The following is a 115,343-nucleotide window of genomic DNA, read 5'->3' on the forward strand; positions in this document are numbered from 1 at the left end:
GGCGAAGATACTCTGGGGGTAACCCTACGGGAAAATAGCTCAATGCCAGGTCTATTACTTCTATATGAACAAGCTCCTTTCTCGATGAAAGGGGCTTTTCTTTTTGAGTTAGTTGATTTTCCTCGCGCTAGGGAGAAACTGACCTTCATTTTCAGCTTAGCTCTAGATAGAAAAGCAAGTGTGAACGTGGCTAATCTAACGTCAGTACGGTTAAGCAGCAGAGGGTAAAGCCCAGTCCAGATTGAGGGAAGGCTTCGTGGGCTGATGGCATTCTTGCAATCAATCCACAGACGACATTGACCAGGAAATTGATGGGGCTACGATGGCGAGAATGCTCAATTTGAGAGATATTCTTGAATTGGTCAATAATCGTTTCAATAACCCTTACGCTGACGGGACAATAACTTGTCAGTCAGCCTCATCAACTAATTCTTCATGTTGCGCTTAGGTTTAGCAAAGAAGGTGATGTCAAAGTCCTCAAGTAACTGTTGAGCGAGCTTTTTGGAGACATAGCCTCGGTCGGCAAACACCTTACCAAAGCAGGGTTTAAGCAGATCGGGGACGGGTTTACGGTCATCGGTATTACCCGGTGTCAGGTGGCAGACCTTTAAGCTGGTGGAATTGATGAAGCTGATACCACGGCACTGCCCAAAGCACTCTTTGAGATAGAGGCACAACGGCATCAAGCTCGAGGGCATCCAATCGACAAACCGTTGATAACTGGGCAGTCCGGGAAAGGCTTGCCGCCAGTAGAGACAGACGTGTTTCTGATAAAAATGTTTGAAATTGCGGTACGACTGCCGATGGAAGCTGACCAGAATTGTCATGATTTCACTCAAGCTCAAGGCTCGGCGGCGCTGACGAGGCTTCAAGCCATTACCTAAAAGCGTTGCCTGCCATCGGGGTTCAAAGCTTTGGCAAAAATCATCGATCTGGCAAAATAGTTCTTCTAGACTAGTCATAGGAAGGGGGTGCTGAATGATTGGTTATTTGATATTTTCAGCTAATCGCTCCCTCCTTTTCCTCTTCTGTCGGGCTTGGAGTCCTACCCTACCAAGGATTCAGCCTTTTGCTTAACCCGTACTGACGTTAATCTAGGGTATGAGTCAATCAGGAACCAGAACATCCCATAATTTGAGAGGGCGAAGTAGCAATCGCACTAGCAATTCTCATTGTGGAAATTCACTGGTATTCGGTGGGATGTCTAGCTCTAGACATTCAAGCATGAAGGTGAGTAGATGATCCTAACTATCGAAATACATGTCATATAACGAGTTAACGCCCGCAAATCATCAAAAAAGGTTTTGCGAGTAGGCAAATGCGCTCGTAGCAGCTTGTACTTCTGGTCAAGCAACTCCAGCAACGTGTGGAATAGCAAGGACAAGATGTTAAGCGTCGCCAGGAACGAGGAGAGAGGCTGCTTGCTGCCCATGCTGCGACAACCATCGTTTTGCCACAGCATTCTCACAGTCCTGCTTGTCATGCCCCAGAAAGCGGCACGATAAACTCAGGCACCAACGGAATCACATGTGTCTGCCCTGGACAAACCATGACCGGAGTGATGACGCTATGGAAGTAGTGGGTCTCCCCTGACTTCAAGGTGCGCGTTGAACAGGCCGAGCAGTAGATATGACTCGAACTAAAGTATTTGGTGCCGTCTAACGCAATTAACAGGGTGGCTGCAACCGAGCGGAAGCCCGCCAACTGCCCCTGTTGTCCAACACCTGCAAGATTCTCCTCAAACACTGGAAAAACGTGCTCAGGTGTCACCGGGTCGAGCAAATCCCGGATATGGTTGTCGCTCGGGCTCTGATGGACGTCAAATAGGCTTTGGGCATTGCTTTGCCCCTTACTGCTCTTCCTCGAACTTGGGATTACTTTAGGTTGGCACAAATGAGGTAGCAGTTCATCTTTCCAACACTTCTCAAGGTGATCGCGTCTCACCTGTTCCTGTCGCCACGAAACTAGGAATAAATGTTACTCCACTTCCTGTTCAGCGCTGTTACAAGATATTGCTCCTTAGCGTTTTGGTGTCATTGAATTGACAACTTGAAGCGCTTGCTCTAGAAAATCCGAGGCTTTGCCTTTATTTAAGTCGTTTGAGTCGTTCGAATTGCCCAATAGAGAATTGAAGCGACGGGTAAGCATCCAAAGAATTTGTTGAATCAGTCCTTTGCTCTCTCGTTCTCTGGTCACATGTTGTTCGACGCTCGCCGTCAGAGCTTGAGCTTTGTAACTTTTGTCTTTTATGGATCGAGCCACCTGAAGCGCTTGCTCCCAATCTCCCTGTTTGGCAAACCCAGGAGCGATCGCCGAAAATCTCCCATCCTTTTGATGCCTGGTATCAGACGGGGAGTCGATAGACTGAGCAATCTTTAGAGCCTGCTCAGGCTGCCCTGCCTCAAGGTAAGCGATCGCCACATCCGACAGCAAGTCAGACAGATTATTTTGTTGAACAATCTCAAGCGCTAGGTCATACTGTCCACTCTGTAAATAATGCCTGACAATGCCTCCAAAGGTGACGTATGGGCTTCCTATCGATTTTGCCAGTTGAACCGCTTGCTCAGAGTCTCCGGCTTTGGCATAAGCAAGCACAATTCCACGGAATGCCTGCTCCCTATGGTTAACACTTTTAATAGAGCGGGCAATTTGCTGCGCCATCTCAAAGTTTCCGATTTCTGCGTAACCTCCAGCTACCCTAGCTATTGCATTGTTTTTGGTTTGAGATTCATCAATTATCTGTGCCGAGGCTCGAGCTTCGGCTAATATCTCGACTGCCAAGTTGTTCTGTTCCAATGCGGCATACTGGACTGCTGTTTCAACCAGGTTGAGCGTTTTTTGCAGGGGAAAGGGCTTAGAATCAAATGTCCGTATCTTTGGTAACGTTTGATCGAGAAGCTCTTTGGCTCGACGTTGTTGTCCAACTTCGGCAAATTGAGAAGTAATGTCTAACATCCCAGACAGTTTTATGGCGGCGGCATTGTCGCGGGATTGTACCTCATTGATGGCAGATGTACTCTTAAGGGCAAGCTCTAACACTTGAGGCACAAGTTCTGTTTGTCCTGCTTGAATTAGATAAGAGGCAATTCCCCTCAGAGTCAGAGTTCTATATTCGGCATTGTCAATGCGTTGTGCCATTTCGAGTGCTTGGTTCAAGACCTGAGTTGCTTGCTCACCCTCTCCGGCTTTGGCATAATGACCCGTCACCTCTGCCATTTCTATAGGAGTGAACACAGGATTGTTCACCCCTGTGATAATCTCAACAGCCAAGTCGTAGTACCCAACTTCTGCGTATTCAGAAGCTCGGTTTAGTAAAGATTCTTCCGGAGAAGTTGCACTAACATGACAGCCCGTTGCTGTTTGGGTACGGGCAATCTGGATGGCTTCTGCTAGAAGTTTCTTCCCCAACGCTTCCTGTCCAGCCAGGATATAACCTCCAGCCACTTTTACTAAAGCAGTGCCTTTGAAGCAATCATTGGTACTCACTTGGGCTAAGGGCAGGGCTTGGTCTAAAATCTTGAGAGCCTGCTCAGATTGTCCTATCGCTCTATACTGAACGGCAATGTCAGCTAAGAGGCTAGCTTTTTGGGAGTAGGTTTCTTCTGCCAGAGCTTGACCTCCTGGAAACAAGGTAGCCATTAGTGCCGTGACCGCTAAGATATTGAACTGGATTATTCTGCGAGTCATGTTTTTTCTCCCTCAATTTTTTGTGCCTGACTCCCCAAAATTTGATTTTCTGTCACCACTTGATTAAAAGTCTTATCCAGCGATAAATCACGCTTTTTTCTACTTCAACTTACATTGACCTTGCTCATAGTACGTTAGTTCTCATTTACAGTCCTTGGTTTATAGTGTCGCGGTTAGCGATGAGGAGCCAGCCCCCGATATATATTTTTTGACTTTGCTTATTAGTTGAAAGCGAGGCAGTCTGGCTCGGTGAGGCTTGGAGTTACTTCTGGGAAAGGGGACTTACCAAGAGTAGGAAATTCCTGAGGTCATGGTGCTTTCCTTTTTTGCTTCTGATACTTGCATTTAACGCTAAAAATCCGGAACCTTTCAAAAGGGGGATGACGTTTACAGAGTACCCTATGTAGTTCCATTACCAAGAGTTCAAGAAACCTATGGAGCCTTCTCCCCTTAGGACTCGGTGTGAATTGCACTCAATGACCGAATGGTTCGGGGGCTAACGCCTGTGCCATTTGGTTCTGCATCTACTCCCCAGTTTATGGATAGTTTTCTGACTAAAAGTGATGACGCTGCATGAATGAAACTGTTCGTCGCCAGCACGGTATGGGCTGGATTCGAGATTATCCCGATTATCGAGACTTACGGCTAACCAGCAAGACTATTCGTCTTCTGTTAGATACCGTAATGGGCAGTTCTGCCAAATTAATTGAGACTCGGCAATTCAAAAAGTTAGATCTGTCACCCTTTGTAGATCTCCGACCTGGATTTTCTCCTGTGGAGAATCAGGGCAAACTGGAGTCCTGCACCGCCCATGTGGTGACAGCGATCGCCGAATACCTGGAGCAAAAAGCCTTTCAAGAGTATCGCCACCGCTCTCGGCTATTCCTCTACAAAACCACCAAAAACTTGCTAAAGGTGCAGGGAAACGTAGGGGTCTTTTTGCGGACAACCATGGGAGCCTTGCGACTGTTTGGACTACCCCCTGAAGAGTACTGGACTTGCGACCTGAGCCAACTGGATGTTGAACCCCCAGCCTTTTGCTATGCCTTCGCATCCAACTACAAAGTGATGCATTACGTCCGGTTAGATACACCCGATATTTACGATGATGAGCTGCTGGCGATCAAAACCCAATTAGCTGCCGGATTTCCCCTGACCTTTGGCACGATGATGTTTGACTCACCCATGATTCATGCCAGTTGTCCCGATACTCTGGGGCAATTGCCTTATCCAGTGAATAGCGATCGCCCCCTGGGTGGTCATGCCATGATTGCAGTGGGCTACGACGATTCCCTGGTGATTGAGCATTTCAAACCGGGTGGAATTAAGACCAAAGGGGCTATTCTCATCCGGAATTCCTGGGGAACGGATTGGGGTAAAGAAGGCTATGGTTGGTTGCCCTACACCTACATCCAGCGAGGGATTTCCGTGGATTGGTGGGTTCTCCTCAAACAAGATTGGGTGGATACGGACGTCTTCGGGCTGAATGCCTGATTCCCGTCATCCCCTGGAAGTCGGTACGGCTCATCCCGTTGGCGGTGGCTAACGCCTGTGGGTCCTCAAGGTGATTTTTCATCGTGTAGCACACGAAAAATGATTATCTCAAACACCCTCCCAATGAAAAACCACGGGCGTGGTTACTGTGACCACCCGCGAGCTCGGCAGCATCGATCTTCCAGCACCAGAGGATGCTTTTGCCCTGGAAAGGGGTAATGGTTCCTGTGATAGACGCAGGAACCATCAACACCTCAACCATCCTCCTCACAAAGTTTCAACTGTCACGATCAGCTATGGGAGCAAAATGACCTGCTCCTGGAGTTGCATCATCCAGTTAGATTGCTCAAACGACGGCTTGACCGTCATCCGTCAACGTCAAACGACATCGTCACAAAAGGAAAAACCATGACTCGTATTCGTAATCAGAACGAAAACTCCAACGCAGAAGAGTCCAATATGCAAGAATCGCAGACTATCGCTCCCTCTTTGCCAACGATTCCCCCGCCCTCGATACCCAGGTGCAGGAAACCCGCAAGTCCGTAGACCTGGGCACGGATAATCTCCAGCCGCTCAATACACTGCCAGACATTCAGGACAGCGAAATCCAACGGCTCAAAACCGTCGGCATTCATTCCGTTAATGACCTGCATGGCGCAACCCAAACCCCGGCGATGCTCACGGAGGTGTCGCTAAAAGCAGGATTGATTGGAAGCCAGCCACTTGAGTTGAGTGCTCAGGCTAGCCTTGATGTCATTGATGAAATTGATGAATCGGACGACATACCCCCTCTTCCATCAGATAAGGCGATCGCAGAAATTTACCTTCATGGTGCTCTGCGAATCCAGGAGCAATTGCTCGATCCATCCACTGAGTTTCAGGTCACGCTCAATGAACCCGGCACCTATCGGGTAAGCTTCACGGTAGATCCCGACAATGTGCTAATGGATCAGGTACCGACCAATAACCGATTTACACGAGAGTTTGTGGTAGAGCCTGCGGCTCCTCCAGTCCCAAAGTTCAACCCATTTCCTGGGCAATTTACGCCGAAGTCAGGGCAGGTAGGCGATCGTATTACGATATCAGGCAGCGATTTTGACTAGGGAACGCCCCCAGTTCGGTTTGGCACGGTGGCAGCGACCCTGCTCAGTACACCCACTGCAACGCAAATTGTCGCTAGGGTGCCTTCAATGCCCCCAGACCCAACTAAAATCTTCGCTATTATACAGACCTGGCTTTGCAAATTGCCACCCATCCACGCAATCAAGCCGCTTTTGTCAGGATGGAGAATAAGCTAGGAGATTGTTTGTTAATTGAACAATACTTCCTTGCGGCTTGCGTAGAATATCACCAGCAGATTACGAACTCTAGTTTTCCAGGCGTTGCAATGCAGTGTCTGTTTGAATCCCCAGAAGCCGCCTTTTCATCGGAGCAGCCAGAACTATTGGGCTATACTCACCTGATCGGCAATGCCAAGCATGATGTAGCGATCGCCCAACGCCTAGAACAGCGGGTCGCCCAGGACTACCCAGGCCAGTACGAGCAGTGCTTGCAGTATCTGTCTAACGACCCCTAATGCAAATCATTCGGCAAACTTATAGTTGAGCTGGTCTGTCAGGAGAAGCGATGTTTTTTGATGATCTTGCGCTTGGAGCGGCAAGACAGTCAGAAAATCAAAGTCAGAAAACAACTTGCGACCAATGATGTCTTTGACTTGGATTTGCGATCGCTGTTGGGTCAGTTGGTTCACCACCACTCAATGGCTAAGCATAATTGCTTATGAAAAAAGTAACATATTCCCCTCTTTGAAGAACTTGACTGGTGAATTATTTCCTTTTGTATTATTAGTTTCCTGAGAAATTAGCGTTCAGTTTAACAAAGTATTTACTGAAATAGAAGGCACAATCAATGGTTGCTATCGATATAACTCTATAGCAACTATCCTGAGTATCCGGCAATCAAAACATTAACAATTTTTTTATAAGTATCATTTAATATTCCTTTGGTTTTTACCCTAGAAAACTAATTATTCATTAGGCAAAGGTGTTAATCTATACCCAGTTGTAAAGTAGTTAGCAAACTGTCATTGCCAAAAAAGGGAAGAAATAACGAGTTTCTTCACCCACTTCACAATGATAAGTTCACTCAATTTAATCTTATGTATATAGATTGGGTTTACTAGTAATTTGACCTAACTCAGCGATGGCCAAATTGTCTAGCCAACTTGTCTAAAGGAAAGCCGCTAGGTTTCGATAAACCTAAGCGTCGCTTGCTCATAGCACCTAAACCCGACAAGAGAGTTCAAGAGTTTTCAATTCCCTAAAACAATAGCAATTGTTTAGTAGCACTACACAAGAAAGTATTAGCTGCAAGGAGTTTTTATGTCCAATTTTTCTAGGTTTTCTCGCCGGAAATTTCTGATCACTGCTGGTGCATCTGCTGCCAGTTCTGTGTTCCTCAAAGGCTGTTTGGGCAACCCACCTGAGACAGCCAATGTTCCAGCAGCAGATGCGGTTAATGCTGCTGATATCAGCCCAGAACAAATGCCAGAAACTTCAACAGCTAAGTTGGGATATATCCCCATTGTTGAGTCAGCGCCTCTAGTGATTGCGAAAGAAAAAGGCTTCTTTGCCAAGTATGGCATGACCGATGTTGAAGTCTCCAAGCAAGCGAACTGGGCATCTGCACGGGACAACGTAACTATTGGTTCTGAAGGGGGTGGCATTGATGGGGGACAGTGGCAGATGCCGATGCCTCATCTGATCAGCGAGGGCATTATTACAAATGGGAGAAAGGTGCCCATGTACGTTCTGGCGCAGTTGAACACGCAGGGGAACGGGATTGCGATCGCAGGTATCCATAAGGGCAAAGGACTTCAATTAGATATTTCCAATGCCGCCGACTATATCAAAGGATTTGAAGCCAGTCAGGGACGCAAGTTTAAAGCGGCACACACCTTTCCCAACGTGAATCAGGATTTCTGGATTCGCTATTGGTTTGCGGCGGGTGGTGTCGATCCGGATAGAGATATCGACTTGTTAGCAGTACCACCGGCAGAAACCGTGCAAGGGATGCGTAACGGGTCAATGGATGCCTTCAGTACAGGTGACCCTTGGCCCTACCGCATCGTTGCTGATGATATCGGTCACATGGCAGCACTCACCCACCAAATCTGGAAATTTCATCCCGAAGAATACTTAGCGATGAGAGCCGATTGGGTAGACAAGAATCCCAAGGCAACTAAAGCCCTTTTAAAAGGATTAATGGAAGCACAGCAGTGGTGCGATAAGCCGGAAAACCGAGCAGAATTGGTGCAAATTTGTGCCGGACGCAATTACTTCAATATACCTGTAGCTGTTCTTACTCCTCCCTATGAAGGGAAGTATGAAATGGGGGATGGTCAACAAGCTTTTAATGACATTAAGGCAGGTCCCCTGTACTGGAAAGACGATTTGGGTAATGTCTCCTATCCCTACAAGAGTCATGACTTGTGGTTCCTAACAGAATCAATGCGCTGGGGTTTCCACCGCGATCGCCTTACAGATATCGACACAGCTAAGAAGATTATTGATGCCGTCAACCGCGAGGATTTGTGGAAGGAAGCGGCTAAAGAAGCAGGATTTGATGCCGATATTCCTACAAGTACATCTCGCGGCGTTGAGAAGTTTTTTGACGGCAAAGAGTTCGACCCAGAAAATCCAGAGGCTTACCTCAATAGTCTGGCGATTAAGAAAGTTTAGCAACGGATGCGTTATTGGCTAAGGAATCATTAACTGGTTTTGGGGTAACGGATATATCCGCTGCGTCAAAAGTCAAAAATTACTCCACAACGGAAAAGTTTCCAAGTTCTGCTCAAATTACATCCCAAATTACATCCCAATCTGAATAGGGGGAAGAAAATGACTGTCAACACAATCAACCGCAAGCCAAGACCTAGTTCAAACAATGCAATCCAGGCTTTCTGGAAAAAGCAATCTAAGGATATTGTGCCGCCTTTGTTGGGAATTTTGGGATTCTTAATCGTATGGCAGCTACTTTCCAGCTCCGGAGTGACAAGGCTGCCAGGTCCCTTGAGTGTTTGGACAGATGACCGAACCCGGATACTACTGATGTATCCCTTTTATGACCGGGGTGGTCTAGACAAAGGTTTATTTTGGCAGACTATGGCGAGTTTGGGGCGAGTCGCTCAGGGCTACTCATTAGCGGCACTGGTTGGCATTAGCGTGGGCGTTTTGGTCGGTACACAGCCACTGATTAATAAGGCGTTAGATCCACTCTTCCAATTCTTGCGGATGGTCGCGCCTTTGGCTTGGGTGCCGATTGCGCTAGTCGCCCTGCAACAAAACCAACCCGCTGCTATTTTCGTAATTTTTATCACCTCAGTCTGGCCAATTCTGATTAACACCGCAGAAGGTGTCAGACAAATCCCTGATGATTACAACAACGTTGCTAAGGTTTTGCAACTCTCCCGTAAAGAATATTACTTAAATATTCTGTTTCCCTCAGCACTTCCCTACATTTTTACAGGCTTGAGGATTGCGATCGGCTTGGCATGGTTGGCAATTATTGCCGCAGAAATCGTGATGTCAGGCATTGTCGGAATTGGCTTTTTCATCTGGGATGCCTATCAGCAGAACTACGTCAGTGAAATTATCTTGGCTGTTGTTTACATCGGTGCAGTAGGTTTGCTTCTAGACCGAGCAATAGCATACTTGCAGTCCAGGATTGCTCCACAGGAAAAGAAGTAGTGATTAGTTGTTTGTTGTTAGTTGTTTCTGACCCATAACAAATAACTAATAACCAAGAATAAATGACCAATGGCTGAGAACCAAGGACTAAAAACTAATGAGTATTTTTGTTGCGGTTGATCAAGTTGATAAAGTTTTTCCGTTAACTGGTGGTGGTGAATACGTTGCCTTAAAAGGGATTGACCTACACATTAAAAAAGGAGAGTTTATCTCGTTCATTGGTCACTCCGGCTGCGGTAAATCCACCCTGTTGAACATGATTGCAGGTTTGGATTTGCCGAGTGATGGGATAGTGACCCTGGAAGGGCAAAAAGTTAAACAGCCAGGGCCAGACAAGATGGTGGTGTTCCAGAATTATTCTCTGTTGCCTTGGCGAACAGTACGGCAAAATATTGCCTTAGCTGTTGACTCGGTGATGAAGGATTTGCCTGCAAGCGATCGCAAAGCAATTGTAGAGCGACACATCGACATGGTGGGGTTGCGCCCTCATGCGGACAAACAGCCGACGATGCTATCGGGTGGACAAAAACAGCGAGTTGCGATCGCCCGCGCCCTTGCCATCCGTCCCAAATTGCTACTCCTTGATGAACCCTTTGGGGCGCTGGATGCTCTGACGCGAGGCAATCTTCAAGAGCAGTTAATGCAAATCTGCGAAGAAAACCAAGTCACTGCCGTCATGGTTACCCATGATGTCGATGAAGCAGTACTGCTATCTGACCGGATTGTCATGCTCACCAATGGGCCAGGTTCCAAAATTGGTCAGATTTTAGAGGTGGATATTCCCCGACCTCGCAAGCGGATGGAAGTAGTCGAACACCCCAGCTACTACAGCTTGCGGAGTGAGATAATTTACTTCCTCAATCAGCAAAAGCGTATCAAGAAAATTCGGGCGAGAAAAACGACAGCGATCGCGCGTCACGGTCTGGAAAAAGTTAACCTCGATATTGGTTTTGTCCCACTAACAGCCTGCGCCCCCCTCGCCGTTGCCAAAGAAAAAGGCTTCTTCCAGAAACACGGCTTAGATGAAGTCAACCTCGTGCGCGAAACTAGCTGGCGCGGCATTATGGATGGCATGGTCGGGAGTTACTTAGATGCAGCTCAAATGCCATCAGGAATGCCCCTCTGGTTAACCTTGGGAGGATATCAAGACCGACCGTTGCCCATCGTCACCGCCATGACCATGACTCGCAACGGTAATGGCATCACCCTGGATAAACGCTTTTACGACCAAGGGGTACACACTCTAGCAGATTTCAAGAAAATGCTGCTCGCCTCCCCGGAACGCCAGCACCGGATGGGATTGGTGCATCCTTCCTCAATGCACAATCTGCTGCTGCGTTACTGGTTAGCCAGTGGTGGCATCGACCCCGACCACGATTTGTCACTCCAGAGCATCCCGCCAGCCCAAATGGTCGTCGATTTGCAAGGGGGAACCATTGATGGTTTCTGTGTTGGGGAACCCTGGAATACGCGGGCGGCGATGCAAGGGATTGGCTTTACTGTCGCCACAGACTTAGAAATTTGGCCCGGACATCCAGGAAAAGTGCTTGGTGTTCGCGAAGACTGGGCAAACGCTTATCCCAACACCCACATTGCCTTAGTTAAAGCGTTGCTAGAGGCATCTCAGTATTGTACTGACCCTGCCAACGAACAAGAAGTGCGTCAGATTGTCGCCCAGAGGGAGTACGTGAATACAGATATTGCTTACATCCACCTCGGAAACCCCAACGAAGTGTTCTGTAGTCTCGATCAACCGATGCGAGAGTTTGCCCATCACCTATTCTTTGGCGATGGCGTCAATCGCCCTAGTCGAACTGAACACCTTTGGCACATGACTCAGTTGGCACGTTGGGGTCACACACCTTTCCCCCGAAACTGGGTGGAAATCATGGAACGGGTGTGCCGGGTAAACGTGTTCAGCACCGCCGCACGAGAACTGGGTGTGTTGGATGTGAAATATACCAGTGGCGCGATCGCCATGTTTGATGGCACCACATTTACTGCCGATGATCCGATTGGCTATCTCAACAATTTGAAGATTAAACGCGATTTCAGCATTGCGGAAGTCGTTCTCGATTCACCTCGTCTTTCTGTAGCTGCTTAGATCATTGGTCACTGCAAATTTTGCACCCCCCTAACCCCCCTTGCTAAGGGGGGAACAGGAACCGGAAACTGGCTTCTCCCAAGACTAAAAGGTTTCTCCTTGTACTCCCCCCTTACGGGAACAGGAACCGGAAACTGACTGCTCCCAGGACTGAAAGGTTTCTCCTTGTACTCCCCCCTTAGTAAGGGGGGCTGGGGGGGTAAGCAAAGATGAGCAACGAGCCAGCAACAGACTAATCACTCACCTTACCGTCCACTTACCAACTACGTACAACAAAAGCCATGATCGACCGTCCTCTTGCCTTTAGTGTTAGCGAAACTGCCCGACAGCCAAGGGCAACCGCCATCAATTCCGAGTCATTCCTGACGATCGAGAACGTTTCCAAAGTGTATCCAACCAAGAAGGGTTCGTACCCGGTACTCCAAGACGTTAACCTGACCGTAGAAGAAGGCGAGTTTATCTGCGTTATTGGTCACTCGGGCTGCGGCAAATCGACCCTGCTGAACATGGTGTCGGGTTTCGCCTTTCCTACTGCCGGAGAAGTGCGTGTGCAAGGGAAGCCCATCACCAAGCCAGGGCCAGACCGCATGGTTGTGTTCCAAAACTACGCCCTACTGCCTTGGCGGACAGCGTTTGAAAATATCTACCTAGCTGTTCACGCCGTTCACCCCAAAAAGTCCCAGGCCCAAAAAAGGGCGATCGTCCGGGAACATCTAGCGATGGTGGGTTTGTCGGAAGCGGCTGATAAGAAGCCGCCGCAAATGTCCGGCGGGATGAGACAGCGGGTTTCCATCGCTAGGGCTTTGGCGGTTCGTCCCCAAGTCTTGATTTTGGATGAACCGTTCGGTGCTTTGGATGCCATCACCAAGGAAGAGTTGCAGGAAGAACTGCTGAAAATCTGGAACGACCACCGCTGCACGGTTCTAATGATTACCCATGATATTGATGAAGCGCTGTTTTTAGCCGATCGCTTGGTAATGATGACCAATGGTCCGGCGGCGAATATCGGTGAGATTATGGACATTCCTTTCCCGCGTCCGCGCGATCGCGCCCTGATCATGGAAGACCCAGAATACTACAGACTGCGGAATCACGCCCTAGACTACCTCTTCCACCGCTTCGCTCACGACGAGTAAATTAGGAATGGGTTTAGACCATCAAAACAGAAATTTTCTTGTGGTAGAGATGTTCCGGTGGAGCGTCTCTACTCTGCATAAAGGAAGGCATTAAATAACTGGTTGTACTCAAAGACAAAACCAGGTTTTTATCTTGAAATACATCCTGACCTACATCTAGCTTATGCACACCAAAAAAATGGACATAACACACCTCATTATTGGAGATTGTTTTTTACTGAGAGATGGAAAACACATATAGAAAAAGTAGCTAATAGTTCAGCGCTTTTTGTTCCTCCAGCGGATACCAATTATGAGGAATATTTTCAGGCTCAACCTGACAAAGATTATTTCCTGCAATGGTCTGGGATATATTTTCGCTCAAAAACTGAGATAAAAATAGTAAAAGAATTGTATAACAGGGATGTCTTGTTCTTTGCTAATACTCGTGGTCAAGTGAGTTGTCAAAGTTCTCCAGCTTCCGAAAAGAGTGGTCAACTACCAAGTCGCATTGAAGTAAATTTCTTGGACGCCGGATGGGGAGAACTGACAAGGCAGCTTGCCTATAAGTCTCTCGGGTATGGCAGAACTTTCGTTCAACTTGACCGATGGTTCCCTGGTTCTAAAAGGTGTTCCTAGTGTGGACATATCGTTGAAAAACCTACTTCAAATCATTGGAGATGTTGAAGTGTTTACTTCGCTTGCTGCTCCACTGTTTTGCTGTATTCAGACAGTTCCTCTCCTCGCTGAAATCATTACTCTTTCAGCAACACCTAGCTTCTTAGTTTTGTTAGTCAAGCAACTCTAAGTGGTCAGTTACGTCTATCGGGATGTACTAGTTCGCTATGACGCTATAAAACTACTTGGGCGATTGCTCGATTTTGAAAAATTTTTCACTTTACTAGACGTGACAAATACAAATAAAAATCTGGGATGGCGTATGTTATTTTTCGGAGTCAGAACACGTATCTTGCTCTGGTACGTCGTGCTGATGATGTTCTGTCTAGTAATATCCATCTTAACTATTCGTCAAGTCCTCTTGGTTCGCATAGAAAAGCGGTTTGAAAAATCCCTGATTCAGGAGAAAAAAGAATTTCTCCGATTAGTCGAGGGACGAAATCCATATACAGGCCAACCCTTCGGCAATGAAGTTGCTGCTATGTTTGATGTATTTTTATCTCGCAACTTTACAGAGGAAGATGAATTTTTAATTACGCTGTTAAATGGCAAATTCTACAAATCCAAATCCAATTATACAGTCCTTCCAGACTCTCTAAATTCTAATTCGGATCTAGTAAAGCACTGGGCACAGGTGAGTGAGCGTCAGCAAGGTGAAAAGGTAACCTCAGATGGCACTATCATGTATCTGGCTCAGCCGATAGTTAGGGGAAAAACTCATGGGGTGTTTGTGGTAGGCTTCTCGACTGCCCATGAGTATTGTAAGGTGGATGAGGTAATTTTCGTCGCAATCCATGTGACGATTGTCGTGATAGCTGTGGCTTCAGTGCTGGCTTGGGTCGTGGCTGGACGGGTGCTGTCTCCCCTACGCTTACTCACCGAAACGGCTTACGCCATTACCGAGTCTGACCTGACTCGACGCATTCCCGTGCAAGGAAAAGACGAAATTGCCGAACTAACCATCACCTTTAATGAGATGCTAGACCGTCTCCAAGCGGCCTTCTCCAGTCAACGAGACTTTATTAATGATGCAGGTCATGAACTCCGGACTCCAATCACGATTATCCGAGGTCATTTAGAACTGCTGGGCGACGACCCCCAAGAACGGCGTGAAACGATAGAGTTAGTCACCGATGAGTTGGATCGCATGAGTCGCTTTGTCGATGACCTCTTACTACTGGCTAAGGCAGAGCAACCCAATTTTTTGTACCTGGAAACCTTGGAAATTGGCAATTTGACTGAGGAACTGTATGCCAAAGCCAGAGCCTTAGCCGAACGGCACTGGCGTCTGGAGAATAAAGGTACGGGGCGCGTTGTAGCTGATCGACAACGGCTGACTCAGGCAATGATGAACTTAGCTCAGAACGCGACCCAGCACACGAAAAATGGAGATACGATCGCGCTTGGCTCGGCGCTTATTGAGGGCAACGCCCATTTCTGGGTGCGCGATACTGGGGAAGGCATTGCCTTTGCCGATCAGCAGCGAATCTTCGAGCGCTTTGCACGCGCTACCAACAGTCGCCGTCGCTCTGAGGGGGCAGGATTGGGATTGTCGATTGTGCGTGCGATCGCTCAAGCGCACGGCGGTAGGGTAGAACTTCTCAGCCAACGGGGTGGTGGCTCAACGTTTACTCTTGTGATTCCACTAGACCCCCCCCAGGAGGTGTTGCTTCATGAACCGGATTCTGATCGCAGAAGATGAATCTCGCATCGCCAACTTTCTGGAGAAAGGTCTAAAAGCTAACGGATTTACCACCACAGTCGTCAAGGACGGTGATGAAGCGGTTCTCATCGCTAGTAGCGACAATTTTGACCTGCTCATTCTCGACATTGGTCTTCCTGGCAAAGATGGGTGGATGGTGTTGGAAGAGTTGCGAGGTCGGGGCGAATATCTGCCGATTATTATTCTCACCGCTCGCGATGATGTGAGGGACAAAGTCGCTGGCTTGGAGGGTGGAGCTGACGATTACGTGACAAAGCCGTTTCGTTTTGAAGAATTGCTGGCGCGGGTGCGTTTGCGGTTGCGCGACAGCCACTTACCCAGAAGGAAGGAAGAAACGCTCTTAAAAGCAGGTAACATTGTCCTTGACTTGCGTACCCGTCAGATTCGAGTAAGCGATCGCCTGCTCGAGTTATCCGCACGAGAATTTACCTTAGCAGAAGTCTTTCTCCGCAACCCCGGACAAGTGATGAGCCGAGAGCAGCTACTCAATTATGTCTGGGGTTATGACTATGACCCTGGCTCCAATATTGTTGATGTCTATGTGGGTTACCTACGTAAGAAGCTAGGTGGCGATCCAATTGAGACCGTCAGAGGCATGGGCTACCGACTGCGAACATAAGAAAACTCTCATGAAAGCTTCATGGATATTTCATCGGAGTTAGTAACTCTAAACTTAAGCAGTTGCTGGCTCGAATCCGGGCGCAACTCCCACATCAGGGGGAGTGAATTGTGTTGCGCCTACAAAGTAAGAAGAGCAAGGCTGTGGGAAAGGCAGACTACTGCTTCCAATATGAGAAAACTCTCATGGAAGCTTCATCCTCTTTTCATAGGAGTTTACCAAACTTAAATTAAGTACAGGTAAATCTGAAGTTAATTTTTGATAAAACCGTTAAACTCACGCCCTAGTAAAACTGACCCTGCATTTAACACTCTAACGAATTTAGATGCCAATCCCATCGAGACATTAGCGAGAGACACAGATCGAATCAAAGGAGGAGAATATGTTGGTGGAAAAGCAGTTACTACAGAACCACTCCGATACACAAAGGAGTTCCAGTAGTGAAGTTACAAAGTTTGATGCCCAACAGAATCTTCTTTTGCCAGGATTAACAAGTAGTTCAACAAATGTTTCTCCTTCAAAGTGGTTTCAGCCTCTAGACCCACTAGCTGGACAGGATAGTGAGATAAGCTCGCGGAAATTACGAATCGCTTTGTATTCCCATGACACAATGGGTCTCGGTCACAAGCGGCGCAATCTGTTGATTGCCCAAACGCTTGCCTGCTCTCCTTTGCAGACTGACATTCTGCTGATTACTGGAATGCGTGAGGGAAGTGACGTTCAGACACCGGATGGAGTAGACTATGTGGCTCTCCCAGCTCTACATAAAGGGAAAGATGGACAGTACCAGTCACGCCGCTTGAATCTCTCGCTGCGGGAGATAATTAGCCTACGAGCCAACATCATCCGTGCCACTGTTGAATCATTTAAACCGGATGTCCTGATTGTGGACAACGTGCCAAGAGGGGCAGTGCGGGAACTCGATCTGACCCTTGAATATCTCCACGCGCAAGGGCATACTCGTTGCATACTTGGTCTGCGCGATGTGCTAGACGACCCCATAACAGTAAAGCGCGAATGGAAGCACGCCGCTAACGAGGACATCATTGGCAAGTATTACGATCGCGTTTGGGTGTACGGAGACCCCGATGTATATGACCCAGTAAAGGAGTACAAATTTTTCCCTGATATAGCGGCAAAAGTGTGGTATACGGGCTGCTTCGATCAACGCAAACGGCTTGAATTTGCCAGCACTCAAAGCCCTGACCCGCTTGCGGCGCTTGATCTCCCGTCGGGTCGGTTGGCACTATGCCTGGTAGGAGGTGGACAGGATGGGGCGACTCTGGCGGCAGCCTTTGCCCAGGCTAATCTGCCCCCGGAAACAAATGGAGTAATCTTGACAGGGCCGTTCATGCCGCAAAAGGTTCGGCAACACCTGCACCGCAGGGCAGCAGAGCATTCTCGTTTACGGGTGTTGGAGTTCATCTCGGAACCAACACAACTGTTAAGCCGTGCTGATTGCGTTATCGCGATGGGAGGATACAACACGACTTACGAAATCCTCTCCTTCGAGAAGCCTGCACTCATCGTGCCACGAGTGAAACCCCGGCGCGAGCAGCTAATTCGGGCTGAACGTTTGCAAGAGTTGGGTCTAGTTGATGTGCTTCATCCCAATGAGGTCAATCCCTATGCCCTAACTGAGTGGATTGGTAAAAGTATAGGAATGAACCCACGAAGCCGCGAACGTATTGATTTCAAAGGCTTGGAACGTCTGCCCCAATTACTTGCAGCAGCAGTCGCTGCTCCAGTTTCCTCTGCTTGCAAAGTTTCATAAAGGAGAAATCAAGGATGTTTTCGACTGAACCCATGCGCGTTGGCTACGTGCTGAAACGATATCCCAGGTACTCCGAAACCTTTGTGGTTAATGAAATTTTGGCTCATGAAGCAGCGGGATTAGAAATTGAGATTTTTGCACTGCGTCCCCCTGCTGAAACCCACTTTCAGAACATCATTTCTCAAGTACGCGCCCCAGTTCACTATATTCGCAAGCCAATTCAGGGGCGGGTCAGCGAGTCTCTCAATAGCCTTGCACCTACAGCCGCTAGTTACTTCTGGGCAGAACTTCAGGAAGCAAGCAAGGTTATACCAGGTTTTTGGGCAAAGCTAGCGATCGCGCAAGGGGAACAAGCCAGCAGCGTTTACCAAGCAGCATGGCTAGCGCGTGAAGTTCGTCTCAAGGGAATTACTCATCTGCACGCCCACTTTGGCACGGTGGCAACGACTGTAGCACGTCTCGCCTCCCACTTTGCTGGGATTCCCTACACCTTCACTGCTCACGCCAAGGACATTTTCCATGAAAGTGTCGAGCCTGAAGATATGAAGCGGAAGCTGAGTGATGCAGCAAATGTAATCACAGTTAGTGACTACAATCTCGAATACTTGCAACAAACCTACGGAGATGCCGCAGTTCGCGTCCAGCGGATTTACAATGGTCTGAACTTGACGCAATTCTCTTATGAGTCGCCCTTGCATCGCCCACCGCAGATTATCTCAGTCGGGCGTTTGGTGGAGAAAAAAGGCGTTCCAATCTTAATTGATGCCTGTGCTATTCTCGCGAGTCGAGGTTGCCAGTTTAACTGCCAAATTATCGGCAGTGGTTCCCTGGAAGCAGAATTACGAGAGCAAATTCAACAACTCGGTCTGCAATCAATCGTCGAAATTATTGGCCCCCGCCCTCAAAATGAGGTGTTTGAGCAGGTTCAGCAAGCGGCTGTCTTCGCTGCACCTTACGTGATTGGCAAAGATGGTAACCGCGATGGACTTCCAACAGTCCTGCTGGAATCGATGGCGCTAGGCACTCCCTGCGTTGCAACGGACGTGACTGGCATCCCGGAAGTGGTGCGCGATGAGGAAACAGGGTTGATGGTACCGCAACACGATCCAAAAGCATTGGCAGATGCGATCGCTCGCTTACTCACCGATCCAACTTTACGGGTGCGACTGGCAACTCAGGCACGGCAATTGATTGAATCAGAGTTTGATATTCACCGGAATACAGCTTTGCTGCGTACCCTCTTCCACACTACAAATCGAGCGAAAATGAAAGCCCTTCAGGAGGTGTAAATCATGCGAATTGCTTATATTTGTGCCGATCCAGGTGTCCCCGTTTTTGGTCAAAAGGGCTGCTCGATCCACGTTCAGGAGGTGATTCGTTCGTTGCTACGGCAAGGTGCCCAAGTGGAACTGTTTGCAACACGATTAGGAGGCGATCCACCTGCTGGGTTGGAGACGGTGACAGTTCACCAACTTCCAGCTATCCCCAAGGGAGAGCAAGCTGTCCGGGAACAAGCTGCTTTATCTACAAACCTCGATCTGCGTTTGGCACTGGAGCGGGAAGCACCTTTTGACCTAATTTATGAGCGTTACTCCCTCTGGAGTTTCACCGCAATGGAGTATGCCCAAGCGGTCGGTATTCCGGGACTGTTGGAGGTGAATGCGCCTTTAATTGAGGAGCAGGAAAAACACCGGGGTTTAAGCGATCGCACTAGTGCTGAACGAGTAGCCGAACGAGTCTTTAGTGCAGCGACGGCTCTAATTGCGGTTTCTGAAGAAATCAAGACGTATTTAGAGGAGGGGTATCCAGGAGTTAGCCAACGGGTGCATGTAATCCCGAATGGCGTCAACCCTGACCGTTTTCCCAGCAATATTAAACCCTCTTTGCCTACCAGTGCCGGAACATTTACCGTTGGATTTGTTGGCACTCTGAAGCCTTGGCATGGACTACCCATTTTAGTTGAGGCATTTGACCAACTTTTTCAGCAATGTTCTGATACTCGACTCTTAATTGTCGGGGATGGGCCAGAACGCGAGAATTTAATGGCAGATTTATCAGCACGGGGCTTACTGGATGCCGCTCATTTTACAGGAGCCGTTGCCCCTAGTGAAATTCCTGGTTTGCTTGCTTCCATGACGGTTGCGGTTGCGCCTTATCCAGCACAAACGGACTTTTATTTTTCACCATTGAAAGTCTACGAGTATATGGCGGCAGGGCTTCCGGTTGTTGCTAGTAACATTGGACAACTGAAGTCGCTGATTGAAGATGAAGCAAATGGTTTGTTAGTTCCTCCGGGTGACTCAGTTGCCTTAGCTACGGCGCTTGATCGCTTACACCAAGACCCCAATCTCGCGACTCGTTTGGGGCAAGCGGCACGAAAGGCAATGATGCAAAACCATACCTGGGATGCCGTTACCCAACGCATTGTCCAATTAGCGGGTTTTGACCAAGTATCTCAGTTGGTTGGAGCAATACCGATTTCAAAAAGTAATGGCATGAAGTTAACGAGTGACCTAACCCCCTAACCCCCTTCCCTGCAAGGGAAGGGGGAACAAAGAGGCTCCCCTTTCCTTGCAGGGAAGGGGCTGGGGGAGAGGTTTCCCGCAAGTATTAATGAAACTGGTATAAAACGCTAATGGCAAATGCACGATCTGCGCTTCGCAGCAGCGCTTCGCTATCGCTCCAAAAATCCATACCCAGTCTCGGACGATTCTGGTATCACTTCTGGCCCTACATCCGCAATCAATCGGTTTGGCTGATTAGTTGCGCGATCGCACTTCTCGCTGATGTGATTCTGCGGCTGCTAGAACCTTGGCCTTTGAAGTTTGTCTTTGACCACGTCCTGATTAAATCATCTGACGACAGACTAGCGGCAATTCCTTTCCTCAATACACTCGATCCACTCACGCTACTGACTCTCTCAGCATTCGGAGTTGTAGCAATTACAGGATTGCGATCCTTAGCCTCTTACTGGAGTACAGTTGGCTTGGCTTTGGTGAGTAGTCGCGTATTGATGGAAGTTCGTGATCGCCTTTATCGCCATCTCCAGAGCCTGTCGCTCGCCTACTATAGCAAGGCGAGGAGTGGTGACTTGCTCGTGCGAATTAGTACCGATACGAGCAGGCTACAAGAAATTATATTGACAGCCATTCTGCCACTGGTAGTGAGTATTCTCACCCTGTTTGGTATGGTTGGGGTGATGTTTTGGCTCGACCGAGACTTAACACTACTGGCATTAATCACCTTTCCCTTTTTCTGGTTTGCCGCAACCCGTTTGAGCGATCGCATTAAGGATTCTTCTCGAAAGCAGCGCCAGAGAGAAGGAGCGGTTGCTGCCACGCTTGCTGAGTCGATTGGGGCAATTAAACTCATACAGGCGCTTTCGCTCCAAGACGCTTTCGCTGGAATCTTCTCTACTGAAAACAAGAAGAGTCTGAAGGAAAGCGTTAAAACGCAGAAGTTGTCAGCTAATCTGGAACGGACAGTTGATGTTGTGATTGCGATCGGGACTGCGATCGTGTTGTGGTATGGAGCGCGGTTGGTGTTGCGCGATGCTCTCACTCCGGGCGATGTTTTAGTCTTCCTAACCTATCTCAAAAATGCCTTCAAACCCGTGCAGAACTTTGCTAAATACACGGGACGGTTATCAAAGGCGGCAGCATCAGCAGAGCGCGTGATTGATATTTTGGAAGAACAACCGGATGTTTGCAACTCACCCGATGCTATCCATGCTCCTCCATTTAAGGGAGCAGTACGCTTCGATCGCGTCAGCTTTGCCTATGAACCGGGACAAGATTTACTCAAAGAAATTAACCTAGAGGTGCAACCCGGACAACAGGTGGCGCTAGTCGGTTCCTCCGGAAGTGGTAAGTCTACCCTCGTTAGCTTGCTGCTGCGGCTATATGACCCGATCGCAGGTCGAGTGATAATTGATGGGCGCGATATCCGCGAGTATACGATAGAGTCTTTGCGACCTCAGATTAGTGTGGTTCTGCAAGACAGTATCCTGTTCGCCGCCGCCGTTTGGGAAAACATCGCTTATGGCGTACCTAATGCTACCCGTGAGGATATTGAGAAGGCTGTCCGCCTCGCCAATGCTCATGAGTTCGTGGAGGCGCTTCCTCAGGGATATGACACGATTCTGGGGGAACGAGGTTCAACGCTTTCCGGGGGGCAACGCCAGCGACTTGCGATCGCTCGTGCAGCCATTCGCAAAACCCCCATCCTCATCTTGGATGAACCAACCACAGGATTGGATAAAAAGAACGAACAAGAGGTGATTGAAGCGCTTGAACGTGTCGCTCAAAATCGCACTACTTTTATAATTACCCACGACCTTAATGTCGCCACTCGTGCTGATTTAATCCTCTACATGGAACACGGACAGGTGTTGGAGCAAGGAACTCATTCCGAGTTGATGCAACTTCAAAGTCGATATGCCGCCCTATATCAGATGCAGTCTGCGGTACGCAGCACTGATGACGAGGTTGAAGTGATTTCAGGAGGTCGAGGGCATTGAGTGTTCCGGTAATTGATCCATTTAATGTTGCTGCCGATCCAAAGATGCCTTTCGTGGCAAGGGCGATCGATCCGCTCAACGTACATCAGCAATTTACAAAATGCTTATCACACATTAGCTCTCTTACAAACGTCGAAACTACCCCCCTTAGTTCCCCCTTGTTAAGGGGGGAAACTAGCTCCCTCCCCTTACTAAGGGGAGGGTTGGGGTGGGGTCAAACACCTATTAGTAAAAATATCAATCTCTGTGCAATCCGCGTTATTCGACATAAGCCCGGACGACGCTGCTTAATCGAGTATGACCTGGAAATCGAAAATCCTGACGCTTCATCTCAGGTCATCACTCTAATTGGTAAAGTGCGTGCAAAAGGGACAGATACCAATAGCTACCAACTCCAGCAATCCCTCTGGAATGCAGGTTTTTCTGACAATAGCGAAGACTGTATTTCAGTACCAGAACCGATAGGAATTGTGCCAGAGTTTCAGATGTGGCTTCAGCGTAAAGTGCCTGGTGAAATTGCAACCAAGCTATTAGCCAAACAAAACGGAATCGCTTTAGCAAAACGCATTACCGAAGCATCTCATAAGCTTCACCAAGCAGGCATCCCACCCAAACGTCGCCATACAATAGCAGACGAATTGCGTATTTTACATGAGCGACTGCCGATGGTAGCTCAGATTTATCCGCACCTGCAAAAACGGTTGGAGCAAGTTTTAGAAGCTTGTGAACAGCTTGGTGCTGCAACTCCAGAAGCCCAGCTCTTGGGAATTCATCGAGACTTTTATCCAGACCAAGTGATTGTAGACGGAAACCGTCTCTACTTACTAGACCTTGACCTTTATTGTGAAGGAAATCCAGGTTTAGATATTGGCAATTTCATTGGGCATATTACAGAACAGAGCTTACGCACATTGGGCAGTCCAGATGCTTTGGCAGAGCAAGAAGTAGCTCTGGAAGAACGATTTGTCGAGCTTTCTGGTGAAGCAAATCGTGCTGCGATACACTCTTACACGACGTTGACGCTGGTACGACACATTTACATCAGTACTCAAATTGCAGAGCGGCGTCCGTTTACTGAAGCATTACTAGAACTATGCGAACAACGTTTGGACACGGTAGGGCGCAAATTGACGAGCAAATCATTCTCCAGCGCTTGATGTGTTGACGGACTAACACACACCACAGATTTCAATAGTTGTTTTTGCAGTAAACCTAGTAAATTCAGTCCTGCCGAGTAATCATGCGGCAGTTTTTCAGTCGGGAATAAAACAATGCCACACTTAGAAGATCCCCCTAAATCCCCCTTTAAAAGGGGGACTTTAAATCCTCAAGATTTCCCCCCCTTTTTAAGGTGGCGTCGGGGGGATCTAATCTGTAGCATCATTAGAAATTGGTATTACTTCAGGCTTGGGTTAGCTGCCTTGACTTACCCACTGCTACTAACAAATACCGCACTCGCTAGTGAGCTTTTGCCAACAGAAACAGTGATAGAGCAAGAAACTGTAACCCCAGAACAGCCTACACCTACTTGGGAAGAACTGAACCAAGAAACCCAGGAAAACAGCGCGATGGAGCAAGTTACATCTGTTTCTCAGCTATCAGATGTCCGTCCTGATGATTGGGCATTTCAGGCTCTGCGATCGCTAGTAGAGCGCTATGGTTGCATCACGGGATATCCTGATAGTACCTATCGAGGCAATAGAACCCTAACTCGATATGAGTTTGCTGCTGGATTGAATGCCTGTTTGAATCAAATTAATACACTGATTGCCAATAACACAACTAATTTAGTGGATCGGGAAGACCTGACCACACTCCAGCGGTTGCAGGAGGAATTTTCAACAGAATTAATTGCTCTTCGAGGACAGTTAGACAACTTAGAAGCCAGAACAACTACTTTAGAAGCACAGCAGTTTTCAACCACTACCGAGTTTGAAGGAGAAGTGATCATTGCTGCCATTGGGGTGGCTGGTGGTGAAAAAGCTGATGGGAGTGGTGAACCCGTGGACGATAATCTGACTGTTAGCAACAGGGTACGCCTAGGCTTTGAGACAAGCTTTACAGGAGAAGATGAGCTGAAATTCCGCCTACAAGGTCGCAACGTCCCTGAATTGGAAGATGCCACAGGTACGAGAATGGCGAATCTGGGGTTTGATGGGGATGATGACAATGAACTGGAACTTGACGAGGTGGAATATCGCTTTCCACTCGGTAAGAATACAAGAGTCTATCTCGGCGTTGCTGGCATAGGTTTGGGCGACCTTATGCCTACAGTCAGTCCTTTATTTAGCGGTAGTAGCGAGGGTTCCATCTCCACATTTGGGCGAGAGAATCCAATCCGGCGACAAGGAGATGGAGCGGGAATTGGCATCTTTCACAATTTTGGAAAGACCGTTAATTTGTCTTTCGGGTATATTGCTAGTGACCCCGACGACCCTGAAGAGGGGATTTTTGATGGCCCTTATGGAGCGAGCGCACAATTAATTTTGCAACCCAGTGAAGCTGTAGGGTTAAGTTTAACCTACGTGCGTTCCTACAACAGCTTCCGCACGGGAACAGGTAGTGCTATCGCTAATGACCCATTTGATGGCGATGCTGACCAAGTAATCGCCAACTCGTTTGGAGCCGAAGCCTCTTTGCGAATCAGTCCTACCTTTAGCCTTGGAGGTCGGGTTGGTTGGATTCAAGCCAAAGCTGAAGACCTCAGCAATGAACCAGAAGCCGATATTTTTACTTGGGCTGTACTTTTGGGTTTCCCCGATCTTGGTAATGAGGGCAGTTTGGGGGGTATTGTGATTGGTCAACCCCCGAAGACTACTGAAAATGACTTCGATGCTGACTTTGAGGATAGGGACACTTCTCTACATCTGGAAGCGTTTTATCGTTATCAGCTCACAGATGATATTGCGATTACTCCAGGTTTCTTTGTAATTACCAACCCAGAACATAATGACAATAATGAGACGGTCTATATCGGAACCATCCGCACTACTTTGACTTTCTAGTTGGCTCTGAACGTCGCTGAATCTACCAAATCGCCGAAATTTCCCTATGGTTAGCCAGTAGGCAAAGATGTCGCTAGCAGCTCAAAAAGCGATCGCCCTTTCAACGTGACCAATTGGCTATCAAGCTACCCCAAACTCTACCTCTACGGTTTCGTTAAAGGAGCGCACAAGCGAGATAATTTGATCGGCATCGTTGTCTCTAAACACGCCATCCAAGCCTTCTGGATGTGAATCGGTGAAGGGAGGCTCATAGAGCAAACCAGGGTCCATCACGCCATTTTGGGTCAGGTAGTCTTAGAGTTGAGGGCATCCCGTTGGGTGATGGAGGTGGAGTCGTGGACGGCGATGTTCCCCATCTTGTGGATGGCGCGGATTTTGGGAAACAGTCCCGGTTTCAGGTTGTCTTGAAAGGTTTGCTCGTGGATGAGCGCACCGAGATTATTGGCGTAGGGAAGTTGGAGGTAAGGGTCGTTTGAGTAGAGCCAGTGAACGGCTTGCTCTAAGGTGAAGCGGGTATAGAAGCAACTGGCACGGGGGGCACTGTAGACAAGGCTTCGGCGTGGGTGGCGTGTTCGTAGAGGGTAGGGTAACGATTTTGCAGGAAGTCGAAATTGGATGCCATCGGAAACGTTTACGAAAGGACTCCTGATTTAGTATTCCCAAATTTACCCAGCTATCCGAACACTACGTCTTCGTAAAGCGTTTCTAGGGTTCCCTCAAAGTCGATACTGTCGAGGCGAAATGCTCTCTGTTCTGGGGTGTAGGACTGCAATACCCACAGTCCCTCATCGTTGCGACGGAAGCACTCGACGCGAGTACGTTTGGTGTTGATTAAGACATACTCGCGCAGGCTATCGAGTTCTTGGTAGTCGGCAAACTTATCGCCTCGGTCGAAGGCTTCGGTGGAGTCGGATAACACTTCGATGATCAGAGTGGGAAATCGTTTGTAGGTGGGTTTTTCTTGGTCGCGGGAGTCACAAGTAACCATCACATCGGGGTAGTAGAATCGATTCAGGGTTTCGATCCGGGCTTTCATGTCGGAGATGTAGACGCGGCAACCGGAGCCTCGGACGTGGTTGCGGAGGAGGGTCGCTAGGTTGAGGGCGATGGTAACGTGGGGGTCGCTGGCACCTGCCATCGCGTAGATTTGTCCGTCGATGTATTCGTGTTTGACGGGGCTTTGTTCCTCCAGTTGCAGGTATTCGTCGGCTGTAAGGTAGGGGTGTTGGGGGGAGGCGATCATGGTCTTATCCTTCTAACAATCGTTGCACTGAAACCACAACGTCTTAAAATGCTAGGGGACGAATTTCTCCAGTTGTTAATGTTTCTTCACTCGCGTAGTCGCCATTAACAGGTTCGCGGAATACCTTAAGTTGTCGATGTTTTAAGTCTATAACCCAATACTCTTGAATTGAGGCGGCGGCGTAGGTTTTGCGCTTGATATTGAGGTCTTTACTGAGGGTGGTGTTAGCGTATTCGATCAGCCAAAATATGTTTTCGGGATAAGGATGACGAGTACGATACAAGGGACGCAGGGGTTCGACAATGGCTAAGTCGGGTTCGGGTTCACTGGCGCTATCGGGTAGGGTAATTGGCTTAGCATCGCGCACGACGGCACGGTTTCCCAATTGTTTTAAGTAGTCGGCGGTATCGGTACTCTGCTGGGCGTGTTCTGCACCCTCTGGGGGCATTTCGATGATTTCTCCGTTTAAAAGTTCGACGTGACGACTTTCTAAAAGTCCGACTTCAATCATGCGGTGATAGTCGTCTAGCATCCATTTGGCGGTCGTTCCATCAGGTAAATAAGATTGAAATTGATTCATAACTTCAACTAAACTCCGGAATTCCAGCAATAAATGACGATTTTGAAGAACGTCTAACCCCGAAGAAATTAATCCGATAGAAGAGTCGGTTGAATGATCAAACGCCAATTATTCAAAGCATTCTTCTATCCTTATTAGGAATTCCATTGCTGATGGTTAGAAAAATCTAAAATCCTTTTTTTGAGGGGAGAAGCGGAGGTAGGCGACAAACTTAATCCTTCAATTTCAGCCGAAACCCGCTTAGGCATTATGCCAATTGACGGAGGTTATTGTTTGATGTTTTAGCTACCTTAAGTAATAGAGTAGGGTGAATTATCCTCTACTCAAAAGACATTTAAGTAAAAGGTATTAGTTGTAACTTATGCAGTATCAAACAACAGTAGGGTGGTCGCTGATTACTTCGGGAATTGTGACGCTATTGCTCAGTCTCGTCCCAGGTAGCTCCCTTTGGTGGGGAATCGCATTTCTAGTTCTCGGAAGTATTGCACTCTTTGTGCGGAAAAGCGATCGCGTTCCTACACCCTAGGACTAGGTTGGGCATGATGCGATCGCTCATGAACGACAGCGCCTTGATGCTGGTGGTAGCGTCTGGCAAAGAAGCGGGTGTTTCCGAAATGTGAAGCAGCCGCTTTGCTTTAATACTTCTTGCGACGGGTTGACTGCTTTTTTCTAGCTCGACGTCGTAATACCTGTGCTAACAATGACGCTTCTCGTTCGGCTTGAAATAAGTCTACAGGTCGGGCAATCAGCTTAAAGGAGCCATCTTGCTTGGAGACAACCTGGGGAACAGCAGTAGCGCGGTACTCGCAGATAGAGGCATAAGTAGAGGGTTCACGGCTTGATTGAATAGCCTTCCAGTCTCTGTTGATTTCTGAGGCGATCGCTTTGAATTCCAAAACTGCTGTTTCTAATTGCGTTGAAAGTAAATTTATTCGTTTAGCTTGACTTTCCAAACGTTTCAATCCATCCGTTGTGCGTTGTTGTAGCCTCTGTGGAGATGACGGGGTGGGAACAGCAAATCCTGTTTTTTGGGGAGTCAGTGGTGGCAACTGTACTATTGCGGGTAACTGACGTGCCTCTTCTTGCTCTATAGATTGTGGCTGTAGTGGCTCGCTGTTGTCCCGAATTAATCGCATTCTTGTGCCTTCTTCTCTCATAGCGATATCGAGTGGCTACGTAACAATCTTTTTCAGTACAATTGTACTATAGCGGTGCAAAATCACCAAATCAAAGTTAGCTGTGTAGAAACTCAAAAAAAAAGGCGGGTTTTAAACCCACCTGCTGATTAATTTTGCTGCTTTTGACACTTATTTACTTAACTAGCAGCGATGTATTCACGCATATCAGTTTTGCGTTTGCGGAGTTTAGCGAGGGCTTCGCGTTCAATTTGGCGTACACGTTCGCGGCTGAGGTTGAGGCGATCGCCAATTTTGGCTAATGTCATTGCCTGCCCATCTGCCAAGCCAAAACGGAGGGATAGTACCTCGCGTTGTTGGGGTGTCAAATCTGCCATCAGCTTTTCTAAATCCACTTGCATCGCCGACTGAGTAACGAAGTCTTCTGGAGAAGGGCCAGTGTCTTCGAGGAGTTCTACCAGCTCGGTGTCCTGATTATCTCCGACTCGCAAGTCTAGCGATAACGGTTGACGCGCCCGTTCTAGGTACTCACGCACCTGCTTAGGGGTCAATTCCAGTTCTGTTGCTAGCTCTAAAACAGTGGCGGCTCGTCCTAGTTGTTGAGCGAGTTGACGCTGGGCTTTCTTGATTTTGTTGAGCTTTTCAGTGATATGAATCGGGAGACGAATCGTGCGTCCTTTTTCAGCGATCGCTCGCGTAATTGCCTGCCGAATCCACCAGTAAGCATAAGTAGAAAAACGATACCCCTTAGTTGGGTCAAACTTTTCCACCCCTCGCTGCATCCCAATCGTGCCTTCCTGAATCAAATCCAGCAAGTCTACGTTACGCTTAATGTACTTCTTCGCCACCGATACGACTAAGCGAAGATTGGCTTCCACCATTTTACGTTTGGCTAATTCGCCAGCCGCAACACAGGATTGTAGCTCGGCGTTTGATAAATCACACGCTTTCGCCCATTCCAAAAAGGTAGGTTCATGACCCTGCTGATCAAATAGGGTCTCTTTAACTTCCTGTAAAGAAGTCAGTCGCTGTACCTGTTTTCCATAAAGAATTTCCTGCTCATGGGTCAGTAGCGGCACGCGACCAATTTCTCGCAGATAGGTACGAACTAGATCTGTAGAGGTCTGAGCAGTTTTCATAGCGCTCGCTTAAGTAACAAATTGAGTTAAAAGAGTGTAATGCTGGCGTTTGAATCGGACTTAAGAGGGAATCGAGCGATGTGTTTTCTCTGAGAAGATTTTGAACTTGTGTTGCGTAGTGGGGCGCGTACCCAATACAGGCACCAACGCCGAATAATCGCTAACAGGCTGTAGAAAAATTAAGTTTACTACTAGTACAGCCGTTGCTGCCAGTAGACCTATCAAAATCATGAATGTCTCAAAAGTTTTTTATGTAAAGCAGTGCATCGTTAACTATTGTAACATTTCTGAACAAGGGATGGCTTTATTTCCTGGAGCCTCGAAGACTAGTACAACTAATAGGATTGTTAACTATGAGATTACCCAGGTAGGGTCTAAACAAATGCATCCTGGAAAACAAAATCGGAAAAATCTCCCAATTGAGGACAGGCAAGGAGTTCTGAGTTTTGACCTTTGAGAGGTTAATTAGCTTGAATTCAATACTCTACACTCAAAAGTCAAAACTTTCTAGCGCTTCAACCGATCGCAGGCAACTGACTACTGACAAACAATGAGCCAAACAATTTGGATTGCCAGACACGGAAACCGTCTTGATTTTGTCAAGCCGGAGTGGTTTGACACCGCAGAACGTCCCTACGATCCCCCTTTGTCCGACGATGGTGTTATACAAGCCAAAGAATTAGGTCAACGCCTGGTCGGGGAAGGAATTGCTCACATTTTTGCTTCGCCCTTTTTGCGAACCATAGAGACGGCTAACCAAGTGGCTGAGGCGCTGGATTTACCGATTAAGGTAGAGGCTGGATTGAGCGAATGGCTAAATCCAGAATGGATGCCAACGATGCCGGAAAGATTGTCATTGGCAGCGTTGAAGGAGAAGTTTCCCCGGATCGATCTCAGCTATACTTCCTGTGTCTTGGCGCATTATCCTGAAACGAGCGAGGATGTGCTGAAACGCACAGAGGAAACGGCAAAACGTCTGGTTGCTGAGTTTTCCGAAGACATTTTGCTGGTGGGTCATGGTGCTTCGGTGGTGGGGACGGCTCAAGGATTACTGGGTGGAACACCGGAAGTGAATGCGGTGTTGTGTTGTCTAGTTAAAATCGTGCGCCAAAATGACAAATGGGAGATGAAACTTAAGGGAGATACGTCTCACCTTAGTCAAAGCGAGAGCGTCATTCGCTTTAATTGAAAAAATAGAGTGTTATAAGTTATTGAAACTGACAACTGGCACGCGATCGCTAAAAAACTACAAAGGATGCATGACACTACTACTAGCTGGAGATATCGGCGGCACTAAAACTATCCTGCGATTGAACAAACTGTCACTGGAGACAGACAAATTGCAGACACTTTACGAGGAGACTTACCCCAGTGGTAACTTTCCTGACTTGGTGCCGATTGTGCAAGAGTTTTTAACGGTAGCGGGGCAGCAGTTGGGATCAACACTAGCACCGGAAAAGGCGTGTTTTGCGATCGCTGGCCCTGTTGTCAACAACACGGCAAAGCTGACGAATCTCCCCTGGTTGCTGGAGAGAGAGCGCTTAGAAATAGAACTGGGAATTGCTGCGGTCAAATTAATTAATGATTTTGAGGCAGTGGGTTATGGTGTTTTGGGTTTGGAACCGTCAGATCTATATACCTTGCAAGATATGACCCCTCAGCCGGGTGCCCCCATTGGTATCATTGGCGCAGGTACGGGTTTGGGGGAAGGTTTTTTAATTGAGCTGGCATCTAGTAGCTATAAAGTCTTTCCTTCGGAGGGGGGACATGCAGATTTTGCCCCTCGCACGGAATTAGAGTTTCAACTGTTGCAGTATTTGCGCGATAAGTACAATGTTCAGCGAATTTCGGTGGAACGGGTCGTTTCTGGTCAGGGAATCGTGGCGATTTACCAATTTTTACGCGAGCGCCATTTTGCCCAAGAATTACCAGAAGTGGGGCAGGTAATCCGGACGTGGGAACAGGAAATGGGTAAAGAAAAGACTGTTGACCCCGCCGCTACAATCGCGATCGCTGCGGCCATAAATGGGGATCGCCTCTCGCGGCAAACCATGCAGATGTTTGTCGAAGCCTACGGTGCAGAAGCCGGGAATCTTGCCCTTAAGCTTTTGCCTTATGGAGGGCTGTATGTAGCGGGTGGAATCGCTACCAAAAATCTGACGCTGCTGAAGGAAGGCAGCTTTTTACGGGCGCTTGTTCAAAAAGGGCGGGTTAGTCCCTTGTTAGAAAAGGTTCCGGTACATATTATTTTGAACCCACGAGTGGGGTTAATTGGTGCGGCAGTTTGTGCGGCGCGGTTGTAGGGATTTGCTAGGGAATAGATACTTAATAGCTTGGAAGGAGAGGAAGACGACAAACTCCGCTTAGTAACAGTTGCAATTTACCTAAATCCCTTGAGAAATTGAAACTGACTTTCGATGTTGTCTAACTGACTGATTGACAGTTGCAATTTACCTAAATCCTGCTCAGGTTTGTGTCTTGATGCTGCTCTGAACTTTAGAGTGCGCTAATTGAGGAAGACGCCCTCTTAAACCTGTCATCAATTGCAGTGCGTAGAATTTAACGAGAGGAATTCGCCGTAGCATCCACAATCCTGAGCGACGCACGATGATGACTGGCAACCAACTATTGGAAAACATCCGATCGAGTAAGTCAGTAAAACCCAAAATGGTGAAGTTTTCCCGTTTGCGCCAACCTTCGTAGCGCCTCAGCACGTTAAGAGAACTGATATCTTCACCCTGTTGATCAGCTTCTTGCAAAACTTGCGCTAAAGCAGCCGCGTCGCGAATGCCCATATTTAAGCCTTGTCCGCCGACGGGATGGCAGCAGTGAGCCGCATCGCCGATCAGGGCTAATCCGGGGAGGGTGTAGCGATCGCTTTGCATCAATTGCACGGGAAAGACAAAGCGTTGTCCCATCAACTTTAATCGTCCTAATAGCCCCCCAGTGCGGTACTCCAGCAGTTCTAGGAATTGTTTTTCATCTAAATCTCTTAAGGCTTTGGCTTCTGCGTGGGGAGCTGTCCAGACAACCTGACAGCGGTTTTCCGATAGGGGCAGCACGCCCATAGGGCCGCTGTACCAAAAGCGCTCAAAGGCAGTATTATTATGAGGTTTTTCCGTTTCGATGACGGCAGTGACGCAGGACTGCCAGTATTGCCAGCCACGGGTTTTTATTCCAGCCCCATGACGAATTTGCGATCGCGCTCCATCAGCCGCAACGAGTAAACGCGATCGCAACTGCCGCATCTCGCCTTCCACCTTCACCTCAATCTTTGCCCCAGTTCCGGGATACTCCACACCCACAACCTCAGCCGGACATAACCAAGAGATATTAGGGCAATCGTCTAAAAACTGCTGTAGTGCAGTTAAAAGCAGACGATGCTCCCCCACATAACCCAGTGCCTTTGTCCCCAAATCGGCAGGCTGAAAATGCACCACTCCTTGATGATCGGCATCAGATAAGCTAATTTTGTCAAATGTCGCAATTTCTGGCTGTATCTTATCCCAAACTCCAATTCCCTCAAAAATACGTTCAGAAAGAAGAGAAATCGCATAAGCTTGGCGCTTTGCGGCGGCAACGGCTTTGGGTTGGATCTCAATAATTACAACCTTCAGCCCCGACTCTTTCAATGCACAAGCCAGCGTCGCCCCGGCAATACCACCACCAACAATGGCGATATCGCAATCAAAGTCTGATGGATTAGCGGGTGACGGCAAGGTTGAGGTTGTTTGATTGAGCGATTCCAGCACCATTTTCTAAAAATTCGTCTAAAACGTTAAAAATATTTACTCTCCTTCATTTTGACGCGAAGTACTGGGGCAAGCAAGGAATACATGGCAAAGTCCTGAGTCCTGAGTTCTGAGTCCTGAGCAGGGGAGCAGGGGAGCAGGGGAGCAGGGGAGCAGGGGAGCGGGGGAGCAGGGGAGCAGGGGAGCAGGGGAGCAGGGGAGCGGGGGAGTAGGGGAGTAGGGGAGTAGGGGAGCAGGGGAGCAGGGGAGTAGGGGAGATGAGGAGAACCAGTAACCTCTTTCATACTTCATCCTTCACCCTTCATCCTTCACCCTTCATCCTTCATACTTCTTCTAAGCCATACTCATTATTAACTCGTCAGCCATTTCTAAATTGGCGGTGACGTTTTGCACATCGTCTAGGGATTCTAAGGCATCGAGAAGTTTCAGAAGCGATCGCGCCACCTCCGGGTCATCGACTTCAACACTATTGCCGGGAATCCAGCGTAGTTCCATCTCACTTACAGGTAAACCTTCATTTCGCAAAGTCTGATTGAGGTTGTCTAAGTTACTGACATCGGTATACACCTCAGCCGTTACTTCGCCATCCTCAAGGAACTCATAAAAATCCGCCTCTCCTGCTAAGGACGCTTCTAACAATCGCTCCTCTTCTACCTTGTCAGAGATAGTAACGACGCCTTTTTGGTCAAACATCCAACTGACACAACCTGTTTCACCGAGGTTGCCACCATTTTTTTTAAAGGCTTCGCGCAAATCAGCAGCGGTACGGTTGCGGTTATCCGTGAGGGCTTCGATGAGGATGGCGACACCGCCGGGGCCATAGCCTTCGTAGCGAATTTCTTCTAAATCCGCGTCATCTTCATAAGTACCTGCACCTTTAGCGATCGCGCGTTCTATGTTGTCATTGGGAATGCCTGCTGCTTTTGCCTTGTCTATCGCTGTACGAAGCTGAAAATTTCCCTCAGGATCGGGAACCCCATTACGCGCCGCCACAATAATCGCCCGTGAAAGCTGAGTGAACGTCTTTCCTTTTTTGGCGTCTACTCTTGCCTTCTGACGCTTAATGTTCGCCCACTTACTATGTCCTGCCATAAAAAACAATGAATGCAACTTGAAGGATTCGCACATGAAGGACAACCTGTGTGGGTGTCCCTTTTCCAGGTGTACTTCCTAGAGAGCAATTTTGCTCTATATATTGTGACAGACTATCTACTCAGGCTAAAACCTGAAGCTAGATCAGCAAAGTCTAACTATGCAGACTCCAGAACAAGCTAGGACTCAAGTCGGGTAGCATTGCCGTGGTATTTCTCGTTCTCCAGCACTCTCAATTACTAACTATGTGGCGTCGTCTTGGTCACTGCTTCCTCGTCGGCTGGATGCTTCTGGTTTTAACAGGCTGTCAATTGTTACCAGTAAGTGCGGCGGAGAGTGGGGTAACAAAAATCACCCTGTGGCATGGGGTAAATCCGCCATCCAATCGCGATGTATTACAAACGTTGGTAGACCAATTTAATCAAGAGCATTCCGATATTCAAGTGGAGTCGCTTTATGTGGGGCAAGAAGACCAACAGACACCGAAGATTTTGGCAGCAATTGTTGGCAATTCGCCGCCGGATTTGTTGTGGTACAACCCCACGATTACAGGTCGCTTGGTGGAAATGGCGGCGATTCGTCCTTTAGATGATTTACTAGCGGCGTCGCCTGTGGGGGATGAACTTGATCCTAGCTTGTGGGAATCCATGCAGTTCCAGGGGCGTATTTGGTCAGTGCCGTTTGGGACGAATAATGCGGGGATTTTTTACCGTCCTAGTTTATTTAAAGCGGCGGGGATAACGCAGATGCCGCAAACTTGGGAGGAGTTGCGGCAAGTTGCCCATCAGTTAACTCGCGATACGGATGGTGATGGACGTAGCGATCGCTATGGCATCTTACTACCTTTGGGGAAGGGAGACTGGACGGTGTTTATGTGGCTGCCGTTTTTGTGGAGTGCTGGCGGGGAACTGACAGATAAGGCAAATACGACTAATCCGGAAAATTTGCAGTTGGTGACTTCCGAAGCGATCGCCGCCCTACAATTTTGGCGAGACTTACTAGATGATGGTTCTGCTGTACTATCGTTGCCGGAACGCGGTTATGAGATGGACGGGTTTGTTGCGGGTAAGGTGGCGATGGAGTTTTCTGGCCCCTGGACGTTAGCCGCGTTGCAAGCAACGGGGGCTGATTTTGCCGTTTTGCCTATCCCTCGTCAAGAACGACATGCCACCGTAATTGGCGGCGAGAATTTGTTTGTGTTCAAAACGACGCCGGAACGAGAACAGGCAGCTTTTACCTTTGCTGAATACGCGATGAGTGAGGCGTTTCAAACACAATGGGCAATGGGAACAGGCTATCTTCCTGTGAATTTGAAGGCACGGGAAAGCGAGGTGTATCAACAGTTTGCCGAGGGGCAGCCTGCGGTTAAGGTATTTTTAGAGCAGGCAAAGTATGGGCGATCGCGTCCACTTTTTAGAGGCTACCGCCGCATTTCGGAAAATTTAGGTCGGGCAATTGAGGCAGTCTTGCTGGGGAAGCGATCGCCAAAACAAGCCCTGCAAGATGCCCAGCGGCGGTTAGATTTGATTTTTCGTTAATAAGCTGCTAGTGAGTGCTTTTTTTAACGCAGAGGTTTTGATGGAAGCAACTAAAACTAAGCCATTTGCTTAATTTGGAACTGTTGCAACTGATGGGGAGGAACTGCCCCTCTTTCGGTGATGATGGCGGTAATCAATTCTGCTGGGGTGACATCGAAGGCGGGGTTATAGTAATCAATTCCAGCAGGAGAAATGAGGGTGTTACCAATCTGGTAAATTTCTGCTGGATCGCGTTCTTCAATGGGGATTTCGCTACCTGTGGCTAGGTCAAAATCGATAGTTGATAAGGGGGCGGCGACGAAGAAGGGGATGTTGTGGGCTTTGGCGACAATTGCCACACTATAGGTGCCAATTTTGTTAGCCGTGTCACCATTAGCGGCGATGCGATCTGCCCCAACAACTACGGCGTCAATCATGCCCTGCTTCATGCAGTGGGCTGCCATGCTATCGGTAATCAAGGTGACGGGGATGCCTTCTTGGACGCATTCCCATGTGGTTAGTTTTGCTCCTTGCAGGCGCGGGCGGGTTTCGTCGGCGTAAAGGCGCTCAAGACGCCCGTCTCTCCAGGCAGAACGGACAACACCCAAGGCAGTACCATAACCCGCTGTAGCGAGCGCCCCAGCATTGCAATGGGTGAGGAGGCGGAGTTTATGGGGCGTGGCGGGGAGAATTTCCAATCCGCGATCGCCTATGGCTTGACAAGTTTGTAAATCTTCAAGCTGAATCGCCTGTGCCTCTTTTAGCAATATTTCTTGAATTTCGGGGATGGAACCAATGGTTTCGTAGGCAGTTCTAATCATCCGCGCGATCGCCCAAAACAAATTCACGGCTGTCGGGCGAGTTTGCCGCAACATCTTGGCAACGGCTTCTAGCTGCTTTAAAAACTCCTCTCGGTTTTCCGTTTGAATCTCTCTCGCCCCAAGATACATCCCATAGGCAGCAGCAATACCAATGGCAGGTGCGCCTCGAACAATCATCGTTTTAATCGCCTCTGCCATATCTTGAGAGCGACTAATTTCCACGACAGTATATTCAGAGGGCAACCGCGTCTGATCGATTAGTAGAACGCGGTTTTCGTGGCAAATAACGGCATAAACCTGGCTGGTAGGTGACATATTAATTTCCTATTTTAATGCAGAGAAACGCCAAGGAGAACGCGGAGGAACACAGAGGAAAAAACTTTGCGACCTTTGCATCAGCCTCTCTTGTTCCTTGGCGTTAAAAATTCTAACTAACTACTGACGGCTGCTGAGAGAAGAATGATTCCCGCACCTGTTCGGCTATTTGCGACGGCATCAATCCCAACTCTGCCTTAGATTGATCTGGACTGGCGTGATCGACTAAATGATCGGGAACGCCTAAGCGCTTTAAAGACACCAGGACATTGTTATCCACTAGTGCTTCGGCAACGGCGGAACCCAATCCACCGATCAAGCAACCTTCTTCCAAGGTAACAACTTTACCAATTTGCTTCGCCAAGGGCAGGATTAAGTCCGTATCCAGAGGCTTAGCAAAACGAGCATTCACCACAGTCGCTTCAATGCCATGTTCGCTCAAAATTTCAGCGGCTTGCATGGCAGGATAAACCATCGAACCATAGCCAACCAACAGCACATCATCACCATTGCGTAAGATTTCGCCCTTACCAATAGGCAATGCTTCCCAGCCCTCTTCCATCAGAGGTACGCCATAGCCGTTGCCGCGTGGATAGCGCATGGCAATTGGCCCGTCGGTGTAATCGATGCCTGTGACGACCATTTGCTGTAGTTCTGCTTCATCCTTCGGTGCCATCAACACCATGTTGGGTAGGCAGCGCAAAAAGGCAATGTCGTACATCCCCTGATGGGTGGGGCCATCAGCACCGACAATTCCTGCCCGGTCTAGGCAGAAGAAAACGGGGAGGTTTTGGATGCAGATGTCGTGGACAATTTGGTCGTAGCCGCGTTGCAAGAAGGTGGAATAGATCGCCACAACGGGTCGTATGCCTTCACAAGCGAGTCCCGCCGCGAGGGTGGCGGCGTGCTGTTCGGCAATGCCTACATCAATGTATTGGTTGGGGAGTTTGGCTTGCAGTTTGTCTAAGCCTGTACCCGTTGCCATGGCGGCGGTAATGCCGACAATTTTCGGGTTGTTCTCCGCCAGTTTCACCAGGGTATGGGCAAAGACTTTTGAGTAGCCTGGGGGCTTGGGTTTGCTAGCAGGAATTGCTTTGCCTGTGGCGAGGTTGAAGGGGCTTTGGGCGTGGTAGCCAACCTGGTCTTTTTCGGCGATCGCATATCCTTTGCCTTTCATGGTTGACACATGTACCAACACAGGGCCAGAAATCTTGTGAGCCGCTTGAAAGGTGGAAATCAAATCTTCCAAATTGTGACCATCCACTGGCCCCATGTACGTAAAGCCCAGTTCTTCTATCACTGCGCCGACTTTCGGTACAGCCAGACGCTTCATTCCTTCTTTGATCCGTTCCATTTCTGGCGTCAGGGACTCGCCAACAAAGGGAATGTTCTTAAATTGTTCTTCTAAATTGTCAGACAGGAATTGGACGGGAGGGCTGAGGCGAATTTTGTTCAAGTAACGTGGAATTGCACCAACGTTAGGCGAAATAGACATTTCATTGTCATTTAGCACCACCATCATGTTCGTCTTCGGTAAATGTCCGGCATGGTTGATGGCTTCCAACGCCATACCCCCGGTTAGTGCGCCATCACCAATCACCGAAACTACTTTAAAGTTTTCACCTTTGAGGTCGCGGGCAAGTGCCATCCCTAACCCTGCTGAAATACTGGTAGAGGCGTGACCAGCACCAAAGTGGTCAAATTTACTCTCACAGCGCTTGAGGTAGCCAGCGACACCATCCTTCTGCCGCAGAGTATGGAAGCGGTTGTACCGTCCCGTGAGCATCTTGTGGGGATAGGCTTGGTGCCCCACATCCCAAATGACCTTATCGCGATCCAGGTCAAGGGTTTGATATAAGGCGATTGTCAATTCCACAACCCCCAATCCCGGCCCCAAGTGACCGCCACTTGCTGCCACTGTTTGGAGGTGCTTTTCCCGAATCTGACGGGCAATCTCCTGCAGTTGACGGATTGACAGACCGTGCAACTGGTTAGGATGGGTTATTTCACTCAGGTGCATACCAGTGTTCCCTTCAGGCTGTTCTCGAAATTTACCTATTTCACTTTAATGGATTTAATTGCTCTCTTCCCTAGCACTTAACAACCCGATGTCAATGCTTATTTGATTTTTTGGGGCGATCAAAACTGCTCTACGCCCTCAAATAGCTTGGCAGGAACTGCCCTTGCTGCTTCGCCACAAGTCCGGGGGGTAGGGAAAAGTTTGCCCGGATTTGCTAACCCTTTAGGATTAAATACCTGGCGAAGGAATTGCATTGTTTCCATGTCAGCTTCGGTGAACATATCTGGCATGTAACATTTCTTATCAGCACCAATACCATGTTCCCCAGAAATACTGCCACCGACTTTGACACAAAGCCGGAGAATTTCACCGCCTAACTCTTCCACCTTTTCCAATGCGCCCTCAATAGAATTGTCGTACAGAATCAAGGGGTGAAGATTGCCATCTCCCGCGTGAAAGACATTAGCGATCGCGTAACCATATTTCTCGCTTAAGGCTTCAATTTCTTTGAGGACACTGACTAGTTGTGTACGAGGAATCACACCATCTTGCACGAAGTAGTCCGGGCTAAGATGACCCGCCGCCGCAAAAGCAGCTTTGCGCCCTTTCCACAATTTCATCCGGGTTTCGGGGTCACTTGCTGTTGTAATATCCCTAGCGCCGTTTTTTTTGCAAAGTTCACCAATGCGCTTTTTGTTGGTTGCCACTTCCACACTTAAGCCGTCAATTTCCACCAACAAAATCGCCCCGGCATCTCTGGGATAGCACCCAGTGGCAACTACATCTTCCACGGCGTTGATGCTGAGATTGTCCATCATTTCCATGCCAGCCGGAATAATTCCGGCACTGATGATATCGGCAACAGCCGCCCCCGCTGCTTCGATGCTGGTAAAGTCTGCCAAGAGAACGCAAATCGATTCCGGCGTTTTCAAGATTCTTAAGGTAATTTCTGTGGCAATTCCCAAGGTACCTTCAGAGCCAACGAATACTCCGGTGAGGTCATACCCCGGCATTTCCGGCACAAATCCGCCGACATCCACAATTGACCCGTCAGGAATGACGAGTTTTAAGCCCAAAACGTGATTGGTAGTGACTCCGTATTTCAAGCAATGGACGCCGCCGGAGTTTTCAGCAACGTTCCCCCCGATTGAGCAGATGATTTGACTAGAAGGATCGGGGGCATAGTAGAACCCCGCACCACTAACCGCTTGGGTCACCCAGTTGTTGATGACTCCCGGTTGCACAACGATGCGCTGATTTTCTAAGTCAATATCGAGGATGCGCTTCATCAAGGCGGTGACGATCAAAACGCAATCTTGAATAGGTAAGGCACCGCCGGATAAACCCGTCCCTGCCCCCCGTGCTACCCAGGGAACGTCATTCTGGTGGCAAATTTTCACCAGCGCTGCGACTTCCTCTGTCGTTCTCGGCAGCACCACAAGGGCTGGTTTTTGGCGGTAGCTGGTTAGTCCGTCGCATTCGTAGGTCAGTAACTCCTCTTTGCGGCGAACGACTCCGCTTTTGCCAATAACTTTTTCAAACTGTTTGGCGATCGCGTTCCATTTGCGTTGTTGTTTATCCAGGGTCAGCATGGGGGATTGGTAAATCAGAGGCTCCACCTCATATTGTTGCAGGGATTACATTTAATGGGAGGTTATGCGATCGCCCTCCTGCTCATTCAATAATTAAGCTATGGATAGTACCTGCAAGCAACAAGGAATAAACTCATGGTTGAGCCAATTTTGCTCGCTGAAGATTACTTCGTACCAGATGCCGATAATCTAATTACCGAAGACGACACGCCTGTGGATAATTTCGCCTCTGCCAAGCAACAACGCCTTTTAGTAAGCTGTCTTTACAGTTCTTGGCAAGAGCGGACTTTTTTAGCCGAAGCTAATGTCGGCATCTTCCATACAGCCCATCAACCTGCGATCGTGCCGGATGTTTTTCTCAGCCTGAATGTTCAAGTACCTGATAACTGGTGGGAAAAGAAAAATCGCTCTTACTTCGTCTGGAAATTTGGCAAACCTCCAGAAGTTGCGATTGAAATTGTCTCCAATAAAGTAGGTGATGAACTGGGGAATAAACTGAGAATTTACGAACAAATGCGAGTGAGCTACTACATCGTATATGACCCTACTCAACAATTAGGAGAATCAGTATTACGTCTCTATGAACTTAGAGGAATGCGCTACTTTGATTCAGAAACCTGGTTAGAACAAGTTGGGCTGGGTTTGACTCTGTGGGAAGGAGAATTTGAAGGGAGGCAGGATGTCTGGCTGCGTTGGTGCGACAGAGAGGGAAATGTTCTGCTGACTGGAGATGAACAGGCATTACAGGAACGTCTAGAAAAGGAACAGCAACGGCAACGCGCAGAACAATCTGAACAACGCGCTCAACAACTAGCAGAGCGGTTGCGGGCAATGGGCATAGATCCAGATTCTCTGTAGAACTGTTCAATGAAGCGTCTCTAGGCAATGTTTATAAACTCCTGCACTCGCTGCCAAACTTTCTCTAATAAATCCGGTTGCTGCACGTCAAACCAGTCAATTTCTGGAACGGCTTTAAACCAGGTGCGCTGACGTTTGGCAAATTGGCGAGTGTGCAAAACGGTTAATTCTTTAGCTTCCGATAAGGAAATTTCTCCGTTTAGATATTGCTTCACTTCTTGATAACCTAAGGTATTGAGCAAAGGTAAATCTGTACCATATTTTTTACAGAGAAACTCTACTTCTTCTACAAACCCCGCCGCGATCATTTGTGCGGTACGTTGCCCGATGCGGTGGGTGAGGTGGGAAGGTTCACAATCTAAGCCGATTTGCAGAATGGGATAGTTGGGTGGATTTTCGCCTTGCTGCTCTGAAATTGGCTTTCCGGTGACATAAAATACTTCTAATGCCCGTAATGTCCGCACTTTGTCATTCGGGTGAATTTTCTGAGCAGCGACGGGATCAACCTGTTGCAAGCAGGCGTAAATGTAGGTTTGAGTCAGAGAAGCTAGCTGCGATCGCAACTCAGCTTGAGGTGCGACTCTCGGAATTTTCAAGCCCCTAGTCACCGAACGAATGTATAAACCCGTACCACCAACTAGTAGGGGAGTTATTCCCTGTTGATGAAACTGGGTAATCAAGGTTTGCGATCGCTGCTGATAATCTGCCAATGTCATCGTCTCTGTTGGTTGACAGATATCTATTAAATAGTGCGGTACCAACTGTTGTTCAGCCACCGTTGGCTTGGCAGTGCCAATGTCAAACTCCCGATACACCTGCCGCGAATCTGCACTCAAAATAGTCGCACCTAGCCGTTGTGCCAACACCAAAGCTAGCCCCGACTTCCCCGTCGCCGTCGCACCGCAAACCACAATCAGAAGTCTTTCGTCCCTCTTGTCCCGCGTCATCCTTCACACTTCATCCTTGTCTACCGCTCTCCCTAGCCTAAGCGCCCCGAAATACCCCTGGGTTCATCCCCTCATTAAACTGCTCATAAGAATGCCCTAGGGCAGCCTACAACCCTTTTGTGTTAGAATTTATGAGTGTTTTCCCCTTGGAGAGTCAACTATTGGCTCTAAGCTTATATTCGGAGAATTCCTTTCATGACTAGCAGTTATAGTGCCGATCAAATCCAAGTACTGGAAGGTCTAGAACCCGTCCGCAAGCGTCCTGGAATGTATATCGGCTCTACAGGGCCACGGGGACTTCATCATCTAGTTTACGAGGTAATAGATAACTCTGTTGATGAGGCATTAGCAGGACATTGCAGCCACATCGAAGTAGATCTGAATGCCGATGGTTCTGTTACCGTCACTGACGATGGTAGAGGCATTCCTATCGACATCCACCCCACAACAGGCAAGTCGGCACTAGAAACCGTCATGACTGTTCTGCACGCCGGAGGAAAGTTTGGCGGTGGAGGTTACAAGGTTTCTGGAGGATTACACGGTGTGGGTATTTCCGTCGTCAATGCTCTATCAGAATGGGTAGAGGTGACGGTGTGGCGGGATAAACAAGAACACATCCAACGCTTTGAGCGAGGCATTCCTGTTACAGAGCTGCAAGTTAAACCCCTAAAGGTTCCCCGTACAGGCACATCTGTCTCCTTCAAACCTGATACCCAAATCTTCATCACTACGGGTATTGAGTTTGACTACACAACGCTGACAGGACGCATTCGTGAGTTGGCGTACTTGAATGCTGGTGTCAGGATTACCTTTAGCGATTTGCGCTTAGAGTTACTCAAAAATAACGAACCACGGGTAGAAACCTATCACTACAATGGCGGCATCAAAGAATACGTCGCCTACATGAACCGAGACAAGCAACCGTTGCATGAGGAGATTATTTATGTCTCTGGAGAGCGCAACGGTGTGCAGGTAGAAGCGGCGTTGCAATGGTGTACTGATGCGTTTACGGATAATTTGCTGGGCTTTGCCAATAATATCCGCACCATTGATGGAGGGACACACCTAGAAGGGCTAAAAGCTGTTTTGACGCGGACAATGAACACCTTTGCCCGCAAGCGAAACAAGCTCAAAGATAACGAACCCAACTTGGGGGGTGAAAATATCCGCGAAGGCTTAACTGCCGTGATTTCCGTCAAAGTTCCCGATCCAGAATTTGAAGGGCAAACCAAAACCAAGCTGGGTAACACCGAAGTCCGGGGAATTGTGGACTCTTTGATCGGTGAGGTTTTGACGGAGTACCTGGGGTTCAATACCGCCGTTGCTGATGCGATTCTCGACAAAGCCATTCAAGCCTTTCGAGCAGCGGAAGCAGCACGGAGAGCCAGAGATTTGGTGCGTCGCAAGTCGGTGCTGGAATCGTCTCCGTTACCAGGTAAGTTGGCAGATTGCAGTTCAAGAGACCCCGCCGAATCAGAGATCTTTATCGTGGAAGGAGATTCCGCTGGTGGGAGTGCAAAGCAAGGAAGAGACAGACAATTCCAAGCGATTTTGCCCCTGCGCGGTAAGATTCTCAACATTGAGAAAACCGACGACGCCAAGATTTATAAGAACGCAGAAATTCAGGCGTTGATTACAGCACTTGGCTTGGGGATTAGGGGAGATGAGTTTGACTCCACGCAACTACGCTATCACCGCATCGTGATTATGACGGACGCTGACGTTGATGGGGCGCACATCCGCACGCTGTTGTTGACGTTCTTCTATCGCTATCAGCGATCGCTTGTCGATCAGGGCTACATTTATATTGCTTGCCCACCTTTATATAAAGTAGAGCGCGGACGCAATCATTACTATTGCTACAGCGAGCGCGAACTCACAAACTTGGTTCAAAATGAGTTCCCGGCAAACGCCAACTACACCATCCAGCGTTTCAAAGGTTTGGGTGAAATGATGCCCACCCAGTTATGGGAAACCACAATGAACCCCCAAAGCCGGACGCTTAAACGGGTGGAGATTGAAGACGCAGCAGAAGCTGATCGCATCTTTACTATACTCATGGGCGATCGCGTTGCTCCTCGTCGTGAATTCATCGAAACCTATGGTTCAAAACTGGATCTAATGGACTTGGATATCTAAAAATCGTCAGTTCGCGCCAAAGCTAACAAAAATTTGCGCCAAAGATAGAAATTGATTTAAGTACGGTTAGGTGTAGTTTCCCTAACCGTATTTTGTTTTACAGGGCAGTTTTAGAAGACATAATATTGACGATTAAACAACATTAGATACAGGCGGGATTTTGATTCGTGAAGGCGAGATCCCCGACTTCTTAGAGAAGTCGGGGATCTGAGGAGTCAATAGTGCATTAGTAAACATTCTTAATAAAATCTCTCAGTAAATCAGACTATCCTAAGCCTTTAGGCAGTTTAGTCTTTTCGTAAAGGCTGATGCGCCTGCCTTGTCAACTTTAAGGACAGAAAATTTAGTATGAGCGTAAACTTAGCCACCAAGTTACGTGAGGGCACCAAAAAAGCTCACACAATGGCGGAAAACGTTGGGTTCGTCAAATGCTTCTTAAAAGGAGTTGTTGAGAAAAACTCTTATCGGAAGTTTGTCGCTAATCTCTACTTTGTCTATTCAGCGATGGAAGAAGAGTTGGCACGCCATCACGGGCATCCGATCATCTCAAAAATCGACTTTCCTCAGCTGCATCGCAAGCCCAGCATTGAGCAGGATTTGTCCTTCTACTACGGTTCCAACTGGCGCGATCAAATCTCGCTCTCACCTGCTGGAGAAGCTTACGTCAATCGCCTGCGGGAAATTTCTGCTGCTAATCCCGAATTGCTAGTTGCCCATTCCTACACTCGCTACCTAGGTGATTTATCGGGAGGGCAGATTCTCAAAGGGATGGCTCAACGAGGTATGAATTTAAATGAAGGAGAAGGTATAGCCTTCTACGAATTTGAAGACATTGCTGATGAGAAGGAATTCAAAACCAACTATCGGCAAACCTTGAACGACCTACCTGTTGACGAGGAAACCGCCGAGCGGATTGTCGAGGAAGCCAATAATGCCTTTGGTATGAACATGAAAATGTACCAAGAACTCGAAGGCAATTTAGTTATGGCAATTGGACAAATTCTGTTCAATACACTGACACGCCGCCGTCGTCGGGGTGGGACAGAACTGGCAACAGCCGAGTAAACTGTGACAGCTTTGTTCTAAATTTTCGCTTCAATTCAACTAATTTTGACAATCCTGGAAACTTGGTGATGATGCCACTACATCAAGTTTCCAGGATTGTTAGTGTTTTAACCCAAATTCTATACTTATCGTCGCAGGCTCAAGCCTGGGGCTACAAAAAACTTAGCCCGCCTACGCAGACTAAGGCTTGTCGTTAGGAGATGTAGGACTGGATATCTTCACCACATCGATCGACTAGATAACACAGGGCGCGAAAGCGCAGACTGACTAACTGATCGTAGAACGGGTTAAGTTTACACAATGGGGGAATGTGAGCGATGAGACGACCGAAGAGTTTGATGTCGCGCTCGAAAGGGCATTGAGCCGGAATTACCTGGGAAAGAAAGCGAGCAAACTGCGCGTCGTCAATCTCTACTCGATCGAGCCAGTGGCGGATAGGTTGCAGTAAGTCTAAACGTCTCTTTAGCCTTTGTGGCGGCTCAGAAGGCAAGCTATGGAGGGAGACGCTTGCTAGGTTGGGTGTACTGCTTTTATCTTGTGTCAATGTCATAAGTCTGTACTGAAGAAGCGTTAGTAAGGTGTGCGGCTAGGCGCGTCTTGCGTTGCTTCTTAGCTAAGGATTGACTGTTCTTCTTACGACGATACAGACGGAATCAAGGGGTTAGGTAAAGGGATGAAGAAGAATCTACAACACCCTAATGAAGCTTTGATGAAAGATTAAGAAGGGTTGACAATTACGGAATATATGTGCCTTTAGGAGGAGGCGATCGCTCTTAGCAATTTTCTCCCCATCTCCCCTGCTGAAAGGCTGTCTGCATCTGACAAAAAAAAGGACAGGCATTATACCTGTCCCTAAACTAATTAGCCGTGTGTGAGGCAAAATTAGAAGTTCATTTCGGCAGCTTGTACCTTTTCAATTTGCTTCTTCTTCAGCACGAGCAGGGTTTGAGACAAACCAATTGCCGCTAAGAAAACCATCAGCCACTTAATCCGGGCAGGGTTTTGCAAGACCACTTCCGCATCTACCTGACCAAATCCACCGACATTAGGATTGTTCGTCAAGGCTTCACCAGCCACCACAGTTTGTCCTTCGGAGACAATCAGTTCTGGCCCAGTAGGAATGGTCTCAGAGACAGTCTGAGCGTTCGCTGTTTGAATGGTCACTTCATAGCCACCATCTTCCTGCTTGGAAATTTGAGTGATTTGTCCGTCTTGAGGAGCGTTGTAGACAGTGTTATTGCTCTTGTTCCCGGCAGGATAAACCTGACCGCGCCCACGGTTAGCACCGACATGAACAGCATACTTGCCGTAGTAGAGACCCTTAGTCGTATCGGGGTTAGGAGAAAGAACAGGGAAAACAATTTCTTGGTACTGCTCGCCTGGTAGCGGGCCGACAATGAGCCAGTTTTCCTGGTCTTCGCTGTAGGGTTGGAAGTATACTCCTCCGACTTCTTCCTTCATCTCTTCTGGAATTCGGTCTTCAGGGGCAATCTTAAAGCCTTCGGGCAGCATTACGACAGCACCGACATTCAGTCCACCTTTAGAGCCATCACCTAAGACTTGCTGTGTATTCAGGTCGTAGGGAATTTTGACAACAGCTTTAAATACGGAGTCTGGCAAAACTGACTGAGGAATTTCCAACTCAGCCGCTTTTGCGGCTAGGTGACAGTTGGCACAAACAATTCGTCCTGTTGGTTCGCGAGGAGTTTCTGGAGCAGTTTGCTGTGCCCAGAAGGGATAAGCCGCAGCCGATTGAGGAACGGCAAGGTCACTGGTGAAGAAAAAGGCGATGGTCGCCAGAACAAGCGCGATAGTTTTACTGATGATCCGCTTGCCAAGGAAGTTACGCATCACCGATACAGAGGGTGTTCTCATCTTTAAGCAAAAACTCAAAACTCGAAAAGGAATTGGGGAATTGGGGAATTGGGGGATGGGGTTATAAGTCCATTAGATGGATGAGTTTTAAGTCAGAAATGTCTTTGAGGCAATTTCTCAAAACTCAAAACTTTGCTTAGTCCCTAATCGTTTGATTTAAGTCCACCAGGGATCTTCCTGGGTGCGGAAGTCTTGCTCAGTCCAAGGAGTGAAGGCAATATTATCGTCTTCTGTCACCGTGGCGTGCACCAGTGCTAGAGATAGAGGAGCGGGCCCGCGTACCACTTTACCAGTGCTGTCATACTGAGAACCATGACAAGGACACATGAACTTGTTTTCGCTGTTATTCCAGGGAACAACACAACCTAGGTGAGTGCAAACCGCGTTGATTCCGTAGTTGGCAATCGATTCATCCTCTTTCACCACAATGTAGGTAGGGTCACCCTTTAAACCTTGAGCGAGAGTGCGATCGCCAGCATTGTGATTCGCCAAAAAATCGCTGACGACGATGTTGTTGCCTAAAGCATCTTTGGCTGTAACACCACCACCAGCACCACCAGTGGAAGGAGGGACGAAATACTTGACAACTGGATAGAGCGCTCCTAATGCAGTGCCCGTAATTGTTCCAAATGTCAAGAGATTCATGAATTGACGACGCCCCATATCGGGAACGTCAGCAGAACCGGAAACTTGAGCCATAACTGAACGCCTGAGGGTATATTTTTTTTAACTACTTGGGAGAAATTCCCAGACTTTTTTAATCCCTGCTTTTTCAATGTAGAGCGATTTCAATTGTCAGCAGGGATGCCACAAGCCCTTCAGGAGAAGGATTTACAGCTTGCGCTTAGGGTATTATTACATTCTTTTACACCGTATCATGAAGTCAAGAAGCGTCACATTTGTAACAAAATGTAAATTTAAATTAAATAAAGAAAGACTATGACGGGACAGGACTTGCGCCAACTCCTGCTCAATAAGTGGGGCTACTCTTATGACATCCAGATCCGGCGTACTCAGGGTAAAATCTTCCTGCAAGTGATGTGGAAATACTTAGAGCAAGCATCTTTTCCACTCTCAGAAGCAGAGTATATAGAGCATCTCAACACAGTCACCAGTTATCTTCATGCTTGGGGCGGAACGTTGCAGGTACAAGACTTTATTGAAAAAACCCGCGAACGTCCGAGATTGGGTAAAGCGGTAAGCTTTCCTCTAGAACTAGGTGAGCGAGCATCAGAATGGTTGCTTTAGTTATTCGTGATTGTTAAAAAATTCTTTTACCCAAAGGAACATCTCTGTCGGGTTGAAGCAAGGCTATACACTCGCCTTCATCTTCTACTACACCCAAGACAAGAACTTCCGATATAAAATCGGCAATTTGACGAGGTGGAAAGTTTGTAACCGCCAAAACTAATTGCTCTTTTAGAGCTGATTTTTCGTAGAGGTTAGTAATTTGAGCGCTAGATTTTTTGATCCCTAAATTACCAAAATCGATCCAAAGTTTGTAAGCGGGTTTGCGTGCTTTAGGGAAATCTTCGACTTGAATGACTTTGCCAACGCGAATTTCAACCTTCTCGAAATCACTGAACGTAATTTTTTCCATCTTTTAATTACGCCTCTTCGAGCAGATGTTGTTATTTAAGCCTCTTAGGAATTCAACTCAAGTTACCGCCCTACAAGTTTAACCATGCCAATTCCGCCGAAGTAAAGGGCGAGAACGGCACCTGCGAGGAGGCTTTGGGTAAGGGGGTCTGTCGAGGGAGTTAGTACGGCTCCTACCACTGTTGAACCTAAAACAACGATACGCCAACCTGACAACATTTGCTGAGAAGAGACAACTTCCAAATAGCCTAGTAAAAGCTGAATAATCGGGATTTGAAAGGCTAAACCCGTGCTGAACATTAACAGCAAGACAAACTCAAAGTATTTATCAATTGACCACAACTGCTCGACAACATCTGCTCCATAGCTAATGAAGAAGTTCAACGCAGCAGGAATTAAGGCGATATAAGCAAATGCTAAGCCAACAAAAAATAGAACCGTTGACCCTAAAACTATAGGGGCAATTAAGCGTCGTTCGCGGCGTGTGAGTCCGGGTAAAACGAACTGAATAATTTGATAAAGGATAAAAGGGCTAGAAAGGAGTAATCCACTGTATCCAGCAACTTTTAGTGAAACAAAAAAGTATTCTCCTGGAGCCAGTTGTAGAAATTTTACTCCCTGCGCGGGGACTTCCAGCAACTGAACGATGGGTCTAACAAAGAAAAAACAGCCAACTATCCCAACGGCTGCCGCAATTAGCGAGTAAAAAAGTCGCTGTCGTAACTCTTCAAGATGGTCGAACAGGGACATTTCGACATCATAGGGCAGCTCATCAAAAGACGAGTCTTCCGTTGTGTCTGAGTCAGATTGGCGGGCAGTTTCTACGTCTGAAGGCATCATCAGTTAGAAATTAATGCAGTTCGTTGACTATTGTATCTGGGTCAACAGGTTAGCGTTGGTATCCTCCCCTGCTCTCCTGCCCTAAACAATCTTAAATGTGAAAAACCTACAGCTATGAGGGGGAAAGAATCCCCCATGACAGCAGAAAAAAGGGAAATTAAGGCAAAAGGACAGTGGACTTGCGACTTGTATACTGAGAAACGATTTGAGCAACTTCAGGGTTGTAGAGCCGCAGATAATTCCAGTAGTTGGAAAATACGGATTCTACATATCCCTTGGTTTCGGGAAAGGGAATGGCTTCGATAAACGTGTCTGGGTCACTTAAGCCGTATTTGGTTACCCACTTAGAAACATTACCTGGCCCAGCATTGTAGCTAGCCACGGCTAGCAGAGAGTTGTTGTTGTACTCTTGGTGGGTAAAGTCTAGATACCAGGTACCCATCTTGACGTTATCGTTGGGGTTTTTTAGGTTGTATTGCTGGAGTTGAATTTTTTCAGCAATCCAACTTCCTGTTCCCGGCATTACCTGCATCAGACCCGTGGCACCCGCAATTGAGCCAATTTCTGGCTCAAAGCGCGATTCTTGGCGGATCAGTGCTGTAACGAGTAAGGGATTGAGTTGCCGTTGAGCAGACCAATTAACAATTGGCTCTAAGAAGGGGAAAGGAAACAAAGCGTGCCAGTAAGCAGGGTCTTGGCGGAGAGCCAGCCATTGCGATCGCTCTTCGGGAGTTTCTCGCTGGTTCAGATTCCAAACTTTGTCAATTCCAATCAGATGTTTCCCAACCGCTAGTTGCATTAGCCCATCGGTAAACTGCTCATCAACCGTTGGCTCTTTCAGGTTTGTAAATTCCGCCTGCCAAAGCCTCCAGGCATCCTGGTCTTGTCCGAGTTGATAGAGTTCTTTGAGGGAGGCGGAACCAGCGCGAGGAAGCGATCGCACTGGCGGGCGAATCACCTGAGGCTCTAGCTGCCGTACTGTAGTAAAGTCACCAACATTCCACCCCAAAAAGGCAGCGGAACGCCAAGCATAGTAGGACTCTGGGTAATGGGTAAGCACATGCTCAAACATTTCCCGTGCTTCCTGTTGACGACCCAGCTGATTTGCCCATCTCCCTGCCCAAAATGCGGCTTCGGGAGCCAAATCACTTTCTGGGCTTTGCTTGGCAATTGGGGCTGCCCATTGCCATGCGGCTTGCCAATCTCCTGTTGCGGCTAGTCGCTGTGCCGCTTTCCAACGATAATTAGCGGCGGCATTAGAACTGGCGTACTGAGTCAACACGGATTGACGGGCTTGAGTCGCAGATTTTGAACTCCCTAAAGCTTCCAAAATATCAGCTTTAGCTAGCAAAGCTTCCGGGGCTTCCTCAGGAAAATTGCTAATTGCCTGATCAAGATAGACGATCGCTTCATTGGACTTTGAGAGGCTCGCAAGGCGTCTCAATGCCAATCCGCTTTCTTTCGCCGTTGGAAACGTTTTAATCAGATGTTGGTAAGCGACTTTGGCGCTTGTGCGTTGATCTCCAAGGTGACGCCCCCGCCCAGCCCGGTAGATATTTTTGGGAGTTGGGGGGGCTTTGGCATAGGCATCCCCGGCTTTGCCATATTCCCGCGTTTCCCAGTAGCCAAAGGCAACGGCTTCCCAAGCTTCTGGGGTTAGTCCTGCGCCATGCTGAGAGACTAAGCGATCGCGAACACCGCCCATGCCCTTGGTAAGGGGGTCGTGTTTTGCCAGGAGGAGGAGCAATTGCGACTGCTGAGGATTTTCCTTTAAACGTTGGCGAACAATCTCGTGGGTACGGGGATGACTGGGAAATTGGGCGATCGCCTGATTCCAGTATTCCGGATTCGACTTACCCAAAACATACAGTGCTTCTGCTGCTACAGGTTGGTCGGAATAGTTCTTTAGCAGCTCTTTCCAGGCACTCTGCGCCTTGGCGCTATCACCCATCACTTCGTAGGCTTGAGCGCGTTTCATGGCTATGTGAGGGGCAAGCACGGGGTAATCGGACTCCAGCCCTTCCAGCCATACGAGCGCTTTTTCCCCTTGCTGTTGTCGAATTAAATCTGTTGCTAAAAGATAACGGGCGCGGGCGCGGTCTAAAGATTTATCTACTGAGGCAATTTCTGCAAGGCGTGCCGCCCGTTGCTGAGGTGGCAGCGATACCAGGGGCAGCACTGCCGATGGTGGTGCTATTTCTGTGGGTTGCAGTGGAGTGGCGGTTTGTTCGTTACCCGTCCAGCGGTCTAGTAGCCCTGTCATCTTCAGTGTTAACAGTGAAGAGCCAAGTAGCGCGCAGACCAATACTCCTGTTCCTACTGCCACAGGAATTTTGTTTGTTCGTCCTTTTAGCATTAATCCGAACTCGCAAGTCTCTGTGTAGATTCCCTGAGACTTTAGCATTTTTGCGCTGGTGTGAGGGGTTTGTTCTTAATTTTTTCCAGACTTAGGACTAACGGCACTGCCCTTAGAGTTTTGAGCAATACTGGTTTACAGGTAGTTAAAGAATAATGAAGATTAGGAATGGAAATTCGAGCGACTGAGACACCAATTTTAGAGTGGAGTGGAGATGCCCTCGCGATTGGATTATTTGAAAATGCCGTTGAGTTGAACGGTGATTTGCCAGCCTTAGATGAAAAGCTGGCAGGTACCCTAAAAGAATTAATTGGCGAAACAGAATTTGATGGCAAATCCGGCAGCAGTGCCGTGACGCGGGTGGGGGCAAATAGCCCGATTCGTAAAATCATCTTGGTGGGACTGGGTCAGTCTGACGCCTTGACGTTGGATAGTCTGCGAAATATTGCCGCCGCGATCGCTAGGATCGCGAAAAAAGAACGCGTTAAAACGTTGGGTATTAGTTTAGCGATCGCGGCGAACGATCCGGCTCTCACAGCTCAGGCAATTACCGAAGGAATCCTGCTTGCCCTGCACCAGGACAATCGCTTTAAGTCAGAACCAGAAGAGAAAGCGGCGAAACTCGAACGCCTTGATTTAATTGGGCTGGGGAGTCAAGACAGCGCAATTACCCGTGCTAAACAGATTGGCGATGGCGTGATTCTGGCACGGGAATTAGTCTCTGCCCCACCCAACTCCCTCACCCCAATGAAAATGGCAGAAACTGCTGAGGCGATCGCCTCAGAACACGGTTTAGCGCTAGAAATTCTCGAACAGGAAGACTGTGAAAAGCTAGGAATGGGTGCGTTTTTAGCTGTTGCCCAAGCCTCGGATCTACCCCCCAAATTTATCCACCTCACCTACAAACCGGAGGGGACTCCCCGCCGCAAGTTAGCCATTATTGGCAAAGGTTTAACCTTTGACTCTGGCGGCTTGAATATCAAAGGCGCAGGTAGCGGTATCGAGACGATGAAGATGGATATGGGTGGCGGTGCTGCCACCTTAGGCGCAGCCAAGGCAATTGGGCAATTGAAACCCGATGTCGAGGTTCACTTCATCAGCGCTGCCACCGAGAACATGATTAGCGGCAAGGCAATGCGCCCCGGCGACATTCTCACCGCTTCTAACGGCAAGACTATTGAAGTCAATAACACCGATGCTGAAGGACGCCTGACACTAGCCGATGCGCTAGTATTTGCTGAAAAACTGGGAGTGGACGCGATCGTCGATCTAGCAACCCTCACAGGAGCTTGTATCGTTGCCTTAGGGAATGATATCGCCGGGCTGTGGTCAACCGATGAGGCTCTAGCTGCTCAACTCAAAACCGCCGCTGAAGAGGCTGGCGAAAAATTCTGGCAACTGCCAATGGAAGAGAAGTACTTCGAGGGATTGAAGTCCCCGATTGCGGATATGAAGAATACCGGCCCCCGTGCTGGCGGTTCGATCACGGCTGCCCTCTTCCTGAAGCAGTTTGTTCAAGAAACACCTTGGGCACACCTAGATATTGCAGGCCCAGTTTGGGCAGACAAAGAAAGCGGCTGCAACAATGCCGGAGCCACCGGCTTTGGAGTTCGTACTCTCGTTAACTGGGTAACTGCCAGTTAGGAGGAGCAGGGGGGTGGGGGTGCAGGGGGCAGGGGAGCAGAGGAGCAGGGGAGAACCTCTTACCTCTTACCTTTCATACTTCATACTTCATACTTTCTCCCCGACTCAGGACTCACCGACTCAGGACTCAGGACTCCCTTTACCCTACTTCTTCTCTGGGTGGGCAGCTTCTGGCGCGGTTGCCGCCATTTCGTTGATGGTGGCAATCAGTTCATACAATCGCCCTAAGTCTCGTTGATTGAAGTACAGTACTAAGCGCGGTAATTCTGCGGTTTCATCTTTGGCTTCTTTGGGCAGTGCCTGACTTTTTTCGATTTTCCCTTTCACCAAAATGTCGCTAAATTCGACGTTGAGTTGCTCAACTTGTTCGTCGGACAGTTGTGACTTCAGCCGCATGACAAAGAGATCGCCAACATAGCGACTGGAGTGATAGACCCGGTAGAAGCTGTTAATCGCTTCGTAGGCGACATCTAGATTGTCGGTAATGGTGTAGAGGTTAGGGTCGCTAGGGCTAATCAAGCCGCCAGCGATTAAATTTTTGCGAATGTAAGCATCCCAATCTTGCCAGTAGGTACCTCCAGGACGGTCGATTAAAACGACTGGGATTGGGCCAGAGCGACCTGTTTGGCATAGGGTTAGGCACTCGAAGGTTTCATCCTGGGTACCAAAGCCACCGGGAAAAAGCGCGATCGCATCGCTTTCTCTGAGGAAAAATAGCTTCCGGGTAAAGAAGTATTTGAAGTCGATGAGCTTGGGATCGTCTTCAATAAAGGGATTGGCACCCTGCTCAAAGGGCAAGCGGATATTCAAACCAAAAGATTTTTCTGCACCCGCGCCTTCATTTCCCGCTTGCATGATGCCACCCCCCGCACCTGTCATCACCATGAAACCTTGCTGGCTCACGTAACGCGCAAAATCGGCAGCTAAACGGTATTCTGGGCTTTCGGTGGTAATGCGGGCTGAACCAAAAATTGTGACTTTGCGGGTATGCCTGTAGGGGTGAAAAACTTGAAAACCCCGCTCCATATCTTCTAAGGAAGTGGTTAAGATTTTCCAGTCCAGACGCTCTATATCTTCCCCAGCTAGCCGGATCAGCACTGCCAATGCCCTTTGAATCCATTTACCATGTTCCAAAGTTGGCAACTGGTTAATCAGTGCAGTCAAGTCTTTTTCAACGGATTCATTGGTAGAGGAAGGCTGAGAAATATTCATAAAAGAGCGATCGCTGACGGCATTCTATTCTATCGAGAACCATACCCCCCCGGTGACCATTTGTAGCCTTTGAGACATTTTTGCGTTTCTATCCAGTAGCGATCGCCACAAAAAAGCGCCTAAGCACGACCATGCTTAGGCGCTCTTCTTTTTAGTACAAATCAGGGCAACATTAATCAGGCGGCGCTAACTAATGCAACTAGCGAACAGATGTCCAGGCTTTCCCATATGTACGCTACAACTTGCATCGACTTTTGCAAGTTATCTAATCGGTATCAGCGTACACAGCGCACGCCGTTTTTATCCAAACTACTTTTTAGGGCTGAAAGTTATAAATACTTTTCAAGGGTATTTGCCAAGGTGGTTTTGGGAACCGCACCCACTACCATATCAACCCGTTGACCGCCTTTAAAAATCATTAAAGTCGGAATACTGCGGATGCCATATTGGCTAGCCACGTTGGGGTTTTCGTCGGTGTTGAGTTTGACAACTTTCACCTGACCGTCATACTGTTGGGCGATTTCATCTACAACTGGTGCTACCATCCGGCAGGGACCACACCAGGGAGCCCAAAAGTCAACTAGGACGGGAATCTCACTTTCAAGTACGTCTTGTTTAAAACTGGAATCTGTAACTTGTACGGCTGCTGACATGCCTGGAAATCCTTGGATGTATTATTTCTAAGTTAATTACACGCAATTTTACCATAGTGAAAACAGACGTTCTCGACCGCAAAACCTATACATTTAGACATAAATTTCCCGTTTTCGGTTGTAGGTTCGGCGTTGCCCCTGCAAAACTTAAGAAAACAAAAGGAACCGCCCGAACATAGTCCGGGCGGAGTGTGGTGTGAGGAGTGAACCACAATTTTCATTGTGGCTTTCTCTATTGTAGGCGACAGCTTTAAGTTTTCGAGGGTTCCTAGGGGCTGTCAGGATAATTTTTTTAACGACCGCAAATTTATACCCAAGGATTAGTGCGAAAACTGTCAGAGGGAGAACTGGGGAGTGGATAAAAGTAACAATTTTCTCCTATCAATGGCGATCGCCACTTCCACTTGCCCCTCCAGATTTACCTTAGTCAAGGGCAACAAGTTGGGCTACTTACCCATACCTAACTGCTGGGCTTTTTGGTAAACCTTACCCTCTGTTAGCAAAGAAGGCGCAATCACCACTTCCACTTGCTGCATTTCTTTGAGATTTTTCGCCCCCAAAGTGCCCATGCTGGTTTTCAGAGCGCCCAAGAGGTTGTGGGTACCATCATCCAATCCTGCCGGGCCCCGGAGAATTTGCTCACAGGTGCCAGTGGTGCCGACACGAATCCGCGTCCCCCTTGGCAGTACAGGACTAGGGGTTGCCATGCCCCAGTGATAACCCCGCCCAGGAGCTTCTGCTGCTCTGGCAAAGGGAGAACCAATCATCACCCCATCGGCACCGCAGGCAATGCACTTACAGATGTCACCACCCGTAATCAAGCCGCCATCAGCGATCACCGGGACATAGTTACCTGTTTCGCGGTGATAGTCATCGCGAGCCGCCGCACAATCCGCGATCGCTGTCGCTTGAGGGACGCCTACACCCAAGACTCCACGGGAGGTACAAGCCGCACCGGGGCCAATCCCCACCAACACGGCGGCAGCTCCCGCCTTCATCAAGTTGAGGCTAACTTCGTAGGTGACGCAGTTCCCCAACACCACGGGCATTGGCATGTCTTGACAAAACTGTGCCAAATCCAGAGGCGTCACTGACTCTGGTGAGAGGTGTGCCGTAGAGACAACCGTTCCCTGCACAAAGAATATGTCGGCACCCGCCGAGGCAACAGCTTCACCAAATCGACTCGCTCCAACCGGAGTAGCACTGACTGCCGCAATGCCACCTCGATCTTTGATTTGGCGTATCTGCTTTTCGATCAACTCCGGCTTGATCGGCTCGGCATACAGCTCCTGCATCAAAGCGACGAATTCTGAAGTGCCTACAGAAGCAATACGGTCTAAAATCGGTTCTGGGTCAGCATAGCGGGTTTGGATGCCTTCTAAGTTCAAGACACCCATTGCCCCTAACTCAGACAACAAAACCGCCATCCGGATATCGACTACCCCATCCATGGCACTAGCAATGATCGGAATTTCCCGCTCAATACCACCAATGCGCCAGCGAGTATCCGCCAAACTGGGGTCTAGTGTCCTGGTTCCTGGACACAGGGCAATTTCATCGATTCCGTAAGCTCTGCGAGCTGTTTTACCTCGCCCAATTTGAATATCCACGCTTGTACCCGTTCCCAACACTGTTTTGTGATAGCGTATCAAATCGGAGCGAACATCGGATTAAGAGCCAATCCGAAAATTGGATTTGGGGAATTATTAGCCCATCCTTCAGGGCAGATAAATGTAGATTTAGTTTGTAGAGACGTTCCGGCGGAACGTCTCTAATTAATGTTGAATCGTCTTTAGGAAGGCGGGGATTGTTCGGTTGTTCCGGTAGGCGTTGTGGTGGAGGGAGGAGCCATCGGCTTCTTCATGGATATCAGTGCTTGTGGTGTTTCCGGTATGGTTGGGGATGTTTTACTTGCGGGTGGTTCTGGGTTGAGGGTGCTAGCGATCGCGTCTGTAGGAATTGTGCCGTTGCTGCGAACTAGCTGACTAACCTGACCGATCAAAGAGCCGAGCTTTCCGTCCTCCAGGAAGGTGTTGATCATCGATAAGCCACTGGTGGAAAGCAGCATTTTGTTAATATCACCGATACCATTGCCATTGCCATTGCCATTACTGCCATTGCCACCGGGGAAGGCGTAAATCCGTGCATCCCCCAGCACTCCCGGCTGAGGAGCCAAGGCTTTGACAATTTCTGGTAGTTTATCTGCCAACTCTGGCCAAATGGTGGTAATAATCTTGGCACTCAGTTTTGAGTCGCTGAGGGCGTTTTCTGTTTCAACTAATGCCCGTTGACCTTGCGCTTCGGCTAAGGCTTTGTCTCGGTTGGCTTCTGCTAGGGTACGAATCGCTTCGGCTTCCAGTTCGGCGGCTTGCTGGGCAATTTCCGCTTGACGCTTGCGGCGGAAGACATCAATTTCCACAACGTTGCGATCGCTGATACTCCGTTCTTGTGCCTCTTGTTCCGCCGCAATCAGAGAAAGACGTTTTCCCCGTTCGGCTTCCTCAATCCTAGTGGCGGTGGTGACAGAAGCCTCGGCTTTGGCTTTTGCGGCATCAGCCAGGAAGCTATCGCGTTTTTTGTTAGCAACAGCGATCGCCATGTCTTCTTGTGCCAGTCGTGCCAGTCGTTCCGAATCTGCTATCTGCACTTGCGCTTGTAGCTTACCCGTATCTACCTTTTGCTGACGCACAATTTCGGCGATTTCTGCTTCTTGTTTCTGTAACGCCTGGGTTACTTTCAGCGTTTTATTGCGTTCTTCCAGATCAATATCCGCTTCAATTTGACTTTGTTGAATTGCCAGTTTTCTGCGAATTTCTTCTTCTTCAACGGACTTTTCCTGCAAAATCTTTGTCCGCCGAATTGTTGCTGCCTCTGTGTCTTTTGCTGCTTGAATTTCTCGCTCTCTTTGAGCCGTCAGGGCTTCAATTTCTAGTTGTTGAGCAAGTCTGGCACTTTCTGTTTCTTGGGCGATTCGCAAAGATTGCTTTTGAGCATCCAGTTCTTTTTGCTCAATCGTCACTTGCGTACTCAGTTCAACTTCTCTTTTTTGCTGAATCGAGCGTTGAATGGTTTCAGTTCTCAAGCGCACGCCTTGAGCATCAAAAAAGTTATTGGTATCGTAAGTATCGCTTTCTTCAATTTCAGATATCGCGATATTGTTAAGGGTTAAACCAACTTTCTTCAAGTCTTGCTGAATCAAGTTCAAAACTTCATCGGCAAACCCCAGTTTATCGGAGTCAATTTCCGCTAGACTCTTTTTCTTTGCCGCTGCCCGAATGGCATCATCTGCCCGTTTTTCCAGAGCTTCTTTAATGTCTTCGCTAGAAATTTTCCCTTGACGAGAAAGTCTTGCTGCTGCGGTCAACACATCTTGTTCATCGGGACTAATGCAGACATAAAAGGTTACCCGCATATTGGCGCGGAGGTAATCTTGAGTGCGAACCGCTAGTTTTCCGGTGCGTTCTACGTCAATCGAGAGTTCTCGTAAAGGAACGCGAGTCAGTTCATGAAATCCCGGCAGGACAATGCAGCCCCCGTAGAGAATGACTTTTTTCTCTTTAACAAAAATGCCGCCTGTTCTGACAAAGGCTTCGTTATTTGGCGTAATTGTATAAACTCTTGTGTACGCCAAGATACTTAATATCAACAAGACAACTAGTGCCCCAATTACACCAGGGAAAAAGAGAATACCGGGGCTAATCTGAGCGAGAGATACCTGTGTGGGTACAGATTGAATCGTTGAAGAATTAGTGGTTTGTGACATGGTATGACCAGGATATAAATTACATAAACACGGCTCAGGTCTTTTGCCAATTTTTCCTTAATCCGGCGTTGAGTTAGGTCAAGCAACGGCTAACCCACGCTTGGGGATTAAAGACTAGGGAATGTATTGTTCAAAGAGTTGAGAAAGTAACTAACTGAAATCTTTAGTTCGAGAAGGATTGGATAACCACTTCGCTTCATCGGAACTTTCTTTGGCAATGACGAGATAACTGTGAGGTTGTCGATCGATCACCAAGACTTGAGTTCCCCGTCCAGGAATCACGCTTGCCCAATCGGGTAATGTGGCATGAATTGTGACAAGATTACGGGCAGGATCAAGGACATCAACTTGACCGATTTTGCCTTGATTTTCTAGGGGAATTGAGACGGAACCAACAGTACCGTGGCAGCCAATTAGGCGATCGCCACTGGCATCTTCTCCAAAAGATGCAAAAATTTTCCCTAGTGGTCGGGCAATCAGGCTACCGATAAATAAGCTAATAAAGACAGATAAGACAGAAATTGCGACCGCTAGCAAACCCCTGGGAAAGTTACCTGTGAAGCTACTGAAGGCGACATTCAACATCCAGCCAATCACTCCTATGAGGCTAAAGTCAGTCGCTAGCAACAAAATTAGGGGGGCTTTCCCGATCCCCAACCACCCCAGAATCTGCCCAATACTGAAGTCGGCATCGGTGTCTGTATCTACCTCAAAAAAGTTGTCGCCAATGTCGGCATCCACATCAACATCAGCATCAACATCTAGGTCTAAATCGTCGTCTCCCCCACCGGAAACAATCACTAACAAAAACAGTAGGACTCCCATCCCCAGGAAAATCCAATAGGGTAAGTTGGCGAGGTCAAACAGCATGGGTAGATGCGATCGCGAGATCGTCCCGTTGTGATTTGTTGTTAAACCACAACCGTCCAACTACTGATTTCTGAAAAGTCGGGAAATTAGAGCAGAGTTTGAGTTCTTACTGGGTCAGTCACCACTTCTCATAATTAATTTCATCCCGCCCACCCATCGCCAAGGGTATATATAGCCGTTGCAGTATAGGTGAGAACAGTCTTAATTCCCCAAAGCCAGCATACTGGTTGCATCTTCAGCTCACCGACTCAGCACTTTGCTGTACCCCTGACTCTTCCTACTTCCCTTTATCTCCCTATAGATCTAACTAAAAGCTCATGTATCTATCCAAATCGACAGAGGTATAATGTCCGAGTCAGTAATAATTTGTAACAATACGTAACTGTTTTCTAATCACTACATTCAACTACCCCGCCCTGAAGAGGGACGAGGTTTCTTGGAGAAACTCTGATGAAATCGGCTAGCAATTACGCCGCTCCCCTACCTCTAACTGATCGCGATCGCCAAGCTCTCAACTCAATGTTTGCGGAGCTAGAGGTTGAGGTGACGTCTCAAATTGAGGCAATAGCTGAGTTTTCAGTTATGCCTCTAGAACCCTGGGAAGAAGACGGTTGGGTCGTTTGCAGTTCTTTTAAAGCATCGACTACCTCTAACGCCATATTGAGTCCGCAGGCGCTACCTCAACTGAGTTGAGGAATACATAACATTAGGGATAAGGCGATCGCTAGGCGACATCACAGGAGGTCAGGACTGGGGTTTGTCTACATGACTGGCAGCCTTCGGTTATTCCTACTCCCTTCATTAAGGAAACTACCTGATAATAAGATCAGGGTAAGCTTTGATGTTTGAACTTGATTCAATCTGAGACTTTAGAACTACTGGAATGGTCGCGCCTGCGGACTCATTTGGCGACATTTGCCGCTACGAAGTTGGGAGCCGTTGCGGCTCGTAATCTCTATCCATCTAAAACCCAAGAGGCAACTCTGCAACTCTTGGCACAGACTAAAGAAGTATACGAACTGGAACTTAAGCTGATATCTGGGTTGCCTTTTGAGGGTATTCAGGATATTGGGGAGTCTTTGGAGCGTGCAGAACTTCAGGGACTACTTTCAGGAGACGAACTCTTAAGCATAGCGACAACGCTTTTTGGTGTCCGGCGACTGCGGCGGATGATTGACGATCAAGAAGATGTCCCGGTACTTACCGAGCTAGTCGCTGATGTCCGCACTTATCCCGAACTAGAGCAGGAAATTCACCGCTGCATTGATGAGCGGGGTGAAGTAGCAGACCGGGCGAGTGCGAAGTTAGGGGAAATTCGGATGCAGGTAAAGTCCACCCGTGATCGCATCCACCAAATTCTTCAGGGAATTTTGCAGCGCCAAGCAAATGCCGTGCAGCAGCAAGTGATTACGCAACGAGGCGATCGCTTCGTGATTCCCGTTAAGGCACCGCAAAAAGATGCGATTCGTGGTATTGTCCACGACTCCTCCAGCACGGGAGCGACCCTTTATATTGAGCCGAATGCGATCGTCGGCTTAGGCAATCAACTACGTCAACAACGGCGACAAGAACAAGTAGAAGAAGAAGCCATCCTCCGTGCCCTTACCGAGCAAGTGGCAGCAGTCAAGCCGGATTTGGAGGAATTACTTGCCATTGCCACAACGCTAGATTTAGCGACAGCTAGGGCACGTTATAGCCTATGGTTAGAAGCCAATCCTCCCCGATTTATTGACCGCGATGCTGGGGAAACTATTACCCTGCGTCAACTGCGTCACCCTCTTTTGGTATGGCAGCAGCAGCACGAACAAGGCACTCCTGTCGTCCCTATTGACGTGCAGATCCAGCCCCAAACTCGCGTTGTAGCGATTACCGGGCCGAATACTGGGGGGAAGACAGTCACCCTGAAGACCCTGGGACTAGCCGCCCTGATGGCGAAGGTGGGGTTATTTATCCCCGCACGAGAGCCAGTGGAGTTGCCCTGGTTTGAGGAGGTTTTGGCGGATATTGGGGATGAACAGTCGCTAGAGCAGAGCTTATCGACGTTTTCTGGTCATATACGCCGCATTAGTCGTATTCTTAATGTTATTAGTCCCCAGAAGGCCGCAGATACCTCCGACGCTATTTCTCAAGAATTTAGCGAAGACGTAGCAGTACACTCTCCAAAAAACTCAGGACTCAGCACTCAGCACTCAGCACTTGTCCTACTTGATGAGGTGGGAGCAGGAACTGATCCAGCAGAAGGAAGTGCGTTGGCGATCGCGCTCTTAGGACACTTGGCAGACACGGCGCAACTAACGGTTGCTAGTACTCACTACGGCGAACTTAAAGCCCTGAAATACGAAGACGAGCGCTTTGAGAATGCCTCGGTGGAGTTTGATGATGTTAGCCTCTCACCGACTTACCGCTTGCTTTGGGGAATTCCCGGACGCTCGAATGCCTTAACCATTGCCCGACGACTGGGTTTGAACTCAGAGGTTGTGGAGCAGGCTCAACAGCGTTTAGGAGGAGCTTCCGAAGATGTCAACCAAGCGATCGCTGGATTGGAGCGAGAGCGGAAGCGGCAAGAAACCAAAGCCCAAGAAGCCAGTCAACTGCTGCAACAAACCGAGCGTTTGCATCGGGAGGTATCAGAAAAAGCCTCTAATTTGCAGGCGCGGGAGCAAGAGTTGAAGCTGTCTCAGGAACGGGCAGTACAAGAAGCGATCGCCGCCGCGAGAGCAGAAATCGCTAAGGTGATTCGCCAGCTTCAGCAAGGGCCACTCTTGGCACAAAATGCCCAACGAGCGACTGACGCGATTAATGAGATTGCCGAGCATCAACGGCGGACGGCGAAAACTCCCAAACCAAAACCCGGCTTTAGACCGAAAGTAGGCGATCGCGTGCGAATTCCTCGCTTAGGTCAAACCGCAGAAGTCTTGAGCGACCCCGATGAAGACGGCAAGCTCACGGTGCGCTTCGGCATCATGAAAATGCCTGTAACGCTAGCGGATATCGAATCCTTGGACGGTCAAAAAGCCGATATCCCTGTAAAACAACCCAAACCTGCCCCGGCAACTGCCGCGCCATCTCCCCCTCCCGCCCCAGCTATACGCACCTCTAACAACACCATTGATATCCGAGGTAAGCGCGTTGCTGACGCTGAGTTTGATCTAGAACAAGCCATTTCCCAAGCAACAGCATCAGGCGTCCTGTGGATTATTCACGGTAAAGGTACCGGAAAGCTCCGCGAGGGTGTCCATGAATTCCTCTCCCGGCATCCCCTGATTGACCGCTTCGAGCTAGCCGAGCAAAAAGAAGGCGGCACAGGTGTCACAATTGCTTACATTAAGTAAAGTTCTGAGTTTTGAATTCTGAGTTATAAATACTGTCAATTGAAAACTTTTGACTATAGATGAGGAATTTCAACAAACAACGGATAACTGACTGCTGACAAACGGGAACCTGACTGAAAAATTTCACAGTCCTGTTTCAAGACTGGCAACACAAGCGCCGCAATTGATTTGGTTTTATACCCTAAAGTTATGCGCTCTACAGCGAATACACCGACACCGTCTCCCCAGTGGAAGGATTTGCCTCTAGGTCAATCGCCAGACCCAAGGCAGTTGGACAATATCAAAGCTCAGCTAGATCTGGTGCTCCTAGCACTAGAGGTCTTGGCAGGCATTGGTTCGGAGGCAATGCTGCAAGCAGCAGCGGAGCTAAATTTAGAATCGTTGGTGGCAGATCGAGTCAGTTTATGGCGGCTACGTCAGTCTAATCCCCTGCGTAAAAGTTCGGGAGGACGGAAAAAACTCGATGTGGAAGAAGCGCGATCGCTGGTGCTAATTATTTGCTATCTGGCAAGAGAGCATCATGAACTCATCCGCCGTGCTGTTGCCCTCTTAGAACAGATGGCAGAGCAAAATCGTGAACCCCACACCACTGCTTTATTGGGAGATTATCTGGATGCCTTCAATAATACTTACCAAGAGCGGATGGATGAGGCAGAAAAGGTCTCACCGGATGCCTTAAGTCACTTGGCGCTCAAACTACTCATTGATTTGTTGTTTTACAGCGCTCCCAATGGTCATCGGCGTCTCTGGTTAGCACTCCTGGATCGCTCGCGAGACTAAAGCACTTGGCGCTTTAACAGTGAGGAGTTAAGCCCCCCAGCCCTTAACGCAAAACTTTAGTTAATCTCATGCCTTTGTCTAACTCAGTCCTGCGACGCTACACTCCCCCTACCTGCACTCTGGAAATTGTGGCAAAAAGTTCGCCTTTGTCTCGTTGGACAAGGCAACCAATTTTGAAGCAGTTACGCTTTGAGTTGCACTTTGACGACCCGCGACAGTCGGAAACCCAACGAGTCACTGTTCGGGGCGATCGCATAGCCCTAGAAGCCTTGTGCGATACCGTTAATACCTACGTCCACAACTTTCTCCTCCCCTCTCCCCACCAGGAAGCACTGCCGTTGTGGAAGCCTTCGGCAGCGACACAGGATATTTTTGCCAACGAATCACCACAAGAGCCAGAATCCTTACAGACTCTCGCCTTACCTAGCCCTGGTTCCTCCAATCGAGATGTTTTAGCACTGCCGACCAAAATTCATCTCCAACCAAGAGGTTTAGTAGCTCATGACCTGTTTCTAGGTTCTCTGGCAACAGCGGAAACAGGAGCCGTCGTTGGATTAAGTGCAGTGCAATTATTTGACTTAGCGACGGCGTTGGATGAATATGCCACAGAAATGCTTGCCTTGCCGAGCCTTGATGGTGCTGCGGGTCAGAGAATGCCACCTGCTTGGGCAAGAATTGCGGCGGGGGCAGTATTGGCAGTAGGCGTCACCACGGCTATTGTGAAGATTATTGACCAGCCTTACCAGCAGGAAACCGCTAGCACTCAAGATCCCACTTTAGGCGAGACGCCAGCACTCGAGCAGTTGCAGCCTCTGCCAGCGTCTCCCCTACCCATCACACCAATTCCCTCACCGACGCTGCCATCGCCTCTGGCTACCCGCCCCATCTTGCCTCCCCCCCCGGCGGTGACGGTTCCTTCTCCTGCTCCTGGTGCGATTCCTCCGCCTGTGACTCAACCGCCGAGTCGCCCCCTAACAATACTCCCTAACGATTCTGCCGCGCTCAGTTCGCGTCAGGCTCGTTCTGGCACTCCAGCACTCACTATCCCTGCCTTACCTCGACAGCAAACCGCTCCCTCTCCTGGTAGGATAGCCGCGCTGCCACAACCCGCGCCCAATTCTAGCCCACTGCTAAAACCTGCGCCCATTGATAGCCTCGCCGCTCCCCGTGCTGCGGCAGGAAGTACAGAGTCGCGCTCGTCGCCTAGCCCCATCCTCTCCCGCCCAGCGACAACACCACCATCCTTACCCAACTTGCCACCACTGCAACCTACGCCACCTACAGAACTGGCACAACGAGCAACTCCTTCGGTGACGCCGTCTGGTATTTCTCGCACTACTGCTGCTTTAGCTGAACCCGAGTCTACTACTGCCAATGATGCAGAAGAGAAACCTAGCCTATTTGACACCGTTCCCCAGGTCGCGGAAGTGAGAAGTTACTTCCAGCAACGCTGGGAACCGCCAACGGGTTTAACCCAATCTCTGGAGTACAGTCTGCTGCTCAATCGTGATGGCTCTATTCAACGCATCATTCCTCGCGGTAAAGCAGCAGAAGATTATATAGACCGCACGGATATTCCTCTGATTGGAGAAAAGTTTGTTTCTGCGGTTGAAGGCGAACGAAATCCCAGGATTCGTTTGGTTTTAGCTCCAGATGGTAAGGTCGAGACGTTCTTGGAACGGATGAATTAAAAAAATGCCTCAATTGGCGATCGCGCTTGTTCAAATTCTGCTGCCAGAGCGATCGCCATTTCCCAGTTATAAAACTGTCCTCCTTGACCCTACTAGCGATAATTGCTGCCAATATGATGCGAACAAATCATTGGAAAAGGTAGCGGGGCTATGCAATCACCACTGAGCAATCAAGTTCACAGTACAGGTTGGGTCGTTCAAGCTTGGGCGTCTTTTGTTATTTCCATCGCGGGTATGACCATTGGCATTGTGCATCTTCCCGTAGATAACTGGGTCAAAGGCTACATGGGTATGGGTTTAGCCTTTACTGTCGGCTCAACGGTCAGCATGTCAAAAACAACCAGAGATATTCATGAATCCAAACGCCTCACGGCTAGGGTAGATGAAGCGAGAGTTGAAAAAATCCTTAACGAAAACCACCCCCTAAAATAAAACCCTCAACAGCAGTAAGCCATTGAGGATTTTATTTACAAAAAAGTGGTTTAGAACCACTTTTGGATTAAGCGCGATCGCTAATATTTTCCCTTTTTCCGTTTGTTTAACTTCTTCCGGCGAATTAAGGAGGCAACAACGGCAGAATCGATGGGATAACCCGGAACGGGAATGGCTTGGTATTTGCGTTCCTCTTCTAATTGTCTGAGCTTGGTATAATCCACCCACTGGATACAATCAACTGGACAAGTATCGATCGCTTCTTGAATAATCTCTTCTGGATCGCCGTCTTGTCGAACTGCACGCGCTCTCCCATAATCCTCTTCGATATAAAAGGTATTACGAGCGGTATGAGCGCAGTGCTTGCAGCCGATGCAGGTGATTTCATCCACATAAACCCCTTTTTGCCGCAGCATACCGCCTAGCTCTGGCTCTAGACCAGAACGTTCTGGGGCATCCCGAAAAATACCTCCCAGTTCCGGCTCTAAACCTGAACGATCCGGCATTGGGGATGAATCAGACATGACAATTACGCACTCCAGCGTTGGACAACAAGACGAATCGCACCATCTTCAGTCTGTTGCTGTTCGGCAACTTGAAATCCTTGCTTGGCGGTTTCATTCATTACCGTGTGGTAAGCATAGCGCTGAGTCACGCGGTTAAGGAAACCATCAACAGACCATGCTTGCTGCCAATATTCCAAATCAGATACTAATTCGTATTCTTTGCCATTCCAGCTAAAACCGATGTCGTAGCCATTATCTTGTTCAATGGCAACTTCGGCGTTGCGGGTTTGTCCTTTGTAGCCTCGCACAGGGGTAGAACCCGATTTCCAATCAATTCCTAAATCGGTCAAAGCGGATTGCAAAGATTCTAGGTTACGGATTTGAGTTTTAATGTTGCTGAAGTGTGACATCGTTTTTTTTTAAAGAAAATAACTGAGGATTTGACAAAAAAACTTACCATTCAGTAAAGCTTGCTTGATTAGTCGCTGTTACTGACTGATTTTGCGGTTGAGCAAAATACTCTGAGGTATTTTCCTGAGAGACGACTTGCCCTAACTGAGCTTCGATTGCCGCTGTCACCTCGGCACAAGAACTGCCGATGATGCCAGTGACTTTTTCTTGTACTCTACCATTTGGATAAATGATAAACTCCAGGGCTTCCATGCTCATGGCTGACGGCTGCGTAATGTTCAACTAAGGGATTTATGCAGTGAGGCAATGGCAGTAGGGGAGTGCGATCGCACCGATAAACTGCCGTCTGATTGGTTGGCTGTTGCTTAATTAACTGCCAGCAATCGTATCAATACGAGCACTAAATTAACAAAAAGTTGTATTTTGTAAGGAGTCTGCTTATTCTCTATGTAAGTTTCGCTTAACTTTTAACTACAGTCAAGCTATGGTTTTTATAGAAAACTAATACTTAATAAAAATATATATAGTTAAATTTACGCTTACGTGTATCTTTGGGCTGATCTATCGAGCCAACGAACCCAGATAATTAAAGTCTGTTTTATTTAAAGTCAGGCACTATGAGCGAACATCTTGGCACCAGTCCCCATCAGACAACCACTGCTTATCCTTCTGCAATGACGCCATTGCGGGTCGGCGTGCTAGGTTTTGGCGGATTGGGGCAAGCGGCTGCCAGAATCCTTGCTCCCAAGCGTGAAACAATCTGGGTAGCGGCGGCGGATCAAAAAGGCTATGTCTATAACATGGCAGGTTTAAACCCAGATACCTGCATCACGACTTACCGCTCTCAAGGTTCCCTCGGCTATCTCGAACCCAATGGTGTCCTCAGCAACCAGAGTATAGAAGACTTAATTACCCAGGCTGAGGTTGATGGCTATTTTCTTGCCCTGCCGAATTTGCCCAATACCTTTATGGCATCTGTAGCACGGCAATTTATTCGCTCAGGTTGGCGCGGGGTTTTAGTCGATGCTCTCAAGCGCACCAGTGCTGTTGAGCAGATGCTAGAGTTGCAAGCTGAATTCCAAGCCGCTGGGATTACTTACATGACTGGCTGCGGAGCAACGCCAGGGCTATTGACAGCCGCCGCCGCACTAGCGGCACAAAGCTACGCGGAAATCCACAATGTCACCATTACCTTTGGCGTGGGAATTGCTAATTGGGAAGCTTATCGGGCAACGATTCGGGAAGATATTGCCCATATGCCAGGGTATGATGTCGCTAAAGCTAGCGCGATGAGCGATGCCGAAGTGGAAGCCTTACTGGATGAAACTGAGGGCATTATCAGTTTGCAGAATATGGAACACGCTGACGACATTATGCTAGAACTAGCGGGAATTGTTTCACGCGATCGCGTCACCGTCGGCGGTGTTGTCGATACCCGCAATCCCAAAAAACCCCTCAGCACGAACGTTAAAGTTACAGGTCGTACCTTTGAGGGCAAAATTTCCACCCACACCTTTACCCTGGGGGATGAAACTAGCATGGCAGCAAACGTGTGCGGCCCTGCCTTTGGCTATCTCAAAGCTGGGAAATCTCTTCATCAACGAGGCATCTACGGCTTATTTACGGCAGCAGAAGTGATGCCCCAGTTTGTGAAGTAGGAAAATAGGACGGGGATTAGAGACTAGGTAAAGATAGTTAGAGGTTAATCCGGTGAGTTTTCTCCCCCTCAAAACCCTTTACCCCATCGCCTCTAATCCCTCTTCTGAAGAGGGTATCTCTTCTATTGGGGTTTCTACCGTCTGGATTACAAAGGGCAGACTGGCACCTAATAATCCCCGTTGAATTCGTTCCGGTGTTTCAGGAAAAACCACAAATAGGGGATAAATGCGGTCAACGCCTTCACTGAGAATATGTTGATAGCGCAGCGGCATCAACCATTCGTAGTCTTTATCGAGCAAAACCTGAGTTTGACGCCAACGACTCAGTAAATCAGAAAAATCTTCTTGGGGACGATGGATGAAGACAAAAATCTCCACCCCCATTTTAATTTTCCATTCCGGATCGCACATCAAAATAGCGATATCACAGGGGAGGCAAACAGCTCCTGAAACGGCTGCTGTATTGCTGTTGTGCCCCTCATAGGACTTGGGGGAGCGAATTCTTACCACAGGTAGGGGAATGGTAATTACGCTCTCATCAGGGCGACGCATACTGGGAATCATTTCCAGATAGGGTCGGTGTTCTTTCAATAAAGCGATCGCAAAATCGCGATTGCTATACTCCGCAAGTAGCGCTTCATATTTAGATTGCTTAACAGGCATCTTTTCCGGGAAATTAGGACAATCAAGCAAATTTTTGCTCAAATCCGCACAGGTTATACCGTTTTGCTTAACTAACGCTACAGATTATTAATTTCCCCCTAGTCCCTCTTACTCAGGAGGGAATGTTAGGAAAAATCTTTATTTATCGTCGGCTAGAGGGGCTATAAGTGTAGCGTTCACTAAGCAAACTTGGCATGAGTACCTCAGGGCAAAAAGCATTACCACAAGATGGATTCGCCATACCCTGATTAAATTGGCACTAGAGGAGTTCTAGAAACACGTTATCTCTTAACTGATTACAGGGACAGGTAGATTTTGTTTTGCCCTAAAGCCAAAAATAACCGCGCTTGAAGCGACGGCTAAGACTGATTTTTAACCCAGTTGGTCAAAGATCTTGAATAGCGGTAGATACATTGAAAGCAAGATTACACCCACCATCCCCGCTAAACCAACCATCATCAGCGGTTCAATAAGACTAGTTAGGGCTTTGACCGCTTGCTCAACTTCATCTTCGTAGAAATCAGCAACTTTCATCAGCATTGAATCTAACTCACCAGTCTCCTCTCCAATACTAATCATCTGAATTGCCATGACCGGAAACACTTTCTCTTTTTGCAGGGCAAGGCTAATCATTCCACCTTGTTGAATTTCTAACTTTGCGGCTTCTATCGCGTTAGCAATTACCTGATTACCTGCGGTATCACGGACAATATCTAAGGAATTGAGGATTGGCACTCCAGAACGAGTTAAAGTCCCAAAAATCCGACAAAAGCGAGCCACAGCCGACTTTTCGTTCAGATCGCCAAAGATAGGGGCTTTTAGTAGCCAACCGTCAATTTGTACGCGACCGATTGGTGTCTTGTAGTACTGCCTAACGGCAATAGAGGTAACAATGATCACGATAATCGGAATGATAATTCGCCAGCTTCTCAGTACACCACTGAGAAAAACCATAAACGCAGTCAAGGCAGGCAACTCCCCACCCAAACTCTCGAAAATTCCTGCAAAAATGGGAATGAGAAAGATCGTCATGGCTAGAAAGACAACGACGGCTAAAAGTCCCACCACAGTTGGGTAAGCCATTGCCGATTTGACTTGGTTTTTCAACCGTGCCATATCTTCTAAGACCTTAGCCAAGCGGTTTAGCACTTCATCAAGAACACCACCAACTTCCCCTGCCTGCACCATACTGATGTAGAGGGTATCAAAGCAGTCAGGATGCTTCCGCATCGCCTCTGAAAGACTAGTTCCTTGCTGCACTTCGCTACTGATTGCAACTAGTGCCTTTTTAAGTTTGGGATTGGGACACTGCTCAGATAAAACACCTAGGGATCTGACCATGGCAACCCCGGCATTGACCATGGCGGCAAATTGCCGCGAGAAGATTGCTTTGTCTTTGATCGTGACATTACTTATCCTCGATTCAATCCATGAGAAATCGAGATCAATGCTAAAGGTTTTCTTGATCGTGCCAACAGTTGGATACTGATTCTGGAGAATGGAACGGACTTGTTCAGGAGACGAGGCAGCAATTTTCTCTTTCTTAACATTGCCTCTGGCATCCCGAACTTCAGCGATGAAGGTAGGCATTGCTCACCTATGTAGAATTTTGAGTTTGAATATTATCTGGTCAGTGTGGAGTTAAGAAAGTTCTGGTAATTTATAGCTCAGGATAGTAGCTCAAAAAACTACTACCCTGAGCTATTTTGAACTCCTTAAGGCTTTGCGGCACCAGCCCTGGCTGTCATGGCTGCTCCGCCCATACCTCCAAGGATACGCTGTAATTCGTCTGGTTTGGAGGTTTTGGAAACGGCGGCTTCAAACGAGATTTGACCTGCCTTAACGTAGGCGGCCAACGTCTGCTCCATTGTCTGCATACCCATTTTCATCCCGGTTTGGATCGCCGAGTAAACTTGAGAGGTTTTTCCTTCTCGAATCAAGTTAGCGATCGCTGGCGTCACAATCATAATTTCCTGTGCCATCACCCGACCGTATTCACCCGGTTTGGGGTTTTTCTTCGACACCAAGCATTGACTGAAGACAGCAATTAAAGAACTAGAAAGCTGCGCTCTAATTTGTGGTTGTTGAATGGGCGGGAAGACATCTAAGATCCGGTCAACCGTCTGTGCGGCTGAGTTCGTGTGCAGGGTGCCAAAAACCAAGTGACCCGTTTCTGCTGCAGAGATGGCTAGAGCAATTGTTTCCAAATCTCGCATTTCTCCAACCAAGATCACATCAGGGTCTTCCCGGAGTGCTGCCTTCAGGGCATTGGCAAAGCTTTTTGTATCCTCACCCTTTTGGCGTTGGTGAATCAAACTCTTAACGTTAGGAAACACATATTCAATCGGGTCTTCGACCGTCAGAACATGTTCGGCTCGCGTCCGGTTAATTAGGTCAATCATTGCCGCCATCGTGGTGGTCTTACCGGAACCCGTTTGCCCCGTCACCAGTACCAATCCCCGTGGTCTTTCGCTCATTTCCCGAACAATGTCTGGCAGTCCTAACTGGTCAAAGTTGGGAATTTTTGAAGACAATGCCCGCAAGCAAGCGGCATAGTAGCCCCGTTCTTTGTAGACATTGACCCGAAAGCGAGCCAAGCCCTTGACTCCATAAGAACAATCTAGCTCCCAGTTTTGCTCCAACTCCTTACGCTGAGTGTTGTTGAGCATACTGAAGATCAGCCGCTGACACTCTTGAGGCGTCAACGGGTCATCGCCAATAGGAGCCAAGTGACCACTGATCCGGAAGTAAATCGGTGCCCCCGCTTGAATGTGCATGTCAGAACCACCCATTTCAATGAGTTGCTCCATCAAGTCTTCAATCATCAATTCCATAACAGCCATCTCCTTTAATTGATTGGTAAGTAACTAGTGCGATCAGTAACCAGTTGTGAGAGACTCATCTGCCAAAACTAACTCTTAAAAACGAGGCGTCATACAGTACGGACAATCTAGCCATTCCGGTTGTAACTCAGCACTACAACAGCTACAGGTTAGAGAACTCTTGCGCTTGGCTTTGAGTTCTGCCTCTAAACCAGAATCCGTAAAGGTCACTCGTTCCACTTCTTCGAGGGTGGTTTGACCTTGCCGCACTAAATTTAAGCTATAGGCTAAGAGAGTAATCATGCCATCCTCTACAGCCACTTCCTTGATGCGTTCGGCACTAGCGCCTTGACTGATCAACCCTTGTAGCCGCTCAGTGATTTGCATCACCTCATAGACACCAACCCGTCCCCTGTAACCAAGACCATTGCAGTTTTGGCACAGTGTTCCTTGGGAGCGGGCTGTACTAATTTCGTCGGATCGCAGGGTATTAGCTTTATACAAGGTAATTTCCCCTTCACTGGCAACTGAGAGACCAAAACGAGCCAGCTCAGCCGCACTAGGTTGGTAAGGAAGGCGACATTCAGCACAAACTCGTCGCATCAAGCGTTGTGCCAACACTCCTAGCAGGGCACCAGAAATCATGAAGGGTTCAACGCCCATTTCATCCAAACGCGGAATCGCACCTGCCGCGTCGTTCGTGTGCAGCGTAGTCAACACCAAGTGACCGGTTAACGCGGCTTCAATCGCTGTCTTGGCGGTTTCTTTGTCTCGCGTCTCACCGACAAGAATTACATCTGGGTCTTGCCGCAGGAAAGAACGCAGAATTGAGGCAAAGTCCATGCCTTTTTCCCGCAAAACCTGCACCTGTGTAATTCCTGCTAGCGAATACTCAATGGGGTCTTCTGCTGTACTGATATTCACCCCTGGATCGTTACGCTCTGCCAGCACCGAATACAAGCTAGTTGATTTACCAGAACCCGTTGGTCCCGTGACGAGGATGAGTCCAAAGGGACGGCTTGCCATTTCCCTGACGATTTCCAGGGTGTCTGGATCGGAAATTAACTTATCCAATCCGAGCTGTGTCGCCGAGTTATCTAGAATCCGCAGCACCACTTTCTCGCCATAGCGGCTAGGTAAGGTGCTAACCCGGAAGTCAACTTTCCGACCCTCAAACATCCGCCGAATTTTACCGTCTTGGGGCAGGCGTCGTTCGGCAATATCCAGCTCTGCCATAATTTTGAAGCGAGCTGAAACCGCCGGGGTAATTTTCTTTGGTAATGGTTCAAAGGCTTGGCGTAACACCCCATCTTTCCGGAAACGGACGCGCAAGTACTCTTCTTGGGGTTCAACGTGGATGTCTGAAACCCCTTCTTTGAGGGCTTTGGCGAGAATTTTATTGACCAGATTGATGACGGGAGCACCAGCGGCATCATTTAAAGATGAGTCTAGGTCGGCATCAGCGTCGTCGGGCGCATCCTGCAAACTGTCCAGACCATCTAAATTCTCTAAATCCCCTTCAATGGCTACAGATTTCTGGAATTTTGCGGCTTCCTCTTTCTGAAGTTGTTCATCCAGATACCTAGAAATAACCTGGTTCCAGTCTTCCAGGGTAATAACCATTCGTTGCAAGGTAATTCCCTGGGGTCGCAAAATCCGGTTTAAGTCATCCTGAGCATCTAAATTGTCAGGATCAACCATTGCCACCAAGACAGAGGGGGGCTGCGTGTCGTTTTGTGACAAGGGCACCAATTTATAGCGGCGACAGATGTCAATCGGCAGCAACGTGTCAATCAGTTGACTGACCTGATTATTAGAAATCTCGCTAATTTCCGGATCTAACGATTCAACGCCGTATAAAACCTTGAGTTCAAATAACTGCTGCTTTTTGAACTGACGCAACAGCTCAGGTGAAAGTTGGCGTCCGGTGATGGATTCAAGCACTTCTGTCAGGGGTCTACCTGACTTGCGAGTTTCCACCAGTGCCTGCTGCATCTGTTCGTTGTCAACAAAACCTGACTGAATCAGCTTGTTGCCAAAGGGAGAAAAATCGTTGCGGACAACAAGGGCGCGTCGTTGTGATGAGGAGTGAGTCATATTTGCTAAAAATATCTCTTAGACAAAGTATTCCCAAAAGCTGTGGCTGAATTTACATTTCGGAAGCTAAGAAGAGATAGCTTCCGGGTTAGCTGACATTTTAAGAAAGATGCTCGAACGGGGTTAAGAATTGGCTCTACCTTGTTAGAGTACGCTGGATCGCCTAAAGGGGAAAGGCAAGAGCCGATCCGATAGGTCATCTGCCAACACGCTGCGATTAAAAATATCCGCTAAAAAATTGCTGGCGAGGTTTCGGGGCAAGTCCTAAGGGAGTAACACTCTCGGTGAGGTCTAAAGCAACGTTGGAATTGACATTCAATAATAGCCTTTACTAACTTGTGTTTGCACCCAAAAAGAAATGGGTAAGTGCCAATTGGCTATAAAAATCGCCTGCTTTTTTGAGTATTCGTCCGTTGTCGGCTGTGGGTGAAAAGAGAGGTGTTGGACAACGACTGTCGTGAATATGTCTTGGGGATGACACAAGCGAAGCAGGTGTCGGCAAAAGTGTTAAATTTAATTAAGGGATGCAAAGCTGAACGGCATAGAGGTAAAGATATGTCAGAATGCCAGCATCAGGGTAGGTGCAATGCACTTTGGAGTTCGCTCTAGGTGCAGACTATCAGCATTCTGCCCAGGCATACCCAAATTCACCGGAAGTAACAATCTCGGCTCTAATGGTGTAGTGATTGTTCAAGATCTTCTTTAGAGGATACCGGAGTGGAAATTGGGTTGCCTAAGAGTACAAAATAAATGAGAGCGCAATTGCTAGCAGTCTCTTGATTAAGATTAAGTAGATCATGATCAAAGAAGAAAATCTGCCGGAAAACGCTTCACAAGCCGATGAAACCCCAAGGGAAGATCGCGCAGTGGGAGACGAAGAAACAGCAGCGATGGAGGTGGACTTGAGTATAGAACCGGATTCAGAGTCGCAGTTTGAGAGTGCGGAAGCGCCAGCTACAGAAGCTGTGTCTGAAGCGACTGTGGCTGAGGGGGGAGACGGAGTAGAGACGATGCCAGCCGCATCAATCCCTCTAGAAGAATTAATATCTGACGGAGACCGTAGCCAACAAGAGGCGTTAAGACAGGAAAATGAAGCCCTAAAAGCAAAGATGGACGAGCTTTCAGGGCAGTGTGAAGCCTTCAAAACGCAGTCGGTCAGAATTGCTGCAGATTTTGATAATTTCCGGAAGCGCACTGCCAAGGAAAAAGAAGACTTGGAAGCTCAGATTAAGCGAACCACGATTATTGAATTGCTTCCGGTTGTGGATAATTTTGAGCGGGCGCGATCGCATATTAAACCGCAAGACGAAGGCGAGATGACGATCCATAAAAGCTACCAGAGCGTATACAAGCAACTGGTAGACTGTCTCAAGCGGATCGGGGTTTCTCCCATGCGTCCTGAGGGACAAGTTTTTGATCCCAATCTCCATGAAGCGGTAATGCGGGAACCGACCAGCGAACAACCGGAAGGAACCGTAATTGAACAGCTAATGCGGGGATATTTCATTGGCGATCGCGTTCTTCGTCACGCCATGGTCAAAGTTGCGGCAGCTGAGGAGCCCGTGATAACCTCAGAGGAAAGTAATTCCGACTCAGCAGAAACTTAATAGACGGGCGGCAGCGACAGTTTATTGGTGTCGCCTATTCTTACTTAAGGAGTTGGGAATTATCCCTAGTCTCCATTCCCAGAAAAGTTTAAAAATTTTACAAACCTTTACGCTGAGGCCCTATGGGAAAAGTCATTGGCATCGACCTGGGCACAACCAACAGTTGCTTGGCTGTTTTAGAAGGCGGGAAACCCCTTGTCATTCCTAACTCAGAAGGTGGGCGAACAACACCAAGCATCGTAGGATTTGGCAAAGCAGGCGATCGTTTAGTTGGTCAGCTGGCAAAGCGGCAGGCAGTGACCAACGCCGAAAATACTGTGTACAGCATCAAGCGCTTTATTGGTCGTCGGTGGGAGGACACAGATACGGAGCGATCGCGCGTCCCCTATAACTGTGTCAAAGGTCGGGACGACACCGTTGATGTGCAAATTCGCGGGCGCAACTTCACGCCGCAGGAAGTTTCTGCCATGATCCTGCAAAAGCTGAAGCAGGATGCAGAAAACTTTCTCGGAGAAGCCGTGACGCAAGCCGTGATCACGGTTCCTGCCTACTTCACTGATGCCCAACGACAAGCTACCAAAGATGCCGGAACCATTGCCGGATTGGAAGTGCTACGCATCATCAACGAGCCAACGGCGGCTGCCCTTGCCTATGGCTTAGATAAACAAGATGAAGAACAGTGCATCTTAGTCTTTGACTTAGGCGGCGGTACCTTTGACGTTTCAGTTTTGCAACTTGGCGACGGCGTTTTTGAAGTCAAGGCAACCTCAGGGAACAACCACTTGGGCGGCGATGACTTCGACAACGTTATTGTGCGCTGGATGATTGACAAGTTCACGGAAACTGATGGCATAGACTTGGGATCTGACAAGATGGCACTCCAGCGCTTGCGAGAAGCAGCGGAGAAAGCCAAAATCGAACTCTCCAGCATGGGGAGTACCTCCATCAACTTGCCCTTTATCACTGCTGATGAAACAGGGCCGAAGCACCTAGAGATGGAACTGTCCCGCGCCCAGTTTGAAGAACTTGCTGGCGAGCTGATTTCTGGGACAATTGAACCCGTGATTCAGTCTCTCAAAGATTGTGACTTGAAAGCCGATGATATTGACCGGATTTTGCTGGTTGGTGGTTCAACCCGGATTCCGGCCGTTCAAGAAGCGATCAAAAAATTCTTTGGAGGGCGATTGCCCGATCGCTCAGTTAACCCAGACGAAGCCGTTGCTTTAGGTGCCGCAATTCAAGGCGGTGTCTTGGGTGGCGAAGTTGAAGACTTACTCCTACTGGATGTCACTCCCTTATCTTTAGGAATTGAAACCTTGGGAGAAGTCTTTACAAAAATTATTGAGCGTAACACGACTATTCCCACCAGCAAGTCTCAGGTATTTTCCACTGCCACGGATGGACAGACTTCCGTAGAAATTCACGTCTTGCAGGGCGAGCGGGCAATGGCAAAAGACAACAAGAGCCTGGGTAAATTCCTGCTAGCTGGTATTCCCCCAGCTCCCAGGGGAGTCCCGCAGATCGAAGTTGCCTTTGAAATTGATGTCAATGGTATTTTGAAAGTCTCCGCCGCTGATAAAGGCACAAACAGAGAGCAAAGCATTCGCATCACCAACACAGGTGGACTCAGTAGCAATGAAGTGGAACGGATGCGGCAAGAGGCAGAAAAATATGCTGAATCAGACCGCCGTCGTATAGAACTGGTAGAACTCAAAAACCAAGCTGAAAGCCTGTTCTATAGCTATGAATCGACTCTAAAAGATAATGGAGAGTTGATTCGTGAGAATCTGCAAGCCAAAGCAATGCAGGTACAAGCAGCAGAGAAAATGGAGGAAATCCAAGCGGCAATGACTGATGACTCGATTGCGGTCGAGGAAATCAAACAAAAAATTGACGAGTTCCAGCAAACGTTGTTTGCGATTGGCGGGTTTATCTACGCCAATGCGGCAAAGGGTGCTGAAGCAGAAGAATTTGCCCCAGAGGATGAAAATGCTTCCGTTGCTGAGTTTAACCAAGAGGCTGAACCTGCCGCAGAGGAAGAACAAGAAGACTTCAACTTTGACTTTGATGAAGACAGCACAGTAGCGGCGGATTACGAACCCGTAGACTAGCACTCTTAGGCATTGGAGGGAAGAAGTATAGTCACAAAAGCAATTTTTGGCTCTTCAACCCGCTTAACTGCTTGGAAATCTCCGTGATTTCTCCAATGCCTAATCGTTTCTGTTACCCTAGTCCCTAGCACCATTACTCTCAATCGTTAAAACAAACCAGCGCTCTATGGCCCGCGACTACTATGAAATTCTCGGTGTCTCACGTGATGCCGACAAAGAGGAACTGAAGCGCGCCTACCGTCGCCTCGCCCGGAAGTATCACCCGGATGTCAACAAGGAAGTAGGGGCGGAAGAGCAGTTCAAAGAAATTAACCGTGCCTACGAAGTTCTTTCCGAGCCAGAAACCAGGGATCGTTACGATCGCTTTGGAGAAGCCGGGATTAACGGTGCCGGGGCTGGTTTTGGTGGCATGGAAGATATGGGCTTTGCCGATATCTTTGAAAGCTTCTTCAGCGGCTTTGCAGGGGGCGCAGGTCAACAAACTCGCAGACGGAATGGCCCCGTTCGGGGGGATGACCTACGGCTTGACCTGAAGCTGGAATTTAAAGAAGCCGTATTCGGGGATGAAAAGGAAATTCGCATTCCCCACTTAGAAACCTGTAATGTTTGTAGTGGTATGGGAGCCAAGCCAGGCACCCGACCGCGTGCCTGCCCAACTTGTAGCGGTACAGGTCAGGTTCGTCGTGCCACCCGCACACCCTTTGGCAGCTTCACGCAAGTCTCTAGCTGTCCCACCTGTAATGGGGAAGGACAGGTGATTGAAGATAAGTGTGAAGCCTGTGGTGGTGCTGGTCGCAAGCAAGAAACTAAAAAGCTGAAAATCACTGTTCCTCCTGGTGTGGACAATGGTACCCGCCTGCGAGTTTCCAAAGAAGGAGATGCTGGTTTACGCAGCGGCCCGCCGGGAGATTTGTATGTTTACTTGTTTGTTGAGGAAAGCTCAGAATTTCAGCGGGATGGCATTAATATCCTGTCGGAAATTAAGATTAGCTACTTGCAAGCGATTTTAGGATGCCGTTTAGAAGTGAGTACGGTGGATGGCCCAGTCGAGTTACTGATTCCGCCAGGAACACAACCAAGTACCGTGCTGACTTTGGAAAATCATGGTGTTCCTCGGTTAGGAAATCCGGTCAGCCGTGGCGACCATTTGATTACGGTGTTGATTGATATTCCCACGCGAGTGACAACAGAAGAACGAGAACTGTTGGAGAAATTGGCAAAAATTAAAGGCGATCGCACTGGAAAAGGTGGTTTGGAAGGGTTCTTAGGAGGGCTGTTTCGCGGATGAGTATGCCCGCCGCAGCAACGCCCAACCAGACGCCTGATGCTCAGCTCGACTTGCGCGGGACGCCTTGCCCGATCAACTTTGTGCGGACAAAATTACGCCTAGAGCAAATGACGCCTGGAGCCTTGCTGGAAGTGTGGCTAGACCCCGGTGAACCGATTGAGCAGGTACCCGATAGTCTAGTAATGGAAGGCTACGCGATCGAGCAAATTGAAGACCGCAGGGAGTTTTTTGCCCTGCAAGTACGGCGTCCTGTAGCATCGGCATGAAGGCGGCACCAAGGTCTGAGCAGCGCTCTGACGTGGATGCACCACTGATGGGTACGGTGATCGCCGTGCAAGCAAACTTTTACCAGGTACAGTTGGACTCCTTGAGTGGGGTAAAAGAGGAAGGGGGCGATTTTGAGCCGAGTTCCACTGGACGACCGACGACTGACGACCAACCCCCGCGCCTCCTTTGTACTCGCCGCGCGCGTCTGAAAAAAATTGGTCAGCGGGTAATGGTGGGCGATCGCGTTGTGGTGGAAGAACCAGATTGGGCAGATGGGCGAGGCGCGATCGCTGATGTCCTGCCCCGAAAAACCCAGCTAGACCGTCCCCCTATCGCCAATGCCGATCAAATCCTGCTTGTTTTTGCCTTAGCAGAACCGCCTCTAGACCCCTATCAACTTACCCGCTTTCTCACGAAGGCAGAGTCTACCGGATTAGAGGTTTGTTTGTGTTTGAATAAGAGCGATTTGGTAGAGCCAGAGCAGCAAAATGCCTGGAGAAATCGCCTGAATGACTGGGGTTACGACCCTGTATTTATCAGTCTCTACACCCTCACGGGTTTAGATAAACTAAGCAATCAGCTTACTCAAAAAATTACCGTTCTCGCGGGACCTTCTGGTGTTGGTAAGTCAAGTTTAATTAACCAACTGATTCCCAATCTCAATATCCGAGTCGGCGAAGTGTCCGGTAAACTCAACCGAGGGCGTCATACTACCCGCCACGTTGAACTGTTTGATTTACCCCATGGGGGACTGCTGGCAGATACTCCTGGCTTTAATCAGCCAAACCTTGATGTTTCCCCAGAGGAAGTCGTCCAATGTTTTCCGGAAGCTAGGGCAAGATTAGCAGTCGATAGCTGTCAGTTTAGTGATTGCTCCCATCGAGATGAGCCGAACTGCGCGGTGCGGGGAGATTGGGAGCGCTATGAGTATTATCTAGATTTGTTGGACGAGGCGATCGCGTGGCAAGAAGCGCTGAACGACCAAGCCGATCCCGAATCGACTATGAAAGTAAAAACAAAAGGGAAAGGGCAAACCCAAAACGAACCCAAGTTAGAAAGCAAAAAATATCGTCGGCTTTCCCGTCGCTCTCAACAACAAGCGCTTCAGGAACTCTACCGGGAATCCGAAGACTTTTAGACGCTGCTGCTGACGGCGAAGTTAGAGGAGCAGTTTGCCCTAAGTGCCAAACTAGAAGCAGAGATTCGGGACAATCTCAAGGGGTTGGGGTACCGACTATGACAGTTGCAGTAGAGATTCGATGCTTAAGCGTGCAGGACTACCGCCGCATGGTGGAGGCTGGGATTCTGGCACCGGATGAGCGGGTGGAGTTAATTGAAGGACAGCTTTATCGGATGGTGGCGAAGGGTACGTTTCTTCAGTAAGTCCTACATTGGCTCCAAACTGAGCTTTCTCCACATCAGCACGACTCAGGTTGTTACGACTCAGATCGGCAAAAATAAGGTCGGCATCCTTCATCATGTAGTATGAAAAAAATTGAAAGCTAAAGATGACTCAAGACAACAAGCCACTCAATAGCCACATCGAAGAATACTTAGATTATTACTGTGGGTTATCTCATGCCCCTGAATTCGCCGTTTTACTCAAAGGGCAATGGGGAGCTGGAAAAACCTGGTTTATCAAGAAGTACCGCGAAAAGCTTAAAGTCAAGAATCAACGATGTTTGTATGTCAGCCTTTATGGAAAGACTAGCTTTTCTGAGATAGAAGAAGCGTTCTTTCAGCAATTACACCCTATACTGTCATCAAAGGGAATGGCAATAACAGGAAAAATTTTAAAGAGTTTTCTAAAAGGTACACTGAAAATTGATTTAACTAATGATGCAAAAGACGATGGAACATGGAGTGTCCAGATTCCAGATTTTGACCTTCCTGAGTATCTTAAAGATGCTGATAAAAGTATTTTAATATTTGATGACTTAGAGCGTTGTAAAATAGATATTGGTAATATTCTGGGATATATCAACTACTTTGTAGAACATAAAGGGTTAAAAGTAATTATTATCGCAAACGAAGAGGAATTGCTTAAAGTTGATAACTACAAAGCTATTAAAGAGAAGCTAATAGGCAAAACCTTTGGTGTATCTCTCGATTTGGAAGGTGCATTAAAAAATTTTATTACTGTGGTAAATAATTCAAGTGTTACAAAGTTTTTGATGGATAATCTTGAATTAATAGAAAATTTATATAGTAAAGCAAAATATGAAAATTTAAGAAATTTAAAACAGATTGTTTTAGATTTTGAGAGAATTTTTGAATCGTTACCAGATGAGGCAAGAAATAAACCGGAGCTTCTTCAAGATATCTTGAAATTTTTGATGATTTTTTCTATTGAAATTAAACGCGGAAAAATGCTTCCAAAAGATATTAGCACATTAGAAGAAGTATACAGGTTTGGGATTCAAAAGCAAGCTGAACGCAATGTAAAACACATGTTAAAGAATGAGTATAATCAACTATCCACTGTAACCACACAAGAAAATAGCCAAGAGGAAAATTCACTTCAAGAAGTCCTTGATAGGTATCGAAGTCTTAATCTCAATCTAGATAATTTTTTCCCAAGCAATTTATGGTGGCAAACATTTCTTGATAAAGGAATCTTAGATAAGCAAGAGCTAGACCAATCACTGTTAACCAGTAAATATTTTCAAGATGAAAATACTCCTAACTGGGTTAGGTTGTGGCATTTTTCTACCCTTAAAGACGATGAGTTTAATGATTTATTAAATAAAGTCGAATTAGAATATGCAAATAGAAAATTTGTTAACCTTGGAGAAATCAAGCATGTTTTAGGACTTTTCTTAATGTTTTCTGAGGTTGGTTTATATAATAAGAGCAAGGAAGAAATCCTAAATGATTCAAAGCTTTATATTGATGATTTGAAGGATAAGGATAAATTAGATGTAGATCTTAAAAATCAAGAAGATTATTTTGAGCGTCTAAATAATGGCTATCGCGGCTTAGGCTTTCAAAGAAAAGAATTTGCAGAATTTATAGAATTTATTTCTTATGTTACCGAAGTTATACAGTTAGTAATTATTAAAAAATTACCTTCTGCTGCTCAATATTTACTCTCCATTATGCAAAATGATGTATGGAAATTTTACCGAATGATTTGCATAAATAATTCGTCGAATTGGGATTCGGAAAATCAGAAATACTATAAGACTCCGATATTAAATTATATAAAGGAAGATGAATTTATAGAAAAATTCATAGGTATGGAAGTTGAAGAACGAAGAGTAGTTTATTGGGCATTAAAAGAACGCTATGAATATGATAGTAATAATATTAATTTAATTGAAGAACTGAGTTGGCTTAAATCTGTTTACAGTCTATTGCTAAATGAAGCTAATCAGAAGAAAGGAAAAGTTAGCGGCTATGTTTTAGAAAATGAGACTCAACATTATTTAGACGAAGTAATAAAAAAGCTTGAAGCAAAAAAGAACACAAGCATAAATAGCCAGTAAATATTTTGGACAATCCTTTAGGCGAAACATGGGCTTTTGGAGATAAAACTAAGCGGGGGCTGTCGAGCGCAAGACATGGTTGAACTCCCAAGAATCCAGGAAAGTCTCCAAAGCCGTCGCCTCAGAACAGGTAGTGGATTTGTTCGCGGCAGCACGCGAACTGGTGCAGGCAGTCCGCCGCAATGTAACAATCGACTGGACGGTAAAAGAGAGCGTCAGAGCAAAGCTGCGAACCTTAGTAAAGTGACTGTTACGGAAGTATGGCTACCCACCAGATAAACAGGAGAGAGCGACACTAACGGTGCTGCAACAGGCTGAGTTACTGTGCAAAGACTGGGCGGCGTGAGGGAGAATGAGTGCTAGCCGTTGAGTAAAAATGCGACTAATGAATCTCCAAGCACCTTGGCAGCAGGAAGCCGTGATTCAGCAAAGCCAGCGCCTCTGGTACAGCTTCCAACATTGGACGGGGCGTTCTCTGCTTGAGACTCAGGGAACGGCGGTAGAACTGGCGCAACAGATGTTTGAAGCGCCGTTTGTCTTGATTTCCCACGGTACAGAACCCGACCCAATTTTTAACTACGCTAATCGGCAGGCTTCGGCACTCTGGGAGCTTCCTTGGGAGCAGTTTACTCAGATGCCTTCGCGCCTAGCGGCTGAACCCCTTAGGCAAGAAGAACGCGATCGCCTCTTGGCGGAAACAGCCGCTAAAGGTTTTGTGAGTAATTTTTCCGCGATTCGCATCTCCAGCACAGGTAAACGTTTCCAGATTGAAAATGCGGTGATTTGGAATGTAGTCGATGAAAAAAACCAGCCCCATGGTCAAGCCGCAGCGTTCTGGAATTACAAATTCATCGACTGATTGAGAGCGAACCTAACTCAACGTCGTCACCGTCAAAACCTGCGGCGGTGTTGCATCGGGGGGGTAGAGAAAGTCTATCTTCACTAATCGTTGCTCATCGGGTTCGAGATTCAGCGTCACTAACGGATCTCCCCTTTGACCTCGCCGCTGCACCAAATGTACGTAACGCTTACTTTCCTGTCCGCGATCGTTTTTATAGGTAACTTGAACAGTTCCTCGGAAAAATATCGGCTCTTGAGCGGGGTTTTGGAGAAAATAGAGTTGGTTTTGCCGATCTTCTCGCTTCAAAGGAGTCTGGAGTGACACCGTTACCCTTTGCGTCTCGCGAGTGGCGTTATGGAGTGGCAAGCTCAAGCTGTAGTGAACCCCGTAGTTGCCGTGCGCTCGATAAGCAGTATCAGGGTAGCGCACCCGTAAGGCGGCACTCTGAACCTGACCCGTTCCCAAGGTAACTTCAGTAACTGTGCTGAGGGCGTAGGAAAAGGCTTGTCCCTGTTCGGGAATGGTGAGTTTCTTTTTCCCTGGGCGATCGACAATTTCGCTTTGCCACTGAGAACCTTGAGCGACCCCTGCAACCCGACCATAAATAATGTGACCGTCGGTTTCATCTGGGGGAGTAGGAGCGCGATCGCGGGGTTCGGCTAACTTTCCATTCTTCAACAACTGCTGCCACTCTGCTAGCAGCGGAGCGCGATAGGAAGGGGTTGTGGGGTTATCTTCCTTATTGAATGAGTCGAGCTGGGGAAACATCGCCAAACTCGCGACATGCACCTTTCCATTACTCCGCAAACGCATTAACGTCGAGCGAGCACTACTAATCGGTATGGGTACGTTGAGCAACATCTTACTCTCTCCCGGCGGAATGACGACTTGCGAGGGGAACCCTGTTTGACGTACGCCGCGCAGGATATCATTCATCACTCGCGAACCTGGCCCAGAATACACTTTGCCATCAGGATTTTCTACCAAGCTGGGTAAGTCAACAAACGGTGCATCGGGATGGGTGAGATAACTAACGACCTGCTGAACATTCACAGTTACCGGGCGTTTGCCGGGGTTATATACCACTATTCCCAGATATACCGGGCGTCCCTCTGGGGTGTTCGCTCTAGCAATATGATGGGCAAATATATCAAAACGTCCTGAGAGGGCAAAGTCTAGGTGAGCGCCAGGAACTGCTTTTCCGTCCGAGGGGAGTGTCGAAAGTAAGATGCCTTCTGTCTCAATTACTTCAGGGCTGTTGCTGTTAAATACAAATACGTCGTCCAATTCTCCTGGTAAAGCTCGTATCGGGTAGGGAACTATCACCACTTCTGGCGTTGCAGAAGGAGCTTGATTAGGTGGAGGTACAGGAATGGGAATCGGTGCGATTTGAGCAAGAGAAAAAATTGGCAACAATGACAGCATGAAGTATTACTACTGTTGTAGGAACGACAAGGCGAAGCAGACACAGTAAGCAAGGCGGATTATCCGTCCGCTCAAGGCTGTAACTATGTAGAAAAATTAAGTGTTTTGCTGACTTTTTATCCTACAGGTGTCTTGCACTTTCGAGAATCGCTATAGCGTTAACTAGAGAAAAATAGCTAATGTTGAAAACTCAAAGCGTCCCGCAAGCGCAACGGATAGGGGCGATCGCGTTCCTGTAGTGTTCTGGTTAGGTAGTATCTCCTGTGAGTTATTGCTCCAAAGTTTTAACGGTTAAAACCTGGGGTGGTGTGGCATCGGGAGGATAAAGCAAGTCCACCTGTACCAGTCGTCGATCGGAGGGTGGCATTCTTAGCTGGATTAAGGCTTCTCCCATCTGACCGCGTCGCTGTACCAAGTGGACAGTGCGCGTCTGGGGCAACCCAGCGTCATCCTTGTAGCGAACTTGCACGGAACCCCGGAAGAAAACTTGTCTGGGTAGCGGTTCAAAAAAGCGTAACCCCCCTTGGATTTGGTCTTCCTTAATTGGGGTTTGGAGGGCAAGGGTAACGGTTTGGGCGTTTGATGTGCGGTTGACTAGGGGTAACGTCAGGCTGTACTGCACTCCATAGTTACCGTGGGCAAAATAGGCGGTGTCGGGATAACGCACCAACATCGGCGCACTTTGCGCCTGATTTGTTCCCAGTCGCCCACCGGGAAGGGTGCTGATACCGTAGGAAAAGGCTTGTCCGGGCTGGGGAATGCTGAGGTAGGCAGTATTGGGCTGATCTACAAGCTGGGCTTGCCACTGGGAACCTTGGGCAACCCCCGCCACCCGACCGTAGATAATTCCACTGCTGGTTTGATCGGGAGGAGTGGGAGTGCGATCGCGCGCCCCTGCCAAGTCTCCTTTATCCAGTAATTCCCGCCATTCAGCTAAGGTTGGTGCCCGTTCTTCCCCGTTGCTATCTACAGGTGCAAACCGTGCTAAGGACGCCGCATAAACCGTACCATTGCTCCGCAGGCGCATTAATGTGGAGCGACCGTTAATCGGCGGTTCTAATGTCCGCACGGGGATGGGTAAGTTCAGCAACATGCGGCTTTGTCCCGGTGGAATCACCAACTGGGGGGGGAAGCCTGACTGACGACGCGATCGCAAAATATCGTTCATCACCCGCGAACCTGGCCCCGCATACACTCGCCCGAAACGATTTTCTACCTGTGAGGGCAACTCAATAAAGGGGGCATCCGGCTGACTAAGGTAACTTGCTGCCTGGAGAATGTCTACCGTCACGGGTTTAGTGCCCGGATTGTGCAGGACAATTCCTAAATACAGCGATCGCAAATCTTCCGGGGTGGCGGCTTTAGCTATATGGTGGGCAAACACATCAAAGCGTCCCTGGAAGGGAAAGTTTAAGTGGGCTGTTGGTGTCGCCTTCCCCTTGGGTGGAAATGTGGAGAGTAAAATACCTTCTGTCTGTACTAGTTCTGGACTATTGCTGTTGAAGACTGGAACCTTATCCAACTGCCCTGGTAAAGGTCGAACTTCTTGCGGTTGTAGGATGGGTTGGGGTTCCGGTGTCGGTGTGGGGATTGGGGTAGCTTGAGCGAGAAAGAGTACGGGCAAAAATGAGAACATGGGCAGAAAAATTGTCTTTTGTGATTCAAAGACAATAAGACATAATCAAGCGCGATCGCGTTCCTGCTGTTTTGGGAGCAGGATAGAGTAATTAACCGCACCAGGCGCAGAGTCAGCAGTGCCATGCCGCTATAGACGAATTATTGGCGTAAGTCCCGTTAATATTGCGCTTTGGTATCGGTGATGCTACAGACTGATGGCAGATTCAGCAAAATCCTCTGATGCCAGAAACAGCCCAAAAGCTGATAGCGTCAAAAAAGAAAAATCTAGTTCTGGACGCGATCGCTTGAAAACCCGCTCAACTTACTGGCAACTATTGCCTTACATCCGACCTTGGTGGAAAACCATCGCTCTGGCATTGAGTTGTACATTACTCTTTGTCGCCTGCTGGCCGATCCTCGCGTGGTTAGCGGGTCGTATTGCTGGCTTTGTGGGTGAAGGAAATGTCAGGGCGATCGCGCAACTTGTAGGCATCGCTGCACTAATTTTCCTGGTTCAGAAGATAGCCCAGTTCGGGCAAGATACCCTGATGGCAAAAGCTGCCTTATTTATTGCTCTCGATTTACGCAAAAGCATTTACGCTCACTTGCAGCAGTTGAGTTTGGGCTACTTTGAATCCGTTCAAACCGGGGATTTGTCTTATCGCCTCACTGAGGATGTTGACCGAGTTGGGGAAGTGGTGAACAAAATCTTTCAGCAGTTTATCCCCTGTATTTTGCAACTCGTCGCTGTCTTGAGTTATGTCATCTACCTCAACTGGCAGCTAACTCTAGCAATTTTGCTGATTGCGCCGCTCATGGGGGTGTTGATTGGTTGGTTTGGGGAACGAATGCGGAAATACTCTCGCCGCAGCCAAAATCAGGTGTCAGATTTGTCAGCATTGCTGATTGAAGTTTTCAGCGGTATTCGTTTAATCCAAGCCTTTGCAGCGGAAGATTATGCCTTAGCGAGATTTAGCCAAGAGGCAGAAAATAACCGCAGAGCAAAGTATGCGGCAGAACGGCTGAAGGCGATTCAGTTTCCGGTGGTGGGGTTTTTGGAAGCCTTGTGCATCCTGCTGGTGTTTTTACTCGGTGGCTGGCAAATTTCTCAAGGCAATCTCACAGGGAGTGAGTTTGTCAGCTACGGTGCCGGGGTGGCAATGTTGATCGATCCGATCTCCATTCTCACCAACAATTACAACGAGTTTAAGCAGGGAGAAGCCTCTGTAGACCGGATTTTTGAACTATTTGCCATTAAATCGACAGTAGTAGAAAAGCCTAATGCGATCGCTCTGCCGGATGTGACCGGAAAAGTTGAGTACCGTAACGTTAGCTTTGCCTATCATGCCGACAAACCTGTGCTGCAAAACCTGAACTTGCTGGCACTTCCTGGAGAAGCGATCGCCCTTGTGGGGACTTCCGGGGCAGGAAAAACGACTATTGCGAATCTACTGCCTCGCTTTTATGACACCCAGGCAGGGGAAATCCTCATTGATGGGGTCAACACTCGCGATGTCACCCTCCATAGCTTACGGCGTCAAATCGGCATCGTACCCCAAGAAACGACGCTGTTTTCCGGCACAATCGCTCAAAATATCGCCTTCGGAAAAGCGGAGTTTGATGTCAAAGATATCCAGGAAGCAGCAGAAATTGCCAACGCCCACCAATTTATCTCCCAATTTTCTCAGGGCTATCACACCTGGGTAGGAGAACGGGGAATCAACTTATCTGGGGGACAGCGACAGCGAATTGCGATCGCCCGTGCAGTTTTGTTCAACCCCAGAATCTTGATTCTGGATGAAGCCACCTCAGCCTTGGACTCAGAATCCGAAGCCTTAGTTCAGGAAGCCCTAGAACGAATCATGCGCGATCGCACTGTGTTTATCATCGCCCACCGCCTCGCCACCGTACGCCGCGCTGACCGTATCCTGGTTGTCGAACAAGGACAAATTGTCGAATCCGGCACCCATGAGGAACTGTTAGAAAAAAGCGGACGCTACGCCCGCTTCTATGCCCAGCAGTTTAGTTAGGGATGGCATGAAGGTCGAAGGCGATTAGCGAAGCCGAGCCGCCCTTGTTCCCTCATACTTCATACTTCATCCCCATCCCCAACTCACCGACTCAGAACTCAGGACTCAGAACTCAGAACTCAGGACTCAGAACTCAGGACTCAGAACTCAGGACTCAGGACTCCGCCCCTAAAGTTTCTCTAAGTAACTCAGCAGGTCAGCCATTTCCTGAGGACTGGGCTGGAATTTTGGCATGGGTGGGGTTTGACCGCTGATCACTTGCTGAATCAGTCCGACTTCTGACTTGTGTTTCGAGACATTTTGCAGGCTAGGCCCAACTCGACCATCAGCTTGTATGCCATGACAGCCAGCGCAATTGATCTGGAAAATTGCCTTGCCTCGAATTGAATCGCCCCTCAGGGATAAAACATCGTGAATATAAGGCTCTGATACGCGAACTAGATGGATACCGATAGTACTTGCGAGGACGACAAGGAGCAGCGCTATCGCCATCACAATAATCCGCCGTATCAGGCTTTCTGGTGTTGCCAGCTGGTTATCCAAAGCTTTCTCATTAAATTGATATTGACAAAACAGTTTTCACTTTAGACATTTAACGCTGACATAAGCGATCGCGTTGAAATCACTCAAGTATGTCGGTCTATCTCTAAGTGTATCGATTAATAAACACAGCTTAAAATTTATAGACAATGCAGGCAAGGGTTGTTTCAGCCATTTTTTGCAGATTGATGATTGCTAGCTGCACCATTTTGCTGAGTCGGAAGCGTTTCGTCGCTGTAGCTAGTAGGATGAGAAACAGGCAAAAACTTCAATTTAAGGAGAACTGACGTGGTCGAACCACTGCTTTCGGGCATTGTGCTTGGCTTAATCTTTGTTACCCTCGCTGGGTTGTTCGTCGCGGCTTACCTGCAATACAAGCGTGGTGACCAGCTAGGTCTGTAGTCAAACCTAGGGGCGAGAGTGCAGGGGTGAGAAGGCGGGGCGATTAGACCTACTCGTGCCCAGTCTTGTAACTTTTCGTATCTCGCTCCTCATACTGATAAAAGGTGACGGCTGTATTGCCGTAGACCTTTTGGCGGCAAATTTCCAAACCTGGAATCGGCTTGATTGCCCAACTATTGGGGTTATGCTCAACAGCGAGTTCGCCGTTTTCCGCTAATAGTTGATGAAGGGCGATCGCGTCTAATACAGGTTGATACAAACCGCTGGCGTAGGGCGGATCGAAGTAAATCCGGTCGAAGCGATCGCCTTTGAGTTTCTTCAACTGCTGCACCACATCTCCCCGCACAATCTTAAAGTCTTGCTCAGGCTGAACCACCTGCTGCCAGTTTTGCTGGATAACTACACAGGCTTTTGCCCATTGCTCTATACCCACGACATAGCTAGCGCCCCGACAGAGCGCTTCTGCCCCCATTGAACCCGTTCCCGCACACAAGTCCAACCATCGGCAACCCTCAATACTTCCCTGCCAGATGTTAAAGATTGCCTCCCGCACCCGCGCTGCGGTTGGTCGCGTTGCTTGTCCTGGTAAAGTTTTTAATTGACGATTACCGTAAATTCTCATTTTCGAGCTGAATGTTACGCCGGAACCTTCTCCCGCACCTGAGCAACGAAGTTAGAGAGAATCTGTAACCCGGCTATGGAAGACTTTTCCGGGTGGAACTGAACTGCCATCAAATTGTCGCGAGCGATCGCGGCTGTTATCCTTTGACTACCATGGGTAATCGTCGCTGCCCGAATTTCTGGATTGGCAGGGTCAACATAGTAAGAGTGGACGAAGTACGCCCAAGGCTGCTCAGGTAAATTTTGCCACAAGGGAAGGTGGGGTTGAGTTAAATCCAGTTGGTTCCAACCCATGTGAGGAATAGTGATTCCCGGTTCGTGGCGAAACCGTCGCACCATACCCGGAACAATACCCAAGCCCGGTTCTTTACCTTCTTCGCTACCCTCGAAGAGAACTTGCAATCCTACACAGATGCCCAAACATGGTTTGCCGCTTTCTATCGCGTACTTGATAGGGGCGACTAAATCACGCGATCGCAAACGTTGCACTGCCGGATCAAACGCACCAACTCCCGGCAACACTACCGCATCTGCCTGTTCAATTTCCGCCGAGGAATCAGTAATTTTCGTCGTCGCCCCCGCTTTCTCTAACCCTTTGCAGACAGAGTGCAGGTTCCCCATGTCGTAGTCAATAACGGTAATTACTGGCATTGAGCTAATCCCCTTTGCATCTGTTAGCGAAACTGTCTTTATTGTAAAGTGCTGCCATCCCTCCCCTATGACAAGAAAAATCCTCCTGACATCTTTTTAAACCGGACTACCTCACCAACTATCAAACTCTTCTAATGATTTGTGAGCAGAAATTGCCCAGTGCAACGGCGACAGAGCTTTACCAGCCGCTATCTACGTCGAAAAAATACCTAGGATGCAGCACTAACAAGCTATTGAGAGCATATCTGTGCTGAGAATTTATCTCCTCTCCCTGGGTAGAGTTTTAGTCGGCTGAGAATTTTTCTTTCCATGTCTAAAGGATGACGGCGCATCTAGCAAGTATTGTTTACATTAATTAACAAGAAACTTGAAATACTTTTTTCACTGGAGATTAACCCATGACTAACCCACAGAATACACAAACCCCTTACGACGATCAGTTTCAACGCAAGTACGGCGAGTTTGGCACCAAGTTTGAATTTGGTTCCAACCCCAGCGCTGAACTGTGGAACGGTCGTCTGGCAATGCTTGGCTTCCTGGCTGCACTAATCGTTGAGTTGTCAACAGGTCAAAGCTTCGTACACTTCCTCGGCTTGATGTAAGCCTGATGGGTCGTGCATTAACACCTAGTTCGTTAAGAGAAATTATTAATTAAATGGGAACTCACAACCAAGAGTTCCCATTTTTTTTGTTAGAAATTGAGGGTTAAGTCGTTGTATGAACTATGCGCTTTGCCCGTTCTCAGCCGCGATCGCTCTGGTTGTTTGGATTGCTGCTGTGCTTCCTTCTCACGCTTCTAGTAGCAGTTCGTAATCCCGCTTCCGGTTTAGGGCAAACAGAAATTCTCTGGGACAGTTGGGGAGTACCACACGTCTATGGGAGAGATGCGGAGGGGCTGTTCCGTGCCTTTGGCTGGGCGCAGATGCAGAGTCACGGGAATTTGATTTTGCGCCTTTATGGGCAAGCCAGAGGAGAAGCGGCGGAATACTGGGGTGAAAAGTATTTACCGTCTGACCAATATGTCAGGACAATGGGCATCCCCTCACGGGCTAAGGAGTGGTATCAGGCACAAAAGCCGGAAATGCGGCGTTATTTGGATGCGTTTGCCGCAGGTATCAATGCTTATGCCCAAGAACACCCAGACAAAATTGCCGATGAAGTTGAGCAGGTATTACCCGTTAATGGGGCGGATGTGCTGGCGCATGTGCAGCGAGTCATTCACTTCAACTTTGTGGTGAATCCAGAAAGTGTGGCGAGTCTGAGGCGTAGTGGAGCCAACGTCGGTTCTAATGCTTGGGCGATCGCGCCAACTCATTCCAAGAGTGGTAACGCGATGTTACTGGCTAACCCGCATTTACCCTGGTTTGACTTGTATCTTTGGTACGAAGCCCAACTAACAGCACCCGGTATTGATGCTTATGGTGCGGCTTTGGTAGGAATGCCAATGTTAGCGATCGCTTTTAACGACCACCTGGGCTGGGCGCTGACGGTTAATACCCATGATGGCTGGGATGCTTACCAACTCAACCTAGCCGAAGATGGTTACAGGTTTGATGGCACCGTTCGACCGTTTGAAATAGAAAACCAGGTTATTAAAGTAAAGCAAGCAAACGGCACGCTGCGGGAAGAACCGTTCGTTGTCAGACGTTCTATTCACGGTTCAGTGGTGGAGCAAAGAGAGAATAATGCGATCGCGCTGTCGGTTGTCGGATTAGAGCAACCCGATATCTTAGAACAGTTTTGGGAAATGGCAGGCTCAAGCAACTTGAGCGAGTTTGAAGCCGCACTAAAATCCTTGCAATTGCCGATGTTTAATATTCTCTACGGCGACAAAGATGGGCATATTCTGTATCTATTTAACGCTCTAGTTCCCCTCCACTCCCAAGGCGATTGGCGTTACTGGCAAGGGATTGTCCCCGGAGACACCTCCGCCACCCTAGGGAGGCAAACCCATCCCTACCAAGACTTACCGCGCATTCTTGACCCTGCCAGCGGCTGGTTACAGAATGCCAACGACCCCCCTTGGACAGCCACCTTCCCTCCAGCCCTCAATCCTGAAGATTTTCCCGCCTACCTAGCTCCCCGTTTCATGAACCTGCGATCGCAGCGTTCCGTCCGGATGCTCCAAGAAAAGGAAAAGTTGAGCTTTGAGGACGTAGTTGCCGATAAGTTCTCTTCCCGAATGGAACTGGCAGACCGGATCTTAGATGAACTAATTGCCGCCGCACGGGAACGGGGGAACGAGTCAGGACGGGAAGCCGCCGAAGTTTTAGCCGCCTGGGATCGGCAAGGGGCACCAGAGAGCAAAGGAGCTGTTCTCTTTACACTATGGGCAACGATGATGCCTTCTTCTGGTCTTTTTGCCACCCCTTGGAATGAGAACTTCCCCCTAACAACCCCGCAAGGTTTAGCCAATCCCACAGAAGCCGTGAGGGTACTAGAAACCGTCGCTGCCAGTGTTAAGTTACTTTACGGATCTTTGGATGTGCCTTGGGGCGAAGTTGCACGGCTGCGCTACGGGAATGTGGATCTACCTGCTAGCGGTGCTCCTGGACGAGTGGGGAGCTTTCGAGTGATTGACTTGCTCCCAAAAGCAGGCGGAGGCTTTCAGCAAGTGGCGGGCGACACCTATATCGCCGCGATTGAGTTTTCTAATCCCATCAAAGCCAAAGTACTGATGACCTACGGTAATGCCACGCAACCCGATTCTCCCCACATTGGCGACCAATTGCCGCTGTATATTCGGAATGAGTTAAGAAATGTTTGGCGATCGCGTCCAGACATAGAAGCCCATCTAGAGTCGCGTCAGGTTTTTTAAGTCCTGTAACCTCTTACCCCTCATACTTCATACTTCATACTTCATACTTCATACTTCATACTTCATACTTCATACTTCATACTTCATACTTCATACTTCATACTTCATACTTCAGTTGCGGCTAAGAGGCGATCGCTCAAATACCAGCGATCAGAATGCGGCTTAATCCATTGCTGTTTTCCTTGGCTATACTGTCGCTGGGAATGCAGCACCTCTCGAATTCGTTGTTTTTCCTTTGAGTTGAGATCGGGTAGCATTTTTTCTAAAGCCTGAAGTGCATGATATTGCTCAAAGGCAGATTGAGGTTGAGCGACCAACTTCAGTACCTCCTCAAAATGACCCACATCAGCAGCAGCAGATTCCAGGAACGAAAGCCCGACTAAGCGCTGACCTTGATGATTAGACCGGAGATGGGTTTTTACTTCTTCTACAGAAAGCTGGGCTTTGGGAGTCAGCGTCCGCATAATGCCTGCGATCGCCTCTATCAAAAAGTTACGCCGCGCTCCTGAGGGAGACTCTCGTAGTTCCTGGTAACGGTTCGCCATATGACTGAGTTCGCGTCGCACTTGCTCCGTTGAGAGGGGCAGAATGTACTCTTCATTGAGTTTTTGGCGGACTTGATGCAGTTCATCTGGTGTCGGCGTGCGTTCCTCAGCTCTTTCTAGAACAACCTTCAAGGCTCCTAGCGCCTCATCTTTCGTTTCCGAGTCCAACAGATGCAGCAGTTGCTCAATTCCAGGGCTGGTGAATTCTCCAGCAGGCGTTCTAATCATTCCTCCTACTAAAGCAAAGACTTGCAAAAGCGCTGGGAGCCAAACTAGAGCGAGAAACAACAACGTTGTATTCGTCACCCGAAAGCTAAAGGAAAAGCCTGTTTCCTGCGTCCAAGTCACTTCAAACAAGCTCAAGAACGCAAATAACCCACTCACAACCAGCCACTTACGCGGCACTTGCAGGATTGTCCGCAACAGCCAGGTGAGGGTTGTCCGGGGAATAGGAGGGCGCGATCGGGGGTTGGGGATGGGAGGGTTGGTCATCTTTTGGTGATGTAGGCGATCGCTCACCTCAAACTATCGCTTAAAATTGGTCTTTCATCCCCCGCAGCCGTCCAAAAGTCTGCACCGGGTCTTTACTTTTCACCGCCGCCTGTAGTTCTGGAACATCCCAGCGTAAAAAGGGATTCACTCGCTTCTCAATGCCCAAATGCGAAGGAATAGTGGCTTCCAAGCGACGACGTGCTTCTTTGACTTCCGTAAACCGCCGTTGCAAATCCGGATTATCCCCATCCACGGTTAAGGCAAATTGTAAATTTTTCTGGGTGTACTCATGTCCACACCATACCCGCGTGTCATCGGGTAACTCCCGCAGCTTACTCAAAGAGTCCACCATCTGCGAGGGCGTACCTTCAAACAACCTGCCACAACCCCCAGCAAATAACGTGTCCCCACAAAACAACTCCCCCGACTCGCCCTCTGTGGCGGGAGGAAAGTAGTAGGCAATATGACCGCTGGTATGTCCAGGAACAAAGAAAACTTCTCCGGTTCTCCCAGCAAACTCAACGCGCGAGCCTTCTTCTAAAAAGACCTGTTGTCCATCAATCCTGCCTCGATCTGCCGCACCACCATAAACACCCACGCCAGGATAAGATTGCATCAACTCCTTGTTGCCGCCGATATGATCCATATGGTGGTGGGTATTAAAGATTGCCACCAATTTTGCCCCCAACGCTTCCAAACGCCGCAATACTGGCGCAGCTTCCGCTGGATCGACAACAGCGGCAATATTCTGATCCGGGTCATGCAGCACAAAAATGTAGTTATCAGAAAGTGCTGGCAGCAGACTCACCTGCATTTGTTAATTCCTCCTTAATTAGGTCATCGACAAATGATTTAAACCCGTACCAAAATAAAATCAGCAGGGTTACTCTATTCTTAGCACTGATGTACCTTGGCAGCTTTGACGAGACGGCGTCGAGTACGCACAAGCAACATCAGTAAAGAACTTCTCAGGTAACCAGGGAGCAAAAACCTTCTTGAATGAGCAACAGTCTGGGGCAGAAACTATTTCCACTCAATCTCACCTCGCCCTTAAACAGATGGTCGAGCGAATTCTCAGTACTGGTCGATTAAGCCGTCAAGAGCATCTTCAGCTAGTGAATGCCTTTCTTTCTGGCTACAAACTTACAGAAGAAGAACGCTACTTGATTAATCAGGTTTTTGACGAACGGCAAATGGAAAGGCTAAAGTTTGTTAGCTAGTCACTGTAGTCGGCAATCAATTAGTCTGTTAGTCCACAACAAGTTAAAAAATATCCTGATTCGCACATGGGACAAAATACGTCAACCTTAATTTAACTTGACTGCTTAAAGTTCCTGAACTGAACCTGGATGGTGTAAATTTGGCTCAATCTAATCAAAAACCAAAAATTTCCTTAGTTGTTAGTGACTTATCTAGTAGTGGTTCTGGCCGATGGGGAGTAGGTGCAGACCGTCCCTTTTTACTGTATCAAGCTCTAAAAAAGCTTAATTATGACGTAGAGATTATTGGCTTTGTCCCTCATGAGAGTTCAGAGGAAATTCCAGATTCTGAGATCCCAACAATTTCTATAAATGGCTACAAATATCCTAAATTTTTTACTTCTATCAACACTATTCTAAAAAATATTAGTGGAGATATTATTTATGCGTACAAACTGAAGCCAAGCAGCTTTGGAATTGCATTAATTAAGAAATTTAAAAGTCGCTGCCCCGTTATTTTAGACATAGATGATTGGGAATTAAGTTGGCACGGCGGGGAGCAATGGCAATATCGACCGACTTTGAAGCAATTGGCTAGAGACATCTTGAAGCCAGATGGAGCTTTAAGAAATCCGGATCATTCTCTGTATTTGAAGTGGATTGAAGGGTTAGTTTCTTATGCCGACACAGTTACTACCCACAATAGTTTTTTGCAAAAACGTTTTGGAGGAGTCTCATTACCCAACGGCAAAGATATATCATTATTCGATCCGGATCGCTACGACCCTGAGGAAAGTCGAGCTAAGTACGGTTTATCAGGCTATCGAATTTTGATGTTTCCTGGTGCCCCACGTCCCTATAAAGGGCTAGAAGATGTGCTGATGGCATTAGACCATCTTAATCAACCAGATTTAAGACTGGTTATTGTAGGAGGAAGCCCCTACGATGACTACGACAATCAATTAATTCAGCAGTGGGAAAAATGGATCGTTAAACTGCCAAAATTTCCAGTTTCTATGATGCCTGAAGTTGTTGCAGCAGCTCACATTATCGTTGTTCCTCAACGAGATCATCCAGCCACACAGGCGCAGTTCCCTCTAAAACTAACTGACGGTATGGCAATGGCGAAGCCAATTATTTCTACCTTTGTGGGTGATATTCCAGAAATTCTCGGAGATACTGGATATCTTGTTGAGCCAAGTTCTCCAGAACAAATTGCCGCAAAAATTGAATGGATATTTCAGCATTTAGAGGCAGCAAATGCTCAGGGGATGAAAGCACGAACACGTTGCATGCAATACTACAGCATTGATTCAATGGCGGATATTCTCTCCAGCGTTATTGCAGACTTGAAGGTCAGTTAGTAAGTTTTTAGGACAATTATTTGATTTCATCGCAAGGAATACGGCATGTCTCCGAATAAGCTACTCCTGAGCTATGCGCTACGCTATCCATTTTTAGTAATTTCGACAGTTGTTTTGGGTTTTTCTGGTGCCCTCTTTAATGGCATCAGTACAGCTTTGATTGTGCCCGTAGTTTTGAGCTTTTTAGGTCAAGATGTCACTAACTTACAAGGCGCACCACCAATTCTTCAGAAATTGCTGTCCCTTTTTGATGGTGCGCCAGAAACTTACCGTCTGATCCTAATGACAGCAGCTGTTTTACTGGCGATCATTTTAAAGAATGTCACAACTTACATTGGCTCATTAGTTTCTACCTATTTATCCCGTTCCCTCGTTAATGGGATGCGCCTGGAAGGATTACAGTTACTTTTAAAGGTGGATATTGACTACTTTTATAAACATAAAGTTGGCGACTTAATTAATCACATAAATCAAGAAGTTGGTCGAACTTCTAACGCTATTCGGATTGCAATCCGCATGTTTGCAACTGCAATAAATATCTTAGTATATGTCGGCATTTTACTCTTGATTTCCTGGGAATTAACCTTGGCAGCAACGGGCTTACTATTATTGGTAACCCTCTCCAATCAGTATTTTATTAAGAGAGCTAAACAGTTTGGACGAATACTTAGTGATAAATCACGCGCTTACTCTAGTGCCCTGCTCGAGTTATTAAGCGGAATTCGGTTAATTAAAAGTATTGGTAATGAAGACTATGAATATAAACGCGTAGAGTTACTAATTAGAGAGCGAGAAAAAGCTGAGTTAGAATCTCAAGCAAATTTTGCTGCTATTAGCCCCATTAATGAAGTATTGGGGATTATTACGATATTAGCAATTGTTGCCTTAGGGCGGATTTTTTTTAGCGGTCAATTAGACTCTCTTTCGGCAATTTTATTAACTTATCTAGTTATTTTCTTTCGATTACTTCCCTTCGTTGGTCAGTTAAATGGCGCTCGTAGTGAATTTGCCAATGCCGCTCCCAGTGCTGAAATTGTGGCTGATTTTATGCGACAGGATAACAAGCCATTCATGGTGAAAGGCGATTTCCTTTACACGAAGCTGAAAGAAGGAATTGCCTTTAAAGACATATCATTTGCCTATCCTGGAAACAAGGATTTGGTGTTAGACCAGGTCAATTTATGGCTACCGAAAGGAACAACTTTAGCTTTGGTTGGTGCCTCCGGTGCGGGGAAATCAACGCTAGCGGACTTACTACCAAGATTTTATGATCCGAGGCAAGGTTGTATCGTCCTTGATGGCAAGGATTTGCGGGAATATGACCTCCGAACGCTGAGAAAGTCAATGGGAATTGTTAGCCAGGACACGTTTTTGTTTAACAATTCTGTTCGTTACAACATTGCCTATGGGCAGGAAGATGTCACGGATGAAGAGGTGATGGCAGCGGCAAAACGAGCCAATGCTTACGAATTTATTGAACAACTGCCTCACAAGTTTGAAACAGAGGTTGGCGATCGCGGCGTGATGCTCTCTGGAGGACAACGGCAACGATTGGCGATCGCGCGGGCTTTGCTGCGTAACCCCGATATATTAGTCTTGGATGAAGCAACGAGCGCTCTAGATACAGTGTCTGAGCGGCTGGTGCAACAGGCAATTGAGGAACTCTGTCGCGATCGCACGACGCTGGTAATTGCTCACCGCCTCTCAACGGTGCAAAAAGCGGATCAAATTGCTGTACTCGATAAGGGACGCGTGGTGGAAGTGGGTACCCACCAAGAATTGTTGAGCAAGGGTGGCTACTATGCGCGTCTGTATGAGATGCAGTTTGCTGAACAACCGGAAGAGGTGCCTAGGTTTACTGAAAAATTTACCAGAGCCTCCTACGAAATCCGCACTCATCTCAACTCAATGATTGGTTTCCTACAGTTACTTGTAGACGAGCTTGTAGACTCTCCCGAAGAGCAAAGCGAATTGATTGAAGAATCTTACTCCTCGGCAATCAACATTCTCAAAACTATCGATTATCTTGAGAACAAGAATTAGCTGAGCTGTGAACACAATTGCGACAGTATTCCAGTCTTGAAACAGAGTGGCTAAAGATTCCATGACCAAGCACTATATCTTTTTTACCCGCAATGTCTTGCCCCAATCCCACGCTCATCTGGTTCAAGTTGCCCATTGTGCCAATGCTGCGGCTAATCTCGGTTACTCAACGGTTCTCCTCTACCTAAGCCAGGGTGGAGGTTTTCCCAATCCGCTGCAGTTGCTCAATCCGTTTCATCCCCAACAACCAGCAGAAGATCTCGCCAATTTTTACAATCTTCAGCACAATCTTCAAGTTGCTGCTCTACCGATGCCGTGGCCGATCGATCGAGTCGGTGGCAAGTGGACTCACTCTAGCAGTGTTGTCTCAAAGTACTATTTTCCGGTTCATATCCGTCCCCATACCCAGATTGTTCACACGCGAGATTGGAATTTCGTCAAAGCAGCGGTAAAACGAGGTGTGCCAGCAATCTACGAACATCACCATCACGAACACAAGCAATTCGAGCCAGACATTGTTCACAACCCGCTGTTTCAACTTGCTGTGACGGTTGCTGATCCGGTTCGAGACAGCATGATTCAAAATGGGATGCCACCGGAAAAAGTCATTAAGCTCCATAACGGCTTTAATCATTTATTCCTGGTAAGGCAGCCGGAAGCCGCTGAAGCCTGGCGGAAAAAACTCCTGGTTGACGATCGCCAACATCTGGTCGTTTATTCCGGTGCCCTGCAACCGTTCAAAGGGATCGATCTGCTGATTGATGTGGCTAAGGACATGGAAAAAATTCAGTTTGTCTTGGCAGGGGGACCTGCCTCCCAAGTTGAGTCTTATCAGCAGCAAGTCAAGGATAAGCACCTGACGAACGTCACGTTTCTGGGGTATCTGCCGCAAAATCAGTTAGGAAGTTTGCTACAAGCCGCTGACATTTTGGCTCACCCCCATTGCGCGGGATTAGCGGCTACATTTACCTCACCTCTAAAGCTGTTTGACTATATGGCGTCTGGAACCCCGATCGTGGCAACAGAGATTCCACCGTTAATAGAGTTCAAGCAGACGGAGGCGATCGCTGGCTGGTGCGAGCCTGATAACCCTATTGCCTTTGGTCAATGCCTTCAGCATGTCTTGAAAACCCACCCCAGGAAAGCCGAAGGCTATTCCGATAGCCGGGATTGGGTCAGTCAGTTTTCTTGGGAAAACCGTATTGCCAAAATTCTTAGCCATGTAGAGGAGTCTGTGCGCCCTCAACCCAGACGTTAAGGTGTCTTACAACCGGAAGGAACTACGCTGACTTTAGTGCTACTAAGCAGCAAGGATTTGAATTTCATCAAGTTGAGCGATCGCTACATCGGCGGCTTCTAAATGAGCAGCGGCAGGATTTTCCCAGCAAATGCCAATACAACCTGCTGCTCCCGCACGATGTCCCATTTCAATATCCCCGGCAGCATCTCCAACCATTAATGTTGCCCCTGGTTCCACATCCAGTAATTGGCAGGCTTGGAGAAACAGAGCTGGATCTGGCTTGCTTGGCCCTTCGTTGACGCCCATTTCTAGCTGAATGTAGTCCCTGAGTTGATGACGCTCGACAAAGGCTTTGACCTCTTCCGTGGTAGCGGCGGAGAGAATTCCCAGTTTTAACCCAGCATCTGAGAGGGTTTTGAGTACTTCTAAACTGCCAGTAAACAGAGGAGATGTACCAGCACGTTTGAGATAGCGATCGGCGTCTTCAAAGGCGTTATGGGCGATCGCTACTGACTCTAACCAACCTCGTCCTGTTTCTGCAACGTAAGCCGCCGCCGCAATTTCATTTTCCCTACGACTGCCAACTGCCATTAACCCCGTAGGATCGAGGCTGTCGCCTTGAATGCCAAATGCCATTAGCAGTGGCTCCCCAATTCCCGGAATCTGGGCGTCAATCAAGCGCGATCGCTTTTGCCCTAGCTCCCTCAAAAAGGTTTGGGAATCCTCCAGCGTCCCGTCTTTATCAAAAATAATTGCCTGAATATTTGGGAACGTCAGCTCCCCACAACGAATTGTAACCACAGCTACCTTCTTGCTTGATAAAACAGCAATAAAAAAGAGGGAAGTTCCCTCTTCTTAAAACCTCTAGGTAGTTTAAGACCCAGATAATTCTTTACCCGTGCTTATTCTTCGATTGCAGAAACCATCTCTTCTTCGACTTCGACGATTTCCTCTGGTTCGTTACTTTCTTGCTGAGCAGCACGCATCTTCTCGCGATACTTCTCTGCCATCTCTTCTGCCTTCTCGTAGACCAAGTCCCGGTTGTTGATCATGTCACCGGGTTCTGGTTCTAACTGCTTGGTAGACAAGGAAATACGACCTCGTTCTGCATCCAAGTCAATAATCATCACTTTCACTTCATCATTAACATTGAAGACGCTGTGGGGCGTATCAATGTGGTCGTGAGAAATTTCCGAGATGTGTAGCAGTCCGCTGACGCCGCCGATGTCGATAAAGGCACCGTAAGGCTTGATACCGCGTACAGAGCCAATTACCACTTCGCCAACTTCTAAGCGGTTCATCTTGCGCTCAACCAACGCTCTACGATGGCTGAGGACGAGACGGTTCCGGTCTTCATCAACTTCCAGGAATTTTAACGGCAGTTCTTCGCCGACTAAATCTTCCTTAGGTTTGCGGGTGCTGATGTGAGAACCAGGAATAAAACCTCGCAATCCTTCAATGCGTACCAAAGCACCGCCTCGGTTGGTTGCAAAAACTAAAGAGCGGACTGTAGCATCTTCAGTTTGCAGTTGGCGAACGCGCTCCCAAGCCCGCATATACTCGATGCGGCGAATGGATAGGGTAAGCTGTCCATCTTCATTCTCGTCAGTCAGAATGAAAAATTCCCGCGTCTCGTTCGACTGTAAGACTTCGTCAGGATTGTCAACTCGGTTGATAGACATTTCCTGAATCGGAATATAGGCGGCAGTTTTAGCACCAATGTCAATCAGAGCACCTCTCGGCTCTAGGCTAAAAACTGTACCGGCGACAATATCACCAGGGCTGAAGTGATAGTCGTATTGGTCGAGTAGTGCGGCAAAATCTTCGTGTGTAAAGCCAATATCTGTAGTAGTTGTTTTCTGACTGACCATGTTGAGTATCGTTTCCTAGGTTTATCTCCGTAGTTACTTTGCCTCCTGTGGATGTACACGCACGTTTAATGATTGCGTGTTGCTACACCTACATTGCTCATATAAGCCCAATTTGACAATCTCACTCACCCAAATCGTGGGTGATGAGAAACTTGAGTTTACTTCACTGCTGGCGGCAGCAATTTAGAGCTGACCTTTCGGGTCATACTGGGCAGAGTCGAGCGTTTCCACTCAATGTTTAAAATTAACTTTCGGTGGAGTGCCACTCTGTTGACTTGAGTTTAACATCTCTACTGTTCCCTCTCTTCTAGACCCGCGCCCAAAAACAGCACGCTTGTGGCGAGATTCTTGGTGTGAGACTTCCTGATAAACTCTTTTTATCCAGACTCTCAATTATAACTCTGTTCAGTCACTTCATTTTAAATTTTCTGGATGCTCAAATTTTGGTGCGATCGCTACCCACAGCTTTTCAATGTTTAGTAATCCTTGGCTTACCAGCAAAAAGCTGTTACGAATCCGTTCTGCGTTGATAAAAAAGCCAGTCTTTACGTCAGGTTGAAGAATGTGTCATGAAAGATGTGGCGGTTTCTGGCTCTGCCACTTCCGTTAAGGATAGGGGAGAATTTTCAGAGTGATCGCTATTATCTGGATGATTTTGGAGATGATTCAAGGCTTCGACAAAATCGCGGATTCCTTGAAACTGTCGGTAAACGGAAGCAAATCGCACGTAGGCAACTTCACTCAGCTCTCGCAGTTGCTGGAGTACTAGTTCACCAATTTCATTACTGGTGACTTCTCTACCAAATTGTTGTTGCAGTTCCGCTTCTATTTCATCAACCAATATTTCCAGGCGTTCTTGAGGCAAGCCTGTTTTTTCGCAGGCTCGGATTATTCCTCGCAGTAACTTGGAACGATCAAAGGACTCTCGAGTGCCATCCCGTTTGATCACAGTTATTGGCACAAATTCAATGCGCTCGTAGGTAGTAAAGCGATGTTTGCACATCAAGCACTCCCGTCGTCGCCGAATACTTTGTCCGGCTTCGGTGGAGCGAGACTCAAGCACGCGGCTGTCGGTGTGCTGGCAATAGGGACATCGCATAGTAAACGTCCTCCGATCCTGCTGGGTGGACTTGGACGGGGTACAAATCCAATTTTCCTCTAAATAGAGGGATCTGCATTTAAATACAAAAATCTGAGCCGTGGCTTGTCTATCCAAATACTTAGAAGTGAGAAATGGATAGACTGTTGCGGCTCAGTATAGCCAACCAAGTAATAAAGTTCTGGCAACGGTGTAAAGCGATCGCGCTGACGATTTCACCACGACACTTCGCTGATCCGCGCCGGGGTTTACCGTCAATTATTTACCGATCCGAGGTGGCTCTCTAAAGGCGATCGCAAAGAACAGGGTGCCGATGGCACAAGCCAAGATCAAGATATAAGCAATGCTTTCCATGTCAATAATTCCTGACTATCTTTCTATTTAACAGTCTACCTTGCGTAGCAAAATTCAAAAGAAGAAAGAAAGGCAAAAGTCAGAAAATCTTCACTTTTGCCTTTCTTTCCCTACAGAGTTGCGGCTCTAAACCGCTTCTTTTTTGCGACTGGTTTTGTCACCCACTTTTTGGAAGAGACCCCACTCGACTTGTTCTTCCAGGTCTGCCTCAACACCAGCAAACACATCGCGGAACAAAGTACGAGAGCCGTGCCAGATGTGTCCAAAGAAGAACAACAACGCAAACACAGCATGAGCAAAGGTGAACCAACCCCGAGGGCTAGTACGGAAGACTCCGTCAGAATCCAGGGTTGCACGGTCAAAGATGAACGGCTCGCCTAGTTGAGCCTTACGGGCATACTGCTTCACAACGGCGGGATCGTCAAAGGTTTGACCATCCAAAGCACCACCGTAGAAGCTAGCCGTAATACCAGTCTGCTCAAAGCTATATTTTGATTCTGCCCGTCGGAACGGAATATCCGCCCGAACAATACCATTGGCATCAGTCAAGACGACTGGGAAGGTTTCAAAGAAGTTAGGAAGGCGACGCACGTTCAGTTCTCGACCTTCACCATCCTTGAACACTGGGTGACCCAACCAAACTTGGGCGATACCATCGCCTTTGTCCATCGGGCCTACCCGGAACAAACCACCTTTAGCGGGGCTGTTGCCGACATAGTCATAAAAAGCGAGCTTTTCTGGAATCTCAGACCAAGCTCCTTGCAAAGTATTGCCCTGAGCCAAGCTAGCTTGAACACGGTGGTCAATTTCTTGCTTGAAGTAACCGTCGTCCCATTGGTAACGGGTTGGTCCAAACAGTTCGATGGGAGTGGCAGCACTGCCATACCACATCGTTCCTGCGACAACAAAAGCAGCAAAGAATACAGCGGCAATACTGCTGGACAGTACTGTTTCAATATTCCCCATCCGCAGAGCTTTATATAGCCGCTCCGGTGGACGAACCGTTAAGTGGAAAAGACCCGCAATCACGCCAACAATTCCCGCCGCAATGTGGTGAGCCACAATACCGCCGGGGTTAAAGGGGTTAAATCCTTCTGGTCCCCATGCCGGTGCTACAGGTTGGATGCTGCCCGTCAGACCGTAGGGGTCAGACACCCACATTCCTGGCCCAAATAGACCAGTGAGGTGGAAAGCTCCAAATCCAAAGCAGAGAAGACCAGATAAGAACAGGTGAATACCAAACATCTTGGGTAAGTCAAGAGCCGGTTGACCAGTGCGGGGGTCTCTAAACAGCTCCAAGTCCCAATACACCCAGTGCCATACAGCAGCTAGGAACAAAAGACCAGAAAGGACGATATGACTGGCGGCGACGCCTTCAAAAGACCACAGACCAACGTCCGTGACGTTTGCACCCGTAATGCTCCAGCCACCCCAAGAGTCCGTCACCCCTAAACGTGCCATAAAGGGCATAACGTACATGCCTTGACGCCATATTGGGTTCAAGACCGGGTCACTGGGATCGAAAATTGCCAGTTCATAAAGGGCCATAGAACCAGCCCAGCCTGCCACGAGGGCAGTGTGCATCAAATGCACGGAAATCAGACGACCTGGATCATTCAGGACGACTGTATGTACTCGATACCAGGGTAGTCCCATTGACTACGCTCCTCCTCTAAAGATAATTAAAGTGTCTACTTCGACGCTTCTTTTCTTAATCGATATATAGAATTCATCACTGTCCACCTCTACCTTGTCACCAGTTTTTGGTGAAGACAGCATGAACAGTTGGATTGGACGAGTATGTCCTTGTGAAACTGAAGATTGTTTAAAGAAGTGTAACTATTGTTAGAGGCGATTGCAAGCAAATTCAAGACTTCTAGCACCATAAGATAGAAATGTTTACTCCCTCATCTGGAGGAAAACGTTAATCTTCCAGATCAGAAAGCCTAAACTGTCGGTTCGCTTGCCGCTAATCTGTCAATGGCTTGGTCAGCGGTAATTAGTCGTTTGAGGACGACTTGACCAATTGTTTTTGCGCCTTCCGCACTTGGAGGAGCGGTCGGAAAGACTTCCACCATTAACACGGCCTCTTCAACCTGATAGAGCCACAACTTCTCCCCTTGCTCTAGTAAACAAAGATTTATACGCTTTATTTCCGGTTTGCGTCGCCAACTGTGTTCGTTCCACAGTCCGCCAAACTCCCATACTCGACCCACAGTCCAGCCATCAGCAAGAAAGAAATACTTCACAAAACTTATCGCTACAACAGAGTTTGAGGGAATTATCCCTTGTCTGGGAGGAGGTTTGGTAGTTTAGGTGCGATTTTTTCTGCCGATGGGAGATAAAAAAGCGATCGCTCTTTTGTTCCCTTGCTAAGTAATTGTTACTGCTAGAAGCCGGATGCCTGCTGGTTCCGAACCCAGATGCGGATTCAAGCCAGCTCACCTCAATTCCCTAATTCGGCTATTGAAAATCATTCACTAGATTTTCTACAAAACGGCTTTTCTCCGCAATTGGCAACCCGGTTCCCGTAGGAGCTAATTCATCGCATCTTAATTAAAACTCCCAAGTTTTTAGAGAGTTAGCTTCTAGCAGAAAGTGCGGTCAATTGTAGCCGCTAAAATTAGATCAGACTTTTTGCTGCTTAAATTCAAGCACTGCCATGCCTTCGCCAACGTCCGTAGAAATCCAAGATTCATTTGATGTCATCGTTGTCGGTGCTGGACACGCCGGATGCGAGGCAGCACTGGCTACTGCCCGCTTAGGCTGTCGTACCTTACTGCTAACGTTGAACCTCGACAAGATTGCTTGGCAGCCTTGTAACCCAGCTGTAGGCGCTCCAGCAAAATCCCAACTCACTCATGAGGTAGACGCACTGGGTGGGGAAATTGGCAAAATGGCTGACCGCACCTACCTGCAAAAGCGAGTGCTGAACTCCTCACGAGGGCCTGCTGTGTGGGCATTGCGGGCGCAGACAGATAAGCGAGAATATGCGGCTTTGATGAAGGGAATTGTTGAGAATCAGGAGCATCTAACAATTCGCGAAGCCATGGCAACGGATTTAGTCTTGGGCGCGAACGATCAAGTGGTTGGCGTTAAGACTTATTTTGGTGTTGCCTTTGGCTGCAAAGCGGTGATCTTAACAACGGGAACATTTCTAGGGGGCTGCATCTGGGTAGGTAATAAATCAATGCCAGCCGGACGAGCGGGAGAGTTTGCCGCTGTTGGTTTGACCGAAACACTCAATCAGCTAGGGTTTGAGACGGGGCGTTTGAAGACAGGCACTCCCGCACGAGTGGATAAGCGCTCGGTGGACTATAGCAACTTAGAAGCGCAACCAGGGGACAAAGAGGTGCGGTGGTTTAGCTTTGACCCGGAAGTCTGGGTAGAACGGGAGCAGATGAACTGCTACCTGACTCGCACGACTCCCCAGACGCATCGACTAATTCGGGAGAATTTGCATTTATCGCCTGTCTATGGCGGTTGGGTGGATGCCAAAGGACCGCGTTATTGTCCCAGCATTGAAGACAAAATCGTGCGCTTTGCGGATAAGGAAAGCCACCAAATCTTTATTGAACCGGAAGGACGAGACATTCCTGAACTCTATATTCAGGGATTTTCTACAGGATTGCCGGAGCAGTTGCAGATAGCGATGTTGCGATCACTCCCCGGTTTGGAAAACTGTACGATGCTACGTCCGGCTTATGCCGTTGAGTATGATTACTTGCCCGCCACTCAGTGTTTTCCCACACTGATGACGAAGAAAGTGGAAGGGCTATTTTGTGCCGGACAAATTAACGGCACCACCGGGTACGAAGAAGCCGCCGCTCAAGGTCTTGTGGCTGGGATTAACGCCGCTCGGTTTGTTGACAATCAAGAAATGATTGTTTTTTCCCGCGAGCAAAGCTACATCGGTACTTTGATTGATGATTTGTGTACGAAGGATTTGCGGGAGCCTTACCGGATGCTCACCTCTCGTTCTGAGTATCGCTTGTTACTGCGCTCGGATAATGCTGATCGACGTCTGACACCGTTGGGACGAGAAATCGGATTGATTGACGATCGCCGCTGGCAGCTATTTACCCGGAAGCAGGAAAATATGGCAGCGGAGAAAGAACGCCTCTACTCCACACGGGTAAAGGAGCATGATGAAATTGGTAAAGCGATCGCCACTAACACGCAGCAAAAAATTAAAGGCTCAGTCACCTTGGCGGAGTTGCTACGGCGTCCAGGATTCCACTACGTTGACCTAGATCGCTTTGGCTTGAGTAGTTCAGAAAATCTGGATTTAGCCGAAAAAGAAGGTGCCGAGATTGACATCAAGTATTCTGGCTATCTCCAGCGCCAACAAAATCAAATTGACCAGATTTCCCGCCAAGCTCATCGTCAACTACCGCCAGAGTTGGACTATTTAGCCATTGATACCCTATCGAAGGAATCTCGCGAAAAGCTGATGAAGGTCAAACCCTTAACAATCGGTCAAGCCTCGCGAATTGGTGGTGTAAATCCAGCCGATATCAATGCCCTGCTAATCTATCTGGAAGTGCGATCGCGTACCAGTCCTGTGCCAACAGCCTAGAAGCACCGGGTGCAGGGGAGCAGGGGAGCAGGGGAGCAGGGGAGCAGGGGAGCAGGGGTGCAGAGGAGCAGGGGAGCAGGGGAGCAGGGGTGCCGGGGTGCAGAGGAGCAGGGGAGCAGGGGAGCAGGGGAGCAGAGGAGCAGAGGAGCAGAGGAGCAGGGGAGCAGGGGAGCAGGGGAGCAGATGAGATAAAAATTGACAACGATGAGCCATTACTCCAATCGCCTACATACTTCACCCTTCATACTTCACCCTTCATACTTCACCCTTCATACTTCACCCTTCATACTTCATCCTTCTCTCCTACTCACCGACTCAGGACTCAGGACTCACCGACTCAGGACTCACCGACTATTTTCCCGCTTCGCCAGTCCCCTAATCAGATAAAATTGCCAAGGTCAGGGGCATGATAATTGTCAATAAAAACTAATTTTGCCAGCAGTTAGCGATTCAGGCACACTTCTAGATAACTAAGAATTGAGGATTTTGTGCAACAATCGGTAATTTCACTGCTAATCTAGGCGCAAGGAAATACCTTTAAGCGTATTGTTAATTCTGTAGCCACGAGAGTGAGCCATCCATGTCTCAGGACGTTAGCACTAACCAGAGAACCAAAGAGCCGTTGACAACGACTCTGTCCATTCAGCCTTGGTCGGCAGAAAATGAGGCTGACAAGCTGATGGACGATTTATTTTCAGATATCGACCGCATCTTAGAAGGGGGCAGCAAGTTACCCACCGAGCCGGCACAGCCACAGTATGTCGCTTTGAAGTCCATTGTGGTGCCGCAAATTACTCTGCCACCCGCCTTGATAACGTCAAACGATTTGGTCGCTCCAACCACCGATGGCAAAGCAGAGCTAGATCAGCCGACGGGAGAGACAGTTGTAACTCATACAACGACTACCACGACTGAGCGTCGGGGCTTGGGTCTGTCTCTTGACAAACTGCTTCTGGGTATTGCCTGTGCCTCTTTAATCATCACCTCTTTACTCCTGCTGGCAACCCAGGAACGCTTTAAATGGCTACAGTCATTTAATCCGGCAGCAACCACTAACCCAAATAGTTCTATCTCAGCCGCTGATACTGAATTTGTGAACTACATGCTGCGATCGCTAAAAGCGATTGACCGCAAGAACGCCGCCAGCCAGCAACAAACTACAGGCGGTAATAATACTCAAGTACCAGGTACAAACCTGCCCGCAGCATCTATTCCTGGTAATCCTGCGGTATCCGGTCAGGTTCCAACGGTTCTAGAGCGGGTCTATATCCCTGTCTACCCCTCACCACAAGCACCGGCTGCTCCGCCTGCTGTCGCCCCGCCTGCTGCCGCTCCAGCCCCGGCATTGCCCTCTCCGAGAGCGGCGGCTCCCGCTGCGACCACCCCTCCGAGAGCGGCGGCTCCCGCTGCGACTGCCCCTCCCAGAGCGGCTCAATCTCTTCCTGCACCCGTGGCAGTTGCTCCCGCCGCACCGCCAGCTCCCGCCGCACCAGCTCCTGTAGCCTCGCCAGCTCCCGCCGCACCGCCCTCTCCTGTATCCTCTCCTCGACATACTCTAGTGGGTTTGCTAGAACAAGGCTCTCGCTCGGTAGCTTTGTTTGAAATTGAGGGCATTACTCAGCGCATTAGCATCGGTGAATCTATTGGTGACAGCGGTTGGACGCTTGTATCAGTTGCCAACCAAGAAGCGGTGGTTCGTCGCAACGGTGAAGTTCGCTCGGTCTTTGTTGGGCAAAAGTTCTAAATTTGTTAGTTGTCCATTGTTGATAGTTGAGTTGTTGTGCCCCAGGAGCAACCAACCTCACCAATGACTCATGACTAACGGCAAATGACCCATCACAATAGAGACATTACTTGACGAATGGGAGTTTTCGGTGGGACTATTTGACGATTTCAATCGGTTTTTGGAAAACCGCTTAGATGAATTCCTTCGCAACAACCCACATCTAGAGTTAGAAGCTCTAGAGGAACAGCTACAAGAACAAGAAGAAGACACCCTACGCCTAATCGCCGACTTGCAGCTACAGCAAAAGCAATTGCAAGACGAAATTCTAGCAATTGCTCAAGACATTCAACGTTGGCACGAGCGTAGCAATAAAGCGAAGGCAACAGGACGACAGGACTTGGCACAAGCGGCACAAGAGCGAGAAGCCGCATTGCTACGCCAGGGAAATCAGCGCTGGGGACAGATGGAAGGCTGCAAGCAGCGCATTGCTCAAGCCAAAGACTTACAGGGACAAATCCAAAAGCGTCGCCAAGAAGTTATAGCAAAAGCAACTGAGGTTGCTGCAGCCCGTTCTAGCTATAAAGCAGACTCAGTCTGGGAAACTTCCGGATGGAATCAAAGCGCCAACCGTATCCCCAATGGAGCAGATCCCTTGGAGGATAAATTTAAACGCTGGGAAATGGAGGATGAACTAGAACAGCTAAAGCGCAATCTGGGTAGATAGTTAGCTTGACAGTAAAGAACTGACGATCAGTTTTCGTCTTCAGTTTGACGAATAGTAAAGGATATTGGACGCAGCAATTGAGGAGCGGCGTTGCTGGTATATTGCTTGAGCCTTGACCAGTTAGCTGACCCGACAGGAAGTTTTACGGGTGGTACTGAGACTTGCTCAAGTTCGGCTTTTATTGATTGCCTTTGGAACGACCAGCCTGCATATTTCTTGTAGTTAGAGGCGATCGCCAAAAAAACGCCTCCTAAGATATAGACGGGTAACGGTAAGGTAATTTCCTCGAACCACTGATAAAGCTCTGCAATACCAAATAGCAAAACAAAGCTAGCTATCCACACTCTCATCGATCGAACCCCATATCAAGTCCGTGCTGATTACTGTCGTGGTGACTCAAAAAATTGATCAACAATGTCAGTAAACGGATGTGATATTATCATCCCTCACAGCATTCTCAACTTTGAATTTTAAAATCAATCGCGAGCGCTAAGATTAGCATCTCGCGATTAGTCGGCTATTTAGCCCGAAACCTGAGCGGATTACACCTTAGCCGTCATCTGGGCTTTTTCAGTTGTTAAACGCTCATAGACGGCTCGCATCTTCAACCCAGTCAACACTTGGAAGAGTCCTGTACCGTTATTAGAGCCAGGATACTCGCGGTGTTGTAGCAATAGGTGAGTCATCTCACCTTCGTACTTCGTAGACGTGTTGCTGAGATGGGTTTCGATGTAGATCACTTCATCTAGGTTGTCGAACTGACCATCAACCTCCAAAACAGAGACGTACTTACCGTAGTATTCATCAGACCCGTAGAACATCTGAATACCGGGGTAAGAGCAGGTCAGTTTCCGTCCGCAAGGAGTCCAGTTAATAGTTGACCCTTCATCAAACAGATAGACCGGTTCTAAACCTGCTCTATCTTCGCTCTGAAGCATCCGTACCCGCAGAACTTTTCGCTCTTTATCGTCTTTAATCAGGTTTGTGGGCAATACCTGAAGTACGATATCGGCAAATTCTCTCTGCGGCTCGATGTATGCCTTAAAGTCAGGGCGACGGGAGTTGATAGCAGCGACAACATCTTCGTAGCGATGACCGCGCTCTGCCATATCTCGCTGAATCTTCCAGGCAACCTTGACTTCATCGCTGATGTCGAGATAGACACTGAAGTCTAGAAGCGATCGCACTCGTTCGTCATACAAAGGATGTAGTCCTTCAACGACAACAATTTTGTTCGGATTAACCCGCTCGGGTGGATCGAGTTCGCCTGTTTCGTGGTTATAAATTGGCTTATCGATTGATTGACCATTTTTCAGCGCTTTGATTTGCTCATACATCAAATCAAAGTTATTCGCTTTGGGATTTAATGCAGTTACTCCTTGCTCCTTACGCTGTTTACGGTCCAGGCTATGATAGTCATCCAAACAGATGACTGTCATCAATTCTTCACCAAACAGATCTGCAAGTCTTTGCAGAAAAGTTGACTTTCCGCATCCCGAGTCTCCGGCGACACCAATTAGAACCACGCGGTCCAGCTGAGTGGTCATAGCTTCCCTCTTACGCAAAACCTATTCTTACCTAAAGTTTTAAGCCAGCTAAATCCATAAGCTTGGAGGTCACACCGTCTTTCTATAAAAAGTTGCTTCATAAACACCAATAGGAAAGCGTAACCTTCATGATTACAAACCCTTGGGGAAGTCTTAAGCAAGGTACGGCGTAAGTATTTAGTACTAGCTGCTAACGATAAATCTTACCAAAACACTACTATCCCTACAAGACTTATGGGGATTGGACTCATTTTGCTCCAGTACTCATGCTAAGGTAGCGCGTGCAGTTTGAGGAAATAAAAAGTCAAATTGATTCAATCGTGACAGTTTTTTCCTTCTTCTCTGGGTAGCCTGATCAGCATAACCTGATCAGCTTTTACCGGAAAAGCTGTCAAACAGCGCTGGGTAAGCTTCACAATGTTACGCTTATATTGCAGATTTGGCTCTAATTCACCTGGAACACAGTCCGGCATTCTGCACGGATTCAGGCAAAAAGGGCTGAAAAAATGCAACATATTCAAAGTTTGGTTTGGAGATATTGAAGCGATGTATAGTCCCAGCGCAGCTGCAAATTCTGCCAAGAATACGGATTTTGGTAGCCGTATGTTCATTTACGAAGTAGTTGGTCTTCGTCAGAATGAAGAAACTGACAAGATTAACTACCCGATTCGTCGTAGTGGCAGTGTGTTCATCACAGTGCCCTACAGCCGCATGAATCAAGAGATGCAGCGCATCACGCGTATGGGTGGCAAAATTGTCAGTATCCAGCATCTAAGCGTTGAGAATCAAGTGAACGGCAAAATCTCCAAGGCATCTGAAGCTCAAAAAACCCAGGTCAAAAAACCGGAAGCTCAAGAAACCAAGGTAGACAAAAAAGAAAAGCCTACTATGACTCAAGCAAAAGCAAAGACTGAAATTCCTGTTAATATCTATCGACCGAAAACGCCCTTTGTTGGTCGGTGTGTAGGCAATGAAGAATTGGTTGCTGAAGGTGGAATTGGTACTTGCCGTCACCTAACTTTCGACATCTCTGGCGGAGATTTGTGGTACTTAGAAGGTCAAAGTATCGGTATCATCCCAGATGGAACTGATGAAAATGGCAAACCTCATAAATTGCGGCTGTACTCCATTGCCTCAACTCGTCATGGCGATCATCTAGATGACAAAACCGTATCCCTCTGTGTGAGACAGCTACAGTACAAGCATCCAGAAACAGGAGAAACCGTTTCTGGTGTTTGCTCTACCTTCCTGTGCAATCTCAACCAAGGCGATGAAGTTAAAATCACTGGGCCTGTCGGGAAGGAAATGCTCTTACCCGAAAACCCCAATGCCAACATCATTATGATGGCAACCGGAACTGGAATTGCTCCCTTCCGTGCTTACCTGCGGCGGTTGTTTGTAGAGCAACATGAAGATTACAAGTTTAACGGTTTCGCTTGGCTAATCTTGGGTGTCGCCACCACTCCCAATATTCTCTACAAAGAAGACCTAGAGAAATTGCAGGAAGAGTTCCCGAACAACTTCCGCCTCACCTATGCCATCAGCCGAGAACAGAAGAATTCTGAAGGCGGCAAGATGTACATTCAGCACCGAGTAGCTGAAAACGCTGAAGAGATGTGGAACTTAATCCAAAAAGAAAAAACCCACAGCTATATCTGCGGTTTGAAGGGTATGGAAGATGGCATTGATGCAGCACTGTCTGCTCAAGCCGAAAAGGATGATCTAAATTGGTCGGAATACCAACGGGCAATGAAGAAGGCAGGTCGTTGGCATGTAGAGACCTACTAAAGAGTCAGTTTTTTAGTTAAGACTGCGATCGCTACCTACTAAAGCAGATTTACTGGCGCGTCTAAATTTCCTAGTTGACCATTTGGAGATCAAGACGCGTCAGTCGTTTTTTTTTCCTAAAATAACGATGCATTATATACCATTCCTTACCAAATTGGACTGGAAATTGGTAAAAAAATC

General features: G+C 48.1%; 98 protein-coding genes and 6 pseudogenes. 54 read left to right on the forward strand and 50 right to left on the reverse strand.

All coding sequences use genetic code 11. The annotated features are described in order from the left end of the window. Positions 1–210: 210 nt before the first annotated feature. The 4 genes and pseudogenes from AC5JR3_RS00005 to AC5JR3_RS00020 form a co-directional block, all read right to left on the reverse strand. Positions 211–962 (reverse strand): annotated as a pseudogene (locus AC5JR3_RS00005) (transposase). A 248-nt stretch (positions 963–1,210) separates the two neighbouring features. Further along, a complete protein-coding gene (locus tag AC5JR3_RS00010) occupies positions 1,211–1,462 on the reverse strand; it encodes a hypothetical protein (protein WP_495841970.1) in 252 nt (83 codons plus the stop codon). Further along, positions 1,395–1,860, reverse strand: a pseudogene (locus AC5JR3_RS00015) (ISNCY-like element ISAtsp9 family transposase); the annotation flags it as partial. The pseudogene AC5JR3_RS00015 and the gene AC5JR3_RS00010, both read right to left, overlap by 68 nt. Before the next feature lie 159 nt (positions 1,861–2,019). Continuing rightward, positions 2,020–3,687, reverse strand: coding sequence for a tetratricopeptide repeat protein (locus tag AC5JR3_RS00020; RefSeq protein WP_495841778.1), 1,668 nt, complete (start codon positions 3,685–3,687; stop codon positions 2,020–2,022). A 573-nt stretch (positions 3,688–4,260) separates the two neighbouring features. On the opposite strand from AC5JR3_RS00020, the gene AC5JR3_RS00025 reads away from it, so the two are divergent. The 4 genes and pseudogenes from AC5JR3_RS00025 to AC5JR3_RS00040 all read left to right on the forward strand — a co-directional run. Continuing rightward, entirely contained in the window at positions 4,261–5,181 is a 921-nt protein-coding gene (locus AC5JR3_RS00025; protein ID WP_495841780.1) for a C1 family peptidase, read from the forward strand. Positions 5,182–5,329: 148 nt separating this feature from the next. Further along, positions 5,330–5,593 (forward strand): hypothetical protein, encoded by a 264-nt coding sequence (locus AC5JR3_RS00030; protein WP_495841782.1) that lies wholly within the window; start codon positions 5,330–5,332, stop codon positions 5,591–5,593. A gap of 109 nt (positions 5,594–5,702) precedes the next feature. Further along, positions 5,703–6,284, forward strand: coding sequence for a hypothetical protein (locus AC5JR3_RS00035; RefSeq protein WP_495841784.1), 582 nt, complete (start codon positions 5,703–5,705; stop codon positions 6,282–6,284). 125 nt (positions 6,285–6,409) lie between these two features. Next, positions 6,410–6,757: pseudogene (locus AC5JR3_RS00040) on the forward strand (DUF6734 family protein); the annotation flags it as partial. A gap of 6 nt (positions 6,758–6,763) precedes the next feature. On the opposite strand, the gene AC5JR3_RS00045 reads toward AC5JR3_RS00040, so the two are convergent. Beyond that, positions 6,764–6,934, reverse strand: a complete 171-nt coding sequence (locus AC5JR3_RS00045; RefSeq protein WP_495841786.1) for a hypothetical protein — start codon at positions 6,932–6,934, stop codon at positions 6,764–6,766. Between the two features lie 628 nt (positions 6,935–7,562). Here AC5JR3_RS00045 and AC5JR3_RS00050 point away from each other — a divergent pair. From AC5JR3_RS00050 to AC5JR3_RS00110, 13 genes and pseudogenes are all read left to right on the forward strand, one after another. After that, a complete protein-coding gene (locus tag AC5JR3_RS00050; protein WP_495841788.1) occupies positions 7,563–8,921 on the forward strand; it encodes a CmpA/NrtA family ABC transporter substrate-binding protein in 1,359 nt (452 codons plus the stop codon). 159 nt (positions 8,922–9,080) lie between these two features. Beyond that, a complete protein-coding gene (gene ntrB / locus AC5JR3_RS00055) occupies positions 9,081–9,929 on the forward strand; it encodes a nitrate ABC transporter permease (protein ID WP_495841790.1) in 849 nt (282 codons plus the stop codon). A 97-nt stretch (positions 9,930–10,026) separates the two neighbouring features. After that, positions 10,027–12,033, forward strand: a complete 2,007-nt coding sequence (locus AC5JR3_RS00060; RefSeq protein WP_495841792.1) for an ABC transporter ATP-binding/substrate-binding protein — start codon at positions 10,027–10,029, stop codon at positions 12,031–12,033. A gap of 281 nt (positions 12,034–12,314) precedes the next feature. After that, a complete protein-coding gene (locus AC5JR3_RS00065; protein WP_495841794.1) occupies positions 12,315–13,169 on the forward strand; it encodes a nitrate ABC transporter ATP-binding protein in 855 nt (284 codons plus the stop codon). A 507-nt stretch (positions 13,170–13,676) separates the two neighbouring features. Continuing rightward, a pseudogene (locus AC5JR3_RS00070) lies at positions 13,677–13,784 on the forward strand (zinc ribbon domain-containing protein); the annotation flags it as partial. 271 nt (positions 13,785–14,055) lie between these two features. Then, positions 14,056–15,528 (forward strand): sensor histidine kinase, encoded by a 1,473-nt coding sequence (locus AC5JR3_RS00075; protein WP_495841796.1) that lies wholly within the window; start codon positions 14,056–14,058, stop codon positions 15,526–15,528. Continuing rightward, positions 15,500–16,168: a response regulator transcription factor gene (locus AC5JR3_RS00080; protein ID WP_495841797.1), complete on the forward strand. Its 669-nt coding sequence runs from the start codon at positions 15,500–15,502 to the stop codon at positions 16,166–16,168. The genes AC5JR3_RS00075 and AC5JR3_RS00080 overlap by 29 nt, the downstream gene beginning before the upstream one ends. A 565-nt stretch (positions 16,169–16,733) precedes the next feature. Next, positions 16,734–17,942, forward strand: coding sequence for a glycosyltransferase family protein (locus tag AC5JR3_RS00085; RefSeq protein ID WP_495841960.1), 1,209 nt, complete (start codon positions 16,734–16,736; stop codon positions 17,940–17,942). Positions 17,943–17,974: 32 nt separating this feature from the next. Then, positions 17,975–19,231, forward strand: a complete 1,257-nt coding sequence (locus AC5JR3_RS00090) for a glycosyltransferase (RefSeq protein WP_495841962.1) — start codon at positions 17,975–17,977, stop codon at positions 19,229–19,231. Positions 19,232–19,234: 3 nt separating this feature from the next. Then, positions 19,235–20,467, forward strand: a complete 1,233-nt coding sequence (locus tag AC5JR3_RS00095) for a glycosyltransferase family 4 protein (RefSeq protein WP_495841799.1) — start codon at positions 19,235–19,237, stop codon at positions 20,465–20,467. A 110-nt stretch (positions 20,468–20,577) separates the two neighbouring features. Beyond that, positions 20,578–22,461, forward strand: a complete 1,884-nt coding sequence (locus AC5JR3_RS00100; RefSeq protein ID WP_495841801.1) for an ABC transporter ATP-binding protein — start codon at positions 20,578–20,580, stop codon at positions 22,459–22,461. Continuing rightward, positions 22,458–23,618 (forward strand): phosphotransferase, encoded by a 1,161-nt coding sequence (locus AC5JR3_RS00105; protein ID WP_495841803.1) that lies wholly within the window; start codon positions 22,458–22,460, stop codon positions 23,616–23,618. The genes AC5JR3_RS00100 and AC5JR3_RS00105 overlap by 4 nt, the downstream gene beginning before the upstream one ends. A 264-nt stretch (positions 23,619–23,882) precedes the next feature. Further along, a complete protein-coding gene (locus tag AC5JR3_RS00110; protein ID WP_495841804.1) occupies positions 23,883–25,466 on the forward strand; it encodes an iron uptake porin in 1,584 nt (527 codons plus the stop codon). A gap of 120 nt (positions 25,467–25,586) precedes the next feature. On the opposite strand, the gene AC5JR3_RS00115 is transcribed toward AC5JR3_RS00110, so the two are convergent. The 4 genes and pseudogenes from AC5JR3_RS00115 to AC5JR3_RS00130 all read right to left on the reverse strand — a co-directional run bounded on the left by AC5JR3_RS00115 (position 25,587) and on the right by AC5JR3_RS00130 (position 27,289). Next, positions 25,587–25,736 (reverse strand): hypothetical protein, encoded by a 150-nt coding sequence (locus tag AC5JR3_RS00115; RefSeq protein ID WP_495841806.1) that lies wholly within the window; start codon positions 25,734–25,736, stop codon positions 25,587–25,589. Positions 25,737–25,765: 29 nt separating this feature from the next. Then, positions 25,766–26,088, reverse strand: a pseudogene (locus AC5JR3_RS00120) (DUF4145 domain-containing protein); the annotation flags it as partial. Between the two features lie 51 nt (positions 26,089–26,139). Beyond that, positions 26,140–26,709, reverse strand: a complete 570-nt coding sequence (locus tag AC5JR3_RS00125) for a Uma2 family endonuclease (RefSeq protein WP_495841808.1) — start codon at positions 26,707–26,709, stop codon at positions 26,140–26,142. 43 nt (positions 26,710–26,752) lie between these two features. Next, a complete protein-coding gene (locus AC5JR3_RS00130) occupies positions 26,753–27,289 on the reverse strand; it encodes a Uma2 family endonuclease (RefSeq protein ID WP_495841810.1) in 537 nt (178 codons plus the stop codon). Positions 27,290–27,650: 361 nt separating this feature from the next. On the opposite strand from AC5JR3_RS00130, the gene AC5JR3_RS00135 reads away from it, so the two are divergent. Continuing rightward, positions 27,651–27,815, forward strand: a complete 165-nt coding sequence (locus AC5JR3_RS00135) for a hypothetical protein (protein WP_495841812.1) — start codon at positions 27,651–27,653, stop codon at positions 27,813–27,815. Positions 27,816–27,924: 109 nt separating this feature from the next. Here the strand turns inward: AC5JR3_RS00135 and AC5JR3_RS00140 are convergent, their stop codons facing one another. Continuing rightward, the gene (locus AC5JR3_RS00140; RefSeq protein WP_495841814.1) at positions 27,925–28,425 is read right to left on the reverse strand and encodes a hypothetical protein; all 501 of its coding nucleotides are present in this window, start codon (positions 28,423–28,425) and stop codon (positions 27,925–27,927) included. A 179-nt stretch (positions 28,426–28,604) separates the two neighbouring features. Then, positions 28,605–29,564, reverse strand: coding sequence for an RNA polymerase sigma factor, RpoD/SigA family (locus AC5JR3_RS00145; RefSeq protein WP_495841816.1), 960 nt, complete (start codon positions 29,562–29,564; stop codon positions 28,605–28,607). 550 nt (positions 29,565–30,114) lie between these two features. On the opposite strand from AC5JR3_RS00145, the gene AC5JR3_RS00150 reads away from it, so the two are divergent. After that, positions 30,115–30,753, forward strand: a complete 639-nt coding sequence (locus tag AC5JR3_RS00150) for a histidine phosphatase family protein (RefSeq protein ID WP_495841818.1) — start codon at positions 30,115–30,117, stop codon at positions 30,751–30,753. Between the two features lie 70 nt (positions 30,754–30,823). Continuing rightward, positions 30,824–31,867 carry a glucokinase gene (locus AC5JR3_RS00155; RefSeq protein ID WP_495841964.1) on the forward strand — a complete coding sequence of 348 codons (1,044 nt, stop codon included), beginning with the start codon at positions 30,824–30,826 and terminating at the stop codon, positions 31,865–31,867. A gap of 162 nt (positions 31,868–32,029) precedes the next feature. Here the strand turns inward: AC5JR3_RS00155 and AC5JR3_RS00160 are convergent, their stop codons facing one another. Together AC5JR3_RS00160 and AC5JR3_RS00165 are read right to left on the reverse strand one after the other, a co-directional pair. Next, positions 32,030–33,319 carry an FAD-dependent hydroxylase gene (locus AC5JR3_RS00160; protein ID WP_495841820.1) on the reverse strand — a complete coding sequence of 430 codons (1,290 nt, stop codon included), beginning with the start codon at positions 33,317–33,319 and terminating at the stop codon, positions 32,030–32,032. Between the two features lie 330 nt (positions 33,320–33,649). After that, complete coding sequence (locus AC5JR3_RS00165; RefSeq protein WP_495841822.1) at positions 33,650–34,408, reverse strand: YebC/PmpR family DNA-binding transcriptional regulator; 759 nt, start codon at positions 34,406–34,408, stop codon at positions 33,650–33,652. A gap of 245 nt (positions 34,409–34,653) precedes the next feature. Here AC5JR3_RS00165 and AC5JR3_RS00170 point away from each other — a divergent pair, with 245 nt between their 5' ends. Beyond that, positions 34,654–35,946: an ABC transporter substrate-binding protein gene (locus AC5JR3_RS00170; protein ID WP_495841824.1), complete on the forward strand. Its 1,293-nt coding sequence runs from the start codon at positions 34,654–34,656 to the stop codon at positions 35,944–35,946. A 56-nt stretch (positions 35,947–36,002) separates the two neighbouring features. On the opposite strand, the gene mtnA is transcribed toward AC5JR3_RS00170, so the two are convergent. The 3 genes from mtnA to glcD form a co-directional block, all read right to left on the reverse strand. Further along, a complete protein-coding gene (gene mtnA, locus AC5JR3_RS00175; RefSeq protein WP_495841826.1) occupies positions 36,003–37,061 on the reverse strand; it encodes an S-methyl-5-thioribose-1-phosphate isomerase in 1,059 nt (352 codons plus the stop codon). A 112-nt stretch (positions 37,062–37,173) separates the two neighbouring features. Then, complete coding sequence (gene dxs, locus AC5JR3_RS00180; RefSeq protein WP_495841828.1) at positions 37,174–39,081, reverse strand: 1-deoxy-D-xylulose-5-phosphate synthase; 1,908 nt, start codon at positions 39,079–39,081, stop codon at positions 37,174–37,176. A gap of 119 nt (positions 39,082–39,200) precedes the next feature. Then, positions 39,201–40,673 carry a glycolate oxidase subunit GlcD gene (gene glcD / locus AC5JR3_RS00185; protein ID WP_495841830.1) on the reverse strand — a complete coding sequence of 491 codons (1,473 nt, stop codon included), beginning with the start codon at positions 40,671–40,673 and terminating at the stop codon, positions 39,201–39,203. A gap of 135 nt (positions 40,674–40,808) precedes the next feature. On the opposite strand from glcD, the gene AC5JR3_RS00190 reads away from it, so the two are divergent. Continuing rightward, positions 40,809–41,531 (forward strand): Uma2 family endonuclease, encoded by a 723-nt coding sequence (locus tag AC5JR3_RS00190; RefSeq protein WP_495841832.1) that lies wholly within the window; start codon positions 40,809–40,811, stop codon positions 41,529–41,531. A gap of 20 nt (positions 41,532–41,551) precedes the next feature. Here AC5JR3_RS00190 and miaA read toward each other — a convergent pair whose 3' ends face one another. Continuing rightward, complete coding sequence (gene miaA, locus AC5JR3_RS00195) at positions 41,552–42,478, reverse strand: tRNA (adenosine(37)-N6)-dimethylallyltransferase MiaA (RefSeq protein WP_495841834.1); 927 nt, start codon at positions 42,476–42,478, stop codon at positions 41,552–41,554. A gap of 195 nt (positions 42,479–42,673) precedes the next feature. Here miaA and gyrB point away from each other — a divergent pair, with 195 nt between their 5' ends. Together gyrB and AC5JR3_RS00205 are read left to right on the forward strand one after the other, a co-directional pair. Then, the gene (gene gyrB / locus AC5JR3_RS00200; RefSeq protein WP_495841836.1) at positions 42,674–44,617 is read left to right on the forward strand and encodes a DNA topoisomerase (ATP-hydrolyzing) subunit B; all 1,944 of its coding nucleotides are present in this window, start codon (positions 42,674–42,676) and stop codon (positions 44,615–44,617) included. 348 nt (positions 44,618–44,965) lie between these two features. Further along, a complete protein-coding gene (locus AC5JR3_RS00205; RefSeq protein ID WP_495841838.1) occupies positions 44,966–45,682 on the forward strand; it encodes a biliverdin-producing heme oxygenase in 717 nt (238 codons plus the stop codon). Between the two features lie 193 nt (positions 45,683–45,875). Here the strand turns inward: AC5JR3_RS00205 and AC5JR3_RS00210 are convergent, their stop codons facing one another. The 3 genes from AC5JR3_RS00210 to petC form a co-directional block, all read right to left on the reverse strand. Beyond that, a complete protein-coding gene (locus tag AC5JR3_RS00210) occupies positions 45,876–46,232 on the reverse strand; it encodes a Mo-dependent nitrogenase C-terminal domain-containing protein (RefSeq protein ID WP_495841840.1) in 357 nt (118 codons plus the stop codon). A gap of 332 nt (positions 46,233–46,564) precedes the next feature. Then, positions 46,565–47,557, reverse strand: coding sequence for a cytochrome f (gene petA / locus AC5JR3_RS00215; protein WP_495841842.1), 993 nt, complete (start codon positions 47,555–47,557; stop codon positions 46,565–46,567). Between the two features lie 156 nt (positions 47,558–47,713). Beyond that, complete coding sequence (gene petC / locus AC5JR3_RS00220) at positions 47,714–48,256, reverse strand: cytochrome b6-f complex iron-sulfur subunit (RefSeq protein WP_495841844.1); 543 nt, start codon at positions 48,254–48,256, stop codon at positions 47,714–47,716. 240 nt (positions 48,257–48,496) lie between these two features. Here petC and AC5JR3_RS00225 point away from each other — a divergent pair, with 240 nt between their 5' ends. Beyond that, the gene (locus tag AC5JR3_RS00225; RefSeq protein ID WP_495841846.1) at positions 48,497–48,805 is read left to right on the forward strand and encodes a DUF3067 family protein; all 309 of its coding nucleotides are present in this window, start codon (positions 48,497–48,499) and stop codon (positions 48,803–48,805) included. A 13-nt stretch (positions 48,806–48,818) separates the two neighbouring features. Here the strand turns inward: AC5JR3_RS00225 and AC5JR3_RS00230 are convergent, their stop codons facing one another. The 3 genes from AC5JR3_RS00230 to AC5JR3_RS00240 all read right to left on the reverse strand — a co-directional run bounded on the left by AC5JR3_RS00230 (position 48,819) and on the right by AC5JR3_RS00240 (position 52,352). Then, positions 48,819–49,157 carry a tRNA-binding protein gene (locus AC5JR3_RS00230; protein ID WP_495841848.1) on the reverse strand — a complete coding sequence of 113 codons (339 nt, stop codon included), beginning with the start codon at positions 49,155–49,157 and terminating at the stop codon, positions 48,819–48,821. A gap of 62 nt (positions 49,158–49,219) precedes the next feature. Continuing rightward, a complete protein-coding gene (gene tatC, locus AC5JR3_RS00235; protein WP_495841850.1) occupies positions 49,220–49,996 on the reverse strand; it encodes a twin-arginine translocase subunit TatC in 777 nt (258 codons plus the stop codon). Positions 49,997–50,153: 157 nt separating this feature from the next. Then, complete coding sequence (locus tag AC5JR3_RS00240) at positions 50,154–52,352, reverse strand: lytic transglycosylase domain-containing protein (protein WP_495841852.1); 2,199 nt, start codon at positions 52,350–52,352, stop codon at positions 50,154–50,156. 168 nt (positions 52,353–52,520) lie between these two features. On the opposite strand from AC5JR3_RS00240, the gene AC5JR3_RS00245 reads away from it, so the two are divergent. Further along, a complete protein-coding gene (locus AC5JR3_RS00245; RefSeq protein WP_495841854.1) occupies positions 52,521–53,996 on the forward strand; it encodes a leucyl aminopeptidase in 1,476 nt (491 codons plus the stop codon). A gap of 144 nt (positions 53,997–54,140) precedes the next feature. Here the strand turns inward: AC5JR3_RS00245 and AC5JR3_RS00250 are convergent, their stop codons facing one another. The 5 genes from AC5JR3_RS00250 to AC5JR3_RS00270 form a co-directional block, all read right to left on the reverse strand. Further along, positions 54,141–55,208, reverse strand: coding sequence for an LOG family protein (locus AC5JR3_RS00250; RefSeq protein WP_495841856.1), 1,068 nt, complete (start codon positions 55,206–55,208; stop codon positions 54,141–54,143). Between the two features lie 329 nt (positions 55,209–55,537). Continuing rightward, entirely contained in the window at positions 55,538–55,861 is a 324-nt protein-coding gene (gene trxA, locus AC5JR3_RS00255) for a thioredoxin (protein WP_495841857.1), read from the reverse strand. A 446-nt stretch (positions 55,862–56,307) separates the two neighbouring features. After that, complete coding sequence (locus AC5JR3_RS00260) at positions 56,308–57,471, reverse strand: GuaB3 family IMP dehydrogenase-related protein (protein ID WP_495841859.1); 1,164 nt, start codon at positions 57,469–57,471, stop codon at positions 56,308–56,310. A 182-nt stretch (positions 57,472–57,653) separates the two neighbouring features. Beyond that, positions 57,654–59,624, reverse strand: coding sequence for a flotillin family protein (locus AC5JR3_RS00265; RefSeq protein WP_495841861.1), 1,971 nt, complete (start codon positions 59,622–59,624; stop codon positions 57,654–57,656). A gap of 150 nt (positions 59,625–59,774) precedes the next feature. Further along, positions 59,775–60,494: a DUF1449 domain-containing protein gene (locus tag AC5JR3_RS00270; RefSeq protein WP_495841864.1), complete on the reverse strand. Its 720-nt coding sequence runs from the start codon at positions 60,492–60,494 to the stop codon at positions 59,775–59,777. A 450-nt stretch (positions 60,495–60,944) separates the two neighbouring features. On the opposite strand from AC5JR3_RS00270, the gene AC5JR3_RS00275 reads away from it, so the two are divergent. From AC5JR3_RS00275 to AC5JR3_RS00300, 6 genes are all read left to right on the forward strand, one after another. Continuing rightward, a complete protein-coding gene (locus tag AC5JR3_RS00275) occupies positions 60,945–61,187 on the forward strand; it encodes a hypothetical protein (RefSeq protein ID WP_495841866.1) in 243 nt (80 codons plus the stop codon). A gap of 158 nt (positions 61,188–61,345) precedes the next feature. Next, positions 61,346–63,826, forward strand: coding sequence for an endonuclease MutS2 (locus AC5JR3_RS00280; RefSeq protein WP_495841868.1), 2,481 nt, complete (start codon positions 61,346–61,348; stop codon positions 63,824–63,826). Between the two features lie 189 nt (positions 63,827–64,015). Further along, the gene (locus AC5JR3_RS00285; RefSeq protein WP_495841870.1) at positions 64,016–64,606 is read left to right on the forward strand and encodes a DUF3038 domain-containing protein; all 591 of its coding nucleotides are present in this window, start codon (positions 64,016–64,018) and stop codon (positions 64,604–64,606) included. A 68-nt stretch (positions 64,607–64,674) separates the two neighbouring features. Next, the gene (locus AC5JR3_RS00290; RefSeq protein WP_495841872.1) at positions 64,675–66,297 is read left to right on the forward strand and encodes a DUF4335 domain-containing protein; all 1,623 of its coding nucleotides are present in this window, start codon (positions 64,675–64,677) and stop codon (positions 66,295–66,297) included. A gap of 4 nt (positions 66,298–66,301) precedes the next feature. Further along, positions 66,302–66,463: a hypothetical protein gene (locus tag AC5JR3_RS00295; protein ID WP_495841873.1), complete on the forward strand. Its 162-nt coding sequence runs from the start codon at positions 66,302–66,304 to the stop codon at positions 66,461–66,463. Next, complete coding sequence (locus AC5JR3_RS00300) at positions 66,448–66,729, forward strand: YiaA/YiaB family inner membrane protein (RefSeq protein WP_495841874.1); 282 nt, start codon at positions 66,448–66,450, stop codon at positions 66,727–66,729. Before AC5JR3_RS00295 ends, AC5JR3_RS00300 begins: the two co-directional genes overlap by 16 nt. An 80-nt stretch (positions 66,730–66,809) precedes the next feature. Here the strand turns inward: AC5JR3_RS00300 and AC5JR3_RS00305 are convergent, their stop codons facing one another. The 3 genes from AC5JR3_RS00305 to AC5JR3_RS00315 are packed head-to-tail and all read right to left on the reverse strand — an operon-like array spanning position 66,810 to position 67,904. Beyond that, positions 66,810–67,253, reverse strand: a complete 444-nt coding sequence (locus tag AC5JR3_RS00305; RefSeq protein ID WP_495841876.1) for a ferredoxin — start codon at positions 67,251–67,253, stop codon at positions 66,810–66,812. Positions 67,254–67,258: 5 nt separating this feature from the next. Further along, positions 67,259–67,645 carry a DUF1257 domain-containing protein gene (locus tag AC5JR3_RS00310; protein ID WP_495841878.1) on the reverse strand — a complete coding sequence of 129 codons (387 nt, stop codon included), beginning with the start codon at positions 67,643–67,645 and terminating at the stop codon, positions 67,259–67,261. Positions 67,646–67,688: 43 nt separating this feature from the next. Then, positions 67,689–67,904: a DUF2997 domain-containing protein gene (locus AC5JR3_RS00315; RefSeq protein ID WP_495841880.1), complete on the reverse strand. Its 216-nt coding sequence runs from the start codon at positions 67,902–67,904 to the stop codon at positions 67,689–67,691. 416 nt (positions 67,905–68,320) lie between these two features. Here AC5JR3_RS00315 and bioU point away from each other — a divergent pair, with 416 nt between their 5' ends. Beyond that, positions 68,321–69,304 carry a (S)-8-amino-7-oxononanoate synthase BioU gene (bioU, locus tag AC5JR3_RS00320; RefSeq protein ID WP_495841966.1) on the forward strand — a complete coding sequence of 328 codons (984 nt, stop codon included), beginning with the start codon at positions 68,321–68,323 and terminating at the stop codon, positions 69,302–69,304. A 78-nt stretch (positions 69,305–69,382) separates the two neighbouring features. On the opposite strand, the gene AC5JR3_RS00325 is transcribed toward bioU, so the two are convergent. The 4 genes from AC5JR3_RS00325 to AC5JR3_RS00340 form a co-directional block, all read right to left on the reverse strand. Continuing rightward, positions 69,383–69,967 (reverse strand): hypothetical protein, encoded by a 585-nt coding sequence (locus AC5JR3_RS00325; RefSeq protein ID WP_495841882.1) that lies wholly within the window; start codon positions 69,965–69,967, stop codon positions 69,383–69,385. 372 nt (positions 69,968–70,339) lie between these two features. Then, positions 70,340–71,557 (reverse strand): type II secretion system F family protein, encoded by a 1,218-nt coding sequence (locus tag AC5JR3_RS00330; RefSeq protein ID WP_495841884.1) that lies wholly within the window; start codon positions 71,555–71,557, stop codon positions 70,340–70,342. Between the two features lie 125 nt (positions 71,558–71,682). Next, the gene (locus AC5JR3_RS00335; protein ID WP_495841886.1) at positions 71,683–72,810 is read right to left on the reverse strand and encodes a type IV pilus twitching motility protein PilT; all 1,128 of its coding nucleotides are present in this window, start codon (positions 72,808–72,810) and stop codon (positions 71,683–71,685) included. Positions 72,811–72,885: 75 nt separating this feature from the next. After that, a complete protein-coding gene (locus AC5JR3_RS00340) occupies positions 72,886–74,886 on the reverse strand; it encodes a GspE/PulE family protein (protein WP_495841888.1) in 2,001 nt (666 codons plus the stop codon). A 797-nt stretch (positions 74,887–75,683) separates the two neighbouring features. On the opposite strand from AC5JR3_RS00340, the gene grpE reads away from it, so the two are divergent. The 9 genes and pseudogenes from grpE to AC5JR3_RS00385 all read left to right on the forward strand — a co-directional run bounded on the left by grpE (position 75,684) and on the right by AC5JR3_RS00385 (position 84,506). Further along, on the forward strand, positions 75,684–76,493 hold the full coding sequence (gene grpE, locus AC5JR3_RS00345; protein ID WP_495841889.1) for a nucleotide exchange factor GrpE: 810 nt from the start codon (positions 75,684–75,686) through the stop codon (positions 76,491–76,493). Positions 76,494–76,615: 122 nt separating this feature from the next. Continuing rightward, positions 76,616–78,604: a molecular chaperone DnaK gene (gene dnaK, locus AC5JR3_RS00350; RefSeq protein ID WP_495841891.1), complete on the forward strand. Its 1,989-nt coding sequence runs from the start codon at positions 76,616–76,618 to the stop codon at positions 78,602–78,604. A 166-nt stretch (positions 78,605–78,770) separates the two neighbouring features. Continuing rightward, on the forward strand, positions 78,771–79,892 hold the full coding sequence (gene dnaJ, locus AC5JR3_RS00355) for a molecular chaperone DnaJ (protein WP_495841893.1): 1,122 nt from the start codon (positions 78,771–78,773) through the stop codon (positions 79,890–79,892). After that, positions 79,889–80,158: a sulfurtransferase TusA family protein gene (locus tag AC5JR3_RS00360; protein ID WP_495841895.1), complete on the forward strand. Its 270-nt coding sequence runs from the start codon at positions 79,889–79,891 to the stop codon at positions 80,156–80,158. Before dnaJ ends, AC5JR3_RS00360 begins: the two co-directional genes overlap by 4 nt. Beyond that, a complete protein-coding gene (gene rsgA / locus AC5JR3_RS00365) occupies positions 80,155–81,297 on the forward strand; it encodes a small ribosomal subunit biogenesis GTPase RsgA (RefSeq protein ID WP_495841897.1) in 1,143 nt (380 codons plus the stop codon). Before AC5JR3_RS00360 ends, rsgA begins: the two co-directional genes overlap by 4 nt. Positions 81,298–81,395: 98 nt before the next feature. Then, a complete protein-coding gene (locus AC5JR3_RS00370; protein ID WP_495841899.1) occupies positions 81,396–81,542 on the forward strand; it encodes a hypothetical protein in 147 nt (48 codons plus the stop codon). 125 nt (positions 81,543–81,667) lie between these two features. Further along, a complete protein-coding gene (locus AC5JR3_RS00375; RefSeq protein WP_495841901.1) occupies positions 81,668–83,647 on the forward strand; it encodes a P-loop NTPase fold protein in 1,980 nt (659 codons plus the stop codon). Between the two features lie 151 nt (positions 83,648–83,798). Next, a pseudogene (locus AC5JR3_RS00380) lies at positions 83,799–83,993 on the forward strand (type I restriction enzyme endonuclease domain-containing protein); the annotation flags it as partial. A 39-nt stretch (positions 83,994–84,032) separates the two neighbouring features. Next, positions 84,033–84,506, forward strand: a complete 474-nt coding sequence (locus tag AC5JR3_RS00385) for an MEKHLA domain-containing protein (protein WP_495841903.1) — start codon at positions 84,033–84,035, stop codon at positions 84,504–84,506. A 12-nt stretch (positions 84,507–84,518) separates the two neighbouring features. Here the strand turns inward: AC5JR3_RS00385 and AC5JR3_RS00390 are convergent, their stop codons facing one another. Together AC5JR3_RS00390 and AC5JR3_RS00395 are read right to left on the reverse strand one after the other, a co-directional pair. Beyond that, the gene (locus AC5JR3_RS00390; protein ID WP_495841905.1) at positions 84,519–85,913 is read right to left on the reverse strand and encodes a DUF3370 domain-containing protein; all 1,395 of its coding nucleotides are present in this window, start codon (positions 85,911–85,913) and stop codon (positions 84,519–84,521) included. Positions 85,914–86,181: 268 nt separating this feature from the next. After that, a complete protein-coding gene (locus AC5JR3_RS00395; RefSeq protein ID WP_495841907.1) occupies positions 86,182–87,549 on the reverse strand; it encodes a DUF3370 domain-containing protein in 1,368 nt (455 codons plus the stop codon). Between the two features lie 286 nt (positions 87,550–87,835). On the opposite strand from AC5JR3_RS00395, the gene AC5JR3_RS00400 reads away from it, so the two are divergent. Then, on the forward strand, positions 87,836–89,560 hold the full coding sequence (locus AC5JR3_RS00400) for an ABC transporter ATP-binding protein (protein WP_495841968.1): 1,725 nt from the start codon (positions 87,836–87,838) through the stop codon (positions 89,558–89,560). Between the two features lie 168 nt (positions 89,561–89,728). Here the strand turns inward: AC5JR3_RS00400 and AC5JR3_RS00405 are convergent, their stop codons facing one another. Continuing rightward, positions 89,729–90,103: a c-type cytochrome gene (locus AC5JR3_RS00405; protein WP_495841909.1), complete on the reverse strand. Its 375-nt coding sequence runs from the start codon at positions 90,101–90,103 to the stop codon at positions 89,729–89,731. A gap of 285 nt (positions 90,104–90,388) precedes the next feature. Between AC5JR3_RS00405 and petG the strand changes: the two genes are divergently transcribed. Then, a complete protein-coding gene (gene petG / locus AC5JR3_RS00410; RefSeq protein ID WP_495841912.1) occupies positions 90,389–90,502 on the forward strand; it encodes a cytochrome b6-f complex subunit V in 114 nt (37 codons plus the stop codon). A gap of 49 nt (positions 90,503–90,551) precedes the next feature. On the opposite strand, the gene rsmD is transcribed toward petG, so the two are convergent. Both rsmD and hisH read right to left on the reverse strand, forming a co-directional pair. Continuing rightward, complete coding sequence (rsmD, locus tag AC5JR3_RS00415; protein WP_495841914.1) at positions 90,552–91,124, reverse strand: 16S rRNA (guanine(966)-N(2))-methyltransferase RsmD; 573 nt, start codon at positions 91,122–91,124, stop codon at positions 90,552–90,554. Between the two features lie 14 nt (positions 91,125–91,138). Beyond that, positions 91,139–91,774, reverse strand: a complete 636-nt coding sequence (gene hisH / locus AC5JR3_RS00420) for an imidazole glycerol phosphate synthase subunit HisH (RefSeq protein WP_495841916.1) — start codon at positions 91,772–91,774, stop codon at positions 91,139–91,141. A gap of 398 nt (positions 91,775–92,172) precedes the next feature. On the opposite strand from hisH, the gene AC5JR3_RS00425 reads away from it, so the two are divergent. Together AC5JR3_RS00425 and AC5JR3_RS00430 are read left to right on the forward strand one after the other, a co-directional pair. Next, positions 92,173–92,376: a chlorophyll a/b-binding protein gene (locus tag AC5JR3_RS00425; protein ID WP_495841918.1), complete on the forward strand. Its 204-nt coding sequence runs from the start codon at positions 92,173–92,175 to the stop codon at positions 92,374–92,376. Between the two features lie 122 nt (positions 92,377–92,498). After that, positions 92,499–94,592, forward strand: a complete 2,094-nt coding sequence (locus AC5JR3_RS00430) for an acylase (protein ID WP_495841920.1) — start codon at positions 92,499–92,501, stop codon at positions 94,590–94,592. Positions 94,593–94,696: 104 nt separating this feature from the next. On the opposite strand, the gene AC5JR3_RS00435 is transcribed toward AC5JR3_RS00430, so the two are convergent. After that, entirely contained in the window at positions 94,697–95,629 is a 933-nt protein-coding gene (locus AC5JR3_RS00435) for a hypothetical protein (protein WP_495841922.1), read from the reverse strand. A 40-nt stretch (positions 95,630–95,669) separates the two neighbouring features. Further along, on the reverse strand, positions 95,670–96,443 hold the full coding sequence (gene gloB, locus AC5JR3_RS00440) for a hydroxyacylglutathione hydrolase (protein ID WP_495841924.1): 774 nt from the start codon (positions 96,441–96,443) through the stop codon (positions 95,670–95,672). A gap of 181 nt (positions 96,444–96,624) precedes the next feature. Here gloB and AC5JR3_RS00445 point away from each other — a divergent pair, with 181 nt between their 5' ends. The 4 genes from AC5JR3_RS00445 to AC5JR3_RS00460 all read left to right on the forward strand — a co-directional run bounded on the left by AC5JR3_RS00445 (position 96,625) and on the right by AC5JR3_RS00460 (position 101,493). After that, positions 96,625–96,849 carry a hypothetical protein gene (locus AC5JR3_RS00445; protein WP_495841926.1) on the forward strand — a complete coding sequence of 75 codons (225 nt, stop codon included), beginning with the start codon at positions 96,625–96,627 and terminating at the stop codon, positions 96,847–96,849. Positions 96,850–96,989: 140 nt separating this feature from the next. Next, complete coding sequence (locus tag AC5JR3_RS00450; protein ID WP_495841928.1) at positions 96,990–98,192, forward strand: glycosyltransferase family 4 protein; 1,203 nt, start codon at positions 96,990–96,992, stop codon at positions 98,190–98,192. 45 nt (positions 98,193–98,237) lie between these two features. Further along, entirely contained in the window at positions 98,238–100,235 is a 1,998-nt protein-coding gene (locus tag AC5JR3_RS00455) for an ABC transporter ATP-binding protein (protein ID WP_495841930.1), read from the forward strand. A gap of 61 nt (positions 100,236–100,296) precedes the next feature. Then, on the forward strand, positions 100,297–101,493 hold the full coding sequence (locus AC5JR3_RS00460) for a glycosyltransferase (protein ID WP_495841932.1): 1,197 nt from the start codon (positions 100,297–100,299) through the stop codon (positions 101,491–101,493). A 42-nt stretch (positions 101,494–101,535) separates the two neighbouring features. Here AC5JR3_RS00460 and AC5JR3_RS00465 read toward each other — a convergent pair whose 3' ends face one another. The 6 genes from AC5JR3_RS00465 to AC5JR3_RS00490 form a co-directional block, all read right to left on the reverse strand. Beyond that, a complete protein-coding gene (locus AC5JR3_RS00465; protein WP_495841933.1) occupies positions 101,536–102,276 on the reverse strand; it encodes an HAD family hydrolase in 741 nt (246 codons plus the stop codon). A gap of 101 nt (positions 102,277–102,377) precedes the next feature. Beyond that, on the reverse strand, positions 102,378–103,346 hold the full coding sequence (locus tag AC5JR3_RS00470) for a 30S ribosomal protein S1 (RefSeq protein ID WP_495841935.1): 969 nt from the start codon (positions 103,344–103,346) through the stop codon (positions 102,378–102,380). Positions 103,347–103,896: 550 nt separating this feature from the next. Next, positions 103,897–104,445 (reverse strand): transcriptional regulator NrdR, encoded by a 549-nt coding sequence (nrdR, locus tag AC5JR3_RS00475; RefSeq protein ID WP_495841937.1) that lies wholly within the window; start codon positions 104,443–104,445, stop codon positions 103,897–103,899. A gap of 258 nt (positions 104,446–104,703) precedes the next feature. After that, complete coding sequence (locus AC5JR3_RS00480) at positions 104,704–104,799, reverse strand: photosystem II reaction center protein T (RefSeq protein ID WP_495841939.1); 96 nt, start codon at positions 104,797–104,799, stop codon at positions 104,704–104,706. 126 nt (positions 104,800–104,925) lie between these two features. Then, entirely contained in the window at positions 104,926–106,455 is a 1,530-nt protein-coding gene (psbB, locus tag AC5JR3_RS00485) for a photosystem II chlorophyll-binding protein CP47 (RefSeq protein ID WP_495841941.1), read from the reverse strand. Positions 106,456–106,745: 290 nt separating this feature from the next. Then, positions 106,746–107,048, reverse strand: a complete 303-nt coding sequence (locus AC5JR3_RS00490) for a hypothetical protein (RefSeq protein WP_495841943.1) — start codon at positions 107,046–107,048, stop codon at positions 106,746–106,748. 413 nt (positions 107,049–107,461) lie between these two features. Between AC5JR3_RS00490 and mnmG the strand changes: the two genes are divergently transcribed. From mnmG to AC5JR3_RS00505, 3 genes are all read left to right on the forward strand, one after another. After that, entirely contained in the window at positions 107,462–109,378 is a 1,917-nt protein-coding gene (mnmG, locus tag AC5JR3_RS00495) for a tRNA uridine-5-carboxymethylaminomethyl(34) synthesis enzyme MnmG (RefSeq protein WP_495841944.1), read from the forward strand. 580 nt (positions 109,379–109,958) lie between these two features. Then, positions 109,959–111,122, forward strand: coding sequence for a hypothetical protein (locus tag AC5JR3_RS00500; protein WP_495841946.1), 1,164 nt, complete (start codon positions 109,959–109,961; stop codon positions 111,120–111,122). 130 nt (positions 111,123–111,252) lie between these two features. Then, complete coding sequence (locus AC5JR3_RS00505) at positions 111,253–111,828, forward strand: TIGR04376 family protein (protein ID WP_495841948.1); 576 nt, start codon at positions 111,253–111,255, stop codon at positions 111,826–111,828. A gap of 26 nt (positions 111,829–111,854) precedes the next feature. Here AC5JR3_RS00505 and AC5JR3_RS00510 read toward each other — a convergent pair whose 3' ends face one another. Both AC5JR3_RS00510 and AC5JR3_RS00515 read right to left on the reverse strand, forming a co-directional pair. Then, positions 111,855–112,178: a hypothetical protein gene (locus tag AC5JR3_RS00510; RefSeq protein ID WP_495841950.1), complete on the reverse strand. Its 324-nt coding sequence runs from the start codon at positions 112,176–112,178 to the stop codon at positions 111,855–111,857. 192 nt (positions 112,179–112,370) lie between these two features. Beyond that, on the reverse strand, positions 112,371–113,375 hold the full coding sequence (locus AC5JR3_RS00515) for a phosphoribulokinase (RefSeq protein WP_495841953.1): 1,005 nt from the start codon (positions 113,373–113,375) through the stop codon (positions 112,371–112,373). Between the two features lie 546 nt (positions 113,376–113,921). Between AC5JR3_RS00515 and cpcD/petH the strand changes: the two genes are divergently transcribed. Then, positions 113,922–115,163, forward strand: a complete 1,242-nt coding sequence (gene cpcD/petH, locus AC5JR3_RS00520; protein ID WP_495841955.1) for a bifunctional rod-capping linker CpcD/ferredoxin--NADP reductase PetH — start codon at positions 113,922–113,924, stop codon at positions 115,161–115,163. Positions 115,164–115,343: the final 180 nt, after the last annotated feature.

Source organism: Kastovskya adunca (assembly GCF_059505785.1).

Bases quoted from the DNA above. Each gene is read 5' to 3' on its own strand.
- AC5JR3_RS00010 (WP_495841970.1), bottom strand. From the start codon at position 1,462: ATGCTGTGGCAAAACGATGGTTGTCGCAGCATGGGCAGCAAGCAGCCT.
- AC5JR3_RS00020 (WP_495841778.1), bottom strand. From the start codon at position 3,687: ATGACTCGCAGAATAATCCAGTTCAATATCTTAGCGGTCACGGCACTA.
- AC5JR3_RS00025 (WP_495841780.1), top strand. From the start codon at position 4,261: ATGAATGAAACTGTTCGTCGCCAGCACGGTATGGGCTGGATTCGAGAT.
- AC5JR3_RS00050 (WP_495841788.1), top strand. From the start codon at position 7,563: ATGTCCAATTTTTCTAGGTTTTCTCGCCGGAAATTTCTGATCACTGCT.
- ntrB (WP_495841790.1), top strand. From the start codon at position 9,081: ATGACTGTCAACACAATCAACCGCAAGCCAAGACCTAGTTCAAACAAT.
- AC5JR3_RS00060 (WP_495841792.1), top strand. From the start codon at position 10,027: ATGAGTATTTTTGTTGCGGTTGATCAAGTTGATAAAGTTTTTCCGTTA.
- AC5JR3_RS00065 (WP_495841794.1), top strand. From the start codon at position 12,315: ATGATCGACCGTCCTCTTGCCTTTAGTGTTAGCGAAACTGCCCGACAG.
- AC5JR3_RS00080 (WP_495841797.1), top strand. From the start codon at position 15,500: ATGAACCGGATTCTGATCGCAGAAGATGAATCTCGCATCGCCAACTTT.
- AC5JR3_RS00090 (WP_495841962.1), top strand. From the start codon at position 17,975: ATGCGCGTTGGCTACGTGCTGAAACGATATCCCAGGTACTCCGAAACC.
- AC5JR3_RS00095 (WP_495841799.1), top strand. From the start codon at position 19,235: ATGCGAATTGCTTATATTTGTGCCGATCCAGGTGTCCCCGTTTTTGGT.
- AC5JR3_RS00100 (WP_495841801.1), top strand. From the start codon at position 20,578: ATGGCAAATGCACGATCTGCGCTTCGCAGCAGCGCTTCGCTATCGCTC.
- AC5JR3_RS00115 (WP_495841806.1), bottom strand. From the start codon at position 25,736: ATGGACCCTGGTTTGCTCTATGAGCCTCCCTTCACCGATTCACATCCA.
- AC5JR3_RS00125 (WP_495841808.1), bottom strand. From the start codon at position 26,709: ATGATCGCCTCCCCCCAACACCCCTACCTTACAGCCGACGAATACCTG.
- AC5JR3_RS00130 (WP_495841810.1), bottom strand. From the start codon at position 27,289: ATGAATCAATTTCAATCTTATTTACCTGATGGAACGACCGCCAAATGG.
- AC5JR3_RS00135 (WP_495841812.1), top strand. From the start codon at position 27,651: ATGCAGTATCAAACAACAGTAGGGTGGTCGCTGATTACTTCGGGAATT.
- AC5JR3_RS00140 (WP_495841814.1), bottom strand. From the start codon at position 28,425: ATGCGATTAATTCGGGACAACAGCGAGCCACTACAGCCACAATCTATA.
- AC5JR3_RS00145 (WP_495841816.1), bottom strand. From the start codon at position 29,564: ATGAAAACTGCTCAGACCTCTACAGATCTAGTTCGTACCTATCTGCGA.
- AC5JR3_RS00150 (WP_495841818.1), top strand. From the start codon at position 30,115: ATGAGCCAAACAATTTGGATTGCCAGACACGGAAACCGTCTTGATTTT.
- AC5JR3_RS00155 (WP_495841964.1), top strand. From the start codon at position 30,824: ATGACACTACTACTAGCTGGAGATATCGGCGGCACTAAAACTATCCTG.
- AC5JR3_RS00160 (WP_495841820.1), bottom strand. From the start codon at position 33,319: ATGGTGCTGGAATCGCTCAATCAAACAACCTCAACCTTGCCGTCACCC.
- AC5JR3_RS00165 (WP_495841822.1), bottom strand. From the start codon at position 34,408: ATGGCAGGACATAGTAAGTGGGCGAACATTAAGCGTCAGAAGGCAAGA.
- AC5JR3_RS00170 (WP_495841824.1), top strand. From the start codon at position 34,654: ATGTGGCGTCGTCTTGGTCACTGCTTCCTCGTCGGCTGGATGCTTCTG.
- mtnA (WP_495841826.1), bottom strand. From the start codon at position 37,061: ATGTCACCTACCAGCCAGGTTTATGCCGTTATTTGCCACGAAAACCGC.
- dxs (WP_495841828.1), bottom strand. From the start codon at position 39,081: ATGCACCTGAGTGAAATAACCCATCCTAACCAGTTGCACGGTCTGTCA.
- glcD (WP_495841830.1), bottom strand. From the start codon at position 40,673: ATGCTGACCCTGGATAAACAACAACGCAAATGGAACGCGATCGCCAAA.
- AC5JR3_RS00190 (WP_495841832.1), top strand. From the start codon at position 40,809: ATGGTTGAGCCAATTTTGCTCGCTGAAGATTACTTCGTACCAGATGCC.
- miaA (WP_495841834.1), bottom strand. From the start codon at position 42,478: ATGACGCGGGACAAGAGGGACGAAAGACTTCTGATTGTGGTTTGCGGT.
- gyrB (WP_495841836.1), top strand. From the start codon at position 42,674: ATGACTAGCAGTTATAGTGCCGATCAAATCCAAGTACTGGAAGGTCTA.
- AC5JR3_RS00205 (WP_495841838.1), top strand. From the start codon at position 44,966: ATGAGCGTAAACTTAGCCACCAAGTTACGTGAGGGCACCAAAAAAGCT.
- AC5JR3_RS00210 (WP_495841840.1), bottom strand. From the start codon at position 46,232: ATGACATTGACACAAGATAAAAGCAGTACACCCAACCTAGCAAGCGTC.
- petA (WP_495841842.1), bottom strand. From the start codon at position 47,557: ATGAGAACACCCTCTGTATCGGTGATGCGTAACTTCCTTGGCAAGCGG.
- petC (WP_495841844.1), bottom strand. From the start codon at position 48,256: ATGGCTCAAGTTTCCGGTTCTGCTGACGTTCCCGATATGGGGCGTCGT.
- AC5JR3_RS00225 (WP_495841846.1), top strand. From the start codon at position 48,497: ATGACGGGACAGGACTTGCGCCAACTCCTGCTCAATAAGTGGGGCTAC.
- AC5JR3_RS00230 (WP_495841848.1), bottom strand. From the start codon at position 49,157: ATGGAAAAAATTACGTTCAGTGATTTCGAGAAGGTTGAAATTCGCGTT.
- tatC (WP_495841850.1), bottom strand. From the start codon at position 49,996: ATGATGCCTTCAGACGTAGAAACTGCCCGCCAATCTGACTCAGACACA.
- AC5JR3_RS00240 (WP_495841852.1), bottom strand. From the start codon at position 52,352: ATGCTAAAAGGACGAACAAACAAAATTCCTGTGGCAGTAGGAACAGGA.
- AC5JR3_RS00245 (WP_495841854.1), top strand. From the start codon at position 52,521: ATGGAAATTCGAGCGACTGAGACACCAATTTTAGAGTGGAGTGGAGAT.
- AC5JR3_RS00250 (WP_495841856.1), bottom strand. From the start codon at position 55,208: ATGAATATTTCTCAGCCTTCCTCTACCAATGAATCCGTTGAAAAAGAC.
- trxA (WP_495841857.1), bottom strand. From the start codon at position 55,861: ATGTCAGCAGCCGTACAAGTTACAGATTCCAGTTTTAAACAAGACGTA.
- AC5JR3_RS00265 (WP_495841861.1), bottom strand. From the start codon at position 59,624: ATGTCACAAACCACTAATTCTTCAACGATTCAATCTGTACCCACACAG.
- AC5JR3_RS00270 (WP_495841864.1), bottom strand. From the start codon at position 60,494: ATGCTGTTTGACCTCGCCAACTTACCCTATTGGATTTTCCTGGGGATG.
- AC5JR3_RS00275 (WP_495841866.1), top strand. From the start codon at position 60,945: ATGAAATCGGCTAGCAATTACGCCGCTCCCCTACCTCTAACTGATCGC.
- AC5JR3_RS00285 (WP_495841870.1), top strand. From the start codon at position 64,016: ATGCGCTCTACAGCGAATACACCGACACCGTCTCCCCAGTGGAAGGAT.
- AC5JR3_RS00290 (WP_495841872.1), top strand. From the start codon at position 64,675: ATGCCTTTGTCTAACTCAGTCCTGCGACGCTACACTCCCCCTACCTGC.
- AC5JR3_RS00295 (WP_495841873.1), top strand. From the start codon at position 66,302: ATGCCTCAATTGGCGATCGCGCTTGTTCAAATTCTGCTGCCAGAGCGA.
- AC5JR3_RS00300 (WP_495841874.1), top strand. From the start codon at position 66,448: ATGCAATCACCACTGAGCAATCAAGTTCACAGTACAGGTTGGGTCGTT.
- AC5JR3_RS00305 (WP_495841876.1), bottom strand. From the start codon at position 67,253: ATGTCTGATTCATCCCCAATGCCGGATCGTTCAGGTTTAGAGCCGGAA.
- AC5JR3_RS00310 (WP_495841878.1), bottom strand. From the start codon at position 67,645: ATGTCACACTTCAGCAACATTAAAACTCAAATCCGTAACCTAGAATCT.
- AC5JR3_RS00315 (WP_495841880.1), bottom strand. From the start codon at position 67,904: ATGAGCATGGAAGCCCTGGAGTTTATCATTTATCCAAATGGTAGAGTA.
- bioU (WP_495841966.1), top strand. From the start codon at position 68,321: ATGACGCCATTGCGGGTCGGCGTGCTAGGTTTTGGCGGATTGGGGCAA.
- AC5JR3_RS00325 (WP_495841882.1), bottom strand. From the start codon at position 69,967: ATGCCTGTTAAGCAATCTAAATATGAAGCGCTACTTGCGGAGTATAGC.
- AC5JR3_RS00330 (WP_495841884.1), bottom strand. From the start codon at position 71,557: ATGCCTACCTTCATCGCTGAAGTTCGGGATGCCAGAGGCAATGTTAAG.
- AC5JR3_RS00335 (WP_495841886.1), bottom strand. From the start codon at position 72,810: ATGGCTGTTATGGAATTGATGATTGAAGACTTGATGGAGCAACTCATT.
- AC5JR3_RS00340 (WP_495841888.1), bottom strand. From the start codon at position 74,886: ATGACTCACTCCTCATCACAACGACGCGCCCTTGTTGTCCGCAACGAT.
- grpE (WP_495841889.1), top strand. From the start codon at position 75,684: ATGATCAAAGAAGAAAATCTGCCGGAAAACGCTTCACAAGCCGATGAA.
- dnaK (WP_495841891.1), top strand. From the start codon at position 76,616: ATGGGAAAAGTCATTGGCATCGACCTGGGCACAACCAACAGTTGCTTG.
- dnaJ (WP_495841893.1), top strand. From the start codon at position 78,771: ATGGCCCGCGACTACTATGAAATTCTCGGTGTCTCACGTGATGCCGAC.
- AC5JR3_RS00360 (WP_495841895.1), top strand. From the start codon at position 79,889: ATGAGTATGCCCGCCGCAGCAACGCCCAACCAGACGCCTGATGCTCAG.
- rsgA (WP_495841897.1), top strand. From the start codon at position 80,155: ATGAAGGCGGCACCAAGGTCTGAGCAGCGCTCTGACGTGGATGCACCA.
- AC5JR3_RS00370 (WP_495841899.1), top strand. From the start codon at position 81,396: ATGACAGTTGCAGTAGAGATTCGATGCTTAAGCGTGCAGGACTACCGC.
- AC5JR3_RS00375 (WP_495841901.1), top strand. From the start codon at position 81,668: ATGACTCAAGACAACAAGCCACTCAATAGCCACATCGAAGAATACTTA.
- AC5JR3_RS00385 (WP_495841903.1), top strand. From the start codon at position 84,033: ATGAATCTCCAAGCACCTTGGCAGCAGGAAGCCGTGATTCAGCAAAGC.
- AC5JR3_RS00390 (WP_495841905.1), bottom strand. From the start codon at position 85,913: ATGCTGTCATTGTTGCCAATTTTTTCTCTTGCTCAAATCGCACCGATT.
- AC5JR3_RS00395 (WP_495841907.1), bottom strand. From the start codon at position 87,549: ATGTTCTCATTTTTGCCCGTACTCTTTCTCGCTCAAGCTACCCCAATC.
- rsmD (WP_495841914.1), bottom strand. From the start codon at position 91,124: ATGAGAATTTACGGTAATCGTCAATTAAAAACTTTACCAGGACAAGCA.
- hisH (WP_495841916.1), bottom strand. From the start codon at position 91,774: ATGCCAGTAATTACCGTTATTGACTACGACATGGGGAACCTGCACTCT.
- AC5JR3_RS00425 (WP_495841918.1), top strand. From the start codon at position 92,173: ATGACTAACCCACAGAATACACAAACCCCTTACGACGATCAGTTTCAA.
- AC5JR3_RS00430 (WP_495841920.1), top strand. From the start codon at position 92,499: ATGCGCTTTGCCCGTTCTCAGCCGCGATCGCTCTGGTTGTTTGGATTG.
- AC5JR3_RS00435 (WP_495841922.1), bottom strand. From the start codon at position 95,629: ATGACCAACCCTCCCATCCCCAACCCCCGATCGCGCCCTCCTATTCCC.
- gloB (WP_495841924.1), bottom strand. From the start codon at position 96,443: ATGCAGGTGAGTCTGCTGCCAGCACTTTCTGATAACTACATTTTTGTG.
- AC5JR3_RS00455 (WP_495841930.1), top strand. From the start codon at position 98,238: ATGTCTCCGAATAAGCTACTCCTGAGCTATGCGCTACGCTATCCATTT.
- AC5JR3_RS00460 (WP_495841932.1), top strand. From the start codon at position 100,297: ATGACCAAGCACTATATCTTTTTTACCCGCAATGTCTTGCCCCAATCC.
- AC5JR3_RS00470 (WP_495841935.1), bottom strand. From the start codon at position 103,346: ATGGTCAGTCAGAAAACAACTACTACAGATATTGGCTTTACACACGAA.
- nrdR (WP_495841937.1), bottom strand. From the start codon at position 104,445: ATGCGATGTCCCTATTGCCAGCACACCGACAGCCGCGTGCTTGAGTCT.
- AC5JR3_RS00480 (WP_495841939.1), bottom strand. From the start codon at position 104,799: ATGGAAAGCATTGCTTATATCTTGATCTTGGCTTGTGCCATCGGCACC.
- psbB (WP_495841941.1), bottom strand. From the start codon at position 106,455: ATGGGACTACCCTGGTATCGAGTACATACAGTCGTCCTGAATGATCCA.
- mnmG (WP_495841944.1), top strand. From the start codon at position 107,462: ATGCCTTCGCCAACGTCCGTAGAAATCCAAGATTCATTTGATGTCATC.
- AC5JR3_RS00500 (WP_495841946.1), top strand. From the start codon at position 109,959: ATGTCTCAGGACGTTAGCACTAACCAGAGAACCAAAGAGCCGTTGACA.
- AC5JR3_RS00510 (WP_495841950.1), bottom strand. From the start codon at position 112,178: ATGAGAGTGTGGATAGCTAGCTTTGTTTTGCTATTTGGTATTGCAGAG.
- AC5JR3_RS00515 (WP_495841953.1), bottom strand. From the start codon at position 113,375: ATGACCACTCAGCTGGACCGCGTGGTTCTAATTGGTGTCGCCGGAGAC.
- cpcD/petH (WP_495841955.1), top strand. From the start codon at position 113,922: ATGTATAGTCCCAGCGCAGCTGCAAATTCTGCCAAGAATACGGATTTT.